Origin of the sequence: Moritella viscosa (genome assembly GCF_900120065.1) — a bacterium.
In the GTDB taxonomy this organism is placed as follows: domain Bacteria; phylum Pseudomonadota; class Gammaproteobacteria; order Enterobacterales; family Moritellaceae; genus Moritella; species Moritella viscosa.
Genome location: NZ_FPLG01000139.1, coordinates 1 through 115,343, shown reverse-complemented (window position 1 = coordinate 115,343; position 115,343 = coordinate 1). Strand labels below are relative to the sequence as shown.

At 40.9% G+C, this 115,343-nt stretch carries 95 protein-coding genes, 1 other RNA gene and 1 pseudogene (1 of these 97 running past the window's edge); 48 read left to right on the top strand and 49 right to left on the bottom strand.

Translation table 11 applies throughout. The features are described from left to right. Window positions 1–1,921, bottom strand: partial view of a transcriptional regulator NosR gene (nosR, locus tag BT797_RS21240; protein WP_370429930.1) — the 5' portion only. Its footprint begins 200 nt before the window's first position; the window shows 1,921 of its 2,121 coding nt (coding positions 1–1,921); its start codon is at window positions 1,919–1,921; its stop codon lies beyond the left edge, outside the window. A gap of 274 nt (window positions 1,922–2,195) precedes the next feature. Further along, a complete protein-coding gene (norR, locus tag BT797_RS21235) occupies window positions 2,196–3,794 on the bottom strand; it encodes a nitric oxide reductase transcriptional regulator NorR (protein ID WP_075473429.1) in 1,599 nt (532 codons plus the stop codon). 228 nt (window positions 3,795–4,022) lie between these two features. On the opposite strand from norR, the gene BT797_RS21230 reads away from it, so the two are divergent. The 6 genes from BT797_RS21230 (at window position 4,023) to BT797_RS21205 (ending at window position 9,623) form a co-directional block, all read left to right on the top strand. After that, window positions 4,023–4,469, top strand: coding sequence for a c-type cytochrome (locus tag BT797_RS21230; RefSeq protein ID WP_075473428.1), 447 nt, complete (start codon window positions 4,023–4,025; stop codon window positions 4,467–4,469). A 6-nt stretch (window positions 4,470–4,475) separates the two neighbouring features. Continuing rightward, window positions 4,476–5,888 carry a cbb3-type cytochrome c oxidase subunit I gene (locus BT797_RS21225; protein WP_075473427.1) on the top strand — a complete coding sequence of 471 codons (1,413 nt, stop codon included), beginning with the start codon at window positions 4,476–4,478 and terminating at the stop codon, window positions 5,886–5,888. Window positions 5,889–5,985: 97 nt separating this feature from the next. Continuing rightward, window positions 5,986–7,812 (top strand): nitric oxide reductase activation protein NorD, encoded by a 1,827-nt coding sequence (locus tag BT797_RS21220; RefSeq protein WP_075473426.1) that lies wholly within the window; start codon window positions 5,986–5,988, stop codon window positions 7,810–7,812. Between the two features lie 10 nt (window positions 7,813–7,822). Further along, entirely contained in the window at window positions 7,823–8,596 is a 774-nt protein-coding gene (locus BT797_RS21215; protein WP_075473425.1) for a CbbQ/NirQ/NorQ/GpvN family protein, read from the top strand. 41 nt (window positions 8,597–8,637) lie between these two features. Further along, window positions 8,638–9,282 carry a cytochrome c oxidase subunit 3 family protein gene (locus tag BT797_RS21210; protein WP_075473424.1) on the top strand — a complete coding sequence of 215 codons (645 nt, stop codon included), beginning with the start codon at window positions 8,638–8,640 and terminating at the stop codon, window positions 9,280–9,282. Between the two features lie 2 nt (window positions 9,283–9,284). Continuing rightward, window positions 9,285–9,623: a hypothetical protein gene (locus BT797_RS21205; RefSeq protein WP_075473423.1), complete on the top strand. Its 339-nt coding sequence runs from the start codon at window positions 9,285–9,287 to the stop codon at window positions 9,621–9,623. A 43-nt stretch (window positions 9,624–9,666) separates the two neighbouring features. On the opposite strand, the gene BT797_RS21200 is transcribed toward BT797_RS21205, so the two are convergent. From BT797_RS21200 to BT797_RS21170, 7 genes are all read right to left on the bottom strand, one after another. Next, the gene (locus tag BT797_RS21200; protein WP_075473422.1) at window positions 9,667–10,194 is read right to left on the bottom strand and encodes a GNAT family N-acetyltransferase; all 528 of its coding nucleotides are present in this window, start codon (window positions 10,192–10,194) and stop codon (window positions 9,667–9,669) included. Window positions 10,195–10,306: 112 nt separating this feature from the next. Then, the gene (locus tag BT797_RS21195) at window positions 10,307–11,686 is read right to left on the bottom strand and encodes a class II fumarate hydratase (protein ID WP_075473421.1); all 1,380 of its coding nucleotides are present in this window, start codon (window positions 11,684–11,686) and stop codon (window positions 10,307–10,309) included. Between the two features lie 71 nt (window positions 11,687–11,757). Further along, a complete protein-coding gene (locus BT797_RS21190) occupies window positions 11,758–12,153 on the bottom strand; it encodes a hypothetical protein (protein WP_075473420.1) in 396 nt (131 codons plus the stop codon). 124 nt (window positions 12,154–12,277) lie between these two features. Next, a complete protein-coding gene (locus BT797_RS21185) occupies window positions 12,278–14,956 on the bottom strand; it encodes a bifunctional diguanylate cyclase/phosphodiesterase (RefSeq protein WP_075473419.1) in 2,679 nt (892 codons plus the stop codon). Window positions 14,957–15,174: 218 nt separating this feature from the next. Then, window positions 15,175–17,112, bottom strand: a complete 1,938-nt coding sequence (locus tag BT797_RS21180; protein WP_075473418.1) for a transglycosylase SLT domain-containing protein — start codon at window positions 17,110–17,112, stop codon at window positions 15,175–15,177. Between the two features lie 299 nt (window positions 17,113–17,411). Further along, the gene (locus BT797_RS21175; RefSeq protein WP_075473417.1) at window positions 17,412–17,894 is read right to left on the bottom strand and encodes a hypothetical protein; all 483 of its coding nucleotides are present in this window, start codon (window positions 17,892–17,894) and stop codon (window positions 17,412–17,414) included. Between the two features lie 706 nt (window positions 17,895–18,600). Beyond that, a complete protein-coding gene (locus BT797_RS21170; protein ID WP_075473416.1) occupies window positions 18,601–19,506 on the bottom strand; it encodes a LysR substrate-binding domain-containing protein in 906 nt (301 codons plus the stop codon). Between the two features lie 144 nt (window positions 19,507–19,650). Between BT797_RS21170 and BT797_RS21165 the strand changes: the two genes are divergently transcribed. Further along, a complete protein-coding gene (locus tag BT797_RS21165; RefSeq protein WP_075473415.1) occupies window positions 19,651–20,349 on the top strand; it encodes an aspartate/glutamate racemase family protein in 699 nt (232 codons plus the stop codon). A 271-nt stretch (window positions 20,350–20,620) separates the two neighbouring features. Continuing rightward, window positions 20,621–20,767, top strand: a pseudogene (locus BT797_RS23715) (IS256 family transposase); the annotation flags it as partial. A 153-nt stretch (window positions 20,768–20,920) separates the two neighbouring features. Here the strand turns inward: BT797_RS23715 and BT797_RS21155 are convergent. From BT797_RS21155 to BT797_RS21120, 8 genes are all read right to left on the bottom strand, one after another. Further along, window positions 20,921–21,370, bottom strand: coding sequence for a hypothetical protein (locus BT797_RS21155; RefSeq protein WP_075473414.1), 450 nt, complete (start codon window positions 21,368–21,370; stop codon window positions 20,921–20,923). Between the two features lie 123 nt (window positions 21,371–21,493). Continuing rightward, window positions 21,494–21,829 carry a DUF5713 family protein gene (locus BT797_RS21150; RefSeq protein ID WP_075473413.1) on the bottom strand — a complete coding sequence of 112 codons (336 nt, stop codon included), beginning with the start codon at window positions 21,827–21,829 and terminating at the stop codon, window positions 21,494–21,496. Between the two features lie 105 nt (window positions 21,830–21,934). Beyond that, window positions 21,935–22,342, bottom strand: coding sequence for a DUF7674 family protein (locus BT797_RS21145; RefSeq protein ID WP_211705573.1), 408 nt, complete (start codon window positions 22,340–22,342; stop codon window positions 21,935–21,937). A gap of 96 nt (window positions 22,343–22,438) precedes the next feature. Continuing rightward, window positions 22,439–22,990, bottom strand: a complete 552-nt coding sequence (locus BT797_RS21140; RefSeq protein ID WP_082293760.1) for a GNAT family N-acetyltransferase — start codon at window positions 22,988–22,990, stop codon at window positions 22,439–22,441. Window positions 22,991–23,089: 99 nt separating this feature from the next. Beyond that, window positions 23,090–23,620, bottom strand: coding sequence for a hypothetical protein (locus BT797_RS21135; protein ID WP_075473411.1), 531 nt, complete (start codon window positions 23,618–23,620; stop codon window positions 23,090–23,092). 157 nt (window positions 23,621–23,777) lie between these two features. Further along, on the bottom strand, window positions 23,778–24,128 hold the full coding sequence (locus BT797_RS21130; protein ID WP_075473410.1) for a Rid family hydrolase: 351 nt from the start codon (window positions 24,126–24,128) through the stop codon (window positions 23,778–23,780). Window positions 24,129–24,227: 99 nt separating this feature from the next. Beyond that, entirely contained in the window at window positions 24,228–24,710 is a 483-nt protein-coding gene (locus BT797_RS21125) for a nuclear transport factor 2 family protein (RefSeq protein WP_075473409.1), read from the bottom strand. Between the two features lie 191 nt (window positions 24,711–24,901). After that, the gene (locus tag BT797_RS21120) at window positions 24,902–25,246 is read right to left on the bottom strand and encodes an Imm8 family immunity protein (RefSeq protein ID WP_075473408.1); all 345 of its coding nucleotides are present in this window, start codon (window positions 25,244–25,246) and stop codon (window positions 24,902–24,904) included. Window positions 25,247–25,722: 476 nt separating this feature from the next. Here BT797_RS21120 and BT797_RS24425 point away from each other — a divergent pair, with 476 nt between their 5' ends. Together BT797_RS24425 and BT797_RS24420 are read left to right on the top strand one after the other, a co-directional pair. Beyond that, window positions 25,723–26,202 (top strand): IS110 family transposase, encoded by a 480-nt coding sequence (locus tag BT797_RS24425; RefSeq protein ID WP_339391031.1) that lies wholly within the window; start codon window positions 25,723–25,725, stop codon window positions 26,200–26,202. Window positions 26,203–26,228: 26 nt separating this feature from the next. Further along, window positions 26,229–26,555: a transposase gene (locus BT797_RS24420; protein ID WP_339391030.1), complete on the top strand. Its 327-nt coding sequence runs from the start codon at window positions 26,229–26,231 to the stop codon at window positions 26,553–26,555. 310 nt (window positions 26,556–26,865) lie between these two features. Here the strand turns inward: BT797_RS24420 and BT797_RS21105 are convergent, their stop codons facing one another. Continuing rightward, window positions 26,866–27,762 (bottom strand): LysR substrate-binding domain-containing protein, encoded by an 897-nt coding sequence (locus tag BT797_RS21105; RefSeq protein WP_075473407.1) that lies wholly within the window; start codon window positions 27,760–27,762, stop codon window positions 26,866–26,868. Window positions 27,763–27,938: 176 nt separating this feature from the next. On the opposite strand from BT797_RS21105, the gene BT797_RS21100 reads away from it, so the two are divergent. Genes BT797_RS21100 through BT797_RS21090 form a run of 3 tightly spaced genes read left to right on the top strand, consistent with a single transcriptional unit; the run spans window position 27,939 to window position 30,147 of the window. Then, entirely contained in the window at window positions 27,939–28,385 is a 447-nt protein-coding gene (locus tag BT797_RS21100; RefSeq protein WP_075473406.1) for a DoxX family protein, read from the top strand. Between the two features lie 43 nt (window positions 28,386–28,428). Next, on the top strand, window positions 28,429–29,409 hold the full coding sequence (locus BT797_RS21095) for a glutathione S-transferase family protein (RefSeq protein WP_075473405.1): 981 nt from the start codon (window positions 28,429–28,431) through the stop codon (window positions 29,407–29,409). A gap of 15 nt (window positions 29,410–29,424) precedes the next feature. Then, on the top strand, window positions 29,425–30,147 hold the full coding sequence (locus tag BT797_RS21090) for a pirin family protein (RefSeq protein ID WP_075473404.1): 723 nt from the start codon (window positions 29,425–29,427) through the stop codon (window positions 30,145–30,147). Window positions 30,148–30,213: 66 nt separating this feature from the next. On the opposite strand, the gene BT797_RS21085 is transcribed toward BT797_RS21090, so the two are convergent. Beyond that, window positions 30,214–30,762 carry a MarR family winged helix-turn-helix transcriptional regulator gene (locus tag BT797_RS21085; RefSeq protein ID WP_244534270.1) on the bottom strand — a complete coding sequence of 183 codons (549 nt, stop codon included), beginning with the start codon at window positions 30,760–30,762 and terminating at the stop codon, window positions 30,214–30,216. Between the two features lie 145 nt (window positions 30,763–30,907). Between BT797_RS21085 and BT797_RS21080 the strand changes: the two genes are divergently transcribed. The 23 genes from BT797_RS21080 (at window position 30,908) to BT797_RS20970 (ending at window position 53,651) form a co-directional block, all read left to right on the top strand. Next, entirely contained in the window at window positions 30,908–31,660 is a 753-nt protein-coding gene (locus BT797_RS21080; protein ID WP_075473403.1) for a hypothetical protein, read from the top strand. A gap of 65 nt (window positions 31,661–31,725) precedes the next feature. Then, a complete protein-coding gene (locus BT797_RS21075) occupies window positions 31,726–32,289 on the top strand; it encodes a redoxin domain-containing protein (protein WP_075473402.1) in 564 nt (187 codons plus the stop codon). A gap of 235 nt (window positions 32,290–32,524) precedes the next feature. Next, window positions 32,525–33,871: a hypothetical protein gene (locus BT797_RS21070; RefSeq protein WP_075473401.1), complete on the top strand. Its 1,347-nt coding sequence runs from the start codon at window positions 32,525–32,527 to the stop codon at window positions 33,869–33,871. A 200-nt stretch (window positions 33,872–34,071) separates the two neighbouring features. Further along, window positions 34,072–35,058, top strand: coding sequence for an NADH-quinone oxidoreductase subunit NuoH (gene nuoH, locus BT797_RS21065; RefSeq protein WP_075473400.1), 987 nt, complete (start codon window positions 34,072–34,074; stop codon window positions 35,056–35,058). A 63-nt stretch (window positions 35,059–35,121) separates the two neighbouring features. Beyond that, on the top strand, window positions 35,122–35,697 hold the full coding sequence (locus BT797_RS21060) for a 4Fe-4S dicluster domain-containing protein (RefSeq protein WP_075473399.1): 576 nt from the start codon (window positions 35,122–35,124) through the stop codon (window positions 35,695–35,697). Window positions 35,698–35,714: 17 nt separating this feature from the next. Next, complete coding sequence (locus BT797_RS21055) at window positions 35,715–36,275, top strand: NADH-quinone oxidoreductase subunit J family protein (protein WP_075473398.1); 561 nt, start codon at window positions 35,715–35,717, stop codon at window positions 36,273–36,275. Beyond that, window positions 36,272–36,574, top strand: a complete 303-nt coding sequence (gene nuoK, locus BT797_RS21050; protein ID WP_075473397.1) for an NADH-quinone oxidoreductase subunit NuoK — start codon at window positions 36,272–36,274, stop codon at window positions 36,572–36,574. The genes BT797_RS21055 and nuoK overlap by 4 nt, the downstream gene beginning before the upstream one ends. 11 nt (window positions 36,575–36,585) lie before the next feature. After that, complete coding sequence (locus BT797_RS21045; protein WP_244534271.1) at window positions 36,586–38,127, top strand: monovalent cation/H+ antiporter subunit D family protein; 1,542 nt, start codon at window positions 36,586–36,588, stop codon at window positions 38,125–38,127. Beyond that, entirely contained in the window at window positions 38,124–38,378 is a 255-nt protein-coding gene (locus BT797_RS21040; protein ID WP_075473395.1) for a hypothetical protein, read from the top strand. Before BT797_RS21045 ends, BT797_RS21040 begins: the two co-directional genes overlap by 4 nt. Continuing rightward, window positions 38,371–40,158: a Na(+)/H(+) antiporter subunit D gene (locus BT797_RS21035; RefSeq protein WP_075473394.1), complete on the top strand. Its 1,788-nt coding sequence runs from the start codon at window positions 38,371–38,373 to the stop codon at window positions 40,156–40,158. Before BT797_RS21040 ends, BT797_RS21035 begins: the two co-directional genes overlap by 8 nt. Next, the gene (locus BT797_RS21030; RefSeq protein ID WP_082293761.1) at window positions 40,155–41,657 is read left to right on the top strand and encodes an NADH-quinone oxidoreductase subunit M; all 1,503 of its coding nucleotides are present in this window, start codon (window positions 40,155–40,157) and stop codon (window positions 41,655–41,657) included. The genes BT797_RS21035 and BT797_RS21030 overlap by 4 nt, the downstream gene beginning before the upstream one ends. Then, window positions 41,654–43,165, top strand: coding sequence for an NADH-quinone oxidoreductase subunit N (locus BT797_RS21025; protein WP_075473393.1), 1,512 nt, complete (start codon window positions 41,654–41,656; stop codon window positions 43,163–43,165). The genes BT797_RS21030 and BT797_RS21025 overlap by 4 nt, the downstream gene beginning before the upstream one ends. 55 nt (window positions 43,166–43,220) lie before the next feature. After that, on the top strand, window positions 43,221–43,583 hold the full coding sequence (locus BT797_RS21020; protein WP_075473392.1) for an NADH-quinone oxidoreductase subunit A: 363 nt from the start codon (window positions 43,221–43,223) through the stop codon (window positions 43,581–43,583). Beyond that, window positions 43,571–44,095, top strand: coding sequence for a NuoB/complex I 20 kDa subunit family protein (locus tag BT797_RS21015; protein WP_075473391.1), 525 nt, complete (start codon window positions 43,571–43,573; stop codon window positions 44,093–44,095). The genes BT797_RS21020 and BT797_RS21015 overlap by 13 nt, the downstream gene beginning before the upstream one ends. Next, on the top strand, window positions 44,092–44,622 hold the full coding sequence (locus BT797_RS21010; RefSeq protein WP_139291724.1) for an NADH-quinone oxidoreductase subunit C: 531 nt from the start codon (window positions 44,092–44,094) through the stop codon (window positions 44,620–44,622). Before BT797_RS21015 ends, BT797_RS21010 begins: the two co-directional genes overlap by 4 nt. Continuing rightward, a complete protein-coding gene (gene nuoD / locus BT797_RS21005; protein WP_075473390.1) occupies window positions 44,619–45,836 on the top strand; it encodes an NADH dehydrogenase (quinone) subunit D in 1,218 nt (405 codons plus the stop codon). Before BT797_RS21010 ends, nuoD begins: the two co-directional genes overlap by 4 nt. Next, on the top strand, window positions 45,833–46,486 hold the full coding sequence (locus tag BT797_RS21000) for an NADH-quinone oxidoreductase subunit NuoE family protein (RefSeq protein ID WP_075473389.1): 654 nt from the start codon (window positions 45,833–45,835) through the stop codon (window positions 46,484–46,486). The genes nuoD and BT797_RS21000 overlap by 4 nt, the downstream gene beginning before the upstream one ends. Further along, the gene (gene nuoF / locus BT797_RS20995) at window positions 46,483–47,760 is read left to right on the top strand and encodes an NADH-quinone oxidoreductase subunit NuoF (RefSeq protein WP_075473388.1); all 1,278 of its coding nucleotides are present in this window, start codon (window positions 46,483–46,485) and stop codon (window positions 47,758–47,760) included. Before BT797_RS21000 ends, nuoF begins: the two co-directional genes overlap by 4 nt. Continuing rightward, window positions 47,757–50,228, top strand: a complete 2,472-nt coding sequence (nuoG, locus tag BT797_RS20990) for an NADH-quinone oxidoreductase subunit NuoG (protein ID WP_075473387.1) — start codon at window positions 47,757–47,759, stop codon at window positions 50,226–50,228. Before nuoF ends, nuoG begins: the two co-directional genes overlap by 4 nt. A 115-nt stretch (window positions 50,229–50,343) precedes the next feature. After that, the gene (locus BT797_RS20985; protein WP_075473386.1) at window positions 50,344–51,429 is read left to right on the top strand and encodes a phosphotransferase; all 1,086 of its coding nucleotides are present in this window, start codon (window positions 50,344–50,346) and stop codon (window positions 51,427–51,429) included. Further along, on the top strand, window positions 51,426–52,364 hold the full coding sequence (locus BT797_RS20980; protein WP_075473385.1) for a 3'(2'),5'-bisphosphate nucleotidase CysQ family protein: 939 nt from the start codon (window positions 51,426–51,428) through the stop codon (window positions 52,362–52,364). Before BT797_RS20985 ends, BT797_RS20980 begins: the two co-directional genes overlap by 4 nt. Window positions 52,365–52,501: 137 nt before the next feature. Then, window positions 52,502–52,918 (top strand): hypothetical protein, encoded by a 417-nt coding sequence (locus BT797_RS20975; protein ID WP_075473384.1) that lies wholly within the window; start codon window positions 52,502–52,504, stop codon window positions 52,916–52,918. 208 nt (window positions 52,919–53,126) lie between these two features. Next, window positions 53,127–53,651, top strand: coding sequence for a cytochrome b (locus BT797_RS20970; protein ID WP_075473383.1), 525 nt, complete (start codon window positions 53,127–53,129; stop codon window positions 53,649–53,651). 154 nt (window positions 53,652–53,805) lie between these two features. On the opposite strand, the gene BT797_RS20965 is transcribed toward BT797_RS20970, so the two are convergent. Continuing rightward, entirely contained in the window at window positions 53,806–56,457 is a 2,652-nt protein-coding gene (locus tag BT797_RS20965; protein WP_075473382.1) for a molybdopterin-dependent oxidoreductase, read from the bottom strand. A 262-nt stretch (window positions 56,458–56,719) separates the two neighbouring features. After that, on the bottom strand, window positions 56,720–59,629 hold the full coding sequence (gene torS / locus BT797_RS20960; protein ID WP_075473381.1) for a TMAO reductase system sensor histidine kinase/response regulator TorS: 2,910 nt from the start codon (window positions 59,627–59,629) through the stop codon (window positions 56,720–56,722). A 103-nt stretch (window positions 59,630–59,732) separates the two neighbouring features. Here torS and torT point away from each other — a divergent pair, with 103 nt between their 5' ends. Next, complete coding sequence (gene torT / locus BT797_RS20955; protein WP_244534273.1) at window positions 59,733–60,728, top strand: TMAO reductase system periplasmic protein TorT; 996 nt, start codon at window positions 59,733–59,735, stop codon at window positions 60,726–60,728. Between the two features lie 7 nt (window positions 60,729–60,735). Here the strand turns inward: torT and torR are convergent, their stop codons facing one another. From torR to BT797_RS23710, 4 genes are all read right to left on the bottom strand, one after another. Continuing rightward, window positions 60,736–61,479, bottom strand: coding sequence for a two-component system response regulator TorR (gene torR / locus BT797_RS20950; RefSeq protein WP_075473379.1), 744 nt, complete (start codon window positions 61,477–61,479; stop codon window positions 60,736–60,738). 367 nt (window positions 61,480–61,846) lie between these two features. Continuing rightward, window positions 61,847–62,134 (bottom strand): GNAT family N-acetyltransferase, encoded by a 288-nt coding sequence (locus tag BT797_RS24415; RefSeq protein ID WP_244534274.1) that lies wholly within the window; start codon window positions 62,132–62,134, stop codon window positions 61,847–61,849. A gap of 9 nt (window positions 62,135–62,143) precedes the next feature. Beyond that, a complete protein-coding gene (locus BT797_RS24410; RefSeq protein WP_244534275.1) occupies window positions 62,144–62,317 on the bottom strand; it encodes a hypothetical protein in 174 nt (57 codons plus the stop codon). Window positions 62,318–62,347: 30 nt separating this feature from the next. Further along, window positions 62,348–62,494 carry a hypothetical protein gene (locus tag BT797_RS23710; protein ID WP_422615835.1) on the bottom strand — a complete coding sequence of 49 codons (147 nt, stop codon included), beginning with the start codon at window positions 62,492–62,494 and terminating at the stop codon, window positions 62,348–62,350. Between the two features lie 664 nt (window positions 62,495–63,158). Between BT797_RS23710 and BT797_RS20940 the strand changes: the two genes are divergently transcribed. The 3 genes from BT797_RS20940 to BT797_RS20930 all read left to right on the top strand — a co-directional run bounded on the left by BT797_RS20940 (window position 63,159) and on the right by BT797_RS20930 (window position 79,364). Next, a complete protein-coding gene (locus BT797_RS20940) occupies window positions 63,159–71,948 on the top strand; it encodes a Tc toxin subunit A-related protein (RefSeq protein WP_075473378.1) in 8,790 nt (2,929 codons plus the stop codon). Between the two features lie 148 nt (window positions 71,949–72,096). Next, a complete protein-coding gene (locus tag BT797_RS20935; RefSeq protein ID WP_075473377.1) occupies window positions 72,097–76,329 on the top strand; it encodes a SpvB/TcaC N-terminal domain-containing protein in 4,233 nt (1,410 codons plus the stop codon). Between the two features lie 71 nt (window positions 76,330–76,400). Beyond that, window positions 76,401–79,364 carry an RHS repeat-associated core domain-containing protein gene (locus tag BT797_RS20930; protein WP_075473376.1) on the top strand — a complete coding sequence of 988 codons (2,964 nt, stop codon included), beginning with the start codon at window positions 76,401–76,403 and terminating at the stop codon, window positions 79,362–79,364. Window positions 79,365–79,737: 373 nt separating this feature from the next. Here BT797_RS20930 and BT797_RS20925 read toward each other — a convergent pair whose 3' ends face one another. Next, complete coding sequence (locus BT797_RS20925; RefSeq protein ID WP_075473375.1) at window positions 79,738–80,352, bottom strand: flavin reductase family protein; 615 nt, start codon at window positions 80,350–80,352, stop codon at window positions 79,738–79,740. A 230-nt stretch (window positions 80,353–80,582) separates the two neighbouring features. Between BT797_RS20925 and BT797_RS20920 the strand changes: the two genes are divergently transcribed. Next, window positions 80,583–81,338: an IclR family transcriptional regulator gene (locus BT797_RS20920; protein ID WP_075473374.1), complete on the top strand. Its 756-nt coding sequence runs from the start codon at window positions 80,583–80,585 to the stop codon at window positions 81,336–81,338. 19 nt (window positions 81,339–81,357) lie between these two features. Here the strand turns inward: BT797_RS20920 and BT797_RS20915 are convergent, their stop codons facing one another. The 12 genes from BT797_RS20915 to BT797_RS20860 all read right to left on the bottom strand — a co-directional run bounded on the left by BT797_RS20915 (window position 81,358) and on the right by BT797_RS20860 (window position 95,722). Further along, window positions 81,358–82,047: an MOSC domain-containing protein gene (locus tag BT797_RS20915; protein ID WP_075473373.1), complete on the bottom strand. Its 690-nt coding sequence runs from the start codon at window positions 82,045–82,047 to the stop codon at window positions 81,358–81,360. An 88-nt stretch (window positions 82,048–82,135) separates the two neighbouring features. Next, window positions 82,136–82,375 (bottom strand): hypothetical protein, encoded by a 240-nt coding sequence (locus tag BT797_RS20910; protein ID WP_075473372.1) that lies wholly within the window; start codon window positions 82,373–82,375, stop codon window positions 82,136–82,138. A gap of 713 nt (window positions 82,376–83,088) precedes the next feature. Further along, window positions 83,089–83,185, bottom strand: an RNA gene (gene ffs / locus BT797_RS20905) — signal recognition particle sRNA small type. A gap of 141 nt (window positions 83,186–83,326) precedes the next feature. Beyond that, window positions 83,327–85,213 carry a putative bifunctional diguanylate cyclase/phosphodiesterase gene (locus tag BT797_RS20900; protein ID WP_075473371.1) on the bottom strand — a complete coding sequence of 629 codons (1,887 nt, stop codon included), beginning with the start codon at window positions 85,211–85,213 and terminating at the stop codon, window positions 83,327–83,329. A 162-nt stretch (window positions 85,214–85,375) separates the two neighbouring features. Then, a complete protein-coding gene (menE, locus tag BT797_RS20895) occupies window positions 85,376–86,911 on the bottom strand; it encodes an o-succinylbenzoate--CoA ligase (protein ID WP_075473370.1) in 1,536 nt (511 codons plus the stop codon). Further along, complete coding sequence (gene menC, locus BT797_RS20890) at window positions 86,908–88,149, bottom strand: o-succinylbenzoate synthase (RefSeq protein WP_075473369.1); 1,242 nt, start codon at window positions 88,147–88,149, stop codon at window positions 86,908–86,910. The genes menE and menC overlap by 4 nt, the downstream gene beginning before the upstream one ends. A gap of 21 nt (window positions 88,150–88,170) precedes the next feature. Next, entirely contained in the window at window positions 88,171–89,037 is an 867-nt protein-coding gene (gene menB / locus BT797_RS20885) for a 1,4-dihydroxy-2-naphthoyl-CoA synthase (protein WP_045110885.1), read from the bottom strand. 39 nt (window positions 89,038–89,076) lie between these two features. Next, the gene (gene menH / locus BT797_RS20880) at window positions 89,077–89,973 is read right to left on the bottom strand and encodes a 2-succinyl-6-hydroxy-2,4-cyclohexadiene-1-carboxylate synthase (RefSeq protein WP_075473368.1); all 897 of its coding nucleotides are present in this window, start codon (window positions 89,971–89,973) and stop codon (window positions 89,077–89,079) included. Continuing rightward, window positions 89,957–91,894: a 2-succinyl-5-enolpyruvyl-6-hydroxy-3-cyclohexene-1-carboxylic-acid synthase gene (gene menD / locus BT797_RS20875; RefSeq protein WP_075473367.1), complete on the bottom strand. Its 1,938-nt coding sequence runs from the start codon at window positions 91,892–91,894 to the stop codon at window positions 89,957–89,959. The genes menH and menD overlap by 17 nt, the downstream gene beginning before the upstream one ends. Next, window positions 91,891–93,276: an isochorismate synthase gene (locus tag BT797_RS20870; protein WP_075473366.1), complete on the bottom strand. Its 1,386-nt coding sequence runs from the start codon at window positions 93,274–93,276 to the stop codon at window positions 91,891–91,893. The genes menD and BT797_RS20870 overlap by 4 nt, the downstream gene beginning before the upstream one ends. Window positions 93,277–93,404: 128 nt before the next feature. After that, a complete protein-coding gene (locus BT797_RS20865; protein WP_075473365.1) occupies window positions 93,405–94,190 on the bottom strand; it encodes a sulfite exporter TauE/SafE family protein in 786 nt (261 codons plus the stop codon). A 101-nt stretch (window positions 94,191–94,291) separates the two neighbouring features. Beyond that, entirely contained in the window at window positions 94,292–95,722 is a 1,431-nt protein-coding gene (locus tag BT797_RS20860) for a basic amino acid/polyamine antiporter (RefSeq protein ID WP_075473364.1), read from the bottom strand. Window positions 95,723–95,992: 270 nt separating this feature from the next. Between BT797_RS20860 and BT797_RS20855 the strand changes: the two genes are divergently transcribed. Genes BT797_RS20855 through BT797_RS20840 form a run of 4 tightly spaced genes read left to right on the top strand, consistent with a single transcriptional unit; the run spans window position 95,993 to window position 102,605 of the window. Continuing rightward, window positions 95,993–99,790 carry an ATP-binding protein gene (locus BT797_RS20855; RefSeq protein WP_244534277.1) on the top strand — a complete coding sequence of 1,266 codons (3,798 nt, stop codon included), beginning with the start codon at window positions 95,993–95,995 and terminating at the stop codon, window positions 99,788–99,790. Between the two features lie 3 nt (window positions 99,791–99,793). Next, window positions 99,794–100,426: a condensin complex protein MksE gene (locus BT797_RS20850; RefSeq protein WP_075473363.1), complete on the top strand. Its 633-nt coding sequence runs from the start codon at window positions 99,794–99,796 to the stop codon at window positions 100,424–100,426. Further along, entirely contained in the window at window positions 100,426–101,700 is a 1,275-nt protein-coding gene (locus BT797_RS20845) for a hypothetical protein (protein WP_075473362.1), read from the top strand. Before BT797_RS20850 ends, BT797_RS20845 begins: the two co-directional genes overlap by 1 nt. Before the next feature lie 2 nt (window positions 101,701–101,702). After that, window positions 101,703–102,605, top strand: coding sequence for a DUF7281 domain-containing protein (locus tag BT797_RS20840; protein WP_075473361.1), 903 nt, complete (start codon window positions 101,703–101,705; stop codon window positions 102,603–102,605). Here BT797_RS20840 and BT797_RS20835 read toward each other — a convergent pair. Continuing rightward, window positions 102,602–102,880 (bottom strand): cytochrome C oxidase subunit IV family protein, encoded by a 279-nt coding sequence (locus BT797_RS20835; RefSeq protein WP_045110895.1) that lies wholly within the window; start codon window positions 102,878–102,880, stop codon window positions 102,602–102,604. The genes BT797_RS20840 and BT797_RS20835 overlap by 4 nt on opposite strands. Before the next feature lie 11 nt (window positions 102,881–102,891). After that, the gene (locus BT797_RS20830; RefSeq protein ID WP_045110896.1) at window positions 102,892–103,464 is read right to left on the bottom strand and encodes a cytochrome c oxidase subunit 3; all 573 of its coding nucleotides are present in this window, start codon (window positions 103,462–103,464) and stop codon (window positions 102,892–102,894) included. Between the two features lie 255 nt (window positions 103,465–103,719). On the opposite strand from BT797_RS20830, the gene elyC reads away from it, so the two are divergent. From elyC to pfkA, 3 genes are all read left to right on the top strand, one after another. Then, window positions 103,720–104,475 (top strand): envelope biogenesis factor ElyC, encoded by a 756-nt coding sequence (elyC, locus tag BT797_RS20825; protein WP_075473360.1) that lies wholly within the window; start codon window positions 103,720–103,722, stop codon window positions 104,473–104,475. A 238-nt stretch (window positions 104,476–104,713) separates the two neighbouring features. Next, entirely contained in the window at window positions 104,714–105,469 is a 756-nt protein-coding gene (gene tpiA, locus BT797_RS20820; RefSeq protein WP_075473359.1) for a triose-phosphate isomerase, read from the top strand. Between the two features lie 450 nt (window positions 105,470–105,919). Continuing rightward, on the top strand, window positions 105,920–106,882 hold the full coding sequence (gene pfkA, locus BT797_RS20815) for a 6-phosphofructokinase (protein ID WP_075473358.1): 963 nt from the start codon (window positions 105,920–105,922) through the stop codon (window positions 106,880–106,882). A gap of 284 nt (window positions 106,883–107,166) precedes the next feature. On the opposite strand, the gene BT797_RS20810 is transcribed toward pfkA, so the two are convergent. The 9 genes from BT797_RS20810 to BT797_RS23940 form a co-directional block, all read right to left on the bottom strand. Beyond that, window positions 107,167–108,114 carry a BspA family leucine-rich repeat surface protein gene (locus BT797_RS20810; RefSeq protein ID WP_075473357.1) on the bottom strand — a complete coding sequence of 316 codons (948 nt, stop codon included), beginning with the start codon at window positions 108,112–108,114 and terminating at the stop codon, window positions 107,167–107,169. Window positions 108,115–108,516: 402 nt separating this feature from the next. Continuing rightward, entirely contained in the window at window positions 108,517–109,011 is a 495-nt protein-coding gene (locus tag BT797_RS20805; protein ID WP_075473356.1) for a hypothetical protein, read from the bottom strand. A gap of 9 nt (window positions 109,012–109,020) precedes the next feature. Next, window positions 109,021–109,647 carry an imm11 family protein gene (locus BT797_RS20800; RefSeq protein WP_075473355.1) on the bottom strand — a complete coding sequence of 209 codons (627 nt, stop codon included), beginning with the start codon at window positions 109,645–109,647 and terminating at the stop codon, window positions 109,021–109,023. Window positions 109,648–109,656: 9 nt separating this feature from the next. After that, complete coding sequence (locus BT797_RS20795) at window positions 109,657–110,535, bottom strand: AHH domain-containing protein (RefSeq protein WP_075473354.1); 879 nt, start codon at window positions 110,533–110,535, stop codon at window positions 109,657–109,659. Continuing rightward, the gene (locus BT797_RS20790) at window positions 110,535–112,061 is read right to left on the bottom strand and encodes a PAAR-like domain-containing protein (protein WP_075473353.1); all 1,527 of its coding nucleotides are present in this window, start codon (window positions 112,059–112,061) and stop codon (window positions 110,535–110,537) included. Before BT797_RS20790 ends, BT797_RS20795 begins: the two co-directional genes overlap by 1 nt. 12 nt (window positions 112,062–112,073) lie before the next feature. After that, window positions 112,074–112,865 (bottom strand): type IVB secretion system protein IcmH/DotU, encoded by a 792-nt coding sequence (gene icmH, locus BT797_RS20785; RefSeq protein WP_045110912.1) that lies wholly within the window; start codon window positions 112,863–112,865, stop codon window positions 112,074–112,076. After that, complete coding sequence (gene tssK, locus BT797_RS20780; RefSeq protein ID WP_045110913.1) at window positions 112,862–114,187, bottom strand: type VI secretion system baseplate subunit TssK; 1,326 nt, start codon at window positions 114,185–114,187, stop codon at window positions 112,862–112,864. The genes icmH and tssK overlap by 4 nt, the downstream gene beginning before the upstream one ends. An 11-nt stretch (window positions 114,188–114,198) precedes the next feature. After that, window positions 114,199–114,702 carry a type VI secretion system lipoprotein TssJ gene (tssJ, locus tag BT797_RS20775; RefSeq protein WP_075473352.1) on the bottom strand — a complete coding sequence of 168 codons (504 nt, stop codon included), beginning with the start codon at window positions 114,700–114,702 and terminating at the stop codon, window positions 114,199–114,201. Beyond that, the coding region (locus tag BT797_RS23940) for a type VI secretion system-associated FHA domain protein (protein ID WP_211705575.1) at window positions 114,695–115,343 on the bottom strand (649 nt) is incomplete at its 5' end. The genes BT797_RS23940 and tssJ, both read right to left, overlap by 8 nt.

The following is a 115,343-nucleotide window of genomic DNA, read 5'->3' as shown; positions in this document are numbered from 1 at the left end:
GACCACACTCAGGACGACGTTTTAGCCATTGAAATAAGCTCATGTTACTGCTTACCGATAACGCAGCGCCTAATGGACAGAGATAGCGACAAAATGTTTTTCGATTAAATAAACTTGATAGAATTAACAAACTGGCCCATGCGATAAACGGCCACTCACGGTCAAATTTTAATAAGAAGGTTGTTTTGAAAGGTTCGATTTCAGCAAACTGCTCTGCTGTCGCCAATGAATCAAGTGACATACCAAATAGCGCCAATAGAATCAGATATTTGATTGCCCACAAACGCTCATGAACAGCATAAGGCAACTCAATTTGAGGTAATTTAATATAGCGCCCAAATACATTAACTAACTCTTGCAATGCACCGAACGGACATAGCCAACCACAATAAACCGCTCGGCCCCACAACAACATAGTGACAGCTGCAGAGCACCATAAAATGAAAATAACTGGATCGAGTAGGAACAAATCCCACGAAAAATCATGCATTAGCGCCTGTAAAAAAGTAAATACATTAACAATAGATAACTGACCCCCCCACGACCAACCAATAAAAACAACAGTAATAACCAAAAAACAATGGCGCAAGTTATTCATAAATTTAGGGTGTTTTACTAACACATCTTGGAAAAACAATATAAGTAACAGCAACAGCATTAATAACACTAAAAGAATGACTTCAGTGTTACGTTCTTGCCATACTTGTTGAACCAGTGTTAGTTCAGGCTCGGGAATAATAGCGGGTGGTGTATCAACATATTTATCAAGCGGATTATATTGACCTTTAAAGCTATTAAATAAGCTGTCAACTGCACCTAATTGGCGGCGCACAAGTAATTCGAATTGCCATTCAGCACCGGGATCAAACTCTTGATGGGCTTCTATGCGAAATACTGACATTTCTTTAAATCTAGGCGCTCCATCTATAAAGATATCAGTGATACGCTCATGTTGTAGATCTCGAAATGAAATCGCATTATCTTTTTGATGAACTTGGATACGGTCAAAAATACCACCGCGTACGTAACCAGATCCTTTAAATGAATAACCGTTACCAAATACGCCAATAAGGTGCTCACCCTCTTTTAGTTTTGACATTAGCCATTGATAATCACTCTCACTAAATAAATTTTTCCCTATAGTTGGAATATCTATTAATGTGTAATAAATCTCAGCAAACATATCTTTCTTTTCATCAAAATTTGCTTCATTGATATGTTCAACTTCAGTACCGGCAAAACTATCATCAATCATTTCTCGGCTAAGATAGAGCTTTCGAATAGAGCCATCACCCGTTAGCTGTGTCCAATTCGCATTTTCAAAAACATCAGTTTTTATCGTTGACTTTGGCTGAATGATTTTGTTAGAACTCTCGATAATACCCAATGCTAGTGCAACTTTTTTTGCTGCTTTTGTTATCCCAACATTCATAACCATTACGGTCACGGTCGCACCGGACAACCCGTCAATAGCAACAATTTGCTCACTTTTATTACCACCAACCTTTAACCTGTCAGCAACAGACAGTCCAGTGTATTGGTCTGTAAAAGCCCATAACTTGCTTTCAGGTATTCCTGCTAGAATAATAGGTTCGTGATGTTCAAGTACTTTAGCTGTAAGGTATGTGCCTTTGGGATCAATAGCGACAAGCATGTTAACAGGCTCGCCCGAATAGGCTGGGATTTTTGCTATATCGTTTGTTTCAAAGGCATAACCTAATATTTTATCATTTTTACGAATGGTCCAAACTGGATAACCTCCTTCTTTTGTAGGGGTTTTATCTGATATGTCAGTTGCATCAGGAAACTGCGCCTGAATAAACAGCATTGGATCTTTTGGAGGGCTTACAAATAATGCATAGCTCGGTGGAATAAAAAATGTAGACAATAACAGTGCAATGATAACAGAGTAAGAATACAAACGGGATTTACCATTTGCATTCTTAAAAAGTAAAATTTGTTGCGATATATATTTATTATTTAAAAGACTATATATGTTAGACAAAAGCAATCCCTCACTAATTTTGCAACATATAACATACAAAGTTGCAATTAATTAACTGAGATAGTAATTATCTATTTGTGGTTAGAGAATGACTTTAGTCAATTTTAAATCAATAAGGGGCAATATCTAAATACTCTGAATCATAAAGCTGACTTAGATCAGTAATTGCCAAATAATCATGTAAGAAATACTAAGGAATTTCTAACCGTTTAAGCAAGCGGTAAAAATTACTTCTATTTATCCCTAATTCTTCAGCCGCTTTAGCAAGGTTACCATTAGTGCCTTTGATTGCATTTGAAATCAGTTCAGCTTGAAACACATCAATAGCCGATTTCAGAGAAGTATATTCATCCGGACTCACTGATATAGAATTGGTAATTTGGCTATTTCTCTGTGTTATTTCCATATCATGATATTCAGCTTGAATTGAGTTTGAGTAAACTTGATGTGTCTGGCTAATATCAAAATGCTGGCTATCAAGCAATATAGCTCGTTTATCTCGACCTTGTTCTGCAATCGCTTTTAACGCTGCACGACTTAATAAGTGTTCCAGCTCACGAACATTACCAGGCCATGAGTAACTTAACAAAATACTCTTGGCAGGATCTGATAAACGGATCCCTTGTACACCTAACCGTTTCTGGTTAATTTCCATAAAGTAGCCCGCTAACTGTAATATATCCCGTCCTCGTTCTCTTAATGCAGGTACCTTGATCGGATAAACACTTAACCTATGATACAAGTCGGCACGAAAGCGACCTTCTGCAACTTCTTTCTGTAAATCACGGTTTGTAGCTGCCACAATTCGCACACTCGTAACAATAAACTGATCGCTACCAACACGCTGAATTTCACCACTTTGTAAGGCTCGAAGTAGTTTTGCTTGAATTAATAAAGGTAATTCACCTATTTCATCCAAAAATAGTGTACCGCCATCGGCAATTTCAAATTTACCCGTTCTATCATTCACCGCACCGGTAAATGCACCTCTTACATGCCCAAATAACTCACTTTCAGCAATGCTTTCAGGTAATGCAGCACAATTAACATAAACAACAGGACCAGATGACAATCCTGACATATTATGAATCTGCCTAGCCACCAACTCCTTACCGACCCCTGTTTCGCCTTCGACCAATACGGTTAAGTGCGATTGAGCAACGATACTAATTTCATTTTTCAGTTCTTTCATTACGGCACTTGAACCAATGATTTCAAATTTACTGTTATCAGAAACAAGTGTTTGGTTAACTAATTTTTGTTGTTTATTTAAATCTGTTAATGCTTTAATACGCTCAGCCGCTTTTACCGTCGCTTCTGTTAAGCCAATAAAGGTACTTAATTTCACCATATCAATCGTATCAAATGAACCAGTTTCTAATGCATCAAGCGTTAAGACCCCCCAAGGTTTTCCATCAATATTAATAGATATCCCCATGCAATCATGCACATGTAAATCAACACTATCGATGTCGACAAGACCATCATAGGGATCCGGTAAAGGAGAGTCTGCAGGAAAGCGGATCGGCTCGCGGCTATCAAGCGCAGTATTAAGGCGGGGGTGATCTTTAACCAAAAAACGACGTCCAATCGTGTCATGACTTAATCCATAAGTAGCCAAAGGTCGTAAAATATCACCTTCAAGACGTAATACAGCCGCCGCATCAAATGGAAAAATTTTACGCATTGCGATTAACAAACGTTCATATCGTTGCTTAGCAGGAAAATCTTTAGATAAGTCAGAAACAATAAAAGTTATACCTTCATAAAACAGAGCGTTAGTAGTCATTATGACTCCTTAGATATCAATTTAACATCCGTGAATTGAAGTCATATTGACACAACAATATATCAAAATCAACTAATTCAATAACTTACAAACTGGCACGCATCTTGTACTACTATGGGAGTAACACAAAAAATAACTCAGCATTAATTTAGTAAATCCTTTGCAGTTTATTACTAAATACATGTTCATAACTATAACAATAATCTAATTGATAACCAGGAGGAATCAATGTCAGATAACTTCACTAAAGGGATGGCAAGGAATATCTACTACGGTGGAAGTGTATTCTTTTTCCTGCTCTTAATGGGTCTTACCTTTGATACCATGCTAGAGCTACCCGAAAGGGATCACCGTGAGAATATCACCGAAGCAGTAGCACACGGCAAAGAGCTATGGGAAAACAATAATTGTATTGGTTGCCATAGCTTGATGGGTGAAGGTGCTTATTTTGCCCCAGAGCTTGGTAATGTCTTTGTCCGTTATGGTAACGGTAACGAAGAAACATTTGAAGCATTTATGCAGAGTTGGATGGCAATGCAACCGCTTAGAGTGCCTAATCGTCGCCAGATGCCGCAATTTAATTTAAGTGAGGAAGATGTTCATGATATATCTAAATTCCTTATTTGGACATCTCGCATTGACAATAACAACTGGCCGCCAAACAAGCAGGGGTAATTAGACATGAAATTCGAATCTCAAAGTGTTGCGAAGCCGTATTTCATCTTCGCCTTAATCCTCTTTGCTGGTCAGATCATATTTGGCTTGTTAATGGGAACTCAATATATATTCGGTGATTTTTTAGCTGACTATATTCCGTTTAACGTGGCGCGTATGCTACACACAAACATGCTGATTTTGTGGCTATTATTTGGTTTCATGGGGGCATCTTACTTCCTCGTTCCAGAAGAAGCTGATACCGAGCTATATAGCCCACTACTAGCAAAAATACTGTTCTGGGTGTTTGCTGTGGCAAGTTTAGCAACCGCAGCAGGTTACCTATTTGTTCCTTACGCTAAGTTAGCTGAAATAACGTTTAACGAGTTATTGCCAACAATGGGACGTGAGTTCTTAGAGCAACCAACTATTACCAAAATTGGTATCGTGATTGTTTGTCTTGGTTTTGTATTTAACCTTGGTATGACAATACTGAAAGGCCGTAAAACGGTTGTTAACTTGGTGTTAATAACTGGATTAATCGGACTTGCAGTATTCTTCCTATTTTCTTTCTATAACCCTGATAATCTTGCATTAGATAAATATTATTGGTGGTTTGTTGTACACCTATGGGTAGAAGGTGTTTGGGAACTGATCCTTGGGGCAATCCTAGCATTTACTTTGATTAAAGTGACAGGTGTTGACCGTGAAATCATTGAGAAATGGTTATACATTATCATTGCTATGGCATTAATCTCAGGTCTGATTGGTATGGGACACCACTATTTCTGGATTGGTCCAGGTGAATACTGGTTATGGCTAGGCTCTATATTCTCAGCAATCGAACCTATCCCATTCTTTATGATGGTACTGTTTGCTTTCAATATGACCAAACAACGTCGTTTTGAACACGGCAACCAAATGGCGTTAACTTGGGCACTAGGAACAGCAGTAATGGCATTCTTAGGCGCCGGTGTATGGGGGTTCATCCACACACTTGCACCAATTAACTATTACACGCACGGTTCTCAAATTACAGCTGCGCACGGTCACTTAGCATTCTTTGGTGCTTATGCGATGATTGTACTAACAATTATCTCTTATTCAATGCCAATCATGTGTGGTCGTCCACAAGGTAATCCGGCAGGTGCTCAGCGAATAGAACGTTTCGCATTCTGGACTATGTGTATTGGTATGTTAGGAATCACTATTGCACTAACAATTGCTGGTGTTTGGCAAGTTGCATTGCAACGTATACCTAATGATGCAGAAGCACTTACCTTTATGGCAACACAAGATGCAATTACACCACTGTACTGGGCTCGTTTAGTCTTTGGAGTCATGTTCTTCATTGGTCTTATTGCTTACTTTGCAAGTTTCTTTTTTGGCTATTCAAAGCAAGAAGAAAGTAATCTGATAGCAACACCGACTGAAACTTAGTCATTAAGCACTCAAAGCACATACAAAATTAATTCTGTATGTGCTTTATTTTCTCTCACCACAAACAAGATAAATTGTTTAAAAGCAGAGGTGTATTATGGAAGAATGGGTTGGAGAAGTTTGGCATAAACTCATCACCAAAAGAGCCAATACAGAATACCCTGATGCTAGCGTGTCACTTAACTCTGTTTCAAGTCAACTCGCGCCTTATTTTCGTGCCCTTGGTGGCGAACATCATAAAGTCATTGAGGCAACATCAAGCTTAAAAATTAATTTCAAACGCAGTTTAATTCAACGTATTGCAGGAACCCATCAACGCACACATTTGTGTTGGCATGATGATCGTAGTATTCGCTTGCCTGCTAATATGGCTATTTTTCCGACTGAAGCATTAAATCAGCAAGCCTACTTTTGGCTAGCGGCATTATCAGCACAGCTCCCTAAGATCAATCATTGGTTTGTTGATAACCAACAAGCAACACTAACATTAATTAACAAACGTCCAGGTCTTAAGCGGCTGTACTTCACCTTAGTTAATGCATTTATACAAACAAGGCCTTCTATCGATGAATTTGAAGGTAAGCAGCTAGCACAAGAGCAAGCTGTTAGAAATGCATTATTAGCCCCCGGCAGTGTAGACGAGCTACCTTACGCCGAAAAAGACCCTTATCCAATTTTTCTGTGGTTATACCCAATGCCATTATCAAGTGTGACAAGTGTAGCCAGTGATGATGATAACTTAGAAGAAAATACAACACCAAACCAAGCAAAAAAAATCAAAGGAGTCAGTAAACAAGGCCATCGAGCTGACGATTCAAAAGAAACCGATGGATTACTCATGTTCATGGCAGAAAGCTTATTTACATGGACTGAACACATTGATTTAGATAGGCCACAAGAAGAAGATCTAGAACAAGATTTAGTCGGTGCGACTGAAGATCTTGATTTTATTACAGTCGCAAAACAACGCCGTTCTAACTCAGCAAAATTAAAATTCGACCTCGATCTGCCAGCCCCTTACACCGATGATTTAGCGTTAGGCGATGGTATTAAGTTGCCTGAATGGGATTATAAACAAGGCCGATTAAAACCTGATTTCTGTCTATTACAACCTATGCTTGCTGATGATGCACAGCCAGCGCCTGTACCACCTGAACTACACAGTACAGCGCGTAAGCTGCGTAATCAATTTAGCATCTTAAGACCACAGCAACAGTGGGTACATCGCCAACCATTTGGTTCTGAATTAGATTTAGATGCATATATGAATAGCGTCGCAGATCCAAACAAACACAGCAGCGAACAAGATTTATATATTAATCGAAGTAATACATTTCGTGACTTATCGTGTTTGTTATTAGCCGATTTGTCAATGTCTACAGACTCACACATAAATAATGATCAACGTGTGATTGATGTGATCAGAGACAGTATTTTACTGTTTGCAGAAGCACTAGACAGCGCAGGTGATCCGTTTGCTATTTATGGTTTTTCATCCATAAAAAATAAACAAATACGTTTCAACTTATTAAAAAACTTTGCTGAAAAATACACAGATGCAGCCAGAGGTCGAATTCTTGAAGTAAAACCAGGGTTTTATACCCGAATGGGGGCAAGCATACGTCAAGCAACCGAAGTATTATGTACCCAAAACACAGCACAGCGTATTTTACTTATTATTTCAGACGGAAAACCGAATGATATCGACCACTACGAAGGCCGTTATGGTATTGAAGACACTCGTCAAGCTGTACTAGCAGCAAAAAAACGAGGTATTCAGCCATTCTGTATCACCATTGATGAAGAGGCTAATGATTACTTACCCTACTTGTTTGGCGATCAAGGTTACTCAGTAATCAGTAATGCAGCAAGCTTACCTACGCTGTTACCCAAATTATATTTAAATTTAACATCTCTATCCTGAGGACAATGCTATGACTAAACCAAATTATTTACCCCAAGGTTCTGAAATAGAAATTTTCAATCATGCTGCAAGTAATAAACTGCCTGTTCTCATTAAAGGGCCTACAGGCTGTGGAAAGACACATTTTGTGGAACACATGGCAGCACAATTAGGTCGTCCACTTTACACGATTGCATGTCATGATGATTTAACCGCCACAGATCTCGTGGGCCGCCATTTGATTGGTGAAAATGGTACTTACTGGCAAGATGGTCCATTAACGAAAGCCGTTCGAGAGGGGGGGATCTGCTATCTTGATGAAGTCGTAGAAGCGCGTAAAGATACTACTGTTGTATTACATCCTCTGTCCGATCACCGCCGCATACTGCCGATTGACAGAACAGGGGAAATAATTGAAGCACACCCTGACTTCATGCTCGTTATTTCTTATAACCCGGGTTATCAAAACCTAATGAAAGGCTTGAAGCCGAGTACTCGTCAACGTTTTGTCGCTATGGAATTTAATTACCCTATTGCCGAACGTGAAGTCGTTGTCATAATCCAAGAAACAAGCTTAGACAAACAGACTGCACAACAACTCGTTGCGCTTGGTAACGATCTACGCCGCATGCAAGATTATGATTTAGAAGAAGCAGCTTCAACACGCTTATTAATTTACACTGCTTTAATGATTCAAAGTGGCTTAGATGCTAAGCAAGCCTGCATGTGTTGCTTAGCACAACCATTAAGTGACGAGAGTGAAACGATTAAAGCAATTGAAAAGTTAATTGATTGCCATTTTTAAGCCATAGGCTAGATGGTACGATTTACACTGCAGGAAGTGTTATGTCAAAACAGGCGGCATTAATTCAGCAACACGATGTTTCTCAATCGAATGTTGAGCACGATTCAAATAACGTTAGCCAAAATGCAGCAGATGACAAAATCCCAGGAAACATTGCGGTTTGGATTTTGATATATGCTGAATTAACCGAGTTTGGATTGTTTTTTGCTATTTTCTTGATTGCGAAAGCCGCTAATCCGATTATTTTTACCGAGGGTCCAACTCGACTACACACAAGCTCTGGTTTGATTAATACCTTAGTATTGTTAACCAGTAGTTTTTTTGTGGCGCGGGCTATTCATGCGATTAAGCAAGATAAACTAAAAGCCTGCCAACATTGGTTATGGCTTACTCTTTTTGCTGGAGCGGCTTATCTAGGCACCAAAACGTGGGAATACAGTATCAATGCTGACAATGGTATTGATGGCACCACCAACCTGTTTTTCACCATTTATTATTACCTAACATTCAATCACCTACTCCACGTTATGATGGGCATGTGTACTATCGCTTGGGTACTAGCGCGCAGTTATATTTTTCCTTATAGCAAAGATGATCATGAAGGTTTAGAGTCTGCCGCCTGTTACTGGCACATGGTAGATTTAGTATGGATAATGATTTTCCCACTATTATATGTTTTGAGGTAAATATGAGTCAAAAAAAACAAGATGAAATGCTAAGTCATCGTAAGATACTCAGTATTAACAAAATAAATGCGGTTTGGGCAATTTTGATTAGCTTAACCTTAACCAGTGTTTTTGTTTCAGAGCGAACACCGGAAGCGGCGTTAAGTATCATTGCAGCCTGCTTTATTATTGCTATCAAGGGTCAATTAGTTATTAATAAACTGATTGGTCTACGTTTCGAAAATCAGACCATTCGAGCCGTGATGCTATCGTATTTTTACATTTTACCTATGTTGTTTATTATTGGTTTTTTATTCCCAGATGCATTTTTGATATTTGCGATCAAACCATTACAAAGGTGATAACCTTCTTTTAATAACCTAGGTTACTAACTTAGCTAAAGCCTTACCAACCCGGTGCTAGTACGGCCATCATGACTTTATCGACAAACTCACCATTGCGAAAACCAGATTGCTTTTTCACGCCTTCATGAACATAACCGGCTTTTTCATATGCGCGGATCGCTGATGGGTTATTGGCATAGGCCGTTAATTCAATTCGGTGTAAACCCAGCGTGTTAAAGCCATAGTCGGAGATCACTTTAGTGACCTCTGTACCAATACCTTTACCCCAATAACTTTTATCACCAATAAGAATAAAATATTCACCCGAACGATTGAGTGTACTGATTGACGCAATACCTGCATAACCAATCAATTTACCGGATTCAGCACAGCAAATACCCAATGACACGCATTTTGAATTGCCATTAATACTTGATAACCAGGTTGAAATATCCGTTTGGGATTGCGGGTAGGCATAGGAAGATAAGCTAAATTTAGTCACGTCTCGGTCGCATGACCATGCGTAGAATTCGGCGGTATCACTCATATCGAGCGATCGTAATTGCACTCTATTTGTAACTAAAAACATCCTTTTATACCTTTAATATTTAACGCTAATTTTAATATATACAACATAAACTAACATAATTAGCGAAAATATAAAGTACAAGTCCCCTGCTCTCACAAGGGACTAATTTAACTTAAAGGCCACCCTGAGTCAGTTTCAACGGGTTGAGTAATTCACTCAGTTTCTCGCGTGATAATTCAGTGTGTTCTAGCGCCACATCAATAATCGCACGTTGTTCTTTGTAGGCTATTTTGGCAATTTTAGCCGCTAATTGATAACCGATAATTGGATTAAGTGCAGTCACTAAAATTGGGTTTTTATCCAGGGCTTGTTCTATATTCTGTTGCTGAACTTCAAAGGTCGCAATGGCTTTATCGGCTAATAGCACCACGTTATTGCTCAGTAAATTCAGGCTATTAAGTAGATTATTCGCAATCATGGGCAGCATGACATTAAGTTCAAAGTTTCCTGATTGTCCACCAACCGTGATCGCAGTGTCATTACCGATAACCTGCGCACAAACCATCGCCATTGCTTCTGGGATCACAGGATTCACTTTACCCGGCATAATTGAAGACCCAGGTTGCAGTGCTTCAAGGGCTATCTCACCAAGACCAGACAGTGGGCCAGAGTTCATCCAGCGCAAATCGTTCGCTATTTTCATCAATGATACTGCGGTTGTTTTTAACGCACCCGACAATGCAACAGCGGTATCTTGCGAGCCTATTAATGCAAATAGATTATCTGCGGGCGTAAATTCAAGACCCGTAGCAACACTTAATTGTTGATTGAATACACGGCTAAAGTCGGCATGAGCGTTAATACCAGTCCCTACTGCAGTACCACCTTGCGCTAAGCGCTGAATCACAGGTTGTAGCGCCGTTAAGTTATTAATATTTTGCTTAATCTGCGCGCTCCAACTATGCAGACTTTGACTCATTTTAACGGGCATCGCGTCCATTAAATGAGTGCGCCCTGTTTTAACAAAATGATCTACACTTTGCGCTTTAGTCCCAATGACTTGAACTAAATGATTTAATGCAGGTAATAGCTGATGAGCAAGTGCAAGCGCCGCACTCACATGAATTGTACTTGGGATTACATCGTTACTACTTTGACCATAGTTAACATGATCATTCGCACTGACTGGCTCGCCAGCGATTTCACTAGCAAGATGCGCAATCACTTCATTCGCGTTCATGTTCGAACTCGTACCGGAACCAGTCTGATAAATATCGACAGGGAAATGCTGCATCACATTTTCCATTTCAGACAAATTTTTACAAGCCAAAATAATCGCATCAGCAATCGTTGGGGATAGTAATTCAAGCTGTTTATTCGCTGCTGCAGCGCTAGATTTAATTTGTATTAAGGCGCGAATAAAACCGACGGGTAATTGCTGCCCGCTAATTGGAAAGTTGTTAACTGCGCGTTGTGTTTGCGCACCGTATAATGCCGATGAGGGCACTTCAAGTTCGCCCATACTGTCTGTTTCTATTCTAAAATTTTTCATTGTTCTCTCCATGATTATCAGATGAATGGCACTAACTCAATACAGTCGAATTAGCCTGCGATTAACGTAATTTAAAAAGGGTGTAGATTAAATACCTTGGTAATTTGCTTGTTTATTTGAATATAGTAAGCATTAAGTTGGTATTTTTTTTCTGTCGTCGTTGCTAAGCGTTGCAGTGAAAGTAGCGGCTTGTTCAGCACTTCGTAACAAGCTCGGCGCCAATGGTTAGGCAGCAGTTCATTATTTATTGAACGTAAAAGAAGTGCGAGTTGTGCTAAATATAGTGACCAGCACTGCTCTGCATCAAGCGAAGCTGCGATCTGATCACTTAATTGGAAGTAAGACAAAAATATGTCATGACGTTGCGGTGAATCAGCATGCTCAATAGCATTGCCAAGTTGTTCATAATATTCAAGATTGCAGCCGTCACCTAAGGTATTTTTAATATTTAATGTCGACAAGTTCATCACATTTCCTAACATCTTTTTATGATAATGATTCTTATTATCATAAACGGTTTAGTTGGATATTCAAGGAAATTTTAAATTGCTAATGAATCTTTTGTATCAAGAGTTAATTAAATTAGTCCGTTTAAGCACGTTCAAGCTGCCGACTCAATTCAACTTCCGGCAATGGACGAGAAAACAGATAACCCTGAGCCAATCGGCAACCACCTACCTCTAACAATTTTCGTTGTCCCTCAGTCTCCACACCTTCTGCGACGACTTGCAAATTGAGTAAACGCGCCATAGTAACAATTACCTCAATCATTACCTGCTTACTCCCGTCATTCTCTAAACCATCAACAAACGAGCGGTCAATTTTAATACCATCAATCGGAAACTGAACCAAACGTTTTAATGAACTGTAGCCAGTACCGAAATCATCAATATATATTTGAAAACCCATCGTTCTTAGTGCTGACAAACGCTCTGTCACCACTTGCTCATTCATATCCAAGGCACTTTCTGTTAGCTCGAAACGTATACTCTCTGGTGCGACTTTTGCCTCGGTTAACAATTTAGGCAAAGCTTTCACTAATTGATCATCATGCAATTGACGGGGCGACAAATTAATATTCAGATAAAGCCCTGCATCTGGCTGTAATAAAGATAAACGACGAAAACTAGCCAATGCTTGGGTTATAACCCATAAACCTAAGGGTTGAATCAGCAAAGATTTCTCTGCTAGAGGAATAAAATGGTCAGGGGAAACCTGACCCAATTTAGGATTATACCAGCGCAGCAATACCTCAAACCCTCGAGTTCGGGCATCCTTCAAACAGACCACAGGCTGAAAACATAAACTAAACTCCTTTTTTTCCAACGCGCTATGTAGGAGATCATCAAATTCAGTCTGGCGTTGAATCTGCTCATGCAAGGCTAGACTAAATACCTGATAGTTAGCTTTACCATTCTTTTTCACTTCATACATGGCGAGGTCCGCATCTCGTAAAATATCCCTCGCATGCTGATAGTGAGGACCTAAAAAGGTGAAACCAATACTGGCAGAAACATGTAGAGCGATAGACGCGCCATCTAATAGAACTGGCTGAGTGACTTCACGCTGTAAGCGTTCAGCTAACAACTTAATAGTTTGTTGAGACATTTCCCCCTCAAAATAAATGACAAACTCATCACCACCGATACGAGCAATTCGATCTTTTTTACGTAAAATCTGCGTTAACCTATTCGCTATTTCTTGCAGAAAAAAGTCGCCAACGCCATGGCCATAGGTATCATTAATCTTTTTAAAACCATCAAGATCAATAAATAGCACCACGCCCCACTGTTTATTCTGTAAATATTTTTCCAAAAAATTCTGGCAAGCCGTCCGATTTAATAAGCCCGTTAAGGCATCATGGTTTGCTTGATAGCTCAGCTGCTGCTCATTAAACTTGCGATCGGTAATCACATCTAAGGTTCCTTGATACACGACACAATCATCATCACTTGTATTTAAATATGCATTTTCTGACAGCCAGATAGTATTCCCGTGTCGATCCTCACCTTCCCATTCATAGTTAAATACTTCTTTTTTCTCCTTTAACATCTGTAAAAATGCCAGGTAAGATTGATTCTCTCGATGTAACTGCCGACCAATATGCTCAACAGCTTGCTGCATCTGCCGTGGCTCTTCATAACCAAAAGCGCGAGCTAACGCCGGATTAACCTTTAAAAACTGTCCTTCAAGTGTTGCGCTATAGACACCTTCCACCACTTTTTCAAACAAGTTATGATATTCATTTTGTGCTAACTCTAGCGAACGTGTTTTTTCTCTGGCAAGTTCTTCAGCACGTATTCGTCTATAAAAGGTATGACGTAACAATAAGAGAAATAATAAAATGATTAAACTAATACCTGTGACAATCAGCGTAGAACGGGAGAGGTACCACCAAGGCATCGGCGGACTTAAATCAACAAACTGATATCGTAACTGCCAATTTGCATAATTTTGTGTAAAATCAATTCGATACCCAGGCATAGAGCTTTCTTGGTGTAACGAAGTAAACAGCAGTTCAGTATCTTGCAAACCTTCGCGGTAGATTTCTAAACCAAGATTCTGCCTTTGACTTAGTACTGGCCCTAAAAGAATTTCCATCGCAGCATCAAAGTGGGTCATCGCACTTACATACCCCCTCAGTTCAGAGCTCACCTCACCTTGCTCATCCAAAGCAAAAACAGGTAACAACAGCCGAACTTCAGGTGTTGTCGCTTCATCAAGCGACATATTATCACTGATCACTAACTGCAAACTATTATCCCTCGCAGCTAACGTCATCCCCTCGCGAATACTATCAATATCCGCCAGATTAATTCCCAAGGATAAACCATTCATCTGAGCGGAGGCAGAATAATAAATAGGGTAAAACACCCCACCCGATCCGATTCGGCTAAAACGAAAATCAAAAATTCCGGTATCAAAGGCTTCTCTAATTAAAGTCGGTGCTTGTTGAGGAGTCGTTTTAGGGATCCACTCATACACAACAATACCGTAATCACTTAGCGATGACTGAGCATTAAACAGATCAAACTGCTCGCGAGAAAGTTCAGGTTGGTAAGTCATCATACTTCGTAGCGCCACAAGATGTTCCTGCAAAGCATCTAGGTTACGCTGAGCAGTGCCGAACGCTAGGCTAGCATGTTGGTTCAGCTGCTCATAAACCCGTTCTTCCTCACTTTCCTGTAATGCCGCATATAAAAAATATAAAGGAAATAACAATAAACACATTGTTATAAACAACCATAAACGGATATTTTGTGCCAACACTACTGATACCTACGGGTTAATACTCAAATCAGATGAGCATTATATTGATAATGAGAACCATTATCAATTACGTTTGTAAATTTAAAACGAACTGACCAGCTTTGTTGTACAACTAAATATTTCCTGCTGATATAATTAGCTATATGAAGTCATTTCAGTAAAATCTAACGTTGCAGTGACTCAGCATGCTCAATGGCATTACCAAGTTGTTTTTAACATTAAAAACGTGCATTGATCTCTTTAGGTTTAAGAAACTCAAGGGGTTTATCTAAAATATGCTGATAAATGACGTTATAGACTAAAACATTTTTGACATAACGTCGGGTTTCTTTATAGGGAATCGCTTCGATCCAACTATCCATCGTTAAGCCTTGATCTGCCCTCCCGTCTTTGCTACCTTGCCAGCGGTTAACTCTATTCGGACCCGCATTATATGCTGCAGTTGCCAGTACCCGGTTCCCTTTATAGAGCTTAAGTAAGCTATCAAAATAGGCTGTACCTAACTGTACATTGATATCGCCATCGGTTAATTGTGCTTTCTTCTTATAATTTTTCAACCCAATTTTCCGTGCAGTCTCTTTTGCCGTTTGCGGCATCAGTTGCATATAGCCACTAGCCCCAACTGGAGAATTAGCAGACTCGTCAAAAGAACTTTCCTGGCGTGTAATGGCGTAAATATAGCTTGAATCGAGTTGATATCGATCGGCATTAGCATAAAACAGCTGTGGTTTAGCTGCAGGGAAACGAATATTCAAGGCGTCCCAACTTTTAGAAAGAATACTGGCAACGACCGAAAGATGAGCCCAACCTTTTTGGAAGGCAAATAAACCTAACTGCCTTTGCAAATTGCTACCTTGCTCGCGAATTAAAGCCCGCCACTCACGTTTAAGTAAATGCCTATGTTGATGGAAATACAGCTCATCAATATGTGCTAGTTGTGTTTGTAGATGATCTAAGCTTTGTACCTGCCTGCTGACCATATTGGCATTAAACTGGTAATCTACACCTAATTTCTGCGCGGCCAAAAAGCCGTAATAATTACGCTCAGTCGCGATTTTTTGATAAAGTTCATCGGCCTGACTTTGTTGCCGTTTCTTTTCCAATACCCGTGCTTGCCAATACAACCATTTACTATCGAGTTGCTTAGCCTCGCTCAGCTGCATTAGCCAATATTCTATATCGGCCCAATTATTAAATTTAATCGCATAACGGATCCTACGCTCCATTAATGACACATCCCCTAAAGCCAAAAGCACTTTATCTAGCCAAGGTAACAATTTAGTTTCATTACGGATCATAATGCGCGATATAAGATATTTTTTTAATTTTACTTGCTCTGCCGATGTAAACGATTTTTTACGCTCATAAGTGAGGTATACATTTAATCCTAATTCAATATCTTTTTTAGCAAGACGTTTGATACTCGCAACTAAAAAATCGCGGCTAGCATGCGCCTTGTTGTTAAATGAAGGGGTCTTAAATAAGGGGCTGTTTAATAACTTCGTTGGTGTTTTATGTAAGTCATATAATGGCTTAGCCAACAGTTCATTTTCCTTGTCCATTAAGGTGATTAAATAGGACATAAGTGATGTTTTATTATTCGCATAAGCTAAGTGAAAACGCTGAAAAATTAATGCCTGAGATATTTTTTTGCTATTAAGATAATACTCTAAGACGCTATCACAAGAATTCGGCAAGGAAAATCCCGTTAACCAGGTTTTTTGCACATCTGGCCAAATTTCATCAGCTTGCTCGGCTGCTAATCGCGCCTGAAAATGAAAACATTTCAAATCGAGTGAATTGGGAAGTTGCGGATAAAAAGACAGGTACTCACTCCAATATTGGTTTTTTGCTAAGTAATATAAATAGCTTCGCTGCAGATCATAACTCACGCGACGATCAGGGTTACCCTTTATAAAAGATGTCACTGCAACCAAACTGTTGCGGGTAAAGTGTGCTTTAAGCTGTTGGTATTCAAGTAGGTAGGTTAATGGGTATGCAGGTATAAGCTTTGTTTTTTGTAACGCTTCGGACCACATTTGTTGTGCTTGTAAGTCTACAGCTTGCGTATAGAGGCCTCTTTGCTGGCTCCACGTAAGCGTACTAGCTAAACTTGAAAATGATAATAGAAGCAAAGATATAAAAAATATTTTCATCGATTCATCCATGAAACGCTCTGCTTTAGCGCAGCAACCTAAACACCGATACTGTATGTAATCGGCTCTGTTCTTTTTTAGTGTAGATGTAATTAAAAAAGTTCATTAATCTACGAAAATATAATAACCTTATTCGAATTGCGCAAAGAGGGGAATCGCCTTGGTAATCACACGGCTTAGCGTTATTGCACGGACAGGAATGCCTTGGAGTCATTGCACTAGCTGATAATCATACACATTAGATTATAGGGGTAGTGAAGGTATCTAACTGATACAATCACTACACCGTAAACTATATATTAGTCACCAATTTTCAACTCATACCCCTGTAAGAGGCTGCCATCATATTTGTAATAACTTCTAAAAGTAACAATGTTATTTTCAGCTAGATTTTTTATTGTTGGGTTTGCGCTTGATCTTAAATCTTCGATGAAAGCATCTCTAGCGTCATTTGAATTTATATAGTTAATAACTTCTTGTTTAGTTGAATCGCCATCTGAAAGAAATAGTTCGATAAATTTATCTTCATTTAGAGAATATGTTGAAGTTATATGACACTTATCATTAATCATGAAAGCCGAAGAACCTAAAAATGTGGTCATGAAATCAATTTTAGTCGGCGCCTGCTCTGTTGTTTTGGCAAACACAGGCTTTATGTATTCACAGAACTCTAGACTAGAATACTTTGGAGTAGAATCTGTATTTGATGGATCTAGAGACGTACATCCAGTGCTAATCATCCCAATTGTTGTAATAAGAATAGCATTTAAAATTTTATGCAAAGTATACCTCTGTTATTAAGTGTAAGAATAACAACTAAAACATGATTTGTAAGGAAAAAGAGCCTAACTGATGCCCCATCAATCATAATGGAATTATGTGCAGTGAGCATCATTTTTGTTGGACATCCCGCCTGCTACGTGCCTAAATTTGAGGATGAACGCATATAATACCCAAGTTATAGTTCTAATCTTCAAGAAAATAGATACAAAAAGAAAAAATAATTGAATAAAGTCTAATGCTTCAAAAGTAGATAATACATTAACTCCACCGTTAAATATTGAATACATGATCAAAACAATACTTATAATAAAAATAGCTGATTAGACCGCACACAAGTATGATGATGCTGGTACCAAAATATGATGAATAACTTTGCATTTATGCCTTAATTTTTATGAATGACTTTAGTTCTTATCTTACAATAACCGCATTATTAATGTAACACTAACTGAGTACTTTAAGTTTAGTTAGGCTCGTTGTTTTATATATTGAATTGATATTTTTATTTGGGGATTGTCCAACAGTTAACTTCAAATAACCTCTGGTATTGCAAAATGCCAGAGGTTGGCATAGCTGGTTTGGGAACTTATGATTGCTTTGGACAATAATGTGCATTGCGCAACAAATTTTTAACCACAACAGATTGAGTGATTGATGTAATAAGCTGGCATATCCATTTGGTTTACGCTCCAAGTTGCAAACTTCCTATTTATATTGATGTATCAAAGCTTCTTTTTTCAACCATTTGATAAACACAGAAATGCGAGACTTTCTGATTGAACCTGAATGATATACTGCTGAGTACTCAACTCCTGGTAGTAGGCTTATATCAAATGGCTTTACGAGTAACCCTCTTTCGATAAAGTCTCCAGCTAGGCTATCTGTTCCTGGACAGACACCATGACCTGCAATTACCGCATTTAACCCCATATCTATTGTTTCAACTTCCATCGACTGAAAAGCTCTTTTTTTAATATCGACATTAGCTTTTTGGAACCATTCTTCCCAAGAGAAGTGGTGGTTTCGAATCCCTTTAATCAACCAACAATCAAGAAGATGCTTAGGCTCGGTAAGTTTCATATTGTTAGCAAGTTCTGGAGAGCATACTGGAAACACTGGCTCATCGAACAAGTGCTCTCTGACGAGGGATGAATCGTCATTACTTCCAACCTCACCGATTGCTACATCAACTTCACCTGCAAGTCCTACTTTCGGTTTAATAGAAGAGCTAATACGTATGAGTGTTTCGGGGTACTCTATAGAAAATTTCCACAGTCTAGGCATTAGCCATCGGGAAGCAAAAGAAGGCGTTGTAGCAACCGATAGTACACCTGCTATCGGCTCGGGCTGAGTAGCGTTTAATCCCTCGGTAATTATGTCGAACGCCTGAGATACTTTTTCATAAAGCCTCTTACCTTCAGCCGTAAGCACCATATCTCGCCCTTTACGAATGAATAGTTTACAGCCTAATTCTACCTCAAGTTGCCTTAACTTCTGACTGACCGCAGCTTGGGTAACACATAATTCATATCCTGCTTTGCTATAGCTTCCCAGTCGTGCAGCAGCCTCAAGATAACGCAGGTTACTTAAGTAGTGTAGTCTTTTGTCCATAAGCTGTTCTTATATGTCCTGTTAGAAACCATCGTTCGTAATTTATAAAAGCTTACTGGATAATAACTATAAAATCAAAGACCTTCAGGAATGTAGCTATATAAAATTTTGTCATTACAACCATTTGTGGGTTAAGGAGAGTTTATGAAAAAAATTGGATTAGTTGGAGGGTTGAGCTATGTCTCAACACTCGAATACTACAGGCTTATCAACGCTATGGTCAGGCAAGAACTCGGTGGACATTCCTCTGCTCGTTTGGTTATTGAAAGTCTGGATGAACGAGAGTTTTTGGATAAGCAAAAAGAAGATGAAACTGAAAAGGCTTGTGAAGAAATGATAGTTGATGCTGTCGGAAGCTTGATAAATGCTGATGCGGAAGTTATTGCCTTATGCGCTAACGGACTGCATCGTTTCGAAGCTGCAATAAGAGAAGCTCATGGTATTGAGCTAATAAATATTGCTGAATCTACCGCTGCAACTCTTTCTGGTCAGCACATATATCAAGCTGGTTTATTGGGCGTTAAGGCAACGATGGAAGGAGACTTTTATAAGGAGAAGCTTCTCAAGTATGGTGTTGCTCCAATAATCCCTAACACTTCAGAGCGTAACTTAGTGCAAGAAAAGATTGTATCTGAGTTAGTTCTCAATCAATTTACTTTGGAAACAAAAAATGAGTTCTACAGCATCATCGAACAGTTAATCGACCAAGGATCACAAGGTATTATTTTGGGGTGTACAGAGATCCCACTACTGATAACCGAACCGTTATGGCAGGGCATACCTTTGTTTTCTACAACAGAAATACATTGTAGAGCAATTGTTAACAGCGCATTGAGTCTCTAATCTATGATTAACTATCACAATTTCATTTCAGAACTACACAAAAGAAGCTATCAAGAGCAGAGTTCAACTTATCATTCGTGTCAAAAAATGAAAAATAACAATGTGGTCGAATTCAGAGCACTTGTGTTACTCGTTATTTTTTTCTCGGTATTATTGGCTATTTTTTGGAAATAGTGATCAATTAAACGCCTACGATTTGTATCCCTTGCAGGAATAGATATGCAAGATTACGGAGAAGTGACTATTGTTGCGCAATGCATAGAATTGGGAGTTTCCAAGCGATGATTCAGCTAAAAAAGTAGTGTATTTAGCGATCCGTTCAGCTTCAAAAAAGTGGTCGATGCCGATCCATAACTGGAAAGCAGCCATGAATCGTTTTATCATTGAATTTGAAAACCGATTAAAAGATCATCTCTAAAATGGTAATTACACAGAATCATTTACAGGGTCGATACCCATTCAACCTTTTATCCAAATATCAAGCTCATGTAAGCGGAGAAGAGCCCATATAGTATGATGAATTGAGATTAACGTTTCAAGCATAGGCGTATGCATCCTATGCCTCGACTTGTTAAGTTTTGGTATTTTGATACTGGCCAACTCCTAAACGAAGGCAATCTTCTAAACCTTCTGGAGAAGAACCACAATAAATTGATTGTATAAGCATGCTAGTTGTATGCATATCTCTAAAATTAATTTCAAAACCATGACCATTCCAAACATCACCAAGTTGACGTACTTGTGCTATTTCATGACCTTCGAACTTAATGAATGGAGTATATTTACAAATAACATATCCAACTTGGCTAGTTATCTCAGGCATCTCTTTTTTAGAATGAATGCCTAAATATTCACCTCCGACTTCACCTTGAAGACAATAAACACCTTTATCGGTTTTTAAATAAACCACATTAAACTCATCTTGAACGGTATTTATCAGAACTTGCTCAAGTAAAGCTCCCTGTAACTCTTGTAAAAGAGAACATGCTTCGTTTATCTCAATTTCATATTTTCTATGCATAATTTAGAAACTTAACGCCTTTAGCACAGGTCGTAGCGAGCAGGCGTATTTTTTGGAACAAAAAACATGACAGCTTGCGGAGATCCAGCACGAAGTGCGATTGTGCCTAAACTTGTTAGCCGCTTACCAGTCTCTAGTCGCAATAACATTTTCAATATCTACATCTGAAAAGCCATATGCCTTGACTATATATTCGAAACTATCTGCCATAGATTCTCGCGCTCCAGTTTCAAGTTCACTTTCGTTATCTTCAAACTCATCTTCGAGATCATTAATTTTATCTGTTGCAGCATGAGTTAGTATTAAAAGTGCCTCATTATTTTGAGGCTTTTCTGATTCAATATTTTCACACAATTCAATGAGTATTAGTTTGATTTTGTCTACGAGAAAATCAGGAAAATACCCATCCGAATACATCTCCTCTAAGAACTTATAGTTTTTCATTGTATCGTTATTCATAAGACTTCCTATCTATAATTTTGACGGCTAACGCCTCAATTTTCGGCGAGCGTCAGCGAGTTCTCCCACGAAGTGGCGAACAACATTGACTTGTTATAGAGTTTATTATTCACGGATTAACTTACCCGAGTCCCAAAATTCGTTGACCTTAAGCCACCATCGCTTTGACTCAGTCAATAAATAAGCTTCAATTGAAACTGCATTATTTTCTCCTTGCAGTTTCTCAAGAAGACCAACAGTCGCAGCTTCTTTGACGTAAGCACTGCCTTCAATATGCCAATGCTCAACGATCAAGAATATTTCTTTTAACTCATCAACTTTCCTTGCTTCAACTAGCGAGGCGATATGCCTTGATAGCTCACCAAGAACTAAATATAAGGGAAGGTCATTCTCATCTTTCCACTCTTCGAGGAATTCTTCCCACAGAGGAGTAAAACTTGGAGAAGCCTTTAGAATTGGCGGAAACATTTCATCTTTATCGATCATGATGTGCCTAGGCCCTATAACGCTCATTTAAGGGCGCTGATAATTGTTTGCTAAAATTGTGTAGCAAAGTGAAACTGAGTAAACTGTTATCAGTCCCACTTTAAATTATTGTTATATAAATACTTAACTCAGATTTATTTTTGATGTTAAAACATGGTCTTGCCATGAGCCCGATATTTTTAAATATGACTTCGCCATTCCTTCTTTTTGAAAACCTAGCTTGTCCAATAATTTTTCAGAACGGATATTTGATGGTATATAATTAGCCATAACTCTATGTAAATTGTATTCAATAAAGACATACTGTATTGATGCTTGAAGCATTTCAAACATTAAACCTTTACCTTGCTTCTTCTCAGAGATTGAGTAACCAAGATTACAAGCTTGAAAAACACCATGAACTATATTTGAAAATGTACATAAACAAATAATTTCAGATTTACTTTTATCAAAGGCAACAAGAGAAATTGAAGAGCCTAATTGAAAGTTTTTGAAGTTTAACTCAACACGTTTTTTTGTTTCTTCTAAACCAAAATATCCTGCGATTCTTGTTGGCTCCCACGGTGATAAATGGCTACGATTATCGCGTTCATATTTGACGAGTAATTCAACATCGTCAGGGTTTAAAACTGAAATAATCAAGTTTTCAGTTTCTAGTTCAGGAATCAATTTCAACTCAAATACCTCCTAGGTATACCAACGCCTCAAACAACAGCGCATAGGATGGCGTTGTTTTTGCGGGCTTTTTGTTTTAGCAAAAACGATGACAGCCGTTTATGCGTCTGATTGGTTTGCTTTGTTAAGTGGGTTATTCGGGGACGTTATGTGGTTTTTAAAATAACCATTAAAAAAGTACAGATATAACAAAAGTACAGACATAACAAAAAATAGCGTACCTTCCACCGCGCTAGTCACTGCCAAACCGAAACCAGCATATAACTCGGTTTTATAGATACTAACGCCAGATTTCAAAGCATATATGCCAATAGGTCTATTTTCTTGTTTCGGATTAAGTTGATATTTAAACAAATATCCACTATTTACTTTGGGAAGACCTCCAATGTAACTATTTTTATAACTATAGAAAGAGAGCACTTTATCAACACTTGAAGCTAGCACCACCCAACAACCGCAACTTTTTCCTCTCCACTTTACAGACTTAACTTTTCCCTCAAACTCTAATACATCAGCACCATTTACATACCACGGGGCCCAATCATATATCCCCTTAAAGTGTGCATACGAGCCGAGTAAAAGCGTACATGCAAAAATTATAACAAAAAGATTTGCAACTAAATTTTTCATGCGTAGCTTTCCTTGTTTAAAGTGTCCAAACGTTTATCCAATGAAAATCACTTATCGCTCATTTAAGGGCGCTGATAATTGTTTGCTAAAATTGTGTAGCGAAGTGAAACGGAGCAAACTGTTATCAGTCCCACTTTAAATTCTTGTTAGCATAACTTTAACCGCGAACTGCTGTAACAGTTACCTCAATTAAAACTTGTCCTTCGAGATCTACACCTAAACATGCTCGTTGAGGCCAATGCTGCTGATTTATTCCAAGCCAAGTTTTCCAAACAGAATCCATGATTGGTTTATCCGACATATTAGCAATATACACTTGAGCGGAAACTATTTGAGTTTTATCTGAAGCAAGCTCCAACAAGTTGCTTTGAATTGCATCTAAGGTGAGCTTTGTTTGCTGCTCAATACCAACTGAAGTATCTGAAGAAGTTGCGACAGTCCAAACTAAATCTTTATAAGCAGATGACTTGCTACGTCCATCGTAAATCCCACCTTTTCTCTCGATCATAGATACTTCCTTGTGCTGCTAACGCCGTGCTTTGCGGAAAATTTATCCGGCAACAGCACCTTGTTAAGCATCACTTTCGCATATCTCATCCAAAAGAACTCATTCTTCATATTCTGAATATTTTTCAATAAATTGGTTCAAAGTTTGTTGGCCTCCTTGGCGAACCTTGTTTTGGAAAAAAGAGGTCCATCCCAGAACTAACCCTATGGGTCCCATAGCCATTTGAGTCCATTTATAAAGATTGAAATTATCATAGTGTTTAATGATTTTTCCATCCTTAAATATAAACTCAGCATCGACTTTGTTGTGGACATGCCTACCGGTTTTAGAAAACACATATTTGGCTTCCCAATGGACTTTTCCGTTGTGGTCATCTGCCTGAATTCCCTCGAAGGTTCGGCTATTCGGATCTCCTCCTTTTTCTAAGAGCATGTGCCACATGGCTTTGGCCTTAGGGCCTTTTAATTGAAATAATGGATCAGAAAACTCAATGTCAGGGTGGTAACAATCATGCATTGTGCCATAATCTGATTGTTTGAATGCGTTATAAAACTTTTCAATAAGTTGTTCATTTTCGTTCATATTTTCCCTCCATGTTTAAAGTTAATTGTTAAGACAGCGCTGTTTTTATCAAATACTTGTGATGAACTACTGATGCTTAACGCCCTAATAATGGGCAAAAAATTGTTGGCTAAAATGTTGAGGAACGAAAACAGCCAACTATTTTTGTCCTTATTTATTAGCTTGTTATACGGTTTTACACCGAACTAAACTTAAGAAGAGTACGTCTGATAATTTTCATACTCCCAAGCCATATGTTTGGAAAGTTTGTTACTTATTTCCTCCCAGTTTTCACCACTACATTGGTCGAGAATTGCGTTTACTTTTAAGAGAACTGCATCCCAAGCGTAACAATCTAAAACAATGGCATTACTAAGGGAAGTATTACTCGTAACCATATCTGAAGTTAAAACGTGCAGTTGGAAATCATTACCTCCACTTTGGTCAAGTCCGATAGTAAAATTCATCCAGAAATCCACACGTTTTGGTTCTGGGAATATCCATGAATCTATTGGATCATAATCTGTGCAATCGAAACTGAGAATGATAGGTATCACGAACCCTCCTTAACCGTATAACGTGTATTTTACGGAATTCCGTATAATACCTAAAAAATCACTAGCGTTAAAGGGGTGGGCATTAAATTATTCTTCAATAACAACAGTTTACACAATGTTTATCATCGGTTGGTATTATCTCTTATTTGGATATATAGAATGCTTTTATTTATACTGGTCCGTATAAACAATGATAAAACAGATAAATCACCTACAAATCAACGATTTACGATTAAAACAATTTACAAAGAAAGCCAATCTAGATCTCTTGAAGTTACTAAACATTTATTTAATAGAACCCATAAACAAATGTATGGCAAATTGATATGAACATATTGTGAGTGAGTTGTAACTCTAAGCTGATGTATGGAATCCACACCTCCTTCGCCCATCTACACTTATGGATGAGCTTTTGATTTAGAGGATTCTATTATGTTAACCAAAAATATCATTGCCATCGATTTGGCTAAAATGTACTGCAAGTATGCTACATAAGTATTGATGGTGAATTACTTAGTAACAAAGCCCTAAATCGTCAGAAAACAAAAGAGTTTTTAGCAAAGGCAAAGCCTTCAATCGTTGCTGTGGTTGCCATTACTGGGGGAAGATACGCCGAGCAATTTGGTCATAAAATGCGGATAATCAATCCCAAAAAAGTTAAAGGGTACTTGGAAGGACACACAACAGATCGAAATGATGCACTTGCCATTGCAAATGCCGCTATTCAAATTGGTATCAAATATAGCCCAGCGAAGTCCCTAGAACAGCAGGCTATGCAATCTTTGGAAAGCAGTCGTCGTTTCCTATCTCGAAATTTAGTTTCACTTGGTCAGCATATTAGAGGGTCACTCCTGGGTTACGGAATTGCTAATCCCAAGGATGAAAAAGGGTTGGAAGCATCAGTTCAAACTGTTTTAGATGGGGAAACAAATATTCCTGCCAAGTCATCGGTGTGATGGCTATCCTTTGGGAGTAATACAAGCTGCTTAAAAATGGCCGTCAAGCTTCCGCGTTTATTGGACTAACGCCGAAGCAACATAGTTCGGGTGGCAAGGTGTTCATGGTTGGTATTGATAAGTGTGGAGGGATTAAAGAATTACGGTCTCTGCTGTATCTTGGCGCAATGTCGTGCCTTAGAAGGTTACCTGAAAAGCCGAGAACGAAAAAAGATGCTTGGCTACGCAAGATCGTTGAACGGATTGGCTTCAAGAAAACGTGCATAGCACTAGCCAACAAAATTGTTAGAACTGCATGGGCAATGCTTCGATATGAAACTGAATATAAACCTATTTTACTCGCAGCATTATGACCATAATAATTTAAGATTTTACAAAATGATGATGCATAAAAGGTAAGACCAACCTACTGAAAACCTGGCCGAAGTGTAATGCTAGAAAAGTTGTGAAGCCGATAAGGACGGTAGGTGCTCAAACATCAAAGGCTAGAAGGTAGCTCCTTCAAGAAGAAGCCGAATATACGCTCGCATCTTAACTTTATTGATTTGTCGCGTTGTAAATACGTGGATTCCATATACATTTAGGGGCAAAACCTTGCTAGACGATTTGCTCTCTTCACAATAAAGTTGGTCGTAACAAGGTTATCCAACATACTTTTAGCAATCAATGACCTAGATGCTGTTGCATAATGTCTCTCAACCTTTTTAACCCTTTTCCTTTATTCACGGTTTTCCAAGCAAGGTAAATGCCTGAGACTGGCTCCCTTTCACCTAGGTCAATTTCGACTAAATCACCCGAATTTAAATAAGATTGAATACGTGCTTGCGGCAGATAGCCTACGCCAATGCCAGCAATAATAGCTTGGATCTTGTGTTCAACTGAATTGACGTAAAAATGTCGACTCTGTTCAATAATGTTATTTGACCAAGGTATGGCAGTTCTTGCCGAGTCGTGCACAACGACGGTCCGGTAGTTATCAATTTCAGATTTGCTGACTGGGGCTGTAAAATTAACAAGCTCATGGTCTTTAGGTACAACGAATATTTTCTGCAGATTGCCTAAGGCGGTCACACTAATGCCTTGTTGATTCGGTATAGGCTCGGGTGCAGCAATAACCAAATCGGTGCGATCTTCAATCAATGCTTCCCACGAACCACTCATTACTTCTTCATTCATGTCTACTTCGATATTCGGATGCTCATTTAAAAACAGCGCTAATGGTTTAAGTAATAGCTGCATGTCAAAAAGAGAATCGAATGTGATATTTATTTTAGGTTCCCAGCCATGGGAGATGGTTTGTGTTTGCTCGGTCAGTTTACTCACAGCACCAAGTACCTTACGGCCTTCATCGAGTAAGTGGCGACCCGCAGGCGTTAATACCGACCGCCTACCCTGACGCACAAACAAAGTCACCGCTAGTTGTTCTTCTAATTTCTGAACTATATAAGAGAGCGCCGAGGGTACTTTGTTTAACTGCTCAGCGGCCGCGGCAAAACTACCACGACGATCAATCGTATCAAGCACCTGTAATGCTTCTATCGTTATCGGAGATTTATACATTCATCGCCTCTCTCTTCTTAGTAATTGTCACGCTTATACACGCCATCAATTGTTCAAATATTTTGAACATACTAAACAAATTTCAGCGGTTATTCCAATCCATTTAAGCGAATACAATGGCTACACACTTATAAGACATACTTAGAAACACATTAACGAATCAAAGAGAGCACAACATGAATACTTCAACAATTAAGAAAATATTAACATCAGATAACACTTTTTCGGCATTACCACTGCGCTTAGTTGCAGGCATTATTTTTACCGCTCACGGCGCGCAAAAACTGTTTGCTTGGTTCGGTGGTTATGGGCTCGAAGGCACAGGTCAATGGATGGAATCTATCGGCCTAGCACCGGGCTACTTAATGGCGATGATGGCAGGCAGTGCAGAATTTTTTGGCGGCCTACTGCTTATCCTTGGTCTACTCACCAGACCAACAGCGCTGGTATTGTCACTAACGATGATCGTCGCGATTTTTAGTACGCATATCGATAACGGGCTGTTCGTGAGCAACAGCGGTTATGAATTTGCCTTAGCACTGTTTGCAATCAGTCTGTCGGTAATGCTGCAAGGCGGCGGTAAATTATCAATCGATCGCCTTATCGTGAGCAAGCTTAGTTAATAAACCCGATGGCGCTAACACAACATAAATTAGGAGTATTATCATGGGATTAATCGTTAACGGTAAATGGCATGACCAATGGTACGAAACCAAAGGTAATAAAGGCCAATTTGAACGTCAGGCAAGCCGCTTCAGAGATACTATTTCAAATGAGGAAGGTAGCCGCTATCCGGCAGAAGCAGGCCGCTATCATTTGTATGTTTCGTTAGCGTGTCCTTGGGCGCATCGCGCTTTGATTCTTAGACAATTGAAGCAACTCGAAGATATTATCTCTATCAGCGTCGTTAAACCTGAAATGCTAAACAATGGCTGGGAATTCGGTGCTAATAGTGACGATAGCAACGACTACAGCGATACACTCTATCAAAGTGACTATGTGTACCAACTTTACCTTAAAGCAGCACCTGATTATGAAGGACGAGTTACCGTACCAGTATTGTGGGATAAAAAAACACAAAGCATAGTGAACAATGAATCAAGCGAAATAATTCGTATTTTTAACACTGCGTTTAATGAGTTAACGGGCAATCACGATGACTATTACCCAACTGATTTACAACCAGAAATAGACACCATTAACGAACGTATTTATGACACGATAAACAATGGTGTCTATCGTGCAGGCTTTGCCACGACTCAAGCAGCATATGACCAAGCCTTTGACGCACTTTTTACCAGTTTAGATTGGCTTGAAGCGCGACTTAGCAACCACCGTTATTTACTGGGTGAATACCTAACAGAAGCTGATTGGCGATTATTTACGACATTGCTGCGTTTCGATGCCGTTTATCATGGTCACTTTAAGTGTAATCGTAATAAGTTAAGTGAATTCCATCATATCAGTCACTATGTACGTGAGTTATTTCAGTTTGAAGGGATCGAAAGCACTGTCGATTTGGAATATACCAAGATCCATTATTACGCGAGTCATGACACAATTAACCCGACTTTGATTGTCCCGCGTGGCCCACAGCAAGATTTCACTGCACCGCATGATAGAAATCGATTAACAGGTAAAGTCTAGTGGGAGGAAAATACAATGATAAAACACTACCTTTTTCAGCAGATTGGCAAAGCAAACCACGGCTGGTTAAAAGCCAATCATCACTTTAGCTTTGCTAATTATTACAATCCCAAAAGAATGGGCTTTGGTGTGCTAAGAGTGGTTAATGACGACTGGGTTGCGGCAGGAACAGGATTTCCAGCTCACCCACACCGAAATATGGAAATCATTACTTTTGTACAATCCGGAGCTGTCACTCATCAAGACAATACTGGTAATAAAGGCGTGACCCTCGCAGGCGAAGTACAAGTGATGAGTGCAGGCTCAGGTATTACTCATTCGGAATACAATTTAACAAAAGAACCATTAACGTTATTTCAAATTTGGATTGAACCAAATAAGCAAAACGTAAAGCCGAGATGGGACAGCAAACTGTTTTCTGAAGATACAGATGCGGTTAATAATACCAAGCTCCCCCTACTCGTGTCTGGATACCCAGGCGAGCAAGATAGCGCACTCTTTATCAATCAAGCTGCGCGAATCTATGGTGGTAAGATTAAAAAAGGCACGCAATTTACTCACTCAATAGAACACCAAGCATATATTTTGGCATCAAGTGGAGAGTTTGAACTTATTGATAATCAAAGGGCTGTATTGATGAACAAAGGCGATGGCGCGGAAGTGACGAAACAACAGCAAGTCATGATTAAAGCACTATCCGATGCGGAAATAATCGTAATTGATGCACCAGCCCAATGATATTTTACTCATGTGCAGCAATAGCAGTAGCGATCAGACGATCGCTATTTTTTTAAGGCAGTTGGTTTATTTGTGTAAATGTTCCCGGCATATAAGAGCAATGTCATTTATTGAAAGTGGTTCCTGTGTTAACTCACAAAAATAACCGTCATCACGTTTAGAATTATGCATACAGGTATGACATTGACCAAAAGATTTAAACTGATTCGCTGACTGCACTGCAAATAGCAAATCATGGAGCGCTGTGTCAATCGTATTAAATTTCTTATTACTAAATTGTTCACTCGCTTGTTGCAGTAGTGGTGAAATCTGCAACCCATTAATCAACGCTAGGCCAGATTCTGTCACTTTAAGGTGTGCAACACGTTTATCTTTACTATCCGCTACTTTCTCAACAAGTCCTTTTTTTTCAAGTATTTTTAGTGTTTGAGAGACTGATCCCTTAGTCTGATTTAGATAATCTGTCACGCCCATTGGTGTGTCTGAATAACGGTTACATATTGACAGATAATGTAACGCTTCAAATTGGATAGGTTGCAAACCATACTCAAGCAAGCGATTACGTTTTTCACTGCGCAGCAGGCTAGAAAGGCGCTCTAATGTTTGTTGGATCATTAATATATTCATTAATATATAGTATCGAATAAACACTATATTTACAACCAAACCGTCAAATAAGGTTTCGACTCGATACAACATTGACAATACCGAATGCTAATGTAAACTTAGTATCGACTCAATACCAATTTGGAGCAAAATTATGAAACACCATTCTTTATTTGTTACAGCCTCTTTGGCACTATTATCCTCGTCTTATGCATTTTCTGGCGGCTCACACAATGGGGGCATCCACGCTAACGTCGATCCTACAGGTAACACACCTGCCACCTTTGATATAGTTCATGCAAAAATAACGACCGATAAAAATATTGCGACCTTCCACATGGCGGTGTCTGAAAAAGCAGGGACAAGTAAACCACTTACATCAGGAAAATTAGCGGGTAGCAATGTGTTTTCTTATGTGTGGCCAACTTCGCTTAATAGCGCAACAGTTGGTTTTGAGAAAGACGCTGGAATACTGTCGCTCGCAGTGACAGCTCATGCCGATTTTGATGATACGCCTTTATACGATGAGAACTCAGATAATAACCCAGCCAATGATGGCGATGTTTGGCACAGTCATTGGGTCGTTTTACAAGCCAATGAGCAGTGCGGTAAAGGTATGCTTGCGGTGGTTGATATTCCAGAAGGGTCATCACCAAAATTACCTAAAACATGGCCGGGCCTCCCTATTCTACTAGACAGTCCAGGCTGGGATCCCATCTTCAATAACAATATAGTTGAAGTAAAAGTTGCCTTTGATTCTAACGTTAATATTACCGATACCAAATATGATGGCGTAACTGCGGGCCTACGCGTTAATCAAAGTGTTCATGCGCCATTACTTTGTGTAGTCGATGTTATGGATGTCGCTTCTGGAGACCTCAGTTTACCGGGAAAAGTAAATCAATAAAAAAAATAGGCAGGTGTTAGCTCGCCTGTCTATCAAGTCGACCTACAATCAATGAGGTAATAAGAATGTCTATATTAACCGAATATCCAATAGCACCCGAAATTGAAGCAAGTGCTTGGCTCAATACGACTGCACCACTGTCTCTATCAAAAATGAGAGGATCTGTCGTTGTTATTCATGCATTTCAAATGTTATGTCCAGGTTGTGTATCACACGGGATACCACAAACAAAAATGATCGCTGAAACATTTTCCGATAAAGAAGTTAAAGTCATTGGCCTTCACACTGTATTTGAACATCACGCAGTGATGACTGCTGACGCACTAAAAGCATTTATCCATGAATATCGCATTACTTTTCCAATTGCCATCGATATGCCAGCTTCAACGGGCCATATACCAAAAACAATGCAATGCTATGAAATGAGAGGCACACCGACACTTATTTTGATCGATAAAAATGGCAGAGTAAGGCTAAATCACTTTGGCCGGATGGATGATATGCAAGTTGGTAAACTGATTAGTGAACTCGTCTCAGAAGCAGCTGCACTTACCAGCTTGACTGAAAAAGCAGAGCCGACTTTAGATTCACCTGAAAGTAAATGTGATGAGAATGGTTGTTATATTTAATGCCGATGCGCCTAAGATCTGAATCTTAAGCGCGTCATTATGACTCGAACCACCCTACCTTTTAGTATCTTATATAGCACTAATAACCGTTAACTATGTTCGCTATTTAGATGGCATATTTCATGTTCATTATTCTACTTACATAACATTTCACTTTCTTTACTTAGCTTTAATTGTTCTTATAACCATGTATAGGTATATTGCTGCCAGAAAATTATCCCAACTGGAATTAATTATGAAATTTAAGCGCGTCATTTTCCCTGCAAGTATCCTTTCAACAGTCACTCTTATGGGTTGTAATTTCGATGTAGATAACAATAACAATGAGCAACCACAATATCCTCAAACTACCATTACAATTATGAATGGGTATTTAGAAAATGCCCTAGTATGTAGTGCAAAAAACACAAACTCTTGTAGTGAGGGGCAAGATAATGTAATAGGTATAACCGACAGTAATGGTGAACTAATAGTAAAGGACACATACCTCGAATCCCCCTTGATTGCTAAAATAAGAGCAGGAAAATCATTTGATAGTCATCAGATGGGTACTGTTAAAAAAAGCTATACTTTAGTTGCTCCATCTGGCACGACTGTCATAACACCATTTACAAGCCTAGTACTTACTAAGCATATTACGATAGAAAAATTAGCTGATTGGCTAAGTATTGACTCATACTTTATTAGTGGTGATTATATCGCGTTAAAATCAAATGATGAAGATAGGTATAACGCCCAAAAAGCACACCTTTTAGCAAGAACAATTACAGAATTAACTCTAACCGATGAAGATCTACTTCGTAAGTTAGGCCATTTCTTGGCAAACTTGGATAACAAGGCAATTGATCTAGACAAAACGGAAATAATCCTTAACGAAGACCAAGATTTTCAAAAAAAGGTTCTTAATAACAATTCATTAGGATCATACGTTAAAGATAAATTATTCTATTATCGTAGCTTGAATGAAGACCATTCCATGAGTAACGGTGATTATAAATACGGTGAACTAGAAATAGAATTCGTTAAAAATAATAAGTTAATTATTAATGGTTCTCTGAATTCTTATTCCTATACAACTTCTGGTAGCACATTGAGAGTGCTCAATGTTGGTTATACCGATACATATTATTATGCAAATAAGAATGTTGCATTAGTTTCAACATCCCGCATGGGTCTAGATTTAGTTACACAGGAATCCCTTAGTTCTGCTAGTAGCGTTGACAATCTAGATAGTAAATTACAAGATAATTCTTGGTTTTATTTATCACCAACAGAGTCTTTTAAATTAGCTGATATTACCAAATTTAGTTTTAAGAATAATAAGACGCTAACCATTAAAATTAACGATGATAATGAATTTGAAGGCTTGTGGGTGATCGAAGAACACCAGCTGATAATCACTGATATAGATCACGTGGTGATCTATAAATTCGAATTCAAAATCGATGATGATAACGTTTTACCTGTAATCAGCACTGTAGATGGAGAAAATCAGTACGGGTTATTTATTGGAACGTTAGAATTTGCGGAGCAAATTAAGAAATTATGGAATAAGGATAAGCGCCAAACAGTCCATTCATAAAATAATCACCTAACGGTAAGCAAGGAAGCGAACCGTACTCACCTCGAAATGATATTTGATAAAATTATAAGCGCAAACTACCTTTATAGTACGTTTAAGGTAAACAGATCACTCAAATAAATTCAGGGGATTACTAACCGTAAAAGGACATGTCCAGCGTAATTGAGTTTGGAGATCACAACCTAAAGAGACCCTATAGCATGGAAAACTTATATGTAATCCTGCCTATGTTACTCAAGATTGCCGTCGTTGTGGCGGTGCTTCTGCTGCTGCCCTTACCCCTCACCTGGTTAGAACGTAAAATAGCAGGTCATATCCAACAACGTCCGGGCCCCATGCGGGTTGGCTGGCACGGTTTGTTACAGCCCATAGCCGACGGCATCAAACTACTGACGAAAGAAGATCATATCCCCAGTGCCGCCGATCGTACCCTGTTCAAAATGGCCCCTGTTGTCGCATTAGTGCCGCCTTTTGTGGTGTTTGTCGCCATCCCACTAGGGGAACCGGTAACCATTTTTGGCACTGAATTAATGCTCAGCCTGTCAAATATGAATGTAGGGCTGCTGTTTATTCTCGCCGTTAGCGGCATCGGCATTTTTGGGACCATCCTCGCTGGCTGGGCCTCTAACAGTAAATATGCGGTGCTCGGCAGCCTCAGAGCAATAGCCCAGATGATTAGCTATGAAATCCCCATGGGATTCTCTGTTATTGGCGTGGTGATGCTGGCTAACTCGATGAATATGATGGACATAGTGACCGCCCAAAAAGACATGTGGAATGTGGTCTATCAACCCTTAGGTTTTTTTGTATTCTTTGTGGCTGGATTGGCCGAAGTCCAGCGGATTCCGTTCGATCTGCCAGAGGCTGAAGGCGATTTGGGTGCCGGTTACCATACCGAATATAGCGGCATACGTTTTTCCCTTTTCATGCTTAGCGAATATTTAGGCGTTGTGATCATAGGCTTCCTCAATGTGATGCTGTTTTTTGGCGGCTGGCATGGCGCGCCGCCCTTTATACCAGATACTGTTTGGCTGTTACTCAAAGTTGGTTTTTTCATCTGGGTGTTTATGTGGTTCCGCTTTACCTTTCCGCGTTACCGTTATGATCAGTTAATGGCGATTGGCTGGAAGGTGCTTTTACCTCTGTCGCTAGTCAATATTTTAATCAGCGGATTATTTATGTTTTAAGAATATCTAGTTACCCAGAAAACGAGATTAGCAATGAGGTATCGAAAGTACCAGGAGGCCAATATGGCCAGGACACAACAACAAAAGCAAAGCTGGATCGGATGGCTGTTCTTCAGCGATCTGTGGCGCGCACTGCGGCTGACATTACGTTATATGTTTTCCAGAGTTATTACACACAGATATCCTGACCATGAAAAATGGCGGCCTTACCATCGTCATCGTGGGCATCATTTCATGAAAACCAACGATGAAGGTGACGTGAACTGTGTCGGTTGTGAGCTTTGTGCAAAGATCTGTCCCTGTGACTGCATCACGGTGGTGCCCTATGAAGATGAAAAAGGTAACCGACGGCCAAAAGTGTTTGATATCGATTTGTCACGCTGTCTTTATTGTGGCTTATGTGAAGATGCCTGCCCGGCTGACGCGATAAAACTCGGTCAGGAATACGAGGTTGCGAGTACCACCACCGAGGCGTTAGTCGTGCAGCTTGGCGATCTAATCGCCGCGCCACACAAAGCTGAAGAAGGGGCCGGAACTGTCATCCCTGCATCACTGGATAAAGATGGTAAAGGAAAAACCATCCCTCAGGCTAACGTAAAAGGCTACGACTGGTGGCAATTACTCAAACGAGAAAAATAACAAAAAGGGATTAATCAATGGAGCAGCAATTTTTTATATTACTTGCCTTGGTTGCCATCGGCACTGGCTTGCTGGTTGTCGTCGCCAGAAACCCGATCCACAGTGCCTTATCTCTTGTCGCCTGTTTTGTGCAAATCGCAGCCCTGTTTATCCTACTGGGATCGCCATTTCTTGCGGTGATCCAGCTATTTGTTTATGTCGGTGCCATTATGGTGCTGTTTTTATTCGTCATCATGATGTTAGACGTACGTAAAGAGGCCCATGGTCGGTTTATCAATAACAGTCGCTTTATTCAAAAAGGGGCAATACCGGCCATAGTGGCGCTGTTAGCACTGGCAACTGAGCTCCTATTCCTACTCAGCCAAAGCAACCGTCTGCATGCGGTGATGGCGCAACAAAGCATCATTGGCGATGAACCGACCAAGCAACTAAGCTTAACCTTATTCAGGGATTTTCTGCTGCCCTTTGAAGTGGCTTCCGTCATCCTACTGGTCGCCTTGATCGGCGCGGTAGTCCTGGCCCAAAGTAACGGTCGTAACGAACACAAAAAAGGGGCAACCAAAGAGGCACCCAAATGATCCCCATCTCTTGGTATTTGATATTAGCCGCTATTTTATTTGTCATTGGCGCTGCAGGCGTATTACTACGGCGTAATGTGTTGATTGTGCTGATGTCTCTCGAACTCATGCTCAACAGTGTCAATATCAATCTGATCGCCTTCGGGTATGAAATGAACGATCCTCGCGGCCAGATCATGGCTATTTTTATTATTGCAATCACCGCAGCCGAAGTCGCCATTGCACTTGGCATACTGGTGGCTTTATTACGTAACAAACGCACATTAGAAGTGGACGACCTGACAATCATGAAAGGCTGAGACTGGAATTGATGACTCTTATCAACATGGAATTACTGAATTGGGAATTAATATTATCCATAAGGCCGGCTTTAGCAGTCACAGTCTCACTCATCGCTGCGGGCGTCATACTGTGCCTGCATAATCGCACCAACGCACGGGATGCGGTATCGGTTGTTGCTGCGGTGATAAAGTTCATCATCGTTATTTCAATGGCGCCATTAATACTGGCTGGTAATACTGTCGACCTGACCTTATTTGAAATCCTGCCAGGTGTTGATTTTGCGTTTCGGGTTGACGCGCTGGGCATGGTATTTGCCACAGTATCCAGCCTATTATGGATATTAGCCGCCATTTATTGTATCGGTTATATGCGCAGCCAGAATGAGAAAAATCAGACCCGATTCTATGCCTCTTTTGCCGTCTCGCTATCTGCAGCTGTGGGCGGCGCATTTGCCGCTAATCTGTTTACGCTGGTGATCTTTTACGAACTACTCAGCCTTATAACTTACCCATTGGTTTATCATAAAGAAAACCAGGCATCCTGGAATGGTAGCAAGCGATATATCGTCTATTTGGTGGGGGCCTCAAAATCCTTTTTACTTGCCGCACTGGCGCTTACTTATCAACTTACTGGCAGCTTTGATTTCTTACCCCAAGGCCTGTTTAAAAATGTCGTCGCCGCCGATGGCTTATTGATTATTATCTATTTCTGCTACCTGTTTGGATTTGCCAAATCAGCCATCATGCCGTTCCACGCCTGGCTGCCAGCGGCCATGGTCGCACCAACCCCTGTCAGCGCTTTGTTACACGCGGTCGCAGTGGTCAAAATGGGGGTATTCTGTCTGTTACGAGTCATTTTCCATGTGTTTGGTATCAACCTGATGAGTACCTTGGGTCTTGGCATCATCACCGCTTATCTGGTGTCTTTCACCATAGTTACCGCCTCTATTTACGCCCTGACCCGAGACGATTTGAAAGCAAGACTGGCCTACTCCACCGTCAGCCAACTCTCTTATATCATTCTCGGCGCAGCCATGCTGACACCAGTGGCTGCCATAGGAGGAATAATCCATATCGCCGCCCATGCCTTTTCAAAAATCACCCTGTTCTTCTGTGCTGGCTCTATTTATTGTGCCAGCCACCGCAAGAAGATCAGTGATCTTTCCGGCATAGGTAAAAGACTGCCTATCACCATGGCAACATTTTTCATCGGTTCCCTCGGTATGATTGGCATCCCGCCAACTGGTGGGTTTATCAGTAAATGGTATCTGGTAGTGGGTTCTGTCGATGCCGGACAGATGGCGCTGTTAATCGTACTGCTGGTTAGCGCTGTGCTTAATGCGGCTTATTTTCTGCCCGTCACTTATAAAGCCTTTTTTGAGCGGGAAGAAACATCCAAAGATCCGTCACTGGTGCTGGCCAATGATATCCATGAGATCCCTATGATCGCGGTGCCATTACTGATCACCGCGCTATTGTCTTTGCTACTGGGACTCTATCCGGACTATTTTTTAGGCCTAGCCAATATCTTAGTCGCAGACGCATTTGTCACAGGAGAATCGCTACCATGATGGCAAAACTGATCAACTTCTTTGGTGACAAAAAATACACCAGAACACGCTGGCGCCTGTTAGTCGTCACTTTAGTGGGCATCGTCATTGCCGATTTTCTGGTTGCAAGACCTCACGGTTATAACTTTTGGGATGCAATACCCGGCTGGGGAGCGCTGCTTGGGTTTATCGGCTGCGGCTTAATCGTATTAGTCAGCAAATTCATCGGCAAAAAAATCGGTGTCTCCAAGAAGGAAGACTATTATGACTGAATGGTTCTCCTTCTCCATGATGCCAGCCTTTCTACTACTCGTCGGCGGTCTGCTGCTGCCGTTATTTAAAGGCAATAGCCAAAAATATTACTCAACCATCATGCCACTACTGGTGATCTTTTCTCTGACCCAGATGGAAATGGGGAGCGTCGGCGAAATTGACTTTGCCGGTATCTCATTAGTCATGTTCAACGTTGACAAACTGAGTCTATTTTTTGGCTGGGTGTTTGCTATTGCGGCGCTGATCGGCAACATTTATAGCTTGCATATCAGTCATACAGGCCAAAGAGTGGCTGCGTTTCTTTATATGGGTAGTGCCTTTCTAGTACTCTTCGCAGGTGACTGGTTTACCCTGTTAGTCGGCTGGGAGATCATGGCATTTGCATCTGCTTACCTGATCTTTGCCACTCGAAAAAAACCTGCTGTGAAAGCAGGATTTCGTTATCTAATGGTACATGTCACCGGCGGGGTATTACTGTTTGCTGGTATTGTACTACATGGCCTTGAAACCGGGTCTTACTTGTTTGGGCCAATCGATGGCGCACAACAAGGGGGTATAGCATATACCTTAATTCTGATCGCCTTTATGATAAACGCCGCGGTTCCACCTTTAAATGCCTGGCTCACCGATGCTTATCCGGAGGCGACAGTGACAGGCGCGGTATTCTTAAGTGCCTTTACCACCAAAACCGCTGTTTATGTGATGATCCGCGCCTACCCCGGCGCAGAAATCCTGATCGGTTTTGGGGTTTTCATGGCGCTTTATGGGGTGATATTCGCGATGCTGGAAAATGATTGCCGTCGCCTGCTGAGCTATCATATTATCAGTCAAGTCGGTTACATGGTCGCAGGCATCGGTATCGGCACCGAAATGGCCCTGAACGGTAGTTCTTCCCATGCCTTCGCACATATTATCTATAAAGGTCTATTGTTTATGGGGGCTGGCGCTGTCATTCATATGACAGGCAAACGTAAGCTCACCGAACTCGGCGGCCTCTACCGAACGATGCCCTGGACGGTAGCGTTTTACATGGTTGGCGCATTTGCTATCGCAGGCTTTCCTTTCTTCAGTGGTTTCGTCAGTAAAAGTATGGTCATCGCCGCGGCCGCAGGGGATCATCATGCGACAGCCACGCTGTTACTTATGTTAGCTTCTTCCGGTACCTTCCTGTCGACAGGGCTTAAACTGCCTTATTATATGTTTTTTGGTAAGGATTCCGGCCTCAGCCCCAAAGATCCACCAATCAATATGTTAGTGGCCATGGGTATTGCCGCGTGCTTCTGCATTGGCATCGGACTCTTTCCTGCTCTGCTTTATAACATGCTGCCTTATGCTGTTGAGTTTGAACCCTATACAGGTGCACATATCACCGAAAGTCTCGGTATATTGATGTTCACCCTGTTGGCTTTTGTACTGTTACTTAAATACCTCAATCCCAAGAATACCATCAGCATCGATACCGACTGGTTTTATCGGCGCGGGGCAGCTGTCTTTATGTGGCTGGCCAATAAACCTGTTGCACTGTGGGAACAAAGAGTCATTACGCTAGGTGATGGCGTTATCCTCAATACCCTGCATCGATTGTCCAAGCATAGCCTGACCATCGATACTCATGTTGTCGATGGCGCGGTTAACGGCGTGGCGAAAACAGCAATGAAAAGCGGTAACTTGTTGCGCCGCCTGCAAACTGGCATTATTTCCCATTATGCCCTTGCGATGGCGATTGGCCTGTTTTTAGTGATCGCCGTTTATATGCTGATTGGGGATGAGGCCTTATGACAGACTCCTTGATGACCAGTTTATTCATAGAAAATGTCCCGATATTAAGCATATTGATATTTTTGCCTGCAATAGGCGCATTATGCGTGCCCTTCCTATCAGGCAAAAACGCAGTGCGCTGGTTTACGTTGACCATATTGTTTGTCGATTTCCTCATTGCCACTTGGTTGCTGGTCATTTTTGATAATAGCACCGCCCAAATGCAATTTGTGGAGAGTAAACCTTGGGTACCCTCTCTGGGCATAACCTATAAATTAGGTATTGATGGAGTCAGTGTTTTATTTCTATTCTTAACATCCCTGCTCGGCTGGATCTGTGTGTTGGCGTCCTGGAACGCCATTGATAAACGCCTCAAAGAATTTATGATCTGTCTGCTGGCAATTCAGAGCCTGATGCTTGGGGTTTTCTGCGCGTTAGATCTGCTGTTATTTTATGTATTTTGGGAAGCGATGTTAGTCCCCATGTATCTGATGATAGGTATCTGGGGTGGCGAAGATCGCATCTATGCCGCGTTTAAATTTTTCCTTTATACCCTTGCTGGCAGTCTGATTTTTCTGGTCGGGATATTGGTGCTGTATTTCGAAGGTGGGCGCACCTTCGATATCTTGGTATTAATGGATGTGTCATATGACTTTGAGCTGCAGCGCTGGGTCTTTATCGCGTTTCTGATCGCATTTGCGGTCAAGGTGCCTATGGTTCCCTTCCATACCTGGCTACCGGATGCCCACGTACAAGCCCCCACCGCGGGCAGTATTATTCTGGCTGGGGTACTGCTAAAAATGGGCGCATACGGTTTCATTCGTTTTTCGTTGCCAATGTTACCCGATGCTGCCCATTATTTTGCCCCGCTAATACAAGGGTTATCGGCCGTCGCAATTGTCTATGGGGGCTTCCTCGCATTAGCGCAGCAGGACATCAAAAAACTGATCGCGTATTCTAGTATCAGCCACATGGGATTTATCACTTTGGGGCTTTTTACGTTCACGACCAATGGCACAACCGGAGCCGTGATCCAAATGTTTAACCATGGCATTACCACGGGTGCCTTGTTCCTGTTTATTGGCCTAGTGTATGAGCGCACCCATTCACGGGATATTCCGGCTTATGGCGGTTTACTCAAGGCCATCCCCTTTTACGGCATATTTTTTGCGATATTCTTACTCTCTTCCATGGCAGTGCCCGGCACTAACGGATTTATTGGTGAAATACTGGTGCTGTCAGGGACTTTTGGCGTCAATAACGGGGCCGCGACTGCTGGTGTGTTAGGCGCTTTGCTCGGCGCAGCTTACCTGTTAGGCATTTATCGTCAGATGCTATTGGGACCAGTCCGTATTCCAGGTGCTGCCAAGATGTGGGATCTTAATGTGCGAGAGATTTGCTGTGCACTGCCGCTCCTGCTCTTTGTGTTCTGGCTTGGATTTTATCCTAAACCCTTCCTCAGCATTCTACAGCCGACCCTAAAGCATCTGCTTGAGCAAACAGTAGGAGCAGGCTTATGAGCGACATCGCAGAAAAACAAGCAGCTGCTGACTTAGCTACTGTAGATCTAACGGCTATCAGCCAATCAGTATTGGCGAGTGGGCCAGAAATTATCATCATTATCGCTGCCTGTGTGGCGTTGATATTATCGCTGGTGCCACACCCTCGCCAGAATCAACTGCTGGCAAGTGTTTCGGTATTCATGATTTTACTTGCCGCCTGTATGAGCTATGCCCTATCCGACTTTCCGCAAACAGCTTATGCCGGTATGTTCGTCGTTGATGGATTTTCCACTTTTTTCAAAGTTATCCTTTATCTTGGCACCACGTTAACTGTGCTTATGTCAGGTAACTATCGACCCAATAACGGACTAATCAAGGACGGTGTGTTCCAGGGTGAATATTATGCCTTACTGCTGTTTGCACTTTTGGGTACGATGATCATGGTATCCAGCACCGATCTCCTGCTCATCTATATCGGTCTGGAACTACAGGCGCTCTCGATTTATGTGTTAACGGGGTTTCTCAAGACGGACCTAAGATCCAATGAAGCGTCTTTAAAATACATCATTCTTGGTGCTTTCTCGTCCGGTATTATCCTTTACGGCATGTCTTTATTTTATGGTCTGACCGGCACTACTAACCTCAACGATATGGCTGTAGCGCTGTCTACCTTGGACTTGTCCGACCCTATGTTGATCCTCGCGACCTTGTTTATGCTGGTTGGTCTGTTATTTAAAGTCGGTGCAGTCCCCTTCCACATGTGGGTACCAGACATTTATGAAGGTGCACCGTCACCGATCACCGCTTATATGTCGGTGGCCTCCAAAGCGGCCGCATTTGCCATTATCATGCGCATTTTCATGCAGGATCTTTCGGTGCTACAGCCCATTTGGATTTTAAACATTACGGGGATTGCCGTACTGACGATGACGCTGGGCAGCTTTGTGGCACTAGCACAAAAAAACATCAAACGCATGCTGGCTTATTCCAGTATTTCTCACGCTGGTTTTTTGATGCTGGGCCTAGTGGCTGGTGGCAGAGACGGGATGGCAAGTATCATGCTTTATCTGCTGATTTATACGTTTATGACAATCGGTATTTTTGCCGTCATCATTCAATTAAATAAAGGGGTGACCCTCGGTGAGCCAATCGAAGACTTTTCGGGTCTGGCAAAAATGCATCCAGGACTGGCATTTATGAGTCTGATTTTTTTATTTTCTCTGGCTGGAATTCCGCCTACCGGTGGTTTTTTTGCCAAGTTTTATGTGCTAACAGCACTTGTAGATAAAGGCCATGTGATATTGGCTGTGATAGCAGTACTGTTGAGCGCCGTCGCGGCCTGGTTTTACATTCGTATCATCATGTTAATGTATGTACAGCCACCAGCACAGCATGCAGAGATACAGCTTAGCCGTCCCATACAGGCTGTTTTGTTAATCGCCACAATCGGCACCTTACTGACCGGGGTGTTACCCGCCTGGTTCCTTGGTTTTGTAGCCGATTCAATCCCCCTTGGTCTTGGATAAAACCCCAAAACAAGACTACAGTTAAAAAGAGCGTTGTTGTAGGAGAGCGGAGTAAATGCCTATTGATTTTTTACCGGTGTTTTTGATGGTTGCGGTTGTCGTTACACTGGCCGCATTTATCCTGACCGTCTCCCGCCTGCTCAGGCCAGAAAATCCCTATCCAGAAAAGAATCGGCCCTATGAATGCGGTATAGACCATGTAGGGGAAGCGTCAGCTGGATTATTTAAAGTGCAGTATTTTGTGATTGCCATTCTGTTTGTCGTATTTGATGTAGAAACCATGTTTCTGTTCCCTTGGGCGATGGTGCTGGCAGACCTCGGCTTGTTTGGTTACATCGAAATGTTTATTTTTATCATGATGCTGTTGGTTGGATTTATCTACGCTTGGATAAAAGGAGCCTTAGAATGGGAAGTTTGACAGAACGATACAAAGATAATGTACTTTTTACCACTTCCGATAGCATTATCAATTGGAGCCGAAAATCATCCCTGTGGCCGGAAACCTTTGGCATTGCCTGCTGCGCCATAGAAATGATCGCGGCCGGCTGTGCCAGATATGACCTTGACCGTTTTGGTGTCGTTTTCCGCTCCTCTCCCCGCCAGTCTGACGTGATGATCATCGCTGGAACGGTGACCAAAAAAATGGCACCAATTATCAGGCGTCTTTATGATCAGATGCCAGAGCCAAGGTATGTGATTGCCATGGGTACCTGCGCCATCTCAGGTGGTGTTTACAATACCTATTCTGTGGTGCAAGGTTCAGACCTTTTTGTCCCGGTTGATATTCATGTGGCCGGGTGTCCGCCTCGCCCCGATGCACTCTTACATGCCATGGTGCTACTACAAGAACAGATCACCGGTAGCCGTCAGTCTAACCAAGCTCAAGAACAAGGCTCGCCACCGCCAAACTTTGTGAAAGAGAATGTATGATCATGCCGAGCCAGTTTCCACTTAACAAGCTCATCGATAATTTCAACGGCCGCATCAGCATAGATCCAAACGTCATCGATATGCCCTGTGTCATCGTCAGCCCGCAAAACCTAGTGGAACTGTGTTTATTTCTGCGCGACGACGACGCATTCAAATTTAATTTTATGGCTGATATTGGCGGTATTGATTTTTATCCAAATACCCCACGCTATCAACTTGTCTATCACCTTTATTCAATTTCACTGGGATGGCGAGTACGCATAAAATGTCCGCTAGAGGCTCCACCCAAAGTACCCACCATCACCCACCTCTGGACCACTGCTAACTGGCATGAACGGGAAGCCTATGACATGTTTGGTATCGTCTTCGAAGGTCACCCAGACTTGCGCCGGATCTATATGTGGCAAGACTTTGAAGGGTGGCCCATGCGTCGTGATTTTCCGCTGCGCGGTTACAAAGATAAATATAATCCATTTGGTGAAGAGAGACCGACCACCACACAGGGGCCCGTCGGAGATATTCTATGACTGATGTCAATATCATCCACGAAAGCAAACAAGAACATGGCTTAAGCCGCGAAGTATTGATGAACCTTGGGCCACAGCATCCCAGTACCCACGGGGTATTACGTCTGTTACTACAGATGGACGGTGAAATTGTAAAACGCATTGAACCACACATTGGCCTATTACACAGAGGTACCGAAAAACTGTGTGAAAGTTTCACTTATACCCAGATCTTTCCGCTCACCGATCGGTTGGACTATCTTTGCCAACCGTCCAATAATCTGGGCTATGCGCTGGCGGTAGAATCCTTACTTGATATCAAAGCGCCGGAACGGGCGCAATATATCCGGGTATTAATGGCAGAACTGTCTCGGATCTCTGGGCATTTACTGATCACTGGCGCGCTACCGATGGACGTTGGCGCAATAACAACCTTGCTCTATACCATGCGTGACCGAGAAATGATCATGGACCTGATGGAGATGATCAGCGGCGCACGTATGCACACCTCCTTCTGCCGAGTTGGTGGTGTAAGAGAAGACCTGCCTGATGGCTGTGCCGAACGTATTATTGAATTTTGTGACATCTTCGAAAACAGCATTTCTGATTATGAAAATCTGGTGGGAAACAACCGCGTATTTCTTGCTCGGGTAGAAAATGTCGGCAATATCACAGGGGAAGATGCTATCGCCCTCGGCCTTAGTGGCCCCTGCTTGCGGGCTTCCGGTGTGGACTGGGATCTCCGCCGAGATGCCCCTTACGAGATTTACGACAGGCTCGATTTTAACGTTATCGTACGCACCGATGGCGACTGTTATGACCGCTGGAAATGCCGAGTCGACGAAATGCACGAAAGCCTAAAAATGATCCGCCAATGTGTTGCACAAATGCAGCCAGGTCCATTTTTAATCGATGACCCTAAGATCGCCTTTCCAGTCAATAAAGACTTGCTTGCCTATTCTATGGAATCCCATATCCATCATTTTAAACTGGCTGCCGAAGGTTTCAAAGTACCCAAAGGCGAGGTTTATACCGCCATCGAAGCACCGAAAGGAGAGCTTGGCTTTTACATCATTAGCGATGGCACTGAAAAACCATTTAGAGTCAAAATCAGAGCGCCCTCTTTTGTCAACCTACAGGCGCTGACCGACCGCACTACTAATCTGAAATATCTGGCCGATGTGATCGCCATGATAGGTTCACTCGACCCGGTGATGAAGGAGGTGGACAAATGACCGCAGAATATTCCAAACAAACTATCATCGCCGATCTTACCGCCCCTATCGCAGACATTGTAAAACGCTATCCGACCCTGCGCAGCGCGATCATGCCAGCGCTTTATCTGGCTCAGGAGAAATATGGTTTTATCGACGAAACAGCCTATCTGGCAATCTCAGAAATCCTAGACGTACCAGAGATCTGGGTGTTTGAACTGGCCAGTTTCTATACCCTATATAAAAATGAAAACATCGGTAAATGTCACCTGCAGATCTGTACCAACGTCCCCTGCATGTTACGTGGCGCGTATGACATGCTCAAACACCTACAAACCCGACTCGGCATTAGCCAAGGAGATACCAGCAAAGACGGTCTTTTTACCCTGAGTACAGTGGAATGTATCGGCTCTTGTGATGTCGCACCCGCCATGATGGTTAATGAAACCTATCACACCAAACTATCCAAACAGAGCATAGACCAATTACTCGATCAATTAACACAGGCAGAAACCGAATCCTTAGCAACAGATATATTGTCGTTAACGCAGAATACGTCTTCCGCAAATAATGAGCCCTTAGCAAATGGACAGCCGTTAGCGAATAAACAGCTTTCAGAAAATACAGAGTCGTTGACCAAGAGTGAGCCAACAGCAGGGCCAGAGTCATGAGCGAATTAGTATTGTTAAAACATATCACTCATCCAGACTCTACTGATATCGAATTTTATGAAAAAAACGGTGGTTATCAGGGATTAAAACAAGTCCTGAGTGACAATTCCCCCGGTCAGGTGATCGAAACAATCAAAACATCCAGCCTGCGCGGTCGTGGTGGTGCCGGTTTTCCCACAGGCTTGAAATGGAGTTTTGTGCCCAAGGATGATGGCAAGATCCATTACCTGTGTTGCAATGCCGATGAAGGGGAACCTGGCACATTTAAAGACCGACTGCTGATGGAACGAGACCCACACCGGGTAATTGAAGGTATGATTATTGCGGCTTACGCGATTCAATCTCAGGTAGCTTATATCTATATTCGTGGTGAATATGGTTTATCAATTGAAAAGATATCACAAGCGATCAAAGCCGCTTACGCCAGAGGTTACCTTGGCAAAAATATCTTTGGTTCTCGTTTTTGTCTCGATATCTATATCCACAAAGGTGCTGGTGCTTATATCTGCGGTGAAGAAACGGCACTGCTGGAATCAATTGAAGGCAAGCGTGGACAACCCAAATTAAAACCGCCTTTCCCCGCAGTATCAGGTCTTTATGGCTGTCCAACCGTGGTCAATAACGTCGAAACCTTGGCCTGTGTCGCACATATTTTTGCCCGTGGCGTTGACTGGTTTACCGCCATCGGGCCTGAAGATGCACCTGGGCCACGTCTATTTGGTCTTAGCGGCCGCTTACAGAATCCAGGAATCTACGAGTTACCAATGGGACTTTCGCTTCGTGAGTTGGTTTTTGACTATGGTGGAGGCCCTTTGACCGGACAACTTAAAGCGGTGATACCAGGTGGATTATCAGCACCAATGATCCCTTTAGCAGGACTTGATGTGAAGATGAACTTTGCCGATTTGGCGGCTGCCGACAGCATGATGGGCTCAGCTGCAGTAATCGCACTGGATGAGACCACCTCGATTCCAGTCATTGGCAGACGGATAGCCGAATTTTTCTCTCATGAAAGCTGCGGTAAATGTACACCTTGCCGAGAAGGTCTGCACTGGGCCAGTAAGATTCTTAACCGCATCGAGTCTGGACAAGGTCGCCCAGGAGATCTAGAGCAATTACAAGTATTATGCGGCGGTATATTTAACAATAGCTTCTGCGCGCTGGGTGTCGGTGCATCATGGGCAATAGGAGCCACCCTGAAACATTTTAGCCATGAGTACGACGCCCTTATCACCCAACAAACCATCCCTGTGCGCGACAGGACACGCTTATGATCAAGTTCAAAATCAATGGTCAGGAGATTGAAGTAGAAGAAGGCACCACGATTCTTAACGCGGCACGCGCCAGCACTGTTGAAATCCCAACATTCTGTTATCAAGATAGGCTGTCCATCTTAGCCAGTTGCCGCATGTGTCTGATAGAAATCGAAGGCAGACCAAAACTAGAACCCGCTTGCGCCACCGTCGTATCTGAAGGCATGGCAGTACTCACCCATTCGCAAAAAGTGGTTACCAGCCGCGAAGATATGTTGGAGATCCTGCTGGCTAATCACCCACTCGATTGCCCGGTCTGTGACAAAAGTGGCGAATGTGAACTGCAGGATACGGTGTTTGAATATGGCAAAGGAGATTCAAGGCTTGCAGATCCAAAACGCGTATTTAGAATCGACGATATTGAACTGAATAATGTCATCACCTTTAATGCCAATCGCTGTATCCAGTGTCAACGTTGTGTCCGGGTTTGTGAAGAAGTGGTCGGTGATGTGGCACTCGGCACTATGGAGCGCGGGTTAGATTCAGAGATTACCGGTGTCGGTAACAGTTTGAAAGATTGCAGTCATTGCGGCAACTGCATCGAGGTCTGTCCGGTGGGGGCGCTGATGAGTACGCCATACCGTTATAAAGCTCGCCCTTGGGATCTTGAGAAAGTTGAAACCACCTGTGGCATGTGTGGTACTGGCTGTAGTATGACCATAGAAACCCGCGAAGGTAAGCTGGCGCGGGTCAAAAGCCAATACGAAACGGGTATCAACGGTGAACTGCTGTGTGCGAAAGGCCGCTTTGGGTTTGATTTTATCGACGGAGGTGAACGTATCACCCAACCTATGCTGCGTAAAAATGATGTCATGACACCAGTGAGTTGGTCCGAAGCGTTAGATTTCATCATCAACAAAACTCTGAATATTCTCAGTAATAACGGTCATATTAAAGGTCTGATCTCACCACGCCAAACCAATGAAACCGCTTTTATGTTTCAAAAACTAATGCGGAAGGTTTTTCAGTCGTCTGACATCCATGCTAGTTGTCGATTCTCAGGCCTGAATCAGCAACCTGAAACCAATGATATTCTGAACAACCTGCTTACCCAGACCTATAGTCGCCAACCACTGGCTGAAATCCTAAAAAGCGACTGTGTGTTTATATTAGGCGGTAACATCTGTGATGAAAATCCAGTCTCGAGTTACCTCGTCCGACAATACAAGCGGGACAATCATAATCACTTATTATTAGCCAGTTCTAGGCCCTGTGCTTTGGATTATATTGCCACTGAAAAATTACGCCTGCTGCCTGGCAATGAGGCTACATTATTGGCGGCTCTGACTTCAGACCTAGCTGTATCAGATGACAGGGAAATGGCTGATTTTGTTAGCGTAGGTAAAATTATTCTGGAACAGGCTAATTCAATCACCCTGTTAATCGGCACCGAGTTTATGCGGGGGAAGCAGACCAAAGGCTGTTTATTATGGATAGAAAAAACCACACAGCGTCTGCAACAACAGGGCAAAGCGGTATTTGTGCAATTCTTGTTTGACCGACCTAACCAGCTTGGTCTATGGCACATGGGCTGCCAGCCAGACTTGCATAACGATCAGTCCGGCTTACAAAAGTATCATCCAGACAATGTGCCAGATATGTTTTATGTGGTCGGAACTGACCCACTCGCTAACTGCTCTGCAGACGACCCATTGGAAAAAACGGCCTTAAATACCCCCTGCCTCATTGTACAAACTGCCTTTATGAACGCCAGCGCACAGCAGGCGACGGTTATTTTACCCGCGCCTTCATACGGGGAAGATAATGGCACTTATACCAACAATGAAGCAAGGGTACAAAAAGTCAGAGCAATCCGACCACCAGCAGCAGATATATTACCAAGTGCAACTGTTTTTGCTCAGATAGCCAACTCATTGGGGGTGGATATTGGCTCAAGTAAAGTTAAGCAGATATTCAGTCAAATTAAACAGGAAATAGACGGTTATCAAGCGCTTAAAGAGGACTTTATTTTTGGCCCCGAGCTCAATGACTATGGTTTAACAGCTACGCCTCCAACAATTAAGGCATCAGCAGTTACAACGCCCGTGGTTAAGGCTCTAGCAGATACAGCGCCGACGGTCGATTACCTTGATCTAGAAAATTACACGCTAATCACTGGCGACAGTCTGTTTCGCTCTGGCAAACTCACCGCCCAATCAAAAAACCTGTCAGGCCTCGGTCATAACACGTATGTAGAAATGAACCCCGGCGCAGATTATGACGAACAGCAGGATTATCAGGTGACCATTACCCGAGGCAACGTCTCTCTCACTGCGCCATTAAAAATAAACCGCGCGTTCCCTGACAAGCTGCTGTTTATACCAGAAGAACAGTTATGCTCCCCAGCGAATAAAATCATCACTACGGCGGAGTATCCTTGTGTAGTGGAGGTAGAGATTAAAGTTTCGAACGAGGCTAATGAGGACTGATAAATTTGCACAGGGAATAAACAGGCATAGTGACTTTTTGTCAGAAGGATTATTCGATACCCATCTGCTGCGCTATTTTGTACACTGTCCCCCTCTTTTCGTTCATGAGCCAAATATGAGTATACCGACAAACGTTTTACAGGCGGTCGCCAACGCGATGATGGCGACGCGAGTTGTCAGTGCCCAGCTAATCCAACCTTTATGGGGCGGATACGGCGAGCTTTTTCGTGCCACGTTAGACGGTAGTCAACATACCACGGTGATAGTCAAGCACATCAAATTACCCCAACCTAAAGTTCATCCACGCGGTTGGAATACGCCCATATCTCATCAACGAAAATTAAAATCATATCAAGTGGAGCTGCACTGGTATCAGCACTATGCCAATAAATGCCTAGCGCAATGCCCTGTACCTAAGTGTCTGTATGTTGAAGAAAAGAATGATGAAATCCTACTGATAATGGAGGACTTGGCTACGTTGGGGTTTGAGCAGACATTCACCAGTTTTGAGCCTAAGCCAGCTTCTCACGAATCAACTGTAGACAATCCACATAACAGTCATCAACATGTCAGCCAGCAACAGATAAAAGCCTGTTTATCTTGGCTTTCTTATTTTCATGCCCAACACCTCACGATTGAACCGACAGGTTTATGGGATTGCGGCAGTTATTGGCACCTAGCCACCCGCCCCGACGAGTTAGCCGCATTAACTGATATCACCTTGCAGCAAGCGGCTGAAAAAATAGATCAAACATTACAACAATGCCAGTTTCAAACCTTGATCCACGGAGACGCTAAGTTAGCTAATTTCTGTTTCACCACCACAGGTGATCGGGTTGCTGGCGTTGATTTCCAATATGTCGGCAAAGGTTGCGGCATGAAAGACGTGATCTTATTACTGAGTAGTTGTTTACCCTATCAATACTGTGAGCAAGATGTACCAGATCTACTGGATTATTACTTTGGACAGTTAAAGCAAGCGTTGTCAGAATGTCAGCCACACGTAGACCCACAAACAGTAGAAAATGAATGGCGACCGCTTTATTGTGTTGCTTGGGCTGATTTTCAACGTTTTATGAAAGGTTGGAGTCCGACTCACTGGAAGATAAATAGCTATACAGAAGCAGTGACGCAACAGGCATTGTTACAGTTAAAAACAGTGCAATTAAACTCAGCTGAACAAGGTGAATCAAAACAATGACACTCACGGTTTATCAGCTGGAACAGCTATTACAACTCGCCACAGAGGCAGTATTAAAAGCAGGTGCGTTTATCAATAGCGTTGATAGAAGTTCGCTGCAGGTATACCGTAAACAGGCTGGTTCGAGTTTAAGCGCGCAGGTGGTCACGCAAGTTGATCTGGACAGCCAAGCCATCATATTGGAGATTCTACAACCTACTATCGAACAATATGATATAGCTCTGTTGACCGAAGAAAATGCCTGCGAAGAAGATGTAGCAACCCACGCTCGTTTTAACAAAGACTATTTCTGGTGCATCGATCCACTCGATGGCACCCTGCCCTTCATTGAAGGTGGAGATGGCTTTGCCGTATCTATCGCGTTGGTCGATATTGCAGGTAATCCGATCATTGGCGTCGTTTATAACCCAAACACAGCTGATATCTATCAAGCCATAAATGCCGGGCCACTCATGTCAAAAGTATTGAAGAATGGATCACCTTGGCAGTCTGAACTGTCTGAACGGCTTAAGAAGTACAACCATACATTAAGTTTGTATATCGACCGCAGCTTCCAGCAAGACCCACGTTATCCGGCTGTCATTCAGCAATTAACGGTTTTTTCTGAGCAACAAGGTTTAGCACTACAGGTGATCAAAACTAACGGTGCAGTGATGAATGCGATTGGCGTACTTGAAAATGCCCCCGCTTGTTACTTGAAATTACCCAAAGCACAACTCGGTGGCGGTAGCTTATGGGATTTCAGTGCTACAGCAGCAATTACCCAAGCACTGTCTGCTCAGTATTTAGCGTCATCTTCGCCAATGTTCTGCGAAGTAAGTGACTCTCAAGGTGCACCTTTAGCTCTTAATCGCAGCGACTCTAATTACATGAACCATAAAGGGGTGTTGTATACCAGTGGGTTGCGGCATCATATTTTTTTTATGTACCAATGACGATTACTCTCATACATTACAATATGTTAAGCGTATGAAATAAGTGTGAACTTGCAGCTTGAGTAGGTCTAAGTAATTGTAATATAAGTTATCCATTGTTATTGTCTCTAATCACTTTAGATACTTAGGAGATTACAATGAAAGGCGCTGGTGGTAATTCAGGTGGTATTGGGCATTTCTTTATTGGTTTGATTATGATGTGTGGTGGTTTCTATTTGCTACTTAATGCAATTACAGTCACATCAAGTTTTGGACTCAGTTCTCGTATATATAGCGTCAATGCTTTAGGCGCCAATTTTGGTATTACTGGTGGAACCGTAATGCTGCCATTTATATTTGGTATTGGACTTATTTTTTATAACTCCAGAAATATCTTAGGCTGGTTATTATCCATTGGTTCTATCACGGCGCTAATCTTTGGTGTTATATCTTCTGTTCGTTTTAGCCTACGCACAATGACATCGTACGACCTCATTGTTATTTTAGTTTTAGCGATAGGTGGCTTAGGGCTTTTCCTACGTTCTTTAAAAGCGATTGATGCCAAATACAGTTAACTGTTTTCTATCGATTATTCACTAAGTCCAACTCGTTTCAACTTACTCGAGTGACTTATACTTACTTATGTTTACTTACGTTTGCTTAAAGTTAAAGAGAATAAAACGCTATACACTCACATTTTTTAACGCTAACGACCTTAATAAGGCGTATTAGGATGTAGGTATAATCGATGCAAAATGAAGTGAGTAAACATAGTAAAAAACGGTGATATTCCACTGGTTAGTTGGACTATCTATGATCACAGTACTCGTAATTGGTATCTATATGGTCGAAAATAAAGTGTACTCACTCTATTATTGGCATCGTTCATTAGGATATTTATTATTCATTTTTGCTATTTACCGCCTTATTATCAGAGTAAAGGAAGGATTACCAAAACCAAAACACTCTTATACTAGTATTGAGAAAACATTATCAAGAACAGTACAAATATTACTGCTAGCAAGTACAATTATAATGCCACTATCGGGAATATTAATGACAATGATGAACGGATTTGGAGTGATACTTTTTGATCTAGTCATCGTGGCTGCAACCCCAGATCCAAGCAATCCGAGGTTGATGTTGCCAATCAATAGCTCGCTAGGTGATCTGAGTAAAATTATCCACGTTGCTTGTGCCTGGATTATGGCTGGCTCTTTACTATTACACGTATCTGGCGCTCTGAAACATCATGTTATTGACCGCGATGATACTTTAAAGAGTATGTTGAAACTGAAATCGAATTAGAATTAGAATGGCGTCAACTTGAAACTCTTTAAGAAAAGGAAGCCGAGGGAGGCTTCCTTTTTATTATGACAATGAGGTGAGGCTCACTGTGACGTAGATAGTATGGAGCGAGGGACCCCATACTTATTAAAATCAACCATTCTAATATGAAGTGCTAAATGGCGTCTTTCGCATTCTTCATTAAGAAATCGAGTACTAAGCCCTGCTCTTCTGGATTTAGACCTGCACGTGGGAACATACTTTTCGTAATCCCCTTCCACTGCAGCTTGGTAAAGTGTGTCGTGTCTTTTGGACCATGGCATACTGTACAACGTTGATAAAATATTTTCTCGCCCGGTCCTAAATCAGCGGTAGCTTTCGCCTTTAAACCTGAAACGCGCCCTAGGCCATAGGCAATCGCAAATTCAGCTTTTGACTTGTCGATGATCGCTGGTTTTGTGTATGCCTCATTCGGCCCATCCGGATCGGTACATTTCTTCATTTTAACTAACACAGTGTTGGCTGTTGTTGCCTGACTCAGGCCACTTGATGCTTTGTCTGACGTGATAAAGTTAACCAAACCACTGTTACAACGACCTTTACTATCAACCGATGGCCAGCAACCTTCATAAATACTGATAACACCTTTCATTATACGCGGGTCGACACGTGCACCGACTAAAATAGAACCACGCTTGTTGTATACTTCAATTAAGTCACCATCTTTAATCCCACGGCTTTTCGCGTCTTCAGGACTCATCAAGCAAGGTTCGCGGCCTTGAATATTGTCAATATCACGAATACTAGTGTTAGCCATCTGTGAGTGTAGACGCATACGTGGATGTGGACTTACTACGTGTAGTTCATCTTCTTCTGCATTACCTAAGTATTCATGCGGAGGGAAGAATGTCGGAATTGGCGGACAATCGTCCAGTTTATACTTAGCAAAATCACTAGAGTAAAGTTCAATTTTACCTGATGTCGTTGCTAATGGATTTTTCACTGGATCAGTATAGAAATCACCATGTCGAACCCACTTGTTGGCTTCTAATGGTACTTCCATGTGGGCAATACCTTTCTCCCAAAACTCTTTAAACGGCATAGTCGCCGAGCTCTTCGCGTACGCTGCTTCAATCATTTGCATGACTGATTGGCCTTGTTCCATGAACTGATATTCAACATTGAACAGGCTAGATAAACGGCGGAAGATCTCAATATCATCTAGGCTCTCTCCTTGCGGTTTAATGATCTGACGCATCGCATAGACTTTATCATTACTGTAAGTACCGCCAGAGGTAATATCGTTACGTTCTACCGTTGTTGTTGCTGGTAATACAATATCTGACCAGCGTGTAGATGCACACCACCACGGGTCTTGGCACACGACAGTATCAACACTCTGAAGAGCTTTAATCAACTTGTTAGTATCTTGCTGATGCGACATGAAGTTGTTACCCGAGTTATAAATCATTTTCACAAGCGGGTATTTATGGGTTGAACCGTTATGGGTAAACTCGACACCTGGATTATTTAACATCTCAGTAATACGTGATGCAGGGCAGTAAGTTTTAACCAAGTTTCGACCTTGCGATAAACCTGCTGGCGTAGACTTACCTGAAACAGGCATACCACCACAACCATAGTGCCAGCTGAAACCAACACCTTCACCAGGTTTACCAATGCCACCTAACATGCTTGAGAATGCGATAATTGCCCAGTGCTGCATTTCACCGTGATCTTGACGTTGCAGTGACCATGAACCAGCAAACTGGGTTCTGTTATCAGAGAACATCTTCGCCAATTCAATAATTTTAGCTTCCGGAATACCAGTAATCTTAGACGCCCACTTCGGCGTTTTCTCTTCACTGCCGTCTTTACCTAGCAGAGATGGTAAGAATTTATCGAAACCAACTGTATATGTATTAAGGTATTTTTCATCATGTAAGTCATTTTTGTACAAGTAATGACACATAGATAAGAATAGTGCTGTATCTGTACCAGGAATGATCTTAACCCACTCACAATCTAATGCTTCATCGGTAATGGTGAACTGTGGATTAATTGAAACAAATTTAATACCTTTATTCTTAATTGCTTCCCAACGTGGATACATTTGATGATCGGCTACACGGTATTCAACACGGTTATTTTTGAACGGGTCACAACCGATCATACAGAATACCTGAGTATTATCACGAACTTGTTCCCAGGCCGTTTGCGGTGAGTATACTTCCATGTCACCGATAATATGTGGCAGACTGATTTGTGATGCGCCACCAGAGTAATCACCCGATGTTAAGCTACAACCACCAATCATGTTAAAGAAACGGCCTTGTAATACGTTCGGACGGAACACACCTGCGTGGCTCCAACCACCATAAGAGCTACTGAAAATACCTTCGTTACCCGCCTTATCAATGGTATCTAGAATCGCCTTAGCTGTTAGACCAAGTGCCACATCCCAAGAAACACGTACGAACTCTTCTTTGCCACGTAATTCAACTTTGGTATCACCAGTGCCGTTCGTCATACCTTCGAGATAAGACTTTCGCACCATAGGGTAATTAACCCGAGTCTCATGGTAAGTTCTGCTTAATACACCCTCGGTCAGCATTTTAGTTGGCAGCGCATCAATGTCTGATAACGTCTGCACACCGATGAGTTTGCCATCTTTTACCACTGCGTTAAATGCACCGTAGTGAGTTGCATGTGGGATTAACTCGATATCTTTAGCAAATACAGCCTTGGGACCAAATAACGTCAGTGCAGGTACAGCACCTGCGGCTGCTAATGACGATTTCAAGAAATTACGACGACTTATGCTCATGTTTCATACCCCTGAGGATTGTATTAGGATGATTGCAGTAATACTTGGTTACTGCTTTTGAACAATACAATAATGAAATATTGAGAATGACATTGCCGCTTAATATGAATGAATATGACAAGATGTGAACAGGTTATGAATAGATAATGCAACGTGTTGCCTATCTCTAAAGAAATAGAAGGCACACTATTTTCAAAAAAAACTTATTTACTTTATAAAACAGCAACTTGTACTTTAAGCACGGCAACAATTGAAAGAAACCTCATCCAGCAAGCTGTTGTATATAACTTTGTAATTGGTCGACAGAATGCGCAATTAATAAATCAAGTTCTGATAATTGTGATTCAGATAACACTTTATTTTCACATGAATTTTTGCATGATGCTTCGAGTTGTTGGCAGCTGTCGTATAAGGCTACCAGGCCTAAACCCGCAGCAGCACCTTTCAGTTTATGTAATAACGCTTCTTGTTGCGCGGCATCAAGCAATGCAAAATCACTGTAATCCGATAGTGTCTGTCGACAAAATAAATGCCCTAACTCAATAACCTTTTCTACGCCCAGATACTTTAGGTCTTGTTCAAGGATGTCAGTATTTAATAAACCCGAGTTTGAAAAAATAACATCCTTGCTTACCATCGGTGATTGATAAACATCATCAGTACACATCGCATTCACCATTACCTTGGAAATAGTGCTTTTAAGACGTTTCATTTGTACCGGTTTGGCAATAAACCCATCGAAACCAGAGTCAATAAACTTGGTTATATCATCTTTAAACACATGGGCTGAAACAGCGATGGTTTTTAGTTGTCGCTGCCTATGCTCGGCCATAGATCGCAACTGCACAGCCAGCTTGACGCCATCAATATCAGGTAAGTTAATATCTAACAAAGCTAGCTCAACATCCTGATGAGCGTACAGTTCAAGCGCCGATGCCCCGTCGTAGGCACTGTATACTTGATGGCCTAACTTTTGAAGCAGTCCACAGGCAACATCACGATTAATTTGATTATCTTCAACAATGAGGATACGAAAATAGCTGTTGGTCTCAACCACATTTGATACGATAGATAACTGGTCATTAATCAAGGCTTGCGAGGCAACTTCCAACGGGATGTTAAAGTAAAAACAACTCCCCTGCGCCTCTATACTCGTTAACATAAGCGTACCTTGGATTGCTGACACCAGTCGCTGACAAATTGCTAACCCGAGTCCTGTACCCGCTGCACTGCTTAAATTAGCCACTTGGGTGAAGGCTTCAAATATTTCCTGTTGCTTATCCAGTGCAATACCACAACCGGTATCGGTAATACTAAAATTAAGCTGGTCGTCATGCGTTCCAATAGCCAAACTCACACAGCCTGAAGAGGTAAACTTTATTGCATTGTTCACTAAGTTGATAATGATCTGGCGGAGTTTACCCAAGTCAGAAAGCACCCAAGTATCAAGCTCGGTAGCGAGATTAAAGGTTAAATTCAGCCCTTTGCTTTCAGCTCTAGCCCTCATCAGATCAATAATATCATCACCTAAGCGCTGAAGATTGACTGCGCGTTTAGACACTTCAATATGACCAGCTTCAATTTTGGAATAATCCAGAATATCATTGAGAATATCCAGTAAGTTTTCACCCGAGGTTAGGATGGTTTGAGTATAAGTCTGTTGCTGCGTCGAAAGCTGAGTATCAGATAACAGCTCTAATGTACCTAACATACCATTCATAGGAGTGCGAATTTCATGGCTCATATTGGCCAGAAATACGGACTTGGCGTTATTGGCATCTTCAGCCTGTTGTTTGGCTTTCGCATGACCGACTGATTCATTATTGAGTTTTTCATTAATTTGCGTGAGCTGTTCTGTTCTTTGTTTTACCAAGATTTCTAAATTTTCTTTATGCAGACGTAATTCTTTTTCGGTTTCAATTTTTACCTGCTCAAGATTTTTCTTTTTTAAGGCATTATCCCGAAAAATATCCAGAGCCAGTGCCATTTGCTTGAACTCTTCATCATTAGAAGGCTCGACATTAATTTCAAGATCGCCTTCGGCAAGCTTTTTAATCACTTGAGTATGTTTAGATAACTTGAAGATAATGCCTTGATACACAATCTTCCACATCACCCCAATAATCACGATTAATGACAAGATAGTGGCCAACATAAGAATGCGCTGCGACCAAGAAACCAGCTTAAGGTGTTCCTGATTGGTTTGCTGCGCTTGTAGCGTTTGCTTATCTACCAGTACGCGAATACCTTGGTTAAGCTCACTGAGTTGCGTTGAAATAAAGAGGTGTAAACGGTTCTGTTTTTCTTCTAGCACTAAGTACTCTCGTTGTTGACTGATTAACGCGGTAAAAACATCAAGGCTTAACATCGCAGCCTGCACGCGTTTTAAACGATAAGGGTCTTTGATTGAGTCCACCAGCTGATTAATGATATATAAGAGTTCGTTCTTTTGCTGTGTTAAGTAAATCAACTGTTCTGCTTTCTCCGTGTTGATAATTAAGTTAGCTATTTGCCCCAGTTGCGAACTGTATCTTTCTAATGCAGTCATTTTATCTAATAAATTAAGATCTTCGTCAATAACAAGATCAATGTCCTGATAGATAATGTCCTTGTCGGCCCCCTGCTCAATTAAGTCATAAAGCCCACTTAATCTCACTAGTGCAAAGGTACTTGCGTTCGCTACTTGAGATTGTGATAGTTGAAAAATATTGCGCACGCCTTCTGAAACCAGCTGAAACGAAGCTTTACGCTGTATCTGTCCCTTAATTTGCAGTTTGGCATTGTCATTTAACTGACGGATATTTTTAATGACGTTTACTTTTTTTGATACCAAACTGCGAATATTGCGATGAGTTAGCTCTGAAATATCAAAGGCCTTAAACTGTCTGCTAATGGCTTGATTTAGTTGAGTCAATTCGGTATTGATCTGCTGCCGTTCAGTATCACTAGTGGCATTTTTGAGTAAGGTAGTTCGATTGGTGATTTTTAGGCTTATATTTGCCAAGCCTCGCGCACTTGATAAACTCGGCAGAGTTTGTTGGGTAATTTTTTCACCAGTATCGGCAATAAGGCTTAAGCTGTACCAAGACACTGTACTTATAATAACTAATAAGCTGGCAACAAAACTAAACGCGAATAACAGTTTGTTCCCTATACTTTGACGAAAACGCAATGTAAGCTCCTATTAACCTTACTAAAATAACCGCTATTACTAAAATAACGGTTATGACTAAATATAACTTATCCAGTGGTAACCATTTATTTTGAGATTTATTGTGAAACCTTTGTCTGTATTCATCAAGTTACTGTTCATCGCATTACTGCTCAATGCGCCTGTATCGGCAAGCACTGAACAGATGCAAGAGCCAATACGACTTTGTGCGGTTTACCCACACTTAAAAGATTCATATTGGCTAAGTATCAATTTTGGCATGACTGAGCGCGCAAAACAGCGAGCTATATCATTAAAAGTGCTGGAAGCTGGCGGGTATCAAAATAGTCAGGAACAATGGACACAAATTGAACAATGCCTACGGTGGCAAGCCGATGCAATATTAGTCGGCGCTGTATACTATGATCAGCTTAGTGCCAAACTCACTAACCTTAATAAAACAGTCCCCTTATTTGGTTTGGTTAACGAAATCTCCACAACAGAGTTAACCGGTCGCACTGGTGTTTCTTGGTATCAGATGGGGGCTAAATTGGGACAGTATCTTAGTAACAAACACCCAAAAACAGCGAACGAAACAAAATTAAAATTAGCTTGGTTTCCCGGACCAAAAGCAGGTGGTGGTAGTGAGCAAGCGACTTTGGGTCTAAGAGATGCACTGCAAGACAGTAACGTTGAGGTCGTATCAATTAAATATGGCCTTAATAATAAAATGAGTCAGTTTTCGCTGTTAAGTTCAACGCTGGTCGAATTTAATGATCTGGACTATATTGCTGGTAATGCGGTAATGGCAGAGGTTGCGGTTAGTGAACTTGCCAAGTTAGGACAAGACAAGCGGCCACAAATTTTAAGTCATTACCTGAGTCATGCTGTTTACCGTGGAATTAAACGCAGCAAAATTTTGATGGCAAATTCAGATCAGATGGTACTGCAGGGAGTAATGGCGATAGATCAAGCAACTGATTATTTATTACAAAAAAAATATAGAGAGAATCAAGGACCTGAAATACTCACAGTCACTAAAGAGTTGCTCGCGAAATTCCCGACTAAACAATCTTTATCACCAAGTAATTTCAAGCCAGTTTATTTAGTTAATCCCTAGGTGGCTCTTAGGCTGATTTTTTGCTTAGCTCGGCAGCAAATAGATAGCCTTCACCATGAACGGTAACAAAGTATTCCGGATTTTTAGGGTCTAATTCTATTTTATTACGCAGTCGACGTACTAATACGTCGATAGTTCGGTCGTTTGGAGCTTCTACCCGGTGATCGATCAAGTTCAGTAATCGCTCTCGAGATAAAACACGCTCAGGGTGGGCAGTAAAGGCAACTAAAATTTCATATTCAGCTTTGGTCAGCTTTATCTGCTCATCGTTTTGACAAAGTTTTCGCTTCGCGATATCAAAACTCCAAGAACCAAAATAGAATAGCTCATCGTTTACTTCATCTTGAATGGCATTTGCCAATTCATTTTTCGCCTGAGTGGTCAAGGAAATACGCCACAGCAGATTTTTTACTCGTACTAATAGCTCACGAAATTCGAAAGGCTTGGTAACATAATCATCAGCACCCATTTCTAAGCCCACTATTTTATCAATAGCATCACTGCGTCCGGTCACTAAAATAATACCGATATTTGATTGACTACGTAGGGTTCGGGTAATCATCAAGCCATCTTCATCTGGTAAGTTGATATCGAGCATAACAAGGTCGATTTGATGATTAGCCAATACGATATTCATCTCTGCTTTACTCGCAGCCTCACTCACCTGATAACCCTCATGCTGAAAATAACCAACAAGTTTAGCGCGGGTTATCGCTTCATCTTCAACAACCAAGATATGCTTATTTTTCAAATTAAGTTCCTTAACAGCTCTCCATTAACTAGCTAAATGACAATAACGCACAAGGCAACTAATTCACCTGATGTATATCAACATATAAGTGCTAAACGATGAGTGACAAGTCAGCTTTTTCTATTTATGTTACCTAGCGCCTCTTACGTAATGCTAAACGACTGATAATTTTAGAAATATGTTAAGAGGCATTGATACCAACCCATTTTGTCAGAGAAGATCGTACCTTTTTTGATACAACATAAAGAGCAGCTAGAGGGGTTTCAGCTGCTGATTTGAATGACGTTGGTGCAGGAGTAGATATTCGCCTAGGGTGTAGGAGCAGACTCGCTTGTATTTCACTATCGCAACACACTTCCCTTATTTGTCATGCGATTTTACCCTGCATTATATATTGAGGACCTGCAGCACCATTAAGGTATTGTTTACCTGTATCTTCAAAGCCACCTTTTAAGTAGCAAACCCGTGCACCTGGATTTTTACAATTAACAGTTAGATAAACAAAGTTATAAGATGAATCGTTTTCTTTTAGATAGGGAAATAACGCTTTTACTGATGATGTACCTAATCCTTTTCCTTGTTGGTTAAAATCGATAGCGAAAGTTCTTAAACCAACCCCATTCTCGACATGAAATTCATCACCCAATGTATACATAACATCTATTTAAAAAAAACCGACCACCTCATCATTAAGCTTTATTATATGGAGATCAATCGTATCATTTCCACTTTCAAGAAAATCTTCAGCTGTACCAGCCAACTTTACTTGCTCTTCAGTTAAAATCACCTGACGTACTTTTCCAACGCTTGATTGTGTAAGCTTTTCTATTGTAAGCATTTATCCTCCTTGAATTCTAATCAAATAACGCTATATTAAGGTGCTGATGCGAGCTATTACCATATAGCTGGCATCACCCGAGTCTGTTAGTACCCAAGCAATAGGACGTGGGATAATCGTCTGTGTCATCAAGTGATAACCTTGATTGGCTGAAAAGTCTGAAAAGTTTAACTGCATGTCACTAAGTCCCTGTTATAGCAAAGATAGTATCGTGACATATCAGAGGTTGTTAGCCTAGGTTTAATTTATGACTGAAAATGGCTTAATGATAAATTATCGATAGCACCTGCATCTCTTTCAATACGTCTTCATTATTTAATAACTACTCCTTGTCATTTGATTTAACTACTAATGATTTTTGGATCTGAAATCTTTTCACTTTCTCACGTAGATAAGTAAGACGTATACACGTCTAGCCCAGCATAAACTTGGCCCGTTTTTCCCTTATATTTTTAAGGTCCTCGTAATAGCCTCTTCAACCGTTTTACTCGACCCCTTAGACACATCTGAAATATTAAAAAAGAACATACGCCCACCTTCTTTGTTTAAAAATATGTGCATTTTTTATTCTTCGGCTTAACACCCGAATGCATCGCATGCATATTTTCACCACTGAGCTATCACCCCTTTCTCCAGTTTTTTACCCATATTTAACCGACAGGAATATTAACAAGGCCCGTACAGCTTGATTGCAAAGCATGACGAATCACCAAACACACCACAAACAAGTAACTACAAACCGCAAGATAACCACAAAGAGGTAACTGCATTGATGTATATCAACGCATAAACATCAACATCAAGTTAAGATACTTGTTTATATAACAATAAAGTATTACACATGAAATCAATGTCAACTCTACGTAACCTATATCAAAAACACGCCAACGAATTAGAATCATCCGGATATTCATCTTTAGCCGATATTAGCCAACAACCTTTTGATACATTTAGTCAAACGGTACGCGGACAATTAACCACGCAAGAAACCAGTGAACTGTATCGTCATGCCAAAAAATACGTCGCACTTATCCAGGCTGAGCAACAGAATTTAATATGCCGCACTAATCCACAATTAAAAAATATCAAACATCTAGCAATTGAACCACTGAGTAAAACAAGTGTCGGTTACGAGGGGATATACGACCAACGTAACGTCGCCTATACCAACAAAGATTCAGTCGCATCAATGTTTTCGCCAGCTGCTTATCTGACCCAACTCTATCAAGAAGGACTAGCATTACACGATATAAACAGCGCTCAAAACCTAGGTAAGCGCCGCCCCGACTTACAATCGCTGACGTTAAGCCAAGCTAACCTAGACACAGAAGTAAGTACCTTGACTCTGTCCAATGAGATACTACGTGATAGTATTGGTGAGTCTGACTTGAATCAAAGTCTATCTACACAACTATACCCATTTGACTTACCTTTAAACATACCATTTAACAATATTGAAATGGCGCTTGACTTACAGAAAACCAGTTTCAACAAACTCTCGAAGATCTTACCAACACATCGCATAAAAGAAAATACCTACTACGCATTTAAAAACCATCTTCCACCAGCCTTAGTCGATGCATTATTAATAAAAATCCCAGTTGATGATGAGCATAATTTAAATCTTCTGCTTAAACAGCATTTTGGTAGCGATGCCACCGTAGAGTCATTATCTTCAATTAAGACCTTCTGTCAAAAAACAGGGATAAACCGTGAAGAATTAAATGATTATTTAAAATTATCACCACTAAAAAGTAGCCTGTACGTTATAGATAAAAAAACGAAGGGGAATACGACAGTTCCATTCTCTATTTCACCGAATGAAGCAGGAGCACAATACCTAAATCACAATGCTAATGTTGATAATAATTTAATCACAGTGATTGATGAACACCTTCAAATGGATACCTCAACGATTATAGATTTACCCAATAGCCGAAGTTACCTTTTACCAACGACCACTCATAATGCACTAACATTTAGGCATCAATGCACAACGTATACCAATGGACACGGAAAAGGATTTGTACAAATAAGGATTGTTGGTGATAGTGATGATAGTACTATTCTTGAAACGAGAAAAATAAATCCGACATATAGAAATTGGAATGAATTTACTATCGACTTAAATAAAACAGTAGGTAAGTCTATCCAAATAAATTATAGTACCGCGCCGGAAAATGAAGTTCCAAATGACTGGACTATAACCAGGTTGACCTACAATAAGGATATAAATAAAATAAATCACACGGCTTTCATTAAACTTAGCCAAATAATTCGCTACTGCAAAAAAACAGGCTTAACGCCAGCGACAATCGATACCTTAATCATGCTATCACAAGATAAAACAACGCAGGGTGAGACAACGATAGTCGCGATCAATTTCCAGACGCTGCAACTTACAGGCCGAGTCTTAGATTATATGGCGCGCTATAGTATCAGTGAAAATGATGCAGTGATATTAGCAGGTGGCTCTATCAATATCTATGAGAAGACTGGTGAAACGAATCAATTTGATAAATTATTTAATAGCCCACCATTAAACAACCAGTATTTTACTACCGATGATAAAAATACGATCAATTTAAGTCCTGAATACTCAAAATATGAACTCGAACGCTCTGTACTTAAACGAGCATTATCAGTTGATGACGCCGGATTACTGACGCTGTGTCACATCTGTACGCCTGACATAACTGAATGGATAAGAAGTCTTGATAATATCAGCCTATTATATCGCGTCGGATTATGGGCAAAACTGCATAACCTAACCCCGCAAGCGTTACAGCTTATTTTACAATTGAATAATAAAAAAGAAACACTAAATGCAGTAGACTTACAGATGGCCTTTAAGTGTCTAAAGACTATTGACGAATCAATGCAGTGGTTAGAAGAACAACAATTATCAGTGGTAACTCTCAATGCTATGACCACAACTAAATACCCCGAAATACTACTTCCTGAAATGCGAAACTTACTTGAAAACCTGTATAATTCCATTGATAACAAAGCACTACTCGGTAATTATGGCTTAGCAAGCATTTCGGCTGAACCAGGGCGGTTCGGAGCCCCCCTTCAAGTCGATACTTGGTTTAACCGAGCCATTGAAGATCATGATTCAGCTCACCAATTTAGTATTCAAATTAAGCAGGATGAGAATGAACAATACTTTGGTACCGCTACATTAGAAGCTTACTCCGCTACCGGAGAGCGACTCGAAACAAAAGAAAACGTGGAAATACCTAACGAAGCGTACATTTACAATAACATACCCACAGATACAGTACGAATTCGCCTAATATTGGAGGTAACTAATAATACTCTTTTGTCTTCAATACCCTTGACTATTACATCATTAGCTTATCCATCTAAAAGCCAAAAAGTCGCGACGACTCATATACTTCCTACAGAAAGTACACTCCCTACTCCTGCCCCTCTGGGGCGACCTCCTAAATCACTAAAAATGTGTTTAGCCTCACATCTGGCATCTAGTTTAGGCCTGTCTGGTATCGATCAAGCCGTGATACTACAGGATTGGATAGACTTGATTGCACAAGAACAAGATTTAACGTTAACCTCAATAGATTCGTTTTGGCAAGAAATAATCAAACTTTGTGACAATGATGAAAATACACTTGCCAATAATACTGGTTTAGCTACCTTCTGTCAGGCGCTAGGACAATTAAGCTTAATAATAAAAAATTGGCAGTTAAGTAGTGTAGAGTTAGCACTTTTAATATATAAACCAAAAATACTGTCATCTGAAAATGTAAAGTTGTCACTCACTTTAGCCAATCTAAAAGAAATAAGTGACTTTAAGCACATGCAAGTACAGATTGGTGAAGCCTCAAATGAATTATTAGCCGCCCTAGATCAAGGGAAACTTGACATACCTCTATTAGCACATTTACTTAACAAGCCTGAATCAGAGGTTTTTCAGGCTGCCACCACAATGTCTCTTACAGATAAAGGTTTTATCAATGTTACGCAAGCGAACTATATTAACTTGCTATTACAGGATTCTGAAAGATTAGGGATATCAACGCAGAGTTTAGTACGGCTACTTGAACTATCGTTATACTCCGATAGTTACGCTTGGCAGCACTTATCAAATGCTATATTAAGTGGTTTACCCTCGATTAAGCAGGCACAGATAACTGAAAAACAAGATCAAGTATTAAGTGTAGCCCTGTGTGCTTATTATCAAAATAAATTTTTTCATTCAAATATAAGAATAAACACACGCGATGATATATTTCAATACTTACTCATCGACAATCAAGTATGCAGCAGTATCATCACGACCCGTATCGCAGAGGCTATATCGAGTATTCAGCTTTATATTAATCGCTGCTTGCAAGGTCTCGAAGTGAATGTGAATCGTAATTATTTTACAGGTATTTTTTTTCAAGATTGGGACATATATAATAAACGCTATAGTACTTGGGCTGGTGTGTCGCAACTAGTCTATTACCCAGAAAACTATCTGGATCCAACACTCCGTTATAATCAAAGCAACTTACAACAAAAATTATTGGCCGAAATCAGCCAGAGTCAATTAAGCAAAGAATCGGTAACAGCCGCTTATATGAATTATTTGGATAGCTTCGAGGAGATCGCCAACCTCAAAGTATTGTGTGGTTACCAGAACTCTAACGAACTGAATAAGGGAAAAAGCTATTTCACTGCACGCAGCTACAACCAACCTTACACTTATTATTGGCGTAGTTTAGATCATGAGGCATCTGATGGCCTACATGGTTTTATGGCCTCGGCATGGACACCATGGGAAAAAATTGACAGCCCAATCCAAGCTATAACTGACGAAGTTCGCCCCGTAATTTTTAATAGCAGACTATATATTAGCTGGATTGAAAACAAGTCTACTCCGACAAATAATCCGTCAGTAGAGGCAAACCAATGTGACCTGAAATTAAGTTACTATAAAATGAATGGTAATTGGTCACCTGCAATTACCATTAATATCGATCGTTTCAAAGTGCAATATGAAACTCAATCTGAAGCTGATTATAGTAATGGGGTAACACCACACGTTATAATAACAAATGATGGTCATGCTAACGTCCAGTTAACAGGGGTGGTACGGCCACTAGAGAACTATATTCAGGTTTTAGTAGATGGTGTCGTAATTAATCCAACATCACCTGATGTTGATTTTTTCGATGTATTAAGTATTGATAACTGGACTGGCGATAACACTTATCGCTGTAAACCAAAAGATAAAAATAACTTTGAGATTATCATAAAAACAGGGGATGAGAATTTCTGGAACCCTAAAACGTCTAGACCTCCAACGTATCCAATAACGTCCACTTATAAGTGCACTAGAATATCCCCTATTCTTTCCGATACGTACCTCTCTTATAATCCTAATTATGATGGAATTATGTTCATGGCTTACGATCGTGACACCATCGTTCCAAATGATTCAGACTCTTTAGACTCTCCTTATGGAGGTTATATCAATAGTCAACTTGAATTTACCTGGATTAATGACTGGAAAGATATATATAGTTATATCTCAAATAATATGAACAGCGGTGTTGTACAAAATAAGGTTATTCGCAACATTAATACGGTGAATTTTAAACCCAGCATCGAATCTACTGTTAGTATAAATAATACAGAGAACACCGAGATCAAAATATCAAGCGTTGAGCATACCGAACTATTAGTAGATAATTCCGAATTACCTCCTCAATTAAGTCTTAGCATAAACACATCATTCGATTTACAAGAGAATTACATTGAGCCTTTACTCGTTAATGAAGAAGGTGATGTAATAAACGATCAAAATTCTAGTTTTGAAGTGAAATCCTGTAAGATTAATTCACATTTTAGCCGTGATAAATGTATACATGAGGCAACTGTCAAGATTGATAAAAAGCACGTGTTTGGTATTAAAGCAGGCAATGTTTTGCAGCTCGGAGATAGCCATCTTTTTAGTGAACAACCAAAAGTGAAATTCGAAAGCCAACAGGACCAAACTCTTAAAATAACTTTTACCGCTAACATTAAAAAATCGATATTAAATAATTCTTATGCATTTGTATATATACAGCTTTACGGTCAATTTATAGGAGAAATTTATTATTATGAAAATTCAGGCGATACAGCGTGCACTTGGGAACACACACTAACAAGAGAAGATCTTAGATGGATGAGTCTAATCTATACAATCTTCGTAATATCTCCTTATGGTTCAAAAGTTTACGTCGTAACAATTCCAGAATTTGAAGCTAAGTGGGCACCAAATGTCACGATAAAGCTCGGAAGTAACTCGGTAACAATTAAAGAAGGTGGACTTCATTCGAAAACATTAACTTATATTCAAAATCTCGACGAGAAAAACAAGTGTGAAAAAATACAAATTAACATTAGCAACAGCAGTTCTGAAAATTGGCAACGTATTGATACTTTAGGCTACAAGGATTATCAACAAAAAAAATTATATACTTATAATTGGGGGGATGGTGATATACCTTTAAATACAGATGGTGAACCTATCATTATCCACGTTCAAAAAAATATTCCATCGCAAGGTTTGATAATATCCCCTACGTTAATCATTAAAGAAGATTCTAAGAGTATATATAAAAAAGCCTTTGATGTCAGCGTAAGTACATTAGCTAATGACACCCCCAATCCGACAGACTTCTTTAGGATTGAAGAGTCGAGCAGTAAAGTACAATATATGGACTCCAACACCACGAATCCCAGACGAACTCGCCTGAATACCCTGTTTTCTCATGAGCTAGTCAAACGTGCCAACGTAAGTTTAAATCGTGTACTAAGTTGGGATACTCAACATTTAAAGGAGGCTCAGCTAGGAGAAGGTACCTATGTTAAAATAACCCTTTCTAAATATGATCGTGGTATTCACGGTTCTGATAAATATTATAGATTGTACCTTTGTAGTTATTTTTACATATATGACAGAGTTATTCTGGCCGAAGGCGTATTGAGTGAGGATAATAATACCGAACTTACCCTATTTATACCTCGTAGCCCGTTTGCATGTGGACATAAAGATAATCTATATATTATCGCAAAATATCAGGGCGAAGAGACAGACAGTATCCTATTTAGCCGAGAAGATAAATCGGACCCACACGGCTGGCTTCTAGATGAAACCTATAATAATGGCACATTCGAAGGTTTAATTTCAGCCGAGGCGCTAAAAAATGATTCTGAACCTATGGATTTCAGTGGCGCGAACGGTTTATATTTTTGGGAACTGTTCTATTATACGCCAATGCTTGTGGTAGAAAAGCTACTTCAAGCGCAGAATTTCGAGGAGGCCGAACATTGGCTGAAATATGTATTTAGTCCTTCAGGTTATTTAGAAGGTAAATTACCTAATCTACGTCATGTTGATCGCCAATGGAACATGCGTCCTTTAGCCGAAGACACCGCTTGGGATAACTCTCTGACCGATAGCACAGATCCAGACATTGTTGCTCAATCCGATCCGATGCATTATAAAGTGGCCACATATATGAAGCTAATTGAATTGCTTCTCGCTCGTGGCGATATGGCTTACCGGCAGCTAGAGCGCGATACCTTAGCCGAGGCCAAAATGTGGTATGTCACGGCTCTCGATTTACTGGGCAATGAACCGGATCTTCCCCTCGCTGAAAATTGGCAAGATCCGACATTAGGCGTAGCAGCTAGTAAAGCAACCCAAGCACCTCTGAGCTTGGGTCACTCAGTGGTTCGCACCGCGAATACTTTAACCGAGGTATTTTATCCGAGTAAAAACAGTAAAGTAAAAGCTTATTGGCAAACCCTTGCCCAACGCCTATACAACTTTCTTGGCGATGATCTAGATTTTCCAATAGGCCTAACAAATAGGCAAAAGATTAAGCCCTTGGTTCACCCAGAAATTCGTACAGCGAATGCTTTAAGCAAGGTATTTCACCCTAGTGAAAACGAGAAATTAAAAGCTTATTGGCAAACCCTTAATCAACGCCTATACAACCTGCGACATAATCTGAGCATTAGTGGCGAACCACTAACTTTACCCTTATACGCCACACCAGCAGATCCTAAAGCATTACAGAATGCTGCAGCTGCAGCAGGTAATATTGGTAATGCGCACCTGCCGAGAGTCAGTATCGCTATTCAGCGTTTTCCAGTGATGTTAGAGAGTGCCCGTGGTTTGGTCAATCAACTGATTCAGTTCGGTGACAAGCTAACTGCAATACGGGATAATAAAGATAATGAAGCGCTTGGCATATTATTACAGACCCAAGCAAGCGACCTAGTAGCGGTCAGTCTACAGTTACAAGACAAAACTATCGAACAATTACAAGCTGAACATCAAACATTACTAACCAGTCTACAAGGAGCCCAATCTCAATATGACAGCTATCAGCAGCTACTAGATGAAGGTGTAAGTACTGTTGAAAAACAATGTATTGAAAAACGTATTTACGCAGCCTCTTTGAGCGGCGGCATCGGCGCTATGCAAACAGCCGCAGCAGCTTTAAATATACTACCGAACACCTTTGGTTTAGCTAACGGAGGGGGAAAATGGGGAGCCGCCTTCGAAGCGGCGGCCTCAGGTATAGGGGTTACAGCTAGTATTCTAACTGACACTGCAGAGGCAAACTCCATCTCGGAGCAGTACCGCCGTAGAGAGCAGGAATGGGCGCAACAGCGTGACGCCTCTAAATATCTGGTCCAGCAAATTAAGGCTCAGCAAGTTAGTCTCGAAATTCAAGTTAAAGCGGCCCAGCTACAAAAAAATCATATAAAAATGCAGCAAGCGCAAACTCAAGAGCAATTAAATTTACTCAAGACCAAGTTCAGTAATGCAGCCTTGTATAGTTGGCTACAGGGACGTTTATCAGCAGTATTCTATCAATTCTACGATATCACTATTGCCCGTAGCTTAAAAGCACAGCTGGGCTATCAATGGGAAACCAGAGATTCCGCCACCTTTATCCAACCAGGCGCTTGGAATGATAATCATGCAGGTTTGCTGTGCGGTGAAGCGCTCATGCTCAATTTAGCTCAAATGGAAGCAGCTTACATAGACAGAGATATACGGGCACTTGAGGTGCAGCGTACTGTTTCTATGGCTCTGGCTATGAAACTAAATAGCGCTGAGTTTACTCATAAGATTAAAGAGACATTGAGTGATAGTAAATCAAGTGATCCAGACAATAATGTGTGTAAACACACCATAGAGTTCAAAGACTCTCAGCTTATCGCAACCATCAACCTCTCTAGCTTGGCGTTAGACCAAGACTATCCAGAAAACTTAGGCACGACGCGTCGTATCAAACAGGTCAGCGTATCACTGCCAGCCTTGCTAGGGCCTTATCAGGATATCCAAGCTATATTGGCATACAGCGGTGCCGGTGGAGGAATCCACCAGAGCTGTCGCCATGCAGCAATATCACATGGGTTCAATGATAGTGGTTTGTTCCAGCTGGACTTTACCGACAGCAAATATCTGCCGTTTGAAGGCTTACCGATTGTCGGCGAAGACGGTAGTAGCAGCTTGTCACTAAGCTTCCCTAACGCAAAGGGTAAGCAACAAGCATTGCTGGAAAGTTTAAGCGATATAATACTGCATATCCGCTATACCATCCGCAATTAAACTAAAAATGAGTCACATTTTTATCAAAACATGACTCATTATTTATTGTTTCACTTCAGCCACAGTGTTGTCGTGAAACCTAAGTTTATTCTCGCTTACTCTGCATTATTTCATATTGCTCAATAGCGTTTTGTCACTGGATATATTTATGTCACAACCCACGAATAATTTGACTATCAACTCTCCTCAGTTACCACAGCAGGGAGGAACCATTGCCACGGTTCAAACTACACCAGGCCACGCAGGCCCCACTGGTGATCTGCAATTTTCAATCCCTCTACCTATCAGCAGTGGCCGTGATTTTACACCTTCCCTTGCTCTGCAGTATCAAACGGCTCAGGGGAATAGTCCCTTTGGCGCGGGCTGGCAATTACCCCTACTGTCAATTTTCTTACACACCAAACACGGTACCCCCCAATATAATGGCTCCGATCATTACGTCGGTCCGAGCGGCGAAGTGCTCGAACCAGAGCGTGATAAAACCGGGAATATTGTACGTAACACTCGCTCAAAATTTGGCTCAACACAGTTGGGTGATCACGAAGTAATACGCTATCACTCACGAGTCGCTGGCGGATATGAGCGTTATGAACATTGGAAAGTGTTATCGACTGACCCAGAACAAATATTCTGGTTGATTTTTGAACCCGATGGCACGCTTCATTGCCTCGGTAAATCACCTTTATCCCAAACTAGCGACAAAGGACGCATTGCCGAATGGTCTATCGAAGAAAGTCTGTCACCTCATGGGGAACATATTCATTATGTGTATGAGGCAGAAAACGATGACGGGATTAATACCAGCCTACCTCCGGAAGATGTAAGAAATCGAAGCGCACTATCCTATTTAACTCAGGTGTTTTATGGCAATGTTGTCGCATCTTCTGAACTTTATTGCTGGCGTGATAGCTGGCCAGATAAAACAAATGGGTGGTTGTTCAGCCTCGTGTTCGACTATGGTCAACGCAGTCTAGACACGAGTAAGCCCCCTGAATGGTCGACCACAACGCTTTGGCCTGCGCGCCAAGACCCTTTTTCCGACTACCATTACGGCTTTGAAGTGCGCTGCCACCGTATTTGCCATCAGGTTTTAATGTTCCACCACTTTCCCGATGAGCTGACAGAGCAACCGATGTTGGTGCGTCGCTTGATACTTGATTATGATCAAAATCCGATACTAAGCCGTCTGCAATCTGCACAAGTGTGGGCATATGGGGTAAATTCAGAAAACCAGACTATTGTTGAATCCCATCCGGCATTGTTGCTCGCTTATCAGGATTTCACATTACCTGCAGTTCCTCAGTGGCAAACTCTCGGTCCAACACCAGGGATTGATGATGCCCCCTTCTACCAATTGGTAGATTTATATGGAGAAGGATTACCAGGTGTACTATACCGCTCAGGAACGGACTGGCGATACCGTTCACCTCGACGAGGGTGTGAACACAATAACGCAATAACCTACAGTGATTGGAGCTCTGTACCCTCAGTCCCCTCACTGCAAAACGACAAGCAAGTATTAACCGATATAACAGGTGATGGTCGTCTCGATTGGATAGTGCTACAACCCGGATTGAATGGCTTTTTTACTCTAAATGATGATCAGACTTGGCAGTCGTTTACACCATTTTCAGCGGTTCCGTCAGAGCTGTTAAGTGGTGAAGGCATCTTTGCTAACATCACGGGGGCAGGTTTATCTGATGTCGCCGTCATTGGGCCTAATAGCGTGCGCTTCTATCCCAACATTCGACAGGGGTTTTCTCAAGGAGAACAGACCAACCTTAACGCATTAAACGTACCACTACCAATGCAGAACCATAATGAACGTACTTTGGTGGCATTTGGTGATGTACTGGGTTCCGGACAATCACACCTGATTGAAGTTTCCGAAAATACTGTACATTGCTGGCCTAATTTAGGGCGTGGCGAGTTTGGCGACCGCATCGAATTTGATTGGCAGTGGTCTGGTGACTGTGCTTTCCAGCCTCACCGATTATATATGGTTGATATTGATGGCTCTGGTGCTGATTCTCTTGTCTACGTGCATTCAGACAAGATGACATTATACAAGAACTTGTCAGGAAATGGCTTCGAGTCAGGAAAAGATATCTCTCTGCCTGATGAGGTTTGTTTTGATGATACCTGCCAACTCACATTTGCAGACTTGCAAGCAAGTGGCGGCATGTCTGTATTACTCTCTGTGCCCCATATGGCACCAGCCCATTATGTATTACCTTTGACCGCCCACAAACCTTATTTGATCTCTCAGTTAGACAATCAATGTGGCGCGTTCAGCCAAGTGACCTACCGCCATTCAGGGCAAGAATGGTTAGATGAAAAAGCAGGTAATGACAACGCAATCTGCTCGCTTCCAATGTCGGTATACTTGGTAAAGAAAATCACTCAAATAGACCAGATCACGGGTAATACACTGACACAGAATTTTACTTATCGTCACGGTGTTTATGATGGTGTTGAGCGTGAATACCGAGGATTTGGCTATGTCGAGACAACAGACACTGAACACCTTGCCGCGCTTCAAATCGATACTCATTCTCCTGCACTCAAAACATGTCGTTGGTATCATGTCGGCAATAAAAAACAAACAGCTTCTTATTGGCAAGGCGATGAGAACGCGTATACGTTGAAAGACACTTACTTCGCTGGTTGGACTCCGTCAGAATCTGAACTATGGTGGATTGACCGAGCCTTGGTTGGCACGTTACAGCGAGAAGAAATGTACGGTTTAGATGATAGCGAGCTCGAGGCTAACCCCTATACCGTACAGAGTGTACGTTATCAAGTCACACTAATTCAGTCAGGGATAGACGCTATAGCAGCACCAACGTTAATGATGACATCTGTAGAGCAGCTCAGCTATGACTATGAACGTATCAGTGCAGATCCGAGCTGCCAGCATACCCTCACTATCGAGTTTGATGACTACGGACTACCCCAACATGCGATCGCCATTAATTATCCAAGACGACCTATAAAAAATGGCGTATGGACAGGCATTTACTCAGTCTCCGATCAAGTTGACGTTGATGAGCAGCAGTTTGTGCTTAGATTGAATGAGAGCTTGAACGCTTACCTTCAAGAAGAAACCGATACTTATAGTGTGATTGGCCTTCCCTTTGAAAGCCGGAGCAATGTCATTGAGGGGCAAGAAAAGGATGTACCTGCGGCTGGGTTTTATGTTGAATTTTTCAAAAAGAACCCGCGCATGGTTCCAAATTCAATACGTCATTTTGCAGGACAGCAAAAACGTTACTATATCCAAAATAACGAACCTGTGGGGTTCTCGTACCCGCCGAGGGTCGTTCATGTGGAAACCGCGGTACTTGATGATGTTGCATTAAAAGCTTATGAAGAAGTACTGACAGCAGATCAGTTAATCTCCGAGTTAAACGCGGCTGGATATCAATTTGTTCCTAGGGTGCTGCCTTCTCTAGGTGAAAATGGCGTGTGGGTAGCCCCTCAATCTTACACTTGTTATCTCGGTGCTGAAGCCTTTTATTTACCGATCGCGTCCCGAACAACAACATTAGTCGGTGAAAGTCAGGTTACTTATGACGAATATCACTTATCGGTGACGTCAATAAAAGATGCGGTAAATAATACAACGACCGCGACCGTTAACTACCAACAATTGATCCCCCACACTCTAACGGATTTGAACGAGAATACGCAACAAGTGGCGACGAGTCCTTTAGGAATTCCAGTGAACGGTTCATTCTATGGCACCGAGAAGGGAACGAAGACAGGTTTTCCTTCACTAATCGATAGCATAACTACGCCGCTACATGTCGCAACACTGATAGAAGAAGCCGGAACGACGATACAACAAGAAGCATCGCTGTTTGCCTGTGATGAATTCAGCTGGCAATCGGAAGTACCTATGCCATTGCATCAGGTGGTATTAACAGCTGACGCTTACCCGGACATCAAAAGTCAGAAAATACAGGTTCAGTTAGCCTACAGTGATGGGTTTGGACGCGCTTTACAGCGTTTACAAAAGGTGGCCCCTGGGCTCGCTTATCAACGTACAAACGAAGGTGAATTAGCCGTTGATGGAAATGATAAGTTAATTGAAGCGCACACAGAAACGCGTTGGCATGTTTCAGGGAGAGCTGAGTATAACAATAAAGGTCAGGTGGTCAGGCAATACCAACCTTACTTTGTTGACGACTGGCACTATCTCACTAATACCGCCATGCGTGCACAAGGATATGCTGACACGCACTACTACGACGCCCTTGGCCGAGAGATCAAAGTAGTCACTGCGAAAGGTTTTGAACGCCGAAATTACTATACACCTTGGTTTACCGTCGCTGAAGATGAGAATGACACTTGGTCTGAAGTATCGCCGTCACATTAATCTTCATTACCCCTCATCAACTAACGCCTTAATATCTGGGCGTTGGTTTTTATCTACAAGGAGTTTACTTTATGTCTACATCCAGTTCTACCGCTCTATTCAAGGGAACCCCCACCATTTCAGTTAAGGATAACCGTGGTTTAGCCATTCGCACAATCCAATATAACCGTACAGCAGTAACCGATAAATTAGACTGTTTAATCACTCGCTCAACCTATAATGCAACGGGACAATTAGCATCCTCTTCCGACCCCCGTTTATTTAAACAAGGAATAAATAATATATCCAAAATAAACAACCTGTTAGGTCAGCCTCTACGTGTAGACAGTGTTGATGCAGGCTGGCATATAGCGCTTGCTGATATTGAAGGGATGCCACACAAAGAATGGGATGAATTAGGCACAGCAAGGTATTACGATTACGATGAAAGCTTTCACCGACCGATTGCAGTGCATGAACTACACACTGATATCAAGGATGAGACCAAGCAAGTAACCGAACGCTTTGTCTATGGCGATAGTACCCAGACCAATGACAATCTCAACCTGCAACTTATCCGCCATTACGATCATGCCGGCTTGTCCGAAATCACCAGTATCAACCTAACCGGGCAACCTTTAACACAGAACCGTCAATTGTTGTTATCGAAGAGCGGCGAAAGCGACTGGCAAGAGAGCGACGAGACAGCATGGAAAGATAAACTCAATTCGACAGTTTATCCCACACAATGGACCTATAATGCCTTAGGTACAATGCTGAGCCAGCTCGATGCTAAAGGCAATCGACAACGCAGTGAATATGATGTATCCGGTGTTTTATCAGCCAGCTACCTACTATTAGTAAATCAACCCGAGTCATCAGAAAAAACATTGGTATCTGATATTAAGTATAATGCCAACGGCCAGAAAATCCATGAGCGAGCCGGAAACAAGGTTGTAACAAGCTACACCTATGATGAGCGTGATTGGCGACTAATGCAGGTACTAACAGAAAGACCAGTGAAGGAAGGTCGAAATACCCAGCTTCAAAATCTGAATTATACCTATGACCCAGTGGGTAATATCGTCTCAATCAAAGACGCAACAGAGGCAACCCGCTTCTACAAAAATCAGCGCGTAGTGCCTGAACAAACCTATACCTATGATGCCCTGAATCAGCTTATTACTGCTTCAGGTCGTGAAAACGACGCTCACCCGCAACAAAATTCAACTCTCCCCCCCTTACACGACGCGAGTAATTATATAAATTATAGTCGTACCTACACCTATGATAAAGCAGGAAACCTGCTCACAATTGGCCATAACGGAGCAAACCAATACACCTTGAATATGGTGGTATCGAATAACAGCAATCGGACTGTTCAACAAATCAGTGATAACCCAATATCAGCTGACAAGGTAGATGAACTCTTTGATGCACTCGGTAATTTGAAACAACTTGAGCACAGTAAAGCATTAACCTGGGGGCGCTATAACCAACTAGAAAAAGTGGCGCTGACGAATAAGCAACATGAGGTTTACCAGTATTCAGCACAGGGAACTCGTATCCGAAAACTCTTGTCTGATGACGACAATGAGTCAGAAGTAATTTATCTACCGGGGCTAGAGTTGAGAACCAAGCGTGGCTCTGTGAGTGAAATCTTGCATGTCGTGACACTCATGAACACTGGACGAAGTCAGGTAAGACTGCTTCATTGGCAGGAAGACTGCTTACCATCCGATATACCAAACAACCAGTTAAGATACAGCATGGATAATCACTTGGGCAGCAGTAACTTAGAGCTAAACTGCAATGCAGATATTTTGACTATGGAAGAGTATTACCCATTTGGTGGAACCGCGCTATGGTCAGCCAAAAATCAGACCGAGGCGAAATACAAAACCATTCGGTATTCAGGCAAAGAGCGTGACGCAACCGGGCTTTATTACTACGGATATCGATACTATATGCCATGGATGGGCCGCTGGCTAAATCCGGATCCAGCCGGGACTGTGGATGGTTTAAATCTGTATCAAATGGTGAGAAATAACCCTGTTAACTTAAAAGATCCAACAGGCATGCTGGCTCATACTTTAGTTTCCAAACCTATAAAAAAACTTGATAGTTACCTAACAAAAAAAACCACAAAATATCTTCAGGATAAAGGTAAATCAGTAGAAACCATAAGAAAGTGGAATAACGCAAGAAGAACAGTAATGCTTGGCGTAGGCATTGGAATAGCTGTTGGTAGCTTTGCTGCCGGAGTTGGGGCCTCTATAGGTGTAGCAGTCGGAGTTGGAGCTGCTGGTATTTTAGCTGGCGCAGCTATAGGCGCTTTCGCTAATAAAATAAGTGATACAGCTGCAGGACACATGGCTAATAACGTCAATGGTAAATCAGTCACAATACAAACACTCGCTGGTGCTGCTGTTGCGACATTGTCAGCTGCGACCCACGGTGCTAGTAAAGGAGGAGGACTTTTGGCCTCCGCTGGTGGTGCAGCGTCTGGTGCTTTAATGGGAGCATTAGACCAAACCGAACGAGGCATGGCAGGAGCAAATGCAGGTGGATCTGCAGTTGGTACAGCAGATACACTCTCCGGAGGAAAGGCTAGACTTCCCGTTCAATTCGGTGCAATGACAGGAGGCATAATGGGTGGCTGGGTTCTAGGTAAAACAAAGGGAAGTGCCAGCGTCGGAGAGTATGCAGGAATAGGCGCATGTTTAGGCGGACGTATGGGGCGGTATATTGACAGAATCACATCGTTGTCAGGATTAGTTGGTGAAGTGATGCGTCAATACTCTACAACTGGTGCCATGGCAGCATGGGGAATTAAAAAACTAATGGGTGATTCTGCCGGCCATGGCGAATGGGGTGGTGCTCTTGCTGGCGGCGTCGCAGCGGGAACCTTTCGAGCAGTCGATCTAAACACCGATGGTGAAGCAACTCGAACCACGACGGCTCTAAATACAGCATGGACAACAGTAAATTGGGACAGATTTACAACCGCATTTGGTAATTACTTCAATAGTAATCATACTGAATCTATGGCGTAGCCATAACCCAGATTTATAAAAATAAGATATCGCGGTCTAATACCGACCGCGTTGTTTAAGTTATGCCAATATTGGTTATGAAATTACCACTATTCTAAAGCTTACCAAACACGCTTAACGTTATTATACTGGCCTATATTTTTGCTTTTTTAGGTTTAAAAATTTAAAAATCAACACAAAAAACAAAGGCGCAAATACACCACTAATAACGTCGCTGAAATCATTCCCCCCATCACCGAAATACCGATAGCATTACGGGCGTGTGGGTAGCCCCTCAATCTTACACTCGTTACCTCGGTGCTGAAGCCTTTTATTTACCAATCGCGTCCCGAACAACATTAGTCGGTGAAAGTCAGGTTACTTATGACAAATATCACTTATCGGTGACGTCAATGAAAGATGCGGTAATTGATGCATACTCCCCTCCGCCTAACCGCGCGAGGGGTTTAATTTTATCTGCAGCAATATTTAATCGTTCTTTCGTGTCTGTACTTACCACATTATCATTGATGTAAAGCTGCTTAATTTCAACAAAGATAAGTGTTTGCGGTGCATCTCCAATCTCTTTAATGTCATAAAGTTCGCAGCCATAAGCAATATCACATTGCGTTAGTCTCGGTAGCGAGAAATCATCAAAGGCAGTGGTCGTTAATCCCGCATTAGCAAGTTCAGATTCACCATGCGCTAATGTGGCGGCAGTTTGCGTGACAATGTCAGCTTGATCATCTGATGCAATATGAATAACCATTTTCTTATTTTTAAGGATGTTGGTGAGTGTATCTTTGTTATCACCACTCGGCTTTTTCCCAACCGAGATCATTAACAACGCAGGTTTACTTGATACCGCGGTAAAATACGAAAATGGCGCTAAATTATAGCTGGCATTACCCGAGTCTGTTAGTACCCAAGCAATAGGCCGTGGAATAATCGTTTGTGTCATCAAATGATAACCTTGATTGGCTGAAAAGTCTGAAAAGTTTAACTGCATGTCACTAAGTCCCTGTTATAACAAAGATAGTATCGTGACATATCAGAGGTTGTTAGCCTAGGTTTAATTTATACTTACAAATGACTAGCGCTTGTCTATTTCGCATAGAAGGCGAGATAAAACGTTCTGACTATGAATTTATCACCCGCACCTGTATCATAACCAAGCTACTGAAATTATAGCTATAAAGCTACGTCAGAAAGACCATACTAAACCAGTAATAGGACACTATGGAAAAGAAAAACCAAGGCATACAATCTGTAGAGCAAGCCTTTGATATTATAGATTTTTTCTCTAACAAAAATCACGCAATCTCGTTAGGTGATGCAGCTGTAGAAATGGATATATCTAAAAGTAAACTCCATAAATATCTAGCAAGCTTTCTGCGTATTGGAGTCATCATTCAAGATGTAAATGGTAACTACTGCCATGGGTCAAAGCTGATCGAACTTGGTGCCAAAATCCTTGGTCATACAGATATTCTCCACGTCTGTGAACCAGAATTACAACGATTAAGACTAGAAACGCAAGAAGCCACAGCGCTCGCGGTTTGGACAACACAGGGACCAATGATTGTTCGTTTCCTCGAAAGCCCATACCCTGTCGCGATAAGCTTTAGAGTTGGCTTTCACGCACCATTAACTGGCAGCTCTGTCGGGATGTGTTTTGCGGCATTTTCACCTGAAGAAGCTTATCAGCACCTGTTAAAAGCAGAAACGAAAAATGGTAAAGAACTTATACAAGACTTAGCATCAATCAAAGAGAATGGTTATGCGATTCGAAATAAAGTAAACCCAAGCATACCCGGTGCCAAAGCGATATCAGCACCTGTCTTTGACGCGACAGGCAATATAGTTGCGTGTATTCTCATTATAGGTTTCAAGCAACAAGACGACATTCAAGAAAAAGATATAAAAGCCATTCGCGATACGAGCAAACGACTGTCGCAACACTTAGGTTACACAATGACGAAAGCGGTGAAGTAAAGACGATAGACAACTCGCTTTAAACCATAGCCCCGAATAACCGGAGGTCCCAGTTCTCTACAACGTCGCTTTCAAGGCGACGTTCAACAAGCCTTCTCCATGAATCGACTAATGGTAACTCCAGAACTTTTATAAGCGCTTGTTTGTCTAAACAACCCGTGAAAATCAAGCTCATTATTCTTGCGACAGACCAGTCAGGGTAAGGTCGTTCACAAAGTAAAATCTCATCACCAACGCCGATTTGACCTTCTTCCAACACCCGAAAATACCAGCCAGTCCGTAAGGTATCTTGTAGCTTTAGCGACATATCGTGTTGATCAAATCTTTCGTTTAATTTCCAACAAGGCATACGTCCTTGTGACACTTCCAATAGTGTCGTTCCGATGCGGATCTTATCTTCGATACAAATGGTATGTTCATTCAGCCCCAAGGAACTAATGTTTTCGCCAAAAGCCCCGACCTCTTGAAACATTACATTATCACCGAGATCTTTCTGCCATTCAGCATAGTGTTCACTCGGATAGATATGTAGTGCTTTTTCAATGCCGCCGTGTACACTCAAGTCCCCGACTTCATCGTTGACAAATCCGAGCCTTTCAACAACCAGACGTTCATTCATCACTTTTTTATCTATCGCACTTGTTGACCCTCTCGCATAAGAGATCGCTTTACCGACAAGCACTGCGCCAACCGTTCCTATCTTTTTCATATTCAAGCTACCTCTTTGTTCTACTGTCATGTTACTTCGTCTCTATTCTGAATTGCTTCACCATTTGCTGTTTTGGAAGACGAGTATCCTAACTATTCGTCGGTCGATAAATGGGTTGTGAAGCGAGTACTTCGATACCTGTCGGCGTACTTTTTAGATAACGCACTTCATCATCAGAAAATAATACCTCTCTCTCAAACCCTTCAACGATTGGGAATCGATCCAATACTAAGGCTAGTATTTCTTCCCTTGTTCTGTGATTGTTATTTTCGATTATGACTTCGCAAAGTGGTTTTTCTTCCTTTGTTATTTTTATCTTATATCTCATTATTATTCCTCATTCTTGTTGCTTCAACCTGTTTAGGTGACTAATGACAGCTCACACTATGAAACAGGAAATTCTATTTAATAATATTACACAACAACTATATCAACCCCACCCTAATTTATCCATAGGGAATCAAGTTTAATATAAAGAAACGAATGCAAAGATAAATTTGAGTGGCAATACCTTCTTGATACGCAGAGGCAAATGAATCACCATTCAGGCTCTAACCAAGAGATATAATTAATAAGGCGGGTTTACTGGATACGGTAGTGAAATAGGAAATAGATTGAGTTGAAAGTGAAGCAGAAGTTACGACACAATCGCCATAAAAAAGACCTCCATTGTGAGGTCTTTTATATCGATATTCAGAAGAAAACATGACTATTCAGAGGAATACACTAGCATTATGATTTATTTCTTACAAACCAGTTGAAATAAAAAGATACATAGTCATGTTTTCGATTAAGTTTTTCCATTACCCAACAAATAGAAGTAACCATTATTGGCTAGTTTTTATTGTTATAGCATTACGCATGTCATACCATCTTAACTTCAAATAGATAAAATAGTCGCACTAAGAAAATAAATTACAGGAAATATATTATGAGCAGATAATGGGTCTAGCAAAGGATTTGAAATAAAAATGAAGCAATAAGAGATTGATTTAAAAAATAACGTTAGAAACGCGAAAAGCACAACACTTTTGAAGGATACCCTACAAGCCTCACTCCGGCACTTGAGTTCTCTGCTGCGGTTGCTTCCTTCCGGACCTGGCCGAGTTCACAGAGTATCAATGCGGAGGGACCCATAAGGCACCCATCAAACGTGTTGTGCTTGACAACGAGTGAATTATTAACTATTCACTGATTCTTTGCAACAGTTTATAGCAGTTTTATTCTCTACAAACGCCGATTGCACACTATCCAACCAAGTCGATCGAAACCGCGTCAATTAAATAGCTTTTTTGCTAAGGTACTGACCCATAAACATTGTTGCTGGTACAGGTTTACCATACAGATAACCCTGACCATAATCACAACCTTCATCAACAATAAACTGATCTTGTTCTGCGGTTTCAACACCTTCGGCAACAACTTGCAAGTTAAGCTTCTTCGCCATAGCAATAATCGCCCGCGCGAGTTCTTTATCTTGGTCTCGTTCCATTAGATTCATAATAAAACTACGATCAATTTTCAGCGTATCAAACGAATACTTCTGTAAATAACTTAATGACGAATAACCCGTACCGAAATCATCTAATGAAATGCGGACACCCAAATTTTGTAATCCAGCAATGGCTTTCGCGGCTTTCTTCTCGTCTTGTAATAAAACGCCCTCAGTTATCTCAAGTTCTAGTGAGCTACCAGGTAAACGATAATAAGCCAGCAACTGCGCAATACGAGAAACCAAGTTATCATCACGAAATTGTACCGGAGACATATTAACTGCAATACAAAAGTCACCACCAAAACTCTTACGCCACTGAGCAGCTTGTTCCATTGCGGTCCGTAATACAAAGTTACCTAATGCTAAGATCTGTCCATTTTGCTCTGCTAGATAGATAAAACGATCTGGCGCAACAGCACCTAAGATTGGATTCTGCCAGCGAATTAATGCCTCAGCCCCCATTACTCGGCGGGTTTTAATACAAATCATCGGCTGATAATGCACTGACATTTCATTTTTATCCAGCGCTTCGGCTAAATGCGATTCTAAATAGTGACGTTCACCAATCGCGGCACTCAATTCTTCAGTGAAGAAGTTATAATATGTCCCCGTATCTTTACTCGCACTCATTGCAGCTTCAGCTCTTTCAACCAAAGAAATACCTTTGTCTTCAGGTGAATCCGCTAACGCAACACCACAGCAAACCTGAGCTGTGATCACGTAATCATCAATAATAAACGTTGATTCAAAGGCTTGTGAAAAACGTGCTATCAAATCAATGGCTTGCTCAACAACGTTATCATCACGAACAACAACTGCGAACGCATCACCCCAGCAACGCGCAACCAAGTATTCTGTCGTTAACTGTTGATGAATACGCTGACTTACTTCAAGTAATACTTTGTCACCAATAGCATAGCCATAACTGTTATTTATAGATTTGAAGTTACGGATACCCAAATAAATAACGGCAAGTTCGTTTTCATCATCAACATATTCCAACATGCCATCAATCTGTTTAACTAATGAAAACTGATTAGCGACACCTGTAAGCGAGTCATATTTTTGCTGATAAATAAGGGTCGATTCTAATGCCGAACGGCTATCTTGTTCATGTAATAACGCTTGATTAGACAAGGTTAGTGCCATTGATTTTTTGGCAAGTAAGCTCTGTAATTTACGGTTGGCGTGCAGTAATTCGGCTTTCTCGTAGAGCATAGCGAGATCAGCACTCATCGATTGTTGAAAACGTGCGATAAGTAATTTGCAATGTGGTGTAAATTCATGGATTTTCGTATCTAAGACACAAAGTGTACCAAAAGCTTGATCATTCGGCCAAGTAAGCGGAAGGCCATAATACGCCATGATATCAGCGCTAACATTATGATCAAATGTCCATGTTGAATCGAGGGTAGCGTCTTCAATAAGTAACTCTGTGCGGTTATAAATAACCTGTGCACTGTAGCAACTTAGTTGCTTCGAATCTGATAATAACGGCGAGGTTGAACTAACAGTTTCGCTTGACGAAAAAATTCGAACATCATTGTGGTGAACGCGCATAATTAATGCTGCAGGCAGATTCATAATGCCAGCGATCAACTCTACAGTTTGTTGCCAACCACGAAACATGGGTTCCGGGATCTCAATAACCTGAGTATTAATATTTAGCATGCTACATCTCTGTTAATTACACCGCTCTAAATGACATCGTAAACCTTCATTACTATGCCCTTATTCATCTGATGAATAAGGAGGAATCTGTATACTACAAGAAAACAAAGAGAACACCAAGTCAGATTTATAACAAGCAAGAATTATTATCATTTAGCTCAACTATTCGTATAAACTTGTGACCCACAATTGAACGCAAGCCCTACTTAATTTGATGCAGTTCACATTTATCGTATCTGGTAGCGAATGATAATGTATCGGCCACATGAATTTAGCCAGTTTATTTTGTAAAAATTTATTCATATCATCGACTGATAAGTATGCAACAGAGTCAATAACAGCAATTGGACGATGGCCAAACTCTGCATCTTCACATGAGAACACTAATGCTTGATTAATGAACGGGTGTGAAAGTAAAATGCGCTCAATTTGTTCTGGATGAATATTTTCACCACCGGAAATAAACATATTATCTTGTCGACCAAGAATAAATAATTCATCCGCTAACGCATCACCTTGCGCTATCATGCCTAAGTCCCCCGTGACAAGCCAACCGCTTTCATCAGTAATGGGACGTAACGCACCTTGATAGTAATAACCCATCCCTAAACTTCTACCTCGAACTTTAATTTGTTTGTCAATCAAGGACAAGTCACGATAAGCGAGCAAAGTACCAACACCAGCACTATCATCCGCAAGTTTAGCGGTGACAGTAGAGGCCATCTCAGTCATACCATAACCAGACCAGCAATCAATACCGAGGGATTTTGCTTTATTCGTTAATGCGACGGGGATCACCGCACCGCCTAACAAAATACGTTTAAGACTAATACGATTTTTATCTACATCCAGTTCATTCAAATAGCATCTTAATTGAGTTGGCACTAAAGACGCATGTGTTACTTGTGATAACTGTTCAACAAGGTTATCCGCTGGCGATAACACCAGTTGCCCACCAGCAAATAACCAACGCCAAACAATCGCTAATCCAGATACATGAAACAAAGGTAACGACAATAACCAACTATCTTGTGCCGTATAGTTGAGCGCCGACAACAAACCCGCTGCAGAATACAAATGATTTTCACCACTATGTGCAACAGCTTTGGCTTTCCCAGTTGAACCCGATGTAAAGACGATACTGGCTAGCCGCTCTGCTTGCCATTCCAGCTTAATACTATCCTCAGTACTTGCATAATTGGTTGCAGCTGTAGACGCTGCTATAGATATATTTGACTTTATTGATAGCGTTTTCTTCGAAGGGACACTGAGAGGAGTAAACACTAACTCTCTCGTATTATTGATACTTTGCATGCCTTGTGATCGATTAAATCTAGGTGCTGATACCCAAAAAAACTGCGCGTCGAGTGCTTCAAACTTGTCACTTAACTGTTCAGAACTCTGTTTCGGATCTAACACCACACAGCAAGCACCGAGTCGTAAACAAGCTAAGTATAACCATAATACATCTGGGTTATTAACGCTCACAGCAGCAACAATATGATCTTGTCGTACACCTTGTGTGTTTAACTGTTCTGCATATTCATCCACCAGCGAACTCATATGCTGCCAAGTAAATGAGTACTTACCGTCTATCAAGGCAATAGCACTCGGATTAAGTGATGACCAATGTTGCCAAGGCCAACAACTAAAACTAACTTCATTAGACTCTATGTCATCAATTACAACGTCTATCATTTACAGGCTTCCACAATACGATGCTGACTTGTATTTATATCTTGTAACTTATTATCTGTAACTTGAAAATAACAACGACAGGGTAAGGCAGCTAGTGCTATCAAAGGTAAATTACAGCCCGGATAAGGCATAGCAACTTGCTGCTTAAAAACATGCAAGGTATCTAATCCCGGCGTAGTATCAGGTGTTAACCATTGCGATAAGCGAGCCAGTTGCAATAAACCAAAACTTGATTCAAGGCTTGAACTAATCACCACAGTTAAGCCCAGTTGATGTGCTTGCTCAATAAGATTACGGCAATGAATAATAGAACCAGTCAGCATAGGTTTAATCACAATTGCAGTAATTGATGCAGTTTCTGAAGCATTACATTCCGCGATTGTAGACTTCATAAACTCACCATTTCCCTGCCCTCTCGGTTTTTTACAAGCATCCCGTAGGCTTTCATCCCACGCTAGAGCAATACCTGTTTCACGTGTAAACAAGTAACTATCGTTTGGGCGATGACACGGCTCTTCGATGAAATCGATACGCTGGCGTAACGCCACAGGGATCTGTTTAGCAAACACCAAGGCTGCATCCAATGACCAGCGTTGATTGGCATCTAAACGTAAGCGTAATTGGGGGTATCGCAGTAGTAACTGTCGGGTAACCTCACCGTCATGGCGGGCACCTTTCGCTGTAGGTTGCGTGGCAATTTTCAACTTACATAAGGAGCTCGCAGCAAGTTGAAAATGTTTGCGGTTTATAATTCTAAGATCAGCGGCTAATAGTAGCGCGCTGTTAATGTGATTATGACTATTATGAAGACTGTCGTTATGAATATTGTCGTTATGAATATTGTCGCAATAAGTCATTTTCGGTAGCTCGTCGTCTAACTCCAAAAGTGCCATGCTAAAGCCAAACGCCACCGAGGGATAGCACATACTCAGGTCCACGACGCCCTGCTCTAGCCAAATTTTGATTATGCTTTCAAGTTGCTGCTTTGCTTGCGCTGATGTCTCATCACTAAAACCGGGTAAAGGCGCAACTTCTCCACGCCCCACCTTATTAACATGAGTGCTTTTGCACCGTGCATGCAGTCCAGTACTTTCTTGTAATTTAGCACTATCCTGCAATTCAACCCTTTCTTGTAACTCAACAATCCAGCCTTCACGAACACTAACAGACTGGCCACGTAATATAATGGCACAGTCCAAAGGCAGCTGGTAATAGTACAAGTTAACCTGCCGTTGCATTAACAATGCTCCGCTTATTGATTAAGGATTACGTGGAAATTTAGAGAAATTAGGACGTCGTTTTTCATTAAAAGCATTACGTCCTTCTTGCCCTTCGTCTGTCATGTAGAACATCATAGTGGCATTACCCGCCAACTCTTGTAATCCAGCTTGACCATCACAATCCGCATTCAATGCAGCTTTCAAACAACGTAATGACATTGGACTGTGTTGCAATACTTCACGACACCAACGCACAGTTTCACGTTCTAAATCCACCAGTGGCACAACCGTATTCACTAATCCCATATCTACAGCTTCTTGTGCATCATAGAAACGGCACAAGAACCAAATTTCACGGGCTTTCTTCTGCCCAACAATACGCGCCATATACGATGCACCCCAACCTCCATCGAAAGAGCCGACTTTAGGACCTGTTTGACCAAATTGCGCATTGTCAGCAGCGATAGTCAAGTCACACATCATGTGTAATACATGACCACCACCAACAGCATAACCCGCCACTGCCGCTATGACAGGTTTTGGACAAGTACGGATCTGACGTTGAAAATCTAACACATTTAAGTGATGCATACCTTCATCATCTTGATAACCGCCATAATCACCGCGCACTTTCTGATCTCCACCAGAACAGAACGCATGCTCGCCAAGCCCCGTTAGAATAATAACACCCACGTTTGAGTCATAACGAGCATCAGCTAAGGCTTGCATCATCTCTTGCACTGTTTGTGGACGGAACGCATTACGTACTTGAGGACGTGCAATGGTGATTTTAGCAATACCATCTAATGATTTGTGAAAATGAATATCTTGGTATTCACCTGTGTAATCTTGCCATTCTACGTGTGCGTATAGTTCTGCTTCTGTAATACCAACGGTTGTTGTCATCATAATTCCTAATCTGTTAAGTTTTTATTTAAAACACGTTTAAGCCGCTTTCTTTTTCGTCGCTTTGCTAACTGCTATCTCACTCACGAAATCTCTCACTAACTGAGTCAATACATTTGGCTGATCTGCATGTACGTTATGCCCTGCATTTGATACAAGGCAATAATCCAACTGACTTGCTTGTGCTAATTGCACAAACTTAGGGTCTAACTCACCACAAACCATACGTACAGGAGGTTCATAATTTTGTAATTGTGGTAACAAATAACCTTGCTTAGATAATGAGGTCGCCGCCAACATTTTGCTTATCTGCATACCGCCGTTAAACCCATTTTTATCAGCTTGAGTTTTACAGCGCGTTTTAATCAAAGCGTTTTTTTGAGCCTGAGTTAGCGATGCAAATACCCCTTGCTGATACCAATCAATAAGCACACAGGGTAATTCTTCTTCGCTAAAACGTGTTACCCAACCCAAATCATGTAATCCACGCTGTAATTGTTCAGCACTACTATTCAAACCTGAATGACCACTTTCTAACAGCAGCCCATCGATGGTATACAGCCAATTAGACGCTTGTTCAGTCGCGATTGTCATGGCAATCCGCGCCCCTAACGAGTAACCGACCAAAATAATATTATCGAGTTGATACTGGGCAAGCGTAGTAATGATGAGTTGCTGAACGTGTTGAAAGTCATTCACAGTGACAGCTTGGCTACCCGCGTGTCCCGGTAAATCAATACAGATACACTGATAATCCGCTGATAAATCCGCAATTATCGGTTGCCAATCTGCCGTTGAACCCAGTAAACCATGCAAGAACACCAAACTAGGTTTCGCTGCGGAGCTTTGAACACGATAATTAGCAGGCTCAAATAAGACTGAATATAGAGGTAATTGCGTCTGTTTAGAGATAATCATATTAGATAAAACTTGCATTTTTCACCTCGCTAAACAGCTGTTTGAGTTGCTTGGCGGCTTCCCCGGCTGGCGTTACTATTTCCACCAACAGCGTTCGTATCTCCCCAGCAAATTCACCTATTGGATTTAATCCATGATCAATAGCAGACAGTGCATCCGTTAGTGTTTTAGGTTGAACGTAATCCAGCCCAAACATCGCAGCCGCATGTTCAAATTTAAGTCCATGTGGCATACGGTAAAGCCGCTCTTTTTGCTGCTCATTAACAGGTAACATATCGAAAATTGCGCCACCGTCATTATTCAGTACCACGATCACACTCGGATATGTTGGACTCGAAAATAACGCCAGTGAATTTAAGTCATATAACAAAGAGGTATCACCCAATAAACAAAGCATGCCTTGCTCTTGCCCTGCTTGCACTCCAGCAGCCGTCGCCAACAAGCCATCAATACCCGAAGCACCACGATTACTAAATACAGGCACATTCGGTAATGTCACAAACATATCAAGTAAACGAACAATCAAACTATTTCCAATAAATAAACTCGTCGGATTGGTTAAGGGCGGCATAGTCAAGCAAGCATCTAACATGGTAGCCAAACTAATTTCCGTTAGATTATCAATGTAACGCGTCTCTACCAACTGACGTACTTTACAGCTAGCAAACGTTAATATCTTAGCCCATTCATAACCGTTAGCATCACAATGAGATGCACCAATATCTGCGAATATACGGCTATTTGTTTCTAACGTTCCATTAATTGATACCAATGGCTCGCTTAACTGACGATTCAAATGACCTTCAACAAATAATGTTAACCAAGAGGAAACTGAACTAATAAATTGCTTACAAGTATGATGATAAGGGTCTAACTGCCCCGCTTGATCTGCAATTAACCAATAGTCTTGCCAGTCATGCTGCGCAATAAACTGGCCTAAACGCTTTGAGACCAATCGCGCACCAAATTGCACCAAGATCTCAGCTTCCGCTAACTTATCGTGGCATGCTTGGTTTTGTAACCAAACATCATAATGCGCCCATTCACTGCTGCCACCTGATTGCGAGTCAACCAATACAGGCCAACCCAAAACAGCCGCCCAATATTTAATCTCTTGTATCTCTGCAACTGCAATAGCGCCAATAACAACAAGTCCTTTTTTGTTTACAACGGGCATATTAGTATAAATAGAGGTATATAAATCAGCAGACACCTTCAAGTCTAAAGAATGACAATGTGTAGAATGACTATCGGATAAATAAGTGTTTAGCCCATTGATGCCAATTGAATTGGCTCCTAATGAATTAATCGACAAATACGTGTTCTGTGAAGCTTGCCATCCTGTAATCCCAGCCAGATAATCACTAAAATCAGCCTCACCGCCATACAAGGGTTCAGGGTAAGGGCAATTTATATGAACCGAACCACCCACTTGCTGCTGCACCGCTAAGCTTTGGTCTATGGAACTCAACAGCCATTGCGGTGTAATGGCCAAACTCGGGCTAGGTAATAATAATTCATGACAAACATGGCTTGAGAATAAACCTGATTGTTGAATGGCCTGATTCGCACCACAATTAATTTGTTCGATAGGCCGATCTGCAGTTAATAACACCAGTTTTTCTTTGGTTAAACCACTTTCGACCACTGCTGGTAATAAATTCGCCACCGCAGTGCCTGATGTAACAATCACAGCAACAGGCGCTTGTAATGATTTAGCTAACCCCAGTGCATAAAAACCCAGTCCGCGTTCATCAAAGTGGTTGTGTAAGGTCAGATTGTCATTCCCTTCAGCCGCTAAAACAAGGGGGGTTGAGCGAGATCCAGGCGCGACGCATACATGACGAACGCCTAAACGACTCAATTCATCTAACATTAAGCTTGACCATAAACGGTTTAATGCGGCCTGTATGTTTAAAAGATATTGGTTTGTTATCATGCGCGTTGTAACTCAGGTACAAATGCATTTAAGCGAATATCATCGCAGTCCATATTACAGTTCACTGTCGAATCAGGTTCAAGTAAGGTTAACAAGGTCGCGGTTTTACGTTCTAGCTCTTGCCATTCACTTACCGGGTTAGAACCAGGTACAATACCCGCACCCGAAAAAAGCTGTACTTCATGCCCTAAAATTCGCGCGCTGCGGATCGCAACACAAAACTCACTTTGCTGCAGACCAACATAACCAAGCGCACCGCTATACCAACCCCGTAAAAATGGCTCATTGTTCACAATAAAATTTAATGCCGGTTGGCGTGGTAATCCAGCTACCGCAGCGGTTGGTTGTAAATTCGCTAATAATTCTGCATCATCAACATCTGTAGTAAGGGTCCCTGAGATGTGATGTTTTAAATGCTGCACTTTACGCAGTTTCACTAATTCCGGTTGCACCGATACCTGTAATGAATCACAACGAGGGTCTAGACGCGCCATTAAATCCCCCACAACTAAACTGTTTTCATAACGATTTTTGCTGTCATGCAATAGCCAATGAGCTAAACCACGGTCTTCCGCCGCATCATCACTGCGTGCCGCAGTACCCGCCAGCGCCTCAGTATCTAATTGACGTTGTTTTCGTGAAAATAATAGCTCTGGCGTTGAACCAACAAAATAATCGTTAGCCTGAAGCGCAAATATAAAGTGGTAACACTGCTGATTAACCAGACGACTTTGCTGTAAAAACTGAGCGGCAGAAAGTGGACGATTTAGTGTTAGTTTTGTTTTCCTCGCTAACACTACTTTATCAAAATCTTGTTGTTCGATAGCATTCAACGCTTTGGTGACAAGATGAGACCACTGATTAAATTCAGGATAATGACTACGCGCTTCAATCTTATAAGACAATGGAAGTGGTGTCGGTGCAGGTGTAATTAAATGCGCAAGACTTTCAAGCAATGCTGCTTTGTCATATGCTTGCTGTGTACTCTTTATTCCATCACCGTCGTGAACGTTCACTGAATGAGCAGGTAAATTCACCGATAATTGCCAACGACTATTTTTACGCGTTAATTCAATTTGCGGTAAAAAGTAATAATCTTGATGTGAGAATGCACAACCACCCCAAATACGCTGCTGTTCATTAAGCTGGTTTTTAGCTGTATCAAGATCATGAAAATGGCAACACTGACCTAGGGCGACGACTTCTTCATCGCAGTCTCTAGATTGCCAATAGAATTGAGGGAATAAAATCTGAGCATCAAACCACTCAATCAGGTCGGTGGCATGCAAGGGCTGTAATTCGACCGAAAGACGAGTTTGCTCTGGCTGAGCATGAATAATCAGTTGCTGTAATGCTTTAATCGCAGTTGCTAGTATTAACAAAGCGGCCCCTTAGTAAACTACTACTTAGGGGATGAAATTAACACATTTTAGGTAGACCCAGTTACAAACCTATACTAAATGAGTATTTATTCGAACTATTTATAGCTTAGATCAATAAAATGTTCGTTTTAGAAAAAAATAAACTTCGAAGCAACACCGAGTAATAACAAAGCAAAATACCGTTTTAGGATATGACTTGGTAGTGAGTGGGCAAGTTTTGCACCTTGTTTAGCAAACACAGTACTGGTAATAATGATGCCAAAGAAAGCAGGTAAATAAATATAACCTAAGCTGTACTCCGGCAAATCAGGATTATTCCAGCCCGTAATAATATAAGTACACATACCAGCCACCGCAATCGGTAAACCACAAGCAGAAGACGTAGCAACAGCATTACGCATCTCGACACGACACCAAGACAAATAAGGCACAGTAAGTGAACCACCACCAATGCCAAATAAAGCTGAAATAGCACCAATGACACCACCAGCTACACTCAAGCCGGCACCTTTTGGTAGCTCATGCTCTGCTTTTGGTTTTAAATTAAAGCCCATTTGAACCGCAACAGTTAATGCATAAATACCGATAATCATTTGTAATGTATCACCTGGTAAATAGTCAGCAAAAATACTACCGGCAACCGCGCCAATAACAATACCGATAGTCAGGCGTTTAACCAAAGACCAATCAATTGCCCCTTTACTGTGGTGGGTTTTAATCGAACTAAGCGAAGTAAAGATAATCGTCGCCAGAGAAGTACCAATCGCTAACTGGGTTAAGACTATTGGTGAGAGTTCTTGCAAGGTGAAAGAGAAAACCAGTGCTGGTACGATAATTAAACCGCCACCAACACCAAACAAGCCAGCGATCAAACCTGCCGCAGCGCCTAAAATTAAATATAAAACCACAATCATCTAAATAAGCCTTTTTACAATACACCCTATCTTTTAAGGTGAGAATTTTAAGGTAAAAACTTTAAGTATCTAATTAGAATATCAAAATTGTGGTTAAAATACTAAGAAAGTGACAACACACCTGTTGATAACAGATAAACCGCACCTGCAGCACCTGCTAATAGCACGAATGAATAAGCATAATCTTGCTTGTTAAATGCCTGCTGTTTTTCAGCAAGTGCTTTCTTATAAATCAATACACCTGGCAAATACAATAATGCACATAACAACATATACTCAGCACCGGCTGCATATACGAGCCAAGCACCATAAAATGATGATATTAATGCAATAACAAAATCTTTCTTACGACCTTCTGTTTCACTATAACCTTCACCGCTTAACGCTACTTTCACGCCATAAGCACCCACTAAAAAATACGGTAACAATACAGCCGAAGTCGCAATGTTTACCAAAGCTAAATACGAGCTTTCTTGTAATAAGGTTAAGATTAAAAATAACTGAACTAGACAAGATGAGAACCACAGTGACGTTGTCGCGGCGCCTTTACTGTTTTCTTTGGTAAATGCTTTCGGAAATAGCCCTTCTTTCGCCGCAATGAAAGGTACTTCGGCACTGACCACGGTCCAACTCAATAACGCACCCGATACCGAGATAATCAAACCAGCATTAATCAGCATTGCGCCCCAAGGACCAACGATCACTTCTAAGATATGCGCCATTGATGGGTTTTGCAGTTGTGCAACTTCTGGTTGAGTCATTACACCTAAAGTAAACAAGCTAACAGCAATATAGAGTACTAATGCCGAGAACAGCGCAATACCAGTTGCTTTCGCTACGTCGCGTTTATCCTTAGCACGGTTAGATAAAATAACCGCACCTTCGATACCAATGAACACCCACAGTGTAACCATCATGGTGGCTTTAACTTGATCTAATACCGAGCCTAGCTCAGGTGTTTTCTCACCCCAAAAATCAAGGGTGAACTTATCAAAACTGAACGCCATCACAGCCAAACAAACGAAAGTTAAAATAGGAATTATTTTCGCAACCGTCGCAAATACATTAATTAAAGCGGCACGCGTAACACCACGTAATACAAGCGCATGCATTGACCAAATTAATAACGAACCGCCCAATACTGCAATTGGTGTATTGCCCTGACCCATCACTGGATTTTCAGGGGCATCAACAAAGTAGCCTATCGCACTAAAAAACACCACAGCATACGATACGTTCGCTAATAAATTGCAGATCCAATAACCCCAAGCCGACATGAAGCCGATGTAGTTACCAAAACCCGCTTGCGCGTACGAGAAAATACCACCGTTTAAATTAGGGAAGCGAACAACTAAATTACGTAATACCGTCACCAACGCAAGCATACCGCAACCCGTAATCAACCAACCGAGTGTAATTGCGCCAGGTGCAGCCGATACGGCTACGTTTTGCGGTAGACTAAAGATGCCGGCACCGACCATGGTACTGAATACCAATGCGACTAACATGCCTAGTCCGAGTTTATTTTCCATCAATAATTCCTAAAAAATGCCAGCCACCAACATTAAATTCCAGTGAAGCCTTATTTTCGTTCGTTAATATAATACAATATGGCGAATTGTATTATATTATTTTACATATGCAAGAATATTCACTAAATTTGCATAAATCTAAATGTAACCGTAGGATTGCTGATAATCTGACCAGAACCGACCATCACCCTATTAAACTTATCTTTTTTCTTACATCTTGTGCTCCATTCAGTTAAAATAATCGGTTCGATTTCTTGCAAAATAATGATCATGACTGATTCTTCACAACAATATCTTTGTCGCACAACTTACCTTGTTGATAGCTTCTGGCCGGGTAAATTACTTGAGCTAAATAACACAGGTAATATCAAAGTCGCTGGGACCAATGGTGCCGGTAAAACGACGCTGCTTAAGCTACCCATGCTGTTTTGGGGCGCGCGACCAGGGCGTATTGTTGAACGTAATGCTAACAAGAAATCATTTGCAGCTTATTACTTACCACGCAAAACCAGTTACATTGTTTTTGACTACCAACGTCCAAACGGCACTGACACACCGCAGTTATGCCACGTATTAATTAAAAGCGATGGCGACAAATTACTTTACCGCTTTATTGATCACCCGTTTGATATAAAAATGTACCTTGGTGATAACGGCAATATCTTTGCCGATGACGAAATTAAACGTAATTATCGAACCAAGTACCGTTGCGAAGTCAGTAGCTTGTTAAGCGTAGATGATTACGCAAGAGTCATTCAAAATCATCGCGATCTTGGTGGTAAGAAATCACTGCGTAACCTGCAACAGCGTTTTTCAATGAGCCAGTCACCAATTAAGCACATTGAAAAAGTCGTGACGTCGGTATTTAACAAAATCTCTAATTTCGATGTAATCAAACAAATGATCATCGAAATCTCACAAGACGCTATCAGTTCAGAAATGCTCAGCCACAATGTAACTGATATGGTTAATATTGATAAAACCGATATTGATAGCTGGTTAGCAGACCTGCATTCATCACAAGCAATCTTAAATTTAGAAGACAAGATCTTATCGTCATTAACCGACATTGATTCACTTATTGAAATCAAAAAAGATCTACAGCACTTACATCATCTTGCTGGCATCTATCAGCAAAAGTGTAATCAAGATCAAGATACTGCCGGCACACGTTTAAAAGATGTATTACTTGAGCTTACCGACTTAAAAGAAGCACACAGACAGCAAGTATTAGCAATTGAAGATGCTTGTCACGATGAAGAAAAAGCCCATCGTGAAATTAAACACGATCTGGATAAGCTAGAACAAGAAAAAATAGATTTTGAAGATGATGAAGCCGCGACATATGAGCAACGAGGTTCTGAATTATCCGATTTTACCTTACGCTTAATCAATCTGAACAACGAAAAAACCCAGTTAAGTGAAAAATCTGCCGATCTTAGTCGTACGTTTACCGAACAACAACAAAAACAAGAGCTTGATTTTAACAAACGCGAGCAACAGCTAACAAACGAGATCAACTCTCAGCGTCAGCAGTTAACAACTGCGTTAAGTGAAAATAAACTGCATTATGCAACGTTAGAAAGCGAATTAAGAACGCAAACACAAACGCTAATTGATCAGTTAAACGAAAAGAAAACGCCACTTGAGCATACCAAGATCTCGCTTAATCTACAGCTAACACAGCCACAGATTGCACCAGAACTTGCTGTACAATCTCAACAATTACAACAAAATTTAAGCCAATGCCGTCGTAATATTAACGAACGTCAGGAAGCGTATAACCGCATTAGCGGTGAATCACAAAGCTTACGCCAAAAACAGCATCAAGCGCTGCAAGCCAATGACCGTTTAAAAATTGAATTAAACCATTTAGCGCAGCAGCACCGTGATGTACAAGCATTACTGAGTCCAGAAAAAGGTTCTTTACATGCCTTCCTTGCTGAACATGTGCCAAACTGGCAAAGCAATATCGGCCGTGTGATTAATCCAGAGTTGCTTAAACACCTGCATCTTGAACCAGAATTATTATCGGCTTTTACTGATGCAGTAAAAAATACCAATACCGAAACAGCGTTAACCCAAGTACAAGATTTTTATGGCATCAAGATCAACCTTAATGCCCTAGAAAACGCCTCGTTCACAGACTGCGCACTAGCAGAAAAAGAACAACATATCTCAGCCCAAATAGGGGCTAAAAAAGCAGAGCTTGAACAATTACAAAAAGCACTCGAACAATTAAATAAAGAAGTTGAAGAGCTTGATAAACAATTAATGTCGAGCAAACAATTACTGTTTAAACAAAATCAATTACTGACTAGTTTAGTCAATGAAGAAGATGAGTTAGACGGTAAACTAGAACAATACAAAGCCTTAGCGATTGCACGAGTGCAAACTGAATTAGCAGAAGCTGAGTTATTATTGGTTCAAGCGCAACAAGCGTTAAGCCAAGCGAAAGTTGATTACCAAAGTCGTCATAACGAACTAAACAACGAACGTTTAGGCGTACATTGCCAGCTAGAGACTGACTATAATCAGCGTATCGACAGCTACCAAGCATCGCTTGATAACTTGCGTAATGAAGCACAAGTTGAGATGCAGCGTATCGCCGATGCATTGCAAGCGGCATTAAGCGACGCCGGAATTAATGCCAGCATCTTTAATGCCCTTGAAGCTAAAATTAAACAAACTATGAAAGCAGTTGAAAATGCCAAAGTATTCCAACAAAAAGCGGATAAATATAATAGCTGGTTAGAAACATCGTGGTCACAAGTTGAACCTGGGCGTGAACGTTTACGCCGCTTAGATACTGCAATCCAACGCTTCCAGCAGCAACTAAAAGATAAAAAACAAGACTATCAACAGTCAACCGACAAACTAGAACAAGAAAAAGCGCACCTTGATAAGCAGGTAACAGATCTAGTATTACAATTAAAAGGCTTAGATAACAGCCTTGTAAAACTGGCTGACTACCCAGCGGTTGCTAACGACGATTTACCAGAATACAGTGTTAACAACATCTCTAAATTGACGAACAGTCAAATAAGTCTATTAGGCAAGCAGCAAAGCAATGTATTAAGCACAGTAAGTAAAATCAGCAGTGAATTAAAACGTTATTCGAAAAGCACACTGCAAGTCGGTTGGTTAGAAAACCGCATTGAAAGTGACCCTGAGATGGTGAACTACCGTCTTGAAGAAGCAATCAACAGCGGTGAACAACTGAGCTATGTACTGAAAAATGCAAAACTATTGCAAACCTCAACCACTCACGAAGTTGAATTACGTGCTAACGATATTTTATCTATCTATACCCATTTAAGTAACTTTGATCGCAATATTACCCGTACTGGCCGTAAACTGTCTAGTCACATGAATGGTAAGCAGTTCTTCACTGCCCTCGGTGATATTAAAATTGCTATTCGTACTAAGATGGACAAGTTAGGTTACTGGAAACAACTTGAGAATGTAAACGAGGCATTTGAAGCCTATCAAGCGAATACAGAACTCACGCATGATCGCAGTATCCCCCAAGACTTAATTGATAGCTTGGATGAATTGTCAGCGGTATTACCGAAAAACAATAACATGCAACACAATGAACTATTTGATATTGAATTCACTATTGTTGAAAATGGCCGAACGACCCGTGCAACAACACCGAAAGAGCTGGAAGATGTCTCATCAACAGGCCTATCTTACTTAGCCTTAATCACTTTCTTTACCGGTTTAACAACTATGTTACGCCCCGATGCAAATACAGTGATAACTTGGCCAGTAGATGAATTAGGTGAACTGCATTCTGAGAATATTCAGGCAATGCTCGATATGCTAAATCAACACGGTATTCAGATCATGACTGCATCACCATCAACCGATAAGTCGGTATTACAATTATTCGATCACCTATACGAAATTGACAGCCGTAATAAACGCCTGATCCAGATGAATGTTGATGATGACCCACTAATGACGTTGTTAAATGGTGACGCTAAACAAGCCTTAGCATCAGATACAGAACGAATGTCGTCAGTAAATACAGCGCCAGCCACTATGCAAGAAGAGAGTTAACCCATGTTTCAAACTACCGTTGAATTATTGTTACAGGGCCATACCATTTGTCAGGTAAGTCAACCTGATGCATATCGTTACCTGTCAGAACAAAGCCTGTTTGAAAAAGTAAATGATTACCTGCGCTTGATTAACCGTAAAGTAAAAGTAATCGAAGACGGTTTGGCCTTTGTTGCTTGTTACTGCACGATTGAAGAAGAAAACCGCGCGGATATTCGTCAGCAGTTACGCCAAGTACGTGATATTTTCCGTCCACTGGTTAACTTCTTAGACCTGGCAATGACAGCACTAGTGCATGACTGCGCCATGCGTGCGGGCGATACTATTCGCTTATCTGAGTTATTACGTGGTATTGAAAACGAACCAACGTTAAAGCAACAGTTAGCGCTATTAACCAATAAAGGTATTTTCAAAACCAGCCGTAATGATATCTCTGAACAACTTAACTTTATCTTAAAAAAATTAGATGAAGCAGGCTATGTTCAACGTTTGGATACTGGCAGTACCATTTATCAGATCACCGCTAAAATGAACTATATTCACGAGTTAATTGATTTTATTAATGACAGTGAATCGTTGAAATTAGAAAAACAAGATAACCATATCTTCGATGACTCACAGTCGGAGATGTTTTAATGTCACAGCAGCAAAGCGCTTCTGAAGTCGAAAAAATTGCCCAAATAATACGTAGTTCGTTTGCCAAAACAAACAGCAGCATGTTAGCGCAAGCGTATTTCGATGGCAGTGTTATTGATAATGGTGAGAATACCGCATTATTAGAAATGCTTACCAAAAATGGTCTAATCCGTCCAAGTGAAGAAGATGGCACTTATATGCTTGCCATCAACTTAAAGCGAATCTTAGACAAGTTATTATTACGTCATGCGTCTTACCGTAAACGTACTGATATCGCCAAAGTCATGCAGCACATTGATGGTGATATTAAATCCTATAAGCGTGCGTTATTAACTGGCCAACATAATGAAGTTTCCTTCTATCTAAGCCAAATAGACGAAGAGCTTTACGGCATTGTTTATGAATTAGAAGACAGCGTCAGCGGTTTGTTCGCTGCCATCACTAGTAAGTTTGGTTTTGTTGATAGCTTAGAAAGTAAAATTCATGAAAATGAAAAAGCCATCGCCTATACCGAAGGTCTGCTTAATGCGTTAGCCGATATTAACCTAAATGACGTATACACCTGGTTAGATTGGGACGATGTGCCTGCCGAGTTAAGCCGTAAGGTCACTTTCTTTATTGATGGTTACCGCCGTATTAATCGTCAGTTAGAAGGCGCCGTTCACCGTATGCGCCAACTGCTAATGACACTACGTAAGCAGAATGAGCAAGTTGCCCGTCTTAAAGCCATGTCTAAATTCTTAAAAGACAATCCTATTTGGGAATTAGATGACTACGCAGAGCGTGAACAAGTACCAGCTATCTTCAATCGTGTTGCACCATTACAATTATCAGCCAGTGTTGATATTAGTAATCAGGTACAACAAGAAGAACTGACCGATATTTACAACTCATTGCGTAAAGAAAGTAAGTCAGATGCAGAAGCCATTGATTTACGCAGCAGTGGCCGTATTGATGACTTGGAACAAAAGGCCCGTCAACTCGAAGCCGACTACGTATTGTCACAGTGTGAAGCGTTATTTGCACAAGTACTCAGTAATAAAGGTGACAGTTTCTCTGCCCTACACTACTGGCAGCAAGATGGTCAACTAACTGACATTTTACCTAAACATTTATGGCTCAGTATTCTTTATAATGAATACTACAAATGCGCACCCGCCGTACGAAAAGCGATGGCAATCGACTTCCCAGAGTCCAGCACCACTGAATTACCGGGTTCGATATTAATCTCAGGTAATTTACGCGTTAGTGATATTCAATTACAGAGAGGTTAATTATGACGATTAGCAGGACGCTATATAATCGCTGTAAAAAACTAATTAAATCGAATGAACAAGGCCTAAAATACGATGATATTAACGCCGAAATATGGGCGTTATCTGGCTTAGGCCATAAATACGTGATCCCTTCGACTAAAAGAACAAAACAAAAAATATATTTCAAGCTACGCGCTGGCGAAGCAGAAAAGTTACAAGCCTTTATTAAAGAAGAAAAGGGTCTTGATGTATTAAAAGATCCTTACATGAATGGTGACCGAGTTTCAAATGCAGCATGCAACAATGATGAAAAGGTCGGCGCAAATGCATCACAAGATATCATTTTAGTGAATAACGCAGCCGGAAAATTAAAACTCAACCAAGAAGTAAGTTCTTTATTTAACTCTATCCACACTGCAGGTCTAGAACTTCGTCATAGTATGATCACGAGTATCGAACATGATGCTATCATCATATGTGAAAATTTCACGCCTATGTACTACCTTCATCAACTAAAAAATAATCCAGTCTTCAAGCATGCGTTAATTATTTATCGTGGTGATAGCCAAAGTGGTAAACGTGCAGATGAAGTTAACTGTTTTATCGAAAAATATAAAGCAATATTACCCCTCTATTATTTCGGTGATTTTGATCCCGAAGGGTTTTCGATTGCCAACACCTTTCAGGTTGACGGCATCATACTGCCAGATATAACACGATTCTCAGCATTAACAAAAATCGAACTTAGTAAACTAGCGGGCAAAGATAAATTTTTTCCTCAACTAGCTCACGGCAACTCTTACTTGAATCTCTCTGCTTATTCACAAGCATGGCATGCCCATATAAACTTAATGAATCAACATCAATTAGGTTGGCAACAAGAACATTTAATTGGCGCAAGTATAAAATTTCAGCTTTATTAAGCGAGCCCATACGCTAGCGCTGTCACAATTGGTATGATTATAATATAGCTATTGAATCCACGTTGCCATGATTTGGGGGCTATATTTAGTTCCATAAAAATACCAGTGATCAGTTTTGCTTTCATTATCGTTAATAGCATAACAGCGACAATTAAATAAGATTTGTGTATGCCTAACTTAGACAAACTAAATGCCACAACACTCATCACAATCAAAGCCAACCAAACATAACTCATTATAATTATTTGCTTTCTCACACTTCTATGATCTTGCATACTTAACCCCACTATATGACGTACAGCAATGGAAATAATATAACCCAAACCAAATCAACCATATGCCAATAACTGGCAGCAGACTCTACGGTATTTAAACTATTCTCTAAAAATTCTGGATGCGCTAAATTACGATACACGAGTAATAATATAAACATGCCCAATAGAACATGCATAAAGTGAAAACCAGTGATAAAAAAATAAAACATAAAAAAGGTATTCGTTGATAATCGGTAGCCTTCAGAAAGAAGGATATCGTACTCCCACAACTTAGTAATTACGTAAATCATGCTAAGTAAAAGAGCAACTAATATTGCTAATCGAGCACGTTTATTCTGCTTTTGCTTTACAAATATCACCGCTATTGCGACAAAATAACTACTTGATATTAAGGCTACCGTATTAATCAAACCAGCAGCAGGATGTAAGGCCTGCTGACCCTCTACAAATAAATCAGTTTTTAAAAAATACATACTAGAATAAGAAAAAAAGAATATAGCGAATACGGTTACCTCAGCCAAGATAAAAATCCAAACAGCGAGGTCACCAGATAAACGTCTAGGGGGAGCAATATGTGTATTCAATAGAGTCTTCACTATAAGTAAATTCAATCTAATAACAACATTACACTGAACACTCAATATCGCCTTGATAATTATCAAGCGACTTAAAATTCGATCTCCATTTTACACAAGGGCAGTCTTATATAAATGAGTCTGCAAACATGGCATACTCATATTTCGTTGATGTGTAGACATCTGCTAAGCTGGTAAAAGGAGGGATTTACTTAGTGTAATATTCATTGCCCTCTCAGTAAATAATAAAGGCACTTACACCTAATGTTCGAACTTAAAAAAATCATCGGTACCTGGTTAATGCCACTGCCATTACTGCTCACTGCTTTTATCCTTGCGGCACTATTATATAAACTCACCCGTCATAAACGCAGTGCCCAAGTGCTATTTTGTAGTAGTTTTATTACATTATTGCTATTAAGCCTTGATCCTGTCACTAGCCGTTTAGCTGCTACATTAGAGTCTCAGTACCCGAGTTTCCAACAGCAACACGTTGATTATATCCATGTATTGGGTAACGGGCACACAACGGTCGACAGCTTACCGATCACCAGTCAGTTAACCCCTGCCGCCCTTGCTCGGACCACAGAAGGCGTACGTATTTATAAACTAAACCCAACGGCCAAGTTAATTTTCAGTGGCTATGGTGGTGGCGATATTAACAGTAATGCAAAAATGAACGCGCGTTTAGCTATTGCATTGGGCGTACCAAAATCAGCCATTATATTATTAGAATCCCCTCGCGACACAATAGAGGAAGCGACTGATAACAAAGAAATTACTCAAGGTAAACGCCTCGTACTGGTCACCTCCGCAACGCACATGCCACGAGCCATAAAAATATTCCAACAACAAGGTTTATCCCCTATCCCTGCACCAACTGCGCATGTCAGTAAACCAGTGAATGGTATGCAACCATTACACTATTACTTCCCTCGTGCTCGATATCTCGCGGTAAGTGAAATAGTGTTCCATGAATGGTTAGGGCTAGCTTGGTTGTCGCTAAAAAATAACCAATAAATTTTCTATTCTGTAATTAACACGGCATTTAGGTCTAAACTGAGCAAGTAAACGTGGTTCAAGTCACAGTTACCGCATTTTATGTAGTTTTATTACCAAAAATTGTCTTGTGACAACTTGCCCTGACGCTAGATGACTCTATAATCACCCCATGTTCTCAACTTATGCCTCTTTAGTCATTGTGACTCAGTTAATTTAAGTTGAAGAAAAATAGCTTTAAACCATATCGGAGATAGACATGAGACAAGCACTAGTAATGGGTAACTGGAAACTAAACGCAACTAAAGCATCTGTAGAAGCTTTAATTAACGGTTTAGTTGATGCGGCAAAAGACAATGCAACTGTTGAAGTTGCTGTATGCCCTCCTGCTGTTTTTATCCCACAAGTTGAAGCATTAACAGCTGACACTGCAATTAACTACGGCGCACAAGATTGTGACGTTAATACAGCTGGCGCATTCACTGGTGAAAACTCAGCGGTTATGTTAAAAGAATTCGGTTGTAAATATACGCTTGTTGGTCACAGTGAACGTCGTGTTATACACGGTGAGTCAAGCGAAGTTGTTGCTGACAAATTTGCTGTTGCACAAGAAAATGGCCTAGTACCTGTACTTTGTATCGGTGAAACACTAGAGCAATTCGAAGCAGGCGAAACTAAAGCAGTTGTTGAAGCACAACTTCAAGCGGTTGTGACTAAATCTGGTATCGCATCTCTAAACAATGCAGTTATCGCATACGAACCTGTTTGGGCAATCGGTACTGGTAAAACAGCAACACCTGAAATTGCACAAGACATCCACGCTCACATCCGTTCATGGTTAGCAGAGCAAGATGCAGCAGTAGCAAACAAAGTTCAAATCCTTTACGGTGGTTCAGTTAAAGGCGCTAACGCGGCTGAATTATTCGGTCAAGCAGACATTGATGGCGGCCTAGTAGGCGGCGCTTCACTAGACGCTGTAGAATTCTCTAAAGTTATTGCTGGTGCTTCTGCATAGTACTTACCAAAATCTAATATTGAGCGATTTTCTACTCTGAATTAGAAATAAAAGTGTAGTAATACTGATGACTCAGTAATTACGTATTACTGCACCCCTTTCTTATTAAACTTATATTGTAAAAATAAAATCACACCAAGGTATTATTTTATTTTTCGCTTAAAAGTTTCATATGAAAGCCCACCAAGTATTACTTTAGTAATAAAACAGTCAAAAAGACGCAGAAAATAATAGAATACATAGTTATAATAAATGAATAAAAAGTAATTATGATAAATAGAAAATAACAGCAACAGATAAACCAAATTTGGTGTGCTAAATAAATGAACAAGCGTGCTATCACTTGCTGAAACAGTACTCTACCTAGATAAGAACAACACTCTACCTAGATAAGTACAAGACTCTAACCCAATAAATAAAGTATCATCGACTGATATATTTGAGGCTTCAATGATTAAAAGAATAGGTGTTTTAACAAGTGGTGGTGATGCACCAGGCATGAACGCAGCAATCCGAGCAGTTGTACGTGAAGGCTTACATCTTGGCTTAGAAGTTTACGGTATTTACGATGGTTATGCAGGTTTACATCAAGATCGCATTGAGAAACTTGATCGTAAATCAGTTTCAGATGTAATTAACCGTGGTGGTACTTTCTTAGGTTCTGCACGCTTTCCTGAATTTAAAGAAGAAAGCGTACGTAAAGAAGCAATTAAAAATCTTAAAAAACACGATATCGATGCACTTGTCGTTATTGGTGGTGACGGTTCTTACATGGGGGCGAAGAAGCTAACTGAAATGGGCTTCCCATGTATCGGTATTCCAGGAACAATTGATAACGATATTCCTGGCACAACTTACACTATCGGTTTTGATACTGCACTTAACACTGTCGTTGACGCAATTGACCGTTTACGTGATACGTCAACATCACACCAACGTATCTCTATTGTTGAAATTATGGGGCGCTACTGTGGTGATTTAACCATGGGAGCAGCAGTTGCAGGTGGTGCAGAATTCGTTGTAATCCCAGAAAAAGGCTATGATGAAGCAGATCTACTGTCTCAGATTAAAGCGGGTATCGAAAAAGGTAAAAAACACGCTATCATTGCGATGTGTGAACACGTAACGAATGTAGATGCACTGGCTAAACATATTGAAGCTGAAACAGGCCGTGAAACACGTGCGACTATCCTAGGTCATTTACAACGCGGTGGAACACCAACTGCCCGTGACCGCATTATGGCAAGTCGTATGGGTTCTTTTGCAGTTAAGCTTTTATTAGAAGGCGAAGGCGGCCGCTGTGTGGGTTTAATGAACTCACAAATGGTTCACCATGATATTATTGATTGTATCAACAATATGAAACGTCCATTCAATCAAGAGCTATTTGATCTATCTGATTCGTTATTCTAAAGACATTAGCTTAAGCATGTTTTAGATTCAACACGCTTAAATCAAATATGAAAAGCGAAACCGATGTAAGTTGGTTTCGCTTTTTTGATTGTCATAATATGGCAAGCAAGATCGCAGAGCTCGATGCTTTGAAACGAGGGTAACATGATTTTAAAATACACTCTCACTGACATCATGATTAGCGCAACTATTTTTAAATGTTTGTGCTAATCAATTGAAAATAGATACAATTCATCTCGGTATCTTGTTCTATTTTATAACCAGAAACTAGCTTTATTACAGGCTTATCTACCGAACATATCAGTCGTATTTACACCTGATAAATCCCATGAATCCACATAGATTTTCTCGAATGCTGTAGCATAATAAAACATGAAACTCATATTTGTTACGTTCGATATATCCCAGCGGTTAATATCTTGATTAAATGCCCGGGCATAGCGGAACATATAACTCATATCAGTCACGCTAGATGTATCCCAATAGCTAATATCTTGGTTAAATACCTTAGCTCCATAGAACATCAAATCCATCTTACTCACGCTCGATGTATCCCAACGGCTAATATCTTGGTTAAATGCACAAGCGTTTGTGAACATCCATGACATATCAGTCACTTTAGATGTATCCCAACGACTAATATCTTGGTTAAATACATAAGCGCTTGTGAACATCCATGACATATCAGCCACTTTAGATGTATCCCAACTGCCAATGTCTTGGTTAAATGCAGGTGCGTCTCTGAACATATGAGTCATATAAATCACGCTAGATGTATCCCAATGACCAATATCTTGATTAAATACCAGAGCATTGTCGAACATACTATCCATATCCGTCACCTTTGACGTATCCCAATAGCCAATATTTTGGTTAAATGCCTCTGCACCGTAGAACATACGTGACATATCAGTCACATTAGATGTATCCCAATAGCCGATATTTTGGTTAAATGTTTTGTTATCCCTAAACAGGTTACTCATATTTTTTATATTTGTTGTAACAACATGAGTCACATCATCACCATCGACAATCATCTTGCGCAACATAACTTCATCTACAAGGGTATACATTTGTCCATTAACAATACCTGTATCGTTAACCTTCGCTGATAATGGCGCAACAATGACTCCACTTATTCTGGATTTGTAAAACTCACCTACATTTTCGCTCGCACGCATACTAAGTGAAATTAAAGCTAAAAGAGTAATAGTTAGTATTTTAAACGTCATAATAAAAATGCCATGTATACACCCTGATTATTAAGATGATAATAAATTAAGAAAAAGTAAAACCCTTGTAGCCACAACGAGACATAAAAACAGTAAGCGATTGTATATTAAGATTATTTTTAATACTAACTGAATTGATAGGTGCTTTAACTAAATCGGTAGGTGTTTTAACTAGGCGTTTGTTAATCTGTCTTTTAAGTTCAATTTATAGGGGGCACATTGAAATAAAGAGCGAGAATCGATGCATTGAAGTACAGCTGGACTTCTCATGAAGTTCCCCATATCCAACTAGCAGAACTCGATTTTATACCCCGCCATATACAAGTGTTCCCTGTCTGAATAATAAAAAAGCAAATACGTTTCCATATTTGCTCTTCAATATACATCGACTTCCGTGAACAACTACACGTCTCGTACCCAAACGTCTTTTACGCGCGCAGCTTTTAATACATCAATCACGCTGTTATGAATAACCACAACACCGAAATCTTCTTCTAGTTTGAAAATAAGGCGTTCTGCTAATGGAACTGATTCTAGACGCGTGAAATCAAGCTCAACCTTATCTAAATCAAGCCAGTTCAGTTTACCAAATTGTTTTTCTTCGTTGGTTAAACGGTACGTTTGATGAATATATGGCATACGGTAGTTTTCATGCACTTTGATATCATCATCTTCAGGTTGACTCGGAGAGCAATCAACACGGGCATCAAGCCACTCAACACCATGTTTCACCAAGGCTTCAACTTTGGGTGAAATATCATCGATGATAAATAACTTAGGTGAAAATGTCATTTCCAATAATAAATCAGGTTCAACAGGCACAATTGGCTTTGCTGATTGCTGAAATGGGAATGAATTAAACACTTGTTTTGACAATATTTGATATTCAGTTTTCATAACCATCCCTTACATTATTGGCGCTTCTTCATCAAAATCAAATGGGGTATAAACAATACCTTGGCAATCAGCCTTCATCGCAATATCCCACACATGCTTCACTAATTCCATAGAGAAAAATATCGTATCATCCGAACCTTTTACCCTAAAAATGTGTTTCTTATGTTCAGGAATTACATGGTACTTTTCAGCATCGATGAATAATCTCCTAACTCTGAGTTCAGGGGGAAGATCGTAATCTGACAAATCTTTCATAAAAACAAAGCTTTCTTCCTCATCCATCACATCGATAATATTATTGACTGACAATAAATAACGCTCTTTTGCTAAGCCATCATCAGCTTTTAACGCCGCAGGCAAAAAAACAACAGCATAAGGGTCCCAAGCCATGATGGCATCCATTACCACTTTCGAAATGATGCGGTCACCCTTATCTAAAATATCAGGTATCCCCATCACATCAGTGCCTGCAGCTTCCCATATAATGGGGTTAATCGCTGATATTGGCAAAAAACCTTCGGATGAATAAAGAAACTCTCGACTATCTAATGCCTGACTCATAATATCATTTGATAATAAATTCTCACTGAACGTGGCAAGTTCCTCTGTATCAGCGCTAAATTCTTCTGTGTCCAAGGTAATCTCCTATAATATTTTTTTTAATTCGGCAACACTATTCAGACGATCTTCTAGTTTATTCTGAATTAACAACTCAACTTCTACGCGAGTCTTAACTTCTTTGTACAAATCTTCATATACTTTATTTTTATTTTCAGAGGCAAAATAAGACTTATCATCTTTCACGTATTTCTTATCCGCCTGTACTTGCCCCCCCTTGTCTTTCGTGTATTCTGCGGTTTCTTTTTTATCATGACGCCGATTAAAAAAGATAAACTTATTGGGGGTAAAATGAGCAGTTCGACTTCCGCATGTTCCACAACCCTGTTGAGTTTTATGAAAGCGTTTACCGTTAGCAATGAGCAATAGCTTAAAATCACTTATATAACCTAAAATCAACTCAGAGACTTCATCAATTTCCTTCATATAGGTTTTCCACTTAGTGTTACAGTCAAGTGGTTTTAAAGCCAACGCAAGTTTAATTGCAACTACTTTATGATATCCGGTTAATGCATTAATAGCCTTTTTTTCACTTGTATCTCCGACCTTTTTTATATCTTTAGACATTTTAGCTTTTGAGCCATAAAATGAATCCGCAATCGCGCTATCAGTGTGCCCTGATGAATGGATCGGAACCTGATAGTAGCAACAAATATTGGTATCGCCAGAAAGTAATACCAAATTTTTCCCATGGTTCATGGACCAACCTTTACGCTTCATTTGCAGTGTGCGAAAGGTCGATAGCTTGGAGACCACATTGTCACTGATAATATGATGCGCATCCAGCTCACCAACTTTCAGATTCAACGGATGCTTCGCTCGTAAATCTTTAGATGCTAATAGGTATGAATCAGCTTCTCTAGAGACATTACCACCAGTTGGGTGTCTTAACTCTTCTTCAGCCATTACTTTTTACCCTTAGATTTATTTTGTAATGCATCTCTACATTGACCATCTTTTTTTCCTGCAACCCGACGACATACCTTACAACGAATATCTTTCTTATCGTTCTTCTCATTCGTCTTACTCTTACTGCTACCCGCTTGCGCTGTGCCGCCCGTGTGATGTTTGGTCTTAGCTGGATAAACTTTCTCTGATTTACCTAGTACACGTGCAAATAAGTTGTCAAACTCGCCCATTGCACTTTTTAGTTTATCCACTGACATCTTGTCGAATATTTTGATTTCGTCACCGAGTTTAACGAAATATGATGCAAGTTCGTCGGCCCCCATTCGATCTGCGTAGGACGCCATTTCTGTCGCAACTTCAATACAAGGTTTTAATACATCAGATAAAATTTTACTGGTTTCTTTCGCATATTCAGCCCACTTTAAACCAAGTAAAAACTTCTCAGGGTCACCCTTACCCAAAGCACGGACGATAGCCAATAAATCGTCTTTTTTGGTCTCTTTACCTGTTTTAAGTACCACTTTACAAGTGCCTTTTAGCGCACTACCAAACAGTGGAATACAACCAATTAAGGTGAACGACAAGGCTAACCAATTTTCAGGCTTATCGCGCCCCTCTTCATCCATCATATTAAGGATATTGGCGGTTAAATCACGTATATCACCGACTTGATCAACCACAGGGATCATCGTTAACGCAGTGTTCGCAATAATTTGTTCTACCGATGCATCATCATTAAAATCACCTAACAATACACCCCATATCCAACTAGCAGAACTTGATGCTTTACGCCAAGTGTTCTCCCAAAAGCCGAGCTGTCCACGTTTGGTGTCTTCAATAATGGTTTGAGCATTCGCACCAGGATTAAATTTAGGATTGGTTTTGGTTGGTTCATTGGGTTGAAATTCGCGACTGTCTTCACCGTACTCAATGGTAAAACCACCCGGTGCTACGCCACCTATAGACGCGGCACCATCATTACCTAGCGAACCTTCAAAAGCGGCACCAGTTTGATCAATCAAACTATAAGTCGCCCCCTGAACAGGATCACCATCAGCATAAGACAAGAATAAATCAACCGTATAGGTGCCTTCTTCATCGGCAGTCACAGTGACCGACGGATTTTGTGCGCCACCCATACACATGGTATTGGCTTTGTTCATCGTCATTTGATCAGACAAACGACACACGCCTTTACCTTCAATTTTCACCGTTGCGGAGGCGGTAATAAATTTAGCTTCGGCCTCAATCGTGCCAGAGGCAACACCTTTCTTGTCCCCTCCTGCATCACCAGCACTTTTAGCAAACTTACAGCCTTTAATGGCAATACTATTTCCGCCATCCATTGTAACAGTCGTTGAACCATCAGCTAGATCTGCTGACTCAGCGTTATTCCCATAAGGAATAGGTACGACAGCATTCCCGACTGTGGTTAAGCAAACATCAGGTATCGTTGCACTCGCCTTACCTCCGGATCCCAAATGAACAACACTCAGTCCATCTGCACTAACCGTTACACCCATGATTACCCACCTTTATCCGTAAATGTCGAGAAACTGTTGAAAGCGTATATCAATCGTTAAATACGTCGCAACATACATACCAATAACCAATAAACTGGTAACAGCTATAATTACTTTTGGCGGTAATACTTTTTTCAGCGGTTTAGTTAAATACTTCGCTTTTAAATTGGTCAGCTGAAGATCTTCTTGCTCAACTAAACGGTCATTCTTGACCAAGTTATAAATAGTATTACCAATATCAACTAATTTTTCATTACCACGCTCTTCACGACCATAGCGACCTTTAAAGCCCAATTGTAATAACAAATACAAAAATTCAATGACGTAACGGTATTTTTTAGGATCGTTTTTAAGCCTTTCTAAAATGACAAAAAACTTATCACCACCTGCCGTTTCATTATGAAATTCTGACAACAAGCTGTTTTGGCTCCAATTACTGTTTGCCCCCCATTCTTGTCGACAAACCGATTCGTCAAACGCGGCGCATAAACAATAACGAATAACCAGAATACTGGCACGGTCAACTTCCATTTCGTTAAGTTTTCGCTCACCTTTACGGATTTCTCTCCCTACTTGCTCTCGAAATGGGTCAAGGTCATCCATCCAAGGAATCGACTTCATGCATGACAAGCTGGCGATAAGCCAAGAAAACTCATCAATCAGCGGATTGATACCAATTTTTTTAATATCTAAATCGCCAATCGCGATATTACGAGACAAATCAGGGCTGGGCATAACCTCCATCGGTTTACCCGGTGCAGGTTGAAACAGGACAACAGTAATATCATCGTCCACATAACTCATAATTTAACAGCCCATAATTGCAAGGATAAATTAGAAAAATCACCCGCAACATGAATCGCTATTGCAGCAGAGTTTGTTAGTGCTTGCCATTCAATACTCGATTTGTCTAATTCAAAGTAGGTGTAACCAGCATGATACGGAAGCTGGCGTGGAACAACAGGCATTGGTTTCATGCTAATACCAGGCAACTGCAGATTAATCAATTCACGAATATTATCCATTGAACCAATCTTAGTTTGTGCGACAAACTTGGTGTGCAATACGTCTAATGACACATCCGCTTTAACAGCCAGTATGAGTGTTGTAGATGTAATAATACTTGGATCTGGGATAGGAGCAGTTCGAATACCGTAACTTTGTTCTTTCAAGGTTAATGGAATTGCTCGTTGCTCAGACATTACACTTAACGTTAATTTAATGTCTTGTAGAATACCTGATAAGCATTCGGTTAATGCACCGTGATTGTATTTTTCAAACTCTCGTGGGCGTCTTGTCGATGAACATAATGTCGCAAGATCACCTTCGGCTTGTAACAAGTAACGATAAAACGTTTCTGGATGAATGCCTTCAACATGAGTGAAATGCCAGAACAAGGGTTCTAGTCGATTTAGGGTTTGCAATAACATAAAGTCGGAGACAGAAGATACACCTTGCTGGTCAACAGCGCCTAATCGTTGTACGATTAACTCCGCACGGTGGTGTAACATAGAAGCAAATTCAGTTGTAAACTTAATTAATACAGCCGATGCTTTAATATCCACACACGTTGGAATAAAATGCTCGTCAAGTACAACGGTGCCATCTGGTTTTAGTTCTAAAATTTTACAGATAGGGATCGATGTATAAGCGCTCTTATCTTCATCATCATACATTAATTTAAATGTCAGTTTACCGATCATAATGTTGGCCATATCTTCACTGCCATAACATGCATCAACCGCATCTTGTGTAGATTGAATATAACGCGCATTACTACCCGGCTCCCCAAATAATTCAGCACGAACAGAGGGTAATGGGCAACATAAGTAAACAATTTTATCCACAACAGATGAATCGACGTCTCTCACATCGGGTAAATCAGCAAGCAAGGGTAATTCAAATGGTGTTCGGTCCTGTAAGATCCCTTCCGCATGGCTAATACCAATCTTACCCAGCGCAAGTAAACTATCATTCACAACTATCTTTTTAACACCCCACTGTAAAGGTGTTGAAAATACATTAAGCATACTCGTAGATTTGTCATGATGTCGTTCAAGCTGTTGAAAATGCTGAGGCTTCATGAACATTCCATCTTGCCACATAACGGGATTATAAAGAGACATTCTGTAATTCCTTAGAAATAATTTTGTTCAATACCACGAGTACTGTCTGTAGTGAGTTCACTACCTTCGATATGTAATTTCAAAAAATAATTGGTTTTTTCTTCGATTAGTTCTAATTTACGCCATGCTGAACCATCAATCTTACGAAAAGCAACAGAAAAACCGACAGCACGTGTCGCTGGATCTAACTGAATAATTTCATGAATTTTTTCATTGGGCTGAATTTCAAACTCGTAACGCTTAATATACTCGTCACCAAGCGCATCTTTATCACTCTCAAATAACGCAAAAAAATCTAAGCTACGAAATAAGATCGGAGATGTAAGTTCATGCATACGCAAAATAACGGGAGATGGTTGACCATTTATGCGTAAATTAACTAGGCTCGCAGCATCAACTTTCAATTCAATCGATGAAGTTTCAGGCGTGATACCTGTTGATTCTTTAAACTGCTCCCAAATAGAGCAGCCTTGTAATAATAATGACATTATTAATATCGACGTTAGGTTACGCATTTTCTACCTTTAATATTGTTGAATAATGTTCCTTTAATTTTTCATGTAAAAGTACATCAGAAGAATAAAATTCATCATTTAATTGGGAGCGATAATGTTGGATATATTCATTCCAAATTCTTCGTTTTGATATCAACAACTGCTTCTTTTTAAGCACATCAGAGAAGGCTATAGGATCATATTGATGAGTCTGAGCAACCACAAAATTAGTCACTGCTTTATGGTACGTTTTATGATGAGAATCTAATTCATCAAGTACTTGTTGTAACAACTCCGAAGGAGATAGAACATTTTGCTGGTTAAGTGATAGCATGAGTCTGAGAATGTCATCATTTGATTTTTCATCATTGGCTTCAGCTGAGTTTTTGAACGAGGATACTATTTTCAAGTCATTATTCATTTTATCTAAACAAAGACGTAAACAAATGCCCATTTGATTAAAAAATTCTGGCGTTTGATCTCGTAATTCTAGCTCATCAATTCTCATTCCCTTAAAAAAAGCATCCAAACTTTCACTATATTCAGCATCTTGTTTTATCTGAACGCATGGTTCTATTCGCTCAACATCATGAGAAACTTGCTCAGCCTGAACAGGCGATTCTATTCGTTCAACATCATGGGAAACTTGCTTTGTCTGAACA

What these genes read in the sequence shown, in the direction of transcription:
- norR (WP_075473429.1), bottom strand. Translation starts at nt 3,794, where the DNA reads ATGACTACTAACGCTCTGTTTTATGAAGGTATAACTTTTATTGTTTCT.
- BT797_RS21230 (WP_075473428.1), top strand. Translation starts at nt 4,023, where the DNA reads ATGTCAGATAACTTCACTAAAGGGATGGCAAGGAATATCTACTACGGT.
- BT797_RS21225 (WP_075473427.1), top strand. Translation starts at nt 4,476, where the DNA reads ATGAAATTCGAATCTCAAAGTGTTGCGAAGCCGTATTTCATCTTCGCC.
- BT797_RS21220 (WP_075473426.1), top strand. Translation starts at nt 5,986, where the DNA reads ATGGAAGAATGGGTTGGAGAAGTTTGGCATAAACTCATCACCAAAAGA.
- BT797_RS21215 (WP_075473425.1), top strand. Translation starts at nt 7,823, where the DNA reads ATGACTAAACCAAATTATTTACCCCAAGGTTCTGAAATAGAAATTTTC.
- BT797_RS21210 (WP_075473424.1), top strand. Translation starts at nt 8,638, where the DNA reads ATGTCAAAACAGGCGGCATTAATTCAGCAACACGATGTTTCTCAATCG.
- BT797_RS21205 (WP_075473423.1), top strand. Translation starts at nt 9,285, where the DNA reads ATGAGTCAAAAAAAACAAGATGAAATGCTAAGTCATCGTAAGATACTC.
- BT797_RS21200 (WP_075473422.1), bottom strand. Translation starts at nt 10,194, where the DNA reads ATGTTTTTAGTTACAAATAGAGTGCAATTACGATCGCTCGATATGAGT.
- BT797_RS21195 (WP_075473421.1), bottom strand. Translation starts at nt 11,686, where the DNA reads ATGAAAAATTTTAGAATAGAAACAGACAGTATGGGCGAACTTGAAGTG.
- BT797_RS21190 (WP_075473420.1), bottom strand. Translation starts at nt 12,153, where the DNA reads ATGAACTTGTCGACATTAAATATTAAAAATACCTTAGGTGACGGCTGC.
- BT797_RS21180 (WP_075473418.1), bottom strand. Translation starts at nt 17,112, where the DNA reads ATGAAAATATTTTTTATATCTTTGCTTCTATTATCATTTTCAAGTTTA.
- BT797_RS21170 (WP_075473416.1), bottom strand. Translation starts at nt 19,506, where the DNA reads ATGGACAAAAGACTACACTACTTAAGTAACCTGCGTTATCTTGAGGCT.
- BT797_RS21165 (WP_075473415.1), top strand. Translation starts at nt 19,651, where the DNA reads ATGAAAAAAATTGGATTAGTTGGAGGGTTGAGCTATGTCTCAACACTC.
- BT797_RS21155 (WP_075473414.1), bottom strand. Translation starts at nt 21,370, where the DNA reads ATGCATAGAAAATATGAAATTGAGATAAACGAAGCATGTTCTCTTTTA.
- BT797_RS21150 (WP_075473413.1), bottom strand. Translation starts at nt 21,829, where the DNA reads ATGAATAACGATACAATGAAAAACTATAAGTTCTTAGAGGAGATGTAT.
- BT797_RS21145 (WP_211705573.1), bottom strand. Translation starts at nt 22,342, where the DNA reads ATGAGCGTTATAGGGCCTAGGCACATCATGATCGATAAAGATGAAATG.
- BT797_RS21135 (WP_075473411.1), bottom strand. Translation starts at nt 23,620, where the DNA reads ATGAAAAATTTAGTTGCAAATCTTTTTGTTATAATTTTTGCATGTACG.
- BT797_RS21130 (WP_075473410.1), bottom strand. Translation starts at nt 24,128, where the DNA reads ATGATCGAGAGAAAAGGTGGGATTTACGATGGACGTAGCAAGTCATCT.
- BT797_RS21125 (WP_075473409.1), bottom strand. Translation starts at nt 24,710, where the DNA reads ATGAACGAAAATGAACAACTTATTGAAAAGTTTTATAACGCATTCAAA.
- BT797_RS21105 (WP_075473407.1), bottom strand. Translation starts at nt 27,762, where the DNA reads ATGTATAAATCTCCGATAACGATAGAAGCATTACAGGTGCTTGATACG.
- BT797_RS21100 (WP_075473406.1), top strand. Translation starts at nt 27,939, where the DNA reads ATGAATACTTCAACAATTAAGAAAATATTAACATCAGATAACACTTTT.
- BT797_RS21095 (WP_075473405.1), top strand. Translation starts at nt 28,429, where the DNA reads ATGGGATTAATCGTTAACGGTAAATGGCATGACCAATGGTACGAAACC.
- BT797_RS21090 (WP_075473404.1), top strand. Translation starts at nt 29,425, where the DNA reads ATGATAAAACACTACCTTTTTCAGCAGATTGGCAAAGCAAACCACGGC.
- BT797_RS21085 (WP_244534270.1), bottom strand. Translation starts at nt 30,762, where the DNA reads ATGATCCAACAAACATTAGAGCGCCTTTCTAGCCTGCTGCGCAGTGAA.
- BT797_RS21080 (WP_075473403.1), top strand. Translation starts at nt 30,908, where the DNA reads ATGAAACACCATTCTTTATTTGTTACAGCCTCTTTGGCACTATTATCC.
- BT797_RS21075 (WP_075473402.1), top strand. Translation starts at nt 31,726, where the DNA reads ATGTCTATATTAACCGAATATCCAATAGCACCCGAAATTGAAGCAAGT.
- BT797_RS21070 (WP_075473401.1), top strand. Translation starts at nt 32,525, where the DNA reads ATGAAATTTAAGCGCGTCATTTTCCCTGCAAGTATCCTTTCAACAGTC.
- nuoH (WP_075473400.1), top strand. Translation starts at nt 34,072, where the DNA reads ATGGAAAACTTATATGTAATCCTGCCTATGTTACTCAAGATTGCCGTC.
- BT797_RS21060 (WP_075473399.1), top strand. Translation starts at nt 35,122, where the DNA reads ATGGCCAGGACACAACAACAAAAGCAAAGCTGGATCGGATGGCTGTTC.
- BT797_RS21055 (WP_075473398.1), top strand. Translation starts at nt 35,715, where the DNA reads ATGGAGCAGCAATTTTTTATATTACTTGCCTTGGTTGCCATCGGCACT.
- nuoK (WP_075473397.1), top strand. Translation starts at nt 36,272, where the DNA reads ATGATCCCCATCTCTTGGTATTTGATATTAGCCGCTATTTTATTTGTC.
- BT797_RS21045 (WP_244534271.1), top strand. Translation starts at nt 36,586, where the DNA reads ATGACTCTTATCAACATGGAATTACTGAATTGGGAATTAATATTATCC.
- BT797_RS21040 (WP_075473395.1), top strand. Translation starts at nt 38,124, where the DNA reads ATGATGGCAAAACTGATCAACTTCTTTGGTGACAAAAAATACACCAGA.
- BT797_RS21035 (WP_075473394.1), top strand. Translation starts at nt 38,371, where the DNA reads ATGACTGAATGGTTCTCCTTCTCCATGATGCCAGCCTTTCTACTACTC.
- BT797_RS21030 (WP_082293761.1), top strand. Translation starts at nt 40,155, where the DNA reads ATGACAGACTCCTTGATGACCAGTTTATTCATAGAAAATGTCCCGATA.
- BT797_RS21025 (WP_075473393.1), top strand. Translation starts at nt 41,654, where the DNA reads ATGAGCGACATCGCAGAAAAACAAGCAGCTGCTGACTTAGCTACTGTA.
- BT797_RS21020 (WP_075473392.1), top strand. Translation starts at nt 43,221, where the DNA reads ATGCCTATTGATTTTTTACCGGTGTTTTTGATGGTTGCGGTTGTCGTT.
- BT797_RS21015 (WP_075473391.1), top strand. Translation starts at nt 43,571, where the DNA reads ATGGGAAGTTTGACAGAACGATACAAAGATAATGTACTTTTTACCACT.
- BT797_RS21010 (WP_139291724.1), top strand. Translation starts at nt 44,092, where the DNA reads ATGATCATGCCGAGCCAGTTTCCACTTAACAAGCTCATCGATAATTTC.
- nuoD (WP_075473390.1), top strand. Translation starts at nt 44,619, where the DNA reads ATGACTGATGTCAATATCATCCACGAAAGCAAACAAGAACATGGCTTA.
- BT797_RS21000 (WP_075473389.1), top strand. Translation starts at nt 45,833, where the DNA reads ATGACCGCAGAATATTCCAAACAAACTATCATCGCCGATCTTACCGCC.
- nuoF (WP_075473388.1), top strand. Translation starts at nt 46,483, where the DNA reads ATGAGCGAATTAGTATTGTTAAAACATATCACTCATCCAGACTCTACT.
- nuoG (WP_075473387.1), top strand. Translation starts at nt 47,757, where the DNA reads ATGATCAAGTTCAAAATCAATGGTCAGGAGATTGAAGTAGAAGAAGGC.
- BT797_RS20985 (WP_075473386.1), top strand. Translation starts at nt 50,344, where the DNA reads ATGAGTATACCGACAAACGTTTTACAGGCGGTCGCCAACGCGATGATG.
- BT797_RS20980 (WP_075473385.1), top strand. Translation starts at nt 51,426, where the DNA reads ATGACACTCACGGTTTATCAGCTGGAACAGCTATTACAACTCGCCACA.
- BT797_RS20975 (WP_075473384.1), top strand. Translation starts at nt 52,502, where the DNA reads ATGAAAGGCGCTGGTGGTAATTCAGGTGGTATTGGGCATTTCTTTATT.
- BT797_RS20965 (WP_075473382.1), bottom strand. Translation starts at nt 56,457, where the DNA reads ATGAGCATAAGTCGTCGTAATTTCTTGAAATCGTCATTAGCAGCCGCA.
- BT797_RS24415 (WP_244534274.1), bottom strand. Translation starts at nt 62,134, where the DNA reads ATGTATACATTGGGTGATGAATTTCATGTCGAGAATGGGGTTGGTTTA.
- BT797_RS24410 (WP_244534275.1), bottom strand. Translation starts at nt 62,317, where the DNA reads ATGCTTACAATAGAAAAGCTTACACAATCAAGCGTTGGAAAAGTACGT.
- BT797_RS23710 (WP_422615835.1), bottom strand. Translation starts at nt 62,494, where the DNA reads ATGCAGTTAAACTTTTCAGACTTTTCAGCCAATCAAGGTTATCACTTG.
- BT797_RS20940 (WP_075473378.1), top strand. Translation starts at nt 63,159, where the DNA reads ATGAAATCAATGTCAACTCTACGTAACCTATATCAAAAACACGCCAAC.
- BT797_RS20935 (WP_075473377.1), top strand. Translation starts at nt 72,097, where the DNA reads ATGTCACAACCCACGAATAATTTGACTATCAACTCTCCTCAGTTACCA.
- BT797_RS20930 (WP_075473376.1), top strand. Translation starts at nt 76,401, where the DNA reads ATGTCTACATCCAGTTCTACCGCTCTATTCAAGGGAACCCCCACCATT.
- BT797_RS20925 (WP_075473375.1), bottom strand. Translation starts at nt 80,352, where the DNA reads ATGCAGTTAAACTTTTCAGACTTTTCAGCCAATCAAGGTTATCATTTG.
- BT797_RS20920 (WP_075473374.1), top strand. Translation starts at nt 80,583, where the DNA reads ATGGAAAAGAAAAACCAAGGCATACAATCTGTAGAGCAAGCCTTTGAT.
- BT797_RS20915 (WP_075473373.1), bottom strand. Translation starts at nt 82,047, where the DNA reads ATGAAAAAGATAGGAACGGTTGGCGCAGTGCTTGTCGGTAAAGCGATC.
- BT797_RS20910 (WP_075473372.1), bottom strand. Translation starts at nt 82,375, where the DNA reads ATGAGATATAAGATAAAAATAACAAAGGAAGAAAAACCACTTTGCGAA.
- BT797_RS20900 (WP_075473371.1), bottom strand. Translation starts at nt 85,213, where the DNA reads ATGCTAAATATTAATACTCAGGTTATTGAGATCCCGGAACCCATGTTT.
- menE (WP_075473370.1), bottom strand. Translation starts at nt 86,911, where the DNA reads ATGATAGACGTTGTAATTGATGACATAGAGTCTAATGAAGTTAGTTTT.
- menC (WP_075473369.1), bottom strand. Translation starts at nt 88,149, where the DNA reads ATGCAACGGCAGGTTAACTTGTACTATTACCAGCTGCCTTTGGACTGT.
- menB (WP_045110885.1), bottom strand. Translation starts at nt 89,037, where the DNA reads ATGACAACAACCGTTGGTATTACAGAAGCAGAACTATACGCACACGTA.
- menH (WP_075473368.1), bottom strand. Translation starts at nt 89,973, where the DNA reads ATGCAAGTTTTATCTAATATGATTATCTCTAAACAGACGCAATTACCT.
- menD (WP_075473367.1), bottom strand. Translation starts at nt 91,894, where the DNA reads ATGATAACAAACCAATATCTTTTAAACATACAGGCCGCATTAAACCGT.
- BT797_RS20865 (WP_075473365.1), bottom strand. Translation starts at nt 94,190, where the DNA reads ATGATTGTGGTTTTATATTTAATTTTAGGCGCTGCGGCAGGTTTGATC.
- BT797_RS20860 (WP_075473364.1), bottom strand. Translation starts at nt 95,722, where the DNA reads ATGGAAAATAAACTCGGACTAGGCATGTTAGTCGCATTGGTATTCAGT.
- BT797_RS20855 (WP_244534277.1), top strand. Translation starts at nt 95,993, where the DNA reads ATGACTGATTCTTCACAACAATATCTTTGTCGCACAACTTACCTTGTT.
- BT797_RS20850 (WP_075473363.1), top strand. Translation starts at nt 99,794, where the DNA reads ATGTTTCAAACTACCGTTGAATTATTGTTACAGGGCCATACCATTTGT.
- BT797_RS20845 (WP_075473362.1), top strand. Translation starts at nt 100,426, where the DNA reads ATGTCACAGCAGCAAAGCGCTTCTGAAGTCGAAAAAATTGCCCAAATA.
- BT797_RS20840 (WP_075473361.1), top strand. Translation starts at nt 101,703, where the DNA reads ATGACGATTAGCAGGACGCTATATAATCGCTGTAAAAAACTAATTAAA.
- BT797_RS20835 (WP_045110895.1), bottom strand. Translation starts at nt 102,880, where the DNA reads ATGCAAGATCATAGAAGTGTGAGAAAGCAAATAATTATAATGAGTTAT.
- elyC (WP_075473360.1), top strand. Translation starts at nt 103,720, where the DNA reads ATGTTCGAACTTAAAAAAATCATCGGTACCTGGTTAATGCCACTGCCA.
- tpiA (WP_075473359.1), top strand. Translation starts at nt 104,714, where the DNA reads ATGAGACAAGCACTAGTAATGGGTAACTGGAAACTAAACGCAACTAAA.
- pfkA (WP_075473358.1), top strand. Translation starts at nt 105,920, where the DNA reads ATGATTAAAAGAATAGGTGTTTTAACAAGTGGTGGTGATGCACCAGGC.
- BT797_RS20810 (WP_075473357.1), bottom strand. Translation starts at nt 108,114, where the DNA reads ATGACGTTTAAAATACTAACTATTACTCTTTTAGCTTTAATTTCACTT.
- BT797_RS20805 (WP_075473356.1), bottom strand. Translation starts at nt 109,011, where the DNA reads ATGAAAACTGAATATCAAATATTGTCAAAACAAGTGTTTAATTCATTC.
- BT797_RS20795 (WP_075473354.1), bottom strand. Translation starts at nt 110,535, where the DNA reads ATGGCTGAAGAAGAGTTAAGACACCCAACTGGTGGTAATGTCTCTAGA.
- BT797_RS20790 (WP_075473353.1), bottom strand. Translation starts at nt 112,061, where the DNA reads ATGGGTGTAACGGTTAGTGCAGATGGACTGAGTGTTGTTCATTTGGGA.
- icmH (WP_045110912.1), bottom strand. Translation starts at nt 112,865, where the DNA reads ATGAGTTATGTGGACGATGATATTACTGTTGTCCTGTTTCAACCTGCA.
- tssK (WP_045110913.1), bottom strand. Translation starts at nt 114,187, where the DNA reads ATGTCTCTTTATAATCCCGTTATGTGGCAAGATGGAATGTTCATGAAG.
- tssJ (WP_075473352.1), bottom strand. Translation starts at nt 114,702, where the DNA reads ATGCGTAACCTAACGTCGATATTAATAATGTCATTATTATTACAAGGC.